General features: G+C 72.3%; 92 protein-coding genes, 1 tRNA gene, 3 rRNA genes and 1 pseudogene (2 of these 97 running past the window's edge). 49 read left to right on the plus strand and 48 right to left on the minus strand.

Going from position 1 to position 115,343, the window contains the following annotated elements; translation table 11 throughout:
• Positions 1–989, plus strand: the 3' portion of a protein-coding gene (locus FHR36_RS05005; protein ID WP_253794064.1) for an ABC transporter substrate-binding protein. 70 nt of this gene lie to the left of the window's left edge; the window shows 989 of its 1,059 coding nt (coding positions 71–1,059); the start codon falls outside the window, past its left edge; the stop codon is at positions 987–989.
• Between the two features lie 57 nt (positions 990–1,046).
• Here FHR36_RS05005 and FHR36_RS05010 read toward each other — a convergent pair whose 3' ends face one another.
• Together FHR36_RS05010 and FHR36_RS05015 are read right to left on the minus strand one after the other, a co-directional pair.
• Entirely contained in the window at positions 1,047–1,949 is a 903-nt protein-coding gene (locus FHR36_RS05010; protein ID WP_253794066.1) for a ferredoxin family protein, read from the minus strand.
• Between the two features lie 177 nt (positions 1,950–2,126).
• Positions 2,127–4,580, minus strand: coding sequence for a DNA gyrase/topoisomerase IV subunit A (locus FHR36_RS05015; RefSeq protein WP_253794068.1), 2,454 nt, complete (start codon positions 4,578–4,580; stop codon positions 2,127–2,129).
• Positions 4,581–4,821: 241 nt separating this feature from the next.
• On the opposite strand from FHR36_RS05015, the gene FHR36_RS05020 reads away from it, so the two are divergent.
• The 3 genes from FHR36_RS05020 (at position 4,822) to FHR36_RS05030 (ending at position 9,027) form a co-directional block, all read left to right on the plus strand.
• Positions 4,822–6,141, plus strand: a complete 1,320-nt coding sequence (locus FHR36_RS05020; protein ID WP_253794070.1) for a M16 family metallopeptidase — start codon at positions 4,822–4,824, stop codon at positions 6,139–6,141.
• Positions 6,142–6,152: 11 nt separating this feature from the next.
• Positions 6,153–7,520, plus strand: coding sequence for a M16 family metallopeptidase (locus FHR36_RS05025; protein ID WP_380230816.1), 1,368 nt, complete (start codon positions 6,153–6,155; stop codon positions 7,518–7,520).
• A 313-nt stretch (positions 7,521–7,833) separates the two neighbouring features.
• Positions 7,834–9,027 carry an RtcB family protein gene (locus FHR36_RS05030; protein WP_253794074.1) on the plus strand — a complete coding sequence of 398 codons (1,194 nt, stop codon included), beginning with the start codon at positions 7,834–7,836 and terminating at the stop codon, positions 9,025–9,027.
• A 54-nt stretch (positions 9,028–9,081) separates the two neighbouring features.
• Here the strand turns inward: FHR36_RS05030 and FHR36_RS05035 are convergent, their stop codons facing one another.
• Positions 9,082–9,903, minus strand: coding sequence for an LAGLIDADG family homing endonuclease (locus tag FHR36_RS05035; protein WP_253794076.1), 822 nt, complete (start codon positions 9,901–9,903; stop codon positions 9,082–9,084).
• 153 nt (positions 9,904–10,056) lie between these two features.
• Between FHR36_RS05035 and FHR36_RS05040 the strand changes: the two genes are divergently transcribed.
• Positions 10,057–10,968, plus strand: a complete 912-nt coding sequence (locus tag FHR36_RS05040; RefSeq protein ID WP_407660785.1) for a glutaminase — start codon at positions 10,057–10,059, stop codon at positions 10,966–10,968.
• A gap of 18 nt (positions 10,969–10,986) precedes the next feature.
• Here the strand turns inward: FHR36_RS05040 and FHR36_RS05045 are convergent, their stop codons facing one another.
• Together FHR36_RS05045 and FHR36_RS05050 are read right to left on the minus strand one after the other, a co-directional pair.
• A complete protein-coding gene (locus FHR36_RS05045) occupies positions 10,987–11,760 on the minus strand; it encodes a GNAT family N-acetyltransferase (protein ID WP_253794078.1) in 774 nt (257 codons plus the stop codon).
• Between the two features lie 108 nt (positions 11,761–11,868).
• Complete coding sequence (locus FHR36_RS05050) at positions 11,869–12,147, minus strand: HPr family phosphocarrier protein (RefSeq protein WP_253794080.1); 279 nt, start codon at positions 12,145–12,147, stop codon at positions 11,869–11,871.
• Between the two features lie 197 nt (positions 12,148–12,344).
• Here FHR36_RS05050 and FHR36_RS05055 point away from each other — a divergent pair, with 197 nt between their 5' ends.
• From FHR36_RS05055 to FHR36_RS05070, 4 genes are all read left to right on the plus strand, one after another.
• A complete protein-coding gene (locus FHR36_RS05055) occupies positions 12,345–15,140 on the plus strand; it encodes a bifunctional acetate--CoA ligase family protein/GNAT family N-acetyltransferase (RefSeq protein ID WP_253794081.1) in 2,796 nt (931 codons plus the stop codon).
• Positions 15,141–15,225: 85 nt separating this feature from the next.
• Positions 15,226–15,813, plus strand: coding sequence for a DUF5998 family protein (locus FHR36_RS05060; protein ID WP_253794082.1), 588 nt, complete (start codon positions 15,226–15,228; stop codon positions 15,811–15,813).
• 9 nt (positions 15,814–15,822) lie between these two features.
• A complete protein-coding gene (locus FHR36_RS05065; protein WP_253794083.1) occupies positions 15,823–16,983 on the plus strand; it encodes an alkaline phosphatase family protein in 1,161 nt (386 codons plus the stop codon).
• A gap of 51 nt (positions 16,984–17,034) precedes the next feature.
• Positions 17,035–17,682 (plus strand): thymidine kinase, encoded by a 648-nt coding sequence (locus FHR36_RS05070; protein WP_253794084.1) that lies wholly within the window; start codon positions 17,035–17,037, stop codon positions 17,680–17,682.
• Positions 17,683–17,755: 73 nt separating this feature from the next.
• Here the strand turns inward: FHR36_RS05070 and FHR36_RS05075 are convergent, their stop codons facing one another.
• On the minus strand, positions 17,756–18,532 hold the full coding sequence (locus FHR36_RS05075) for a VOC family protein (protein ID WP_253794085.1): 777 nt from the start codon (positions 18,530–18,532) through the stop codon (positions 17,756–17,758).
• Positions 18,533–18,667: 135 nt separating this feature from the next.
• Between FHR36_RS05075 and FHR36_RS05080 the strand changes: the two genes are divergently transcribed.
• Entirely contained in the window at positions 18,668–19,495 is an 828-nt protein-coding gene (locus tag FHR36_RS05080; protein WP_253794086.1) for a sulfurtransferase, read from the plus strand.
• A gap of 61 nt (positions 19,496–19,556) precedes the next feature.
• Here FHR36_RS05080 and sepH read toward each other — a convergent pair whose 3' ends face one another.
• Positions 19,557–20,705, minus strand: coding sequence for a septation protein SepH (gene sepH, locus FHR36_RS05085; RefSeq protein WP_253794087.1), 1,149 nt, complete (start codon positions 20,703–20,705; stop codon positions 19,557–19,559).
• 437 nt (positions 20,706–21,142) lie between these two features.
• Between sepH and FHR36_RS05090 the strand changes: the two genes are divergently transcribed.
• Positions 21,143–21,937: a hypothetical protein gene (locus FHR36_RS05090; RefSeq protein WP_253794089.1), complete on the plus strand. Its 795-nt coding sequence runs from the start codon at positions 21,143–21,145 to the stop codon at positions 21,935–21,937.
• Between the two features lie 16 nt (positions 21,938–21,953).
• Here FHR36_RS05090 and FHR36_RS05095 read toward each other — a convergent pair whose 3' ends face one another.
• Positions 21,954–23,270 carry a D-arabinono-1,4-lactone oxidase gene (locus FHR36_RS05095; protein WP_253794091.1) on the minus strand — a complete coding sequence of 439 codons (1,317 nt, stop codon included), beginning with the start codon at positions 23,268–23,270 and terminating at the stop codon, positions 21,954–21,956.
• A gap of 145 nt (positions 23,271–23,415) precedes the next feature.
• Positions 23,416–24,666, minus strand: coding sequence for an MFS transporter (locus FHR36_RS05100; protein WP_253794093.1), 1,251 nt, complete (start codon positions 24,664–24,666; stop codon positions 23,416–23,418).
• Positions 24,667–24,790: 124 nt separating this feature from the next.
• Here FHR36_RS05100 and FHR36_RS05105 point away from each other — a divergent pair, with 124 nt between their 5' ends.
• Together FHR36_RS05105 and FHR36_RS05110 are read left to right on the plus strand one after the other, a co-directional pair.
• Positions 24,791–25,927 (plus strand): ferrochelatase, encoded by a 1,137-nt coding sequence (locus tag FHR36_RS05105; protein WP_253794095.1) that lies wholly within the window; start codon positions 24,791–24,793, stop codon positions 25,925–25,927.
• 13 nt (positions 25,928–25,940) lie between these two features.
• On the plus strand, positions 25,941–26,753 hold the full coding sequence (locus tag FHR36_RS05110) for an inositol monophosphatase family protein (RefSeq protein ID WP_253794097.1): 813 nt from the start codon (positions 25,941–25,943) through the stop codon (positions 26,751–26,753).
• A gap of 91 nt (positions 26,754–26,844) precedes the next feature.
• Here the strand turns inward: FHR36_RS05110 and FHR36_RS05115 are convergent, their stop codons facing one another.
• Positions 26,845–27,030, minus strand: a complete 186-nt coding sequence (locus tag FHR36_RS05115) for a hypothetical protein (protein WP_253794099.1) — start codon at positions 27,028–27,030, stop codon at positions 26,845–26,847.
• Between the two features lie 413 nt (positions 27,031–27,443).
• Here FHR36_RS05115 and FHR36_RS05120 point away from each other — a divergent pair, with 413 nt between their 5' ends.
• From FHR36_RS05120 to FHR36_RS05135, 4 genes are all read left to right on the plus strand, one after another.
• Positions 27,444–28,097, plus strand: coding sequence for a response regulator transcription factor (locus tag FHR36_RS05120; RefSeq protein ID WP_253794101.1), 654 nt, complete (start codon positions 27,444–27,446; stop codon positions 28,095–28,097).
• A 59-nt stretch (positions 28,098–28,156) separates the two neighbouring features.
• Positions 28,157–29,515, plus strand: coding sequence for a sensor histidine kinase (locus FHR36_RS05125; RefSeq protein ID WP_253794103.1), 1,359 nt, complete (start codon positions 28,157–28,159; stop codon positions 29,513–29,515).
• Positions 29,516–29,723: 208 nt separating this feature from the next.
• Positions 29,724–30,704 carry an acyl-ACP desaturase gene (locus FHR36_RS05130; protein ID WP_253794105.1) on the plus strand — a complete coding sequence of 327 codons (981 nt, stop codon included), beginning with the start codon at positions 29,724–29,726 and terminating at the stop codon, positions 30,702–30,704.
• 434 nt (positions 30,705–31,138) lie between these two features.
• Positions 31,139–31,438, plus strand: a complete 300-nt coding sequence (locus tag FHR36_RS05135) for a DUF4193 domain-containing protein (protein WP_253794107.1) — start codon at positions 31,139–31,141, stop codon at positions 31,436–31,438.
• Between the two features lie 239 nt (positions 31,439–31,677).
• On the opposite strand, the gene FHR36_RS05140 is transcribed toward FHR36_RS05135, so the two are convergent.
• Complete coding sequence (locus tag FHR36_RS05140) at positions 31,678–32,124, minus strand: DUF3093 domain-containing protein (RefSeq protein WP_253794109.1); 447 nt, start codon at positions 32,122–32,124, stop codon at positions 31,678–31,680.
• Between the two features lie 82 nt (positions 32,125–32,206).
• Here FHR36_RS05140 and FHR36_RS05145 point away from each other — a divergent pair, with 82 nt between their 5' ends.
• The 6 genes and pseudogenes from FHR36_RS05145 to rrf all read left to right on the plus strand — a co-directional run bounded on the left by FHR36_RS05145 (position 32,207) and on the right by rrf (position 39,661).
• Entirely contained in the window at positions 32,207–32,803 is a 597-nt protein-coding gene (locus tag FHR36_RS05145) for a PaaI family thioesterase (protein ID WP_253794110.1), read from the plus strand.
• 2 nt (positions 32,804–32,805) lie between these two features.
• Positions 32,806–33,264: pseudogene (gene dut / locus FHR36_RS05150) on the plus strand (dUTP diphosphatase); the annotation flags it as partial.
• A 119-nt stretch (positions 33,265–33,383) separates the two neighbouring features.
• On the plus strand, positions 33,384–34,178 hold the full coding sequence (locus tag FHR36_RS05155; RefSeq protein ID WP_253794112.1) for a DUF3710 domain-containing protein: 795 nt from the start codon (positions 33,384–33,386) through the stop codon (positions 34,176–34,178).
• 411 nt (positions 34,179–34,589) lie between these two features.
• Positions 34,590–36,106 (plus strand): 16S ribosomal RNA (locus FHR36_RS05160).
• Between the two features lie 259 nt (positions 36,107–36,365).
• A 23S ribosomal RNA gene (locus tag FHR36_RS05165) occupies positions 36,366–39,473 on the plus strand.
• Between the two features lie 71 nt (positions 39,474–39,544).
• Positions 39,545–39,661: ribosomal RNA gene (gene rrf / locus FHR36_RS05170) — 5S ribosomal RNA — on the plus strand.
• The 16S, 23S and 5S rRNA genes sit together here, the layout of an rRNA operon.
• Positions 39,662–39,809: 148 nt before the next feature.
• Here the strand turns inward: rrf and FHR36_RS05175 are convergent.
• On the minus strand, positions 39,810–40,262 hold the full coding sequence (locus FHR36_RS05175; protein ID WP_253794113.1) for a GNAT family N-acetyltransferase: 453 nt from the start codon (positions 40,260–40,262) through the stop codon (positions 39,810–39,812).
• Positions 40,263–40,385: 123 nt separating this feature from the next.
• On the opposite strand from FHR36_RS05175, the gene recD2 reads away from it, so the two are divergent.
• The 3 genes from recD2 to FHR36_RS05190 all read left to right on the plus strand — a co-directional run bounded on the left by recD2 (position 40,386) and on the right by FHR36_RS05190 (position 45,330).
• On the plus strand, positions 40,386–42,614 hold the full coding sequence (recD2, locus tag FHR36_RS05180; protein ID WP_253794114.1) for an SF1B family DNA helicase RecD2: 2,229 nt from the start codon (positions 40,386–40,388) through the stop codon (positions 42,612–42,614).
• A 225-nt stretch (positions 42,615–42,839) separates the two neighbouring features.
• Complete coding sequence (locus FHR36_RS05185) at positions 42,840–44,129, plus strand: citrate synthase (RefSeq protein ID WP_253794115.1); 1,290 nt, start codon at positions 42,840–42,842, stop codon at positions 44,127–44,129.
• A gap of 481 nt (positions 44,130–44,610) precedes the next feature.
• Positions 44,611–45,330 carry an SDR family NAD(P)-dependent oxidoreductase gene (locus FHR36_RS05190; protein ID WP_253794116.1) on the plus strand — a complete coding sequence of 240 codons (720 nt, stop codon included), beginning with the start codon at positions 44,611–44,613 and terminating at the stop codon, positions 45,328–45,330.
• Positions 45,331–45,378: 48 nt separating this feature from the next.
• Here FHR36_RS05190 and FHR36_RS05195 read toward each other — a convergent pair whose 3' ends face one another.
• Together FHR36_RS05195 and FHR36_RS05200 are read right to left on the minus strand one after the other, a co-directional pair.
• Positions 45,379–47,649 (minus strand): heavy metal translocating P-type ATPase, encoded by a 2,271-nt coding sequence (locus tag FHR36_RS05195; RefSeq protein WP_253794119.1) that lies wholly within the window; start codon positions 47,647–47,649, stop codon positions 45,379–45,381.
• 82 nt (positions 47,650–47,731) lie between these two features.
• Entirely contained in the window at positions 47,732–47,950 is a 219-nt protein-coding gene (locus FHR36_RS05200; protein ID WP_253794122.1) for a heavy-metal-associated domain-containing protein, read from the minus strand.
• 312 nt (positions 47,951–48,262) lie between these two features.
• Between FHR36_RS05200 and FHR36_RS05205 the strand changes: the two genes are divergently transcribed.
• Entirely contained in the window at positions 48,263–49,441 is a 1,179-nt protein-coding gene (locus tag FHR36_RS05205; RefSeq protein WP_253794124.1) for a PP2C family protein-serine/threonine phosphatase, read from the plus strand.
• Here FHR36_RS05205 and dhaL read toward each other — a convergent pair whose 3' ends face one another.
• Both dhaL and dhaK read right to left on the minus strand, forming a co-directional pair.
• Positions 49,442–50,077 carry a dihydroxyacetone kinase subunit DhaL gene (gene dhaL / locus FHR36_RS05210; protein ID WP_253794126.1) on the minus strand — a complete coding sequence of 212 codons (636 nt, stop codon included), beginning with the start codon at positions 50,075–50,077 and terminating at the stop codon, positions 49,442–49,444.
• A 15-nt stretch (positions 50,078–50,092) separates the two neighbouring features.
• The gene (dhaK, locus tag FHR36_RS05215) at positions 50,093–51,088 is read right to left on the minus strand and encodes a dihydroxyacetone kinase subunit DhaK (protein WP_253794129.1); all 996 of its coding nucleotides are present in this window, start codon (positions 51,086–51,088) and stop codon (positions 50,093–50,095) included.
• A 248-nt stretch (positions 51,089–51,336) separates the two neighbouring features.
• Between dhaK and dhaM the strand changes: the two genes are divergently transcribed.
• The gene (gene dhaM, locus FHR36_RS05220) at positions 51,337–51,729 is read left to right on the plus strand and encodes a dihydroxyacetone kinase phosphoryl donor subunit DhaM (RefSeq protein ID WP_253794131.1); all 393 of its coding nucleotides are present in this window, start codon (positions 51,337–51,339) and stop codon (positions 51,727–51,729) included.
• A gap of 19 nt (positions 51,730–51,748) precedes the next feature.
• Here the strand turns inward: dhaM and FHR36_RS05225 are convergent, their stop codons facing one another.
• Together FHR36_RS05225 and FHR36_RS05230 are read right to left on the minus strand one after the other, a co-directional pair.
• Complete coding sequence (locus FHR36_RS05225; RefSeq protein ID WP_253794133.1) at positions 51,749–53,464, minus strand: bifunctional 3'-5' exonuclease/DNA polymerase; 1,716 nt, start codon at positions 53,462–53,464, stop codon at positions 51,749–51,751.
• 112 nt (positions 53,465–53,576) lie between these two features.
• Positions 53,577–54,212, minus strand: coding sequence for a TetR/AcrR family transcriptional regulator C-terminal domain-containing protein (locus FHR36_RS05230; RefSeq protein ID WP_253794135.1), 636 nt, complete (start codon positions 54,210–54,212; stop codon positions 53,577–53,579).
• A gap of 82 nt (positions 54,213–54,294) precedes the next feature.
• Between FHR36_RS05230 and FHR36_RS05235 the strand changes: the two genes are divergently transcribed.
• A complete protein-coding gene (locus FHR36_RS05235; RefSeq protein ID WP_253794137.1) occupies positions 54,295–54,723 on the plus strand; it encodes an ester cyclase in 429 nt (142 codons plus the stop codon).
• A 19-nt stretch (positions 54,724–54,742) separates the two neighbouring features.
• On the plus strand, positions 54,743–56,767 hold the full coding sequence (locus FHR36_RS05240; protein WP_253794139.1) for a M3 family metallopeptidase: 2,025 nt from the start codon (positions 54,743–54,745) through the stop codon (positions 56,765–56,767).
• 118 nt (positions 56,768–56,885) lie between these two features.
• Here FHR36_RS05240 and FHR36_RS05245 read toward each other — a convergent pair whose 3' ends face one another.
• Entirely contained in the window at positions 56,886–58,376 is a 1,491-nt protein-coding gene (locus FHR36_RS05245) for a cellulase family glycosylhydrolase (protein WP_253794141.1), read from the minus strand.
• A gap of 79 nt (positions 58,377–58,455) precedes the next feature.
• Positions 58,456–59,205 (minus strand): TetR/AcrR family transcriptional regulator, encoded by a 750-nt coding sequence (locus tag FHR36_RS05250; RefSeq protein ID WP_253794142.1) that lies wholly within the window; start codon positions 59,203–59,205, stop codon positions 58,456–58,458.
• Between the two features lie 132 nt (positions 59,206–59,337).
• On the opposite strand from FHR36_RS05250, the gene FHR36_RS05255 reads away from it, so the two are divergent.
• Entirely contained in the window at positions 59,338–60,555 is a 1,218-nt protein-coding gene (locus FHR36_RS05255) for an acyl-CoA dehydrogenase family protein (protein WP_253794144.1), read from the plus strand.
• Between the two features lie 25 nt (positions 60,556–60,580).
• Here the strand turns inward: FHR36_RS05255 and FHR36_RS05260 are convergent, their stop codons facing one another.
• From FHR36_RS05260 to FHR36_RS05275, 4 genes are all read right to left on the minus strand, one after another.
• Entirely contained in the window at positions 60,581–61,171 is a 591-nt protein-coding gene (locus FHR36_RS05260; protein WP_253794146.1) for a hypothetical protein, read from the minus strand.
• A 28-nt stretch (positions 61,172–61,199) separates the two neighbouring features.
• Positions 61,200–61,958, minus strand: coding sequence for an enoyl-CoA hydratase/isomerase family protein (locus FHR36_RS05265; protein WP_253794756.1), 759 nt, complete (start codon positions 61,956–61,958; stop codon positions 61,200–61,202).
• A gap of 130 nt (positions 61,959–62,088) precedes the next feature.
• Complete coding sequence (locus FHR36_RS05270; RefSeq protein ID WP_253794148.1) at positions 62,089–62,508, minus strand: RidA family protein; 420 nt, start codon at positions 62,506–62,508, stop codon at positions 62,089–62,091.
• A gap of 71 nt (positions 62,509–62,579) precedes the next feature.
• Positions 62,580–63,167, minus strand: a complete 588-nt coding sequence (locus tag FHR36_RS05275; protein ID WP_253794150.1) for a GNAT family N-acetyltransferase — start codon at positions 63,165–63,167, stop codon at positions 62,580–62,582.
• Positions 63,168–63,243: 76 nt separating this feature from the next.
• Here FHR36_RS05275 and FHR36_RS05280 point away from each other — a divergent pair, with 76 nt between their 5' ends.
• Positions 63,244–63,849 (plus strand): TetR/AcrR family transcriptional regulator, encoded by a 606-nt coding sequence (locus FHR36_RS05280; RefSeq protein ID WP_253794152.1) that lies wholly within the window; start codon positions 63,244–63,246, stop codon positions 63,847–63,849.
• 107 nt (positions 63,850–63,956) lie between these two features.
• On the opposite strand, the gene FHR36_RS05285 is transcribed toward FHR36_RS05280, so the two are convergent.
• Positions 63,957–64,032, minus strand: a tRNA-Arg gene (locus FHR36_RS05285).
• 592 nt (positions 64,033–64,624) lie between these two features.
• On the opposite strand from FHR36_RS05285, the gene FHR36_RS05290 reads away from it, so the two are divergent.
• The 5 genes from FHR36_RS05290 (at position 64,625) to FHR36_RS05310 (ending at position 70,213) form a co-directional block, all read left to right on the plus strand.
• Positions 64,625–65,185, plus strand: a complete 561-nt coding sequence (locus FHR36_RS05290; protein WP_253794154.1) for a single-stranded DNA-binding protein — start codon at positions 64,625–64,627, stop codon at positions 65,183–65,185.
• A gap of 270 nt (positions 65,186–65,455) precedes the next feature.
• Positions 65,456–66,862 (plus strand): DUF8063 family protein, encoded by a 1,407-nt coding sequence (locus FHR36_RS05295; RefSeq protein WP_253794156.1) that lies wholly within the window; start codon positions 65,456–65,458, stop codon positions 66,860–66,862.
• Between the two features lie 264 nt (positions 66,863–67,126).
• The gene (gene ettA, locus FHR36_RS05300; protein WP_253794158.1) at positions 67,127–68,791 is read left to right on the plus strand and encodes an energy-dependent translational throttle protein EttA; all 1,665 of its coding nucleotides are present in this window, start codon (positions 67,127–67,129) and stop codon (positions 68,789–68,791) included.
• Positions 68,792–68,893: 102 nt separating this feature from the next.
• Positions 68,894–69,337, plus strand: a complete 444-nt coding sequence (locus FHR36_RS05305) for an acyl-CoA thioesterase (RefSeq protein WP_253794160.1) — start codon at positions 68,894–68,896, stop codon at positions 69,335–69,337.
• Between the two features lie 174 nt (positions 69,338–69,511).
• The gene (locus FHR36_RS05310; RefSeq protein ID WP_308199171.1) at positions 69,512–70,213 is read left to right on the plus strand and encodes a DUF8185 domain-containing protein; all 702 of its coding nucleotides are present in this window, start codon (positions 69,512–69,514) and stop codon (positions 70,211–70,213) included.
• A 64-nt stretch (positions 70,214–70,277) separates the two neighbouring features.
• Here FHR36_RS05310 and FHR36_RS05315 read toward each other — a convergent pair whose 3' ends face one another.
• The 10 genes from FHR36_RS05315 to FHR36_RS05360 form a co-directional block, all read right to left on the minus strand.
• Entirely contained in the window at positions 70,278–70,679 is a 402-nt protein-coding gene (locus FHR36_RS05315) for a globin (protein WP_253794162.1), read from the minus strand.
• A gap of 147 nt (positions 70,680–70,826) precedes the next feature.
• The gene (locus tag FHR36_RS05320; RefSeq protein WP_253794165.1) at positions 70,827–71,966 is read right to left on the minus strand and encodes an ABC transporter permease; all 1,140 of its coding nucleotides are present in this window, start codon (positions 71,964–71,966) and stop codon (positions 70,827–70,829) included.
• The gene (locus tag FHR36_RS05325; protein WP_253794167.1) at positions 71,963–72,880 is read right to left on the minus strand and encodes an ABC transporter ATP-binding protein; all 918 of its coding nucleotides are present in this window, start codon (positions 72,878–72,880) and stop codon (positions 71,963–71,965) included. Before FHR36_RS05325 ends, FHR36_RS05320 begins: the two co-directional genes overlap by 4 nt.
• A 146-nt stretch (positions 72,881–73,026) precedes the next feature.
• A complete protein-coding gene (locus FHR36_RS05330) occupies positions 73,027–74,295 on the minus strand; it encodes an FHA domain-containing protein (RefSeq protein ID WP_253794169.1) in 1,269 nt (422 codons plus the stop codon).
• A gap of 46 nt (positions 74,296–74,341) precedes the next feature.
• Positions 74,342–75,682, minus strand: a complete 1,341-nt coding sequence (locus tag FHR36_RS05335; RefSeq protein WP_253794171.1) for a vWA domain-containing protein — start codon at positions 75,680–75,682, stop codon at positions 74,342–74,344.
• Positions 75,683–75,697: 15 nt separating this feature from the next.
• Positions 75,698–76,897, minus strand: coding sequence for a PP2C family protein-serine/threonine phosphatase (locus tag FHR36_RS05340; protein ID WP_253794172.1), 1,200 nt, complete (start codon positions 76,895–76,897; stop codon positions 75,698–75,700).
• Positions 76,898–76,900: 3 nt separating this feature from the next.
• On the minus strand, positions 76,901–79,543 hold the full coding sequence (locus FHR36_RS05345; protein ID WP_253794173.1) for a serine/threonine-protein kinase: 2,643 nt from the start codon (positions 79,541–79,543) through the stop codon (positions 76,901–76,903).
• Complete coding sequence (locus FHR36_RS05350; protein WP_253794174.1) at positions 79,536–80,867, minus strand: hypothetical protein; 1,332 nt, start codon at positions 80,865–80,867, stop codon at positions 79,536–79,538. Before FHR36_RS05350 ends, FHR36_RS05345 begins: the two co-directional genes overlap by 8 nt.
• Positions 80,868–81,029: 162 nt before the next feature.
• Positions 81,030–81,971, minus strand: a complete 942-nt coding sequence (locus FHR36_RS05355) for a glutamate ABC transporter substrate-binding protein (protein ID WP_253794175.1) — start codon at positions 81,969–81,971, stop codon at positions 81,030–81,032.
• Positions 81,972–81,987: 16 nt separating this feature from the next.
• Complete coding sequence (locus tag FHR36_RS05360) at positions 81,988–83,340, minus strand: GlnX family signal transduction membrane protein (protein ID WP_253794176.1); 1,353 nt, start codon at positions 83,338–83,340, stop codon at positions 81,988–81,990.
• 223 nt (positions 83,341–83,563) lie between these two features.
• Here FHR36_RS05360 and FHR36_RS05365 point away from each other — a divergent pair, with 223 nt between their 5' ends.
• Entirely contained in the window at positions 83,564–84,139 is a 576-nt protein-coding gene (locus FHR36_RS05365; RefSeq protein WP_253794177.1) for a nucleosidase, read from the plus strand.
• 127 nt (positions 84,140–84,266) lie between these two features.
• On the opposite strand, the gene FHR36_RS05370 is transcribed toward FHR36_RS05365, so the two are convergent.
• Positions 84,267–84,857, minus strand: coding sequence for a cysteine hydrolase family protein (locus FHR36_RS05370; protein ID WP_253794178.1), 591 nt, complete (start codon positions 84,855–84,857; stop codon positions 84,267–84,269).
• Between the two features lie 71 nt (positions 84,858–84,928).
• On the opposite strand from FHR36_RS05370, the gene FHR36_RS05375 reads away from it, so the two are divergent.
• Positions 84,929–85,888: a GlxA family transcriptional regulator gene (locus FHR36_RS05375; RefSeq protein ID WP_253794181.1), complete on the plus strand. Its 960-nt coding sequence runs from the start codon at positions 84,929–84,931 to the stop codon at positions 85,886–85,888.
• A gap of 93 nt (positions 85,889–85,981) precedes the next feature.
• Here the strand turns inward: FHR36_RS05375 and FHR36_RS05380 are convergent, their stop codons facing one another.
• The 7 genes from FHR36_RS05380 to FHR36_RS05410 all read right to left on the minus strand — a co-directional run bounded on the left by FHR36_RS05380 (position 85,982) and on the right by FHR36_RS05410 (position 94,091).
• On the minus strand, positions 85,982–87,001 hold the full coding sequence (locus FHR36_RS05380) for an N-acetylglucosamine kinase (protein ID WP_253794183.1): 1,020 nt from the start codon (positions 86,999–87,001) through the stop codon (positions 85,982–85,984).
• Between the two features lie 44 nt (positions 87,002–87,045).
• Complete coding sequence (locus FHR36_RS05385) at positions 87,046–88,338, minus strand: 6-phospho-beta-glucosidase (protein ID WP_253794760.1); 1,293 nt, start codon at positions 88,336–88,338, stop codon at positions 87,046–87,048.
• A gap of 8 nt (positions 88,339–88,346) precedes the next feature.
• Complete coding sequence (locus FHR36_RS05390; protein WP_253794185.1) at positions 88,347–89,237, minus strand: carbohydrate ABC transporter permease; 891 nt, start codon at positions 89,235–89,237, stop codon at positions 88,347–88,349.
• A gap of 5 nt (positions 89,238–89,242) precedes the next feature.
• On the minus strand, positions 89,243–90,196 hold the full coding sequence (locus FHR36_RS05395) for a carbohydrate ABC transporter permease (RefSeq protein WP_253794187.1): 954 nt from the start codon (positions 90,194–90,196) through the stop codon (positions 89,243–89,245).
• Positions 90,197–90,206: 10 nt separating this feature from the next.
• On the minus strand, positions 90,207–91,556 hold the full coding sequence (locus tag FHR36_RS05400; RefSeq protein ID WP_253794189.1) for an extracellular solute-binding protein: 1,350 nt from the start codon (positions 91,554–91,556) through the stop codon (positions 90,207–90,209).
• Between the two features lie 103 nt (positions 91,557–91,659).
• Positions 91,660–92,883, minus strand: coding sequence for an ROK family transcriptional regulator (locus tag FHR36_RS05405; RefSeq protein ID WP_407660786.1), 1,224 nt, complete (start codon positions 92,881–92,883; stop codon positions 91,660–91,662).
• Between the two features lie 140 nt (positions 92,884–93,023).
• The gene (locus tag FHR36_RS05410; protein ID WP_253794191.1) at positions 93,024–94,091 is read right to left on the minus strand and encodes a mechanosensitive ion channel family protein; all 1,068 of its coding nucleotides are present in this window, start codon (positions 94,089–94,091) and stop codon (positions 93,024–93,026) included.
• Positions 94,092–94,384: 293 nt separating this feature from the next.
• Here FHR36_RS05410 and FHR36_RS05415 point away from each other — a divergent pair, with 293 nt between their 5' ends.
• The gene (locus FHR36_RS05415; protein ID WP_253794193.1) at positions 94,385–95,005 is read left to right on the plus strand and encodes an HNH endonuclease; all 621 of its coding nucleotides are present in this window, start codon (positions 94,385–94,387) and stop codon (positions 95,003–95,005) included.
• A gap of 107 nt (positions 95,006–95,112) precedes the next feature.
• On the opposite strand, the gene FHR36_RS05420 is transcribed toward FHR36_RS05415, so the two are convergent.
• Positions 95,113–98,916 carry a glycoside hydrolase family 84 protein gene (locus tag FHR36_RS05420; RefSeq protein WP_253794195.1) on the minus strand — a complete coding sequence of 1,268 codons (3,804 nt, stop codon included), beginning with the start codon at positions 98,914–98,916 and terminating at the stop codon, positions 95,113–95,115.
• A 392-nt stretch (positions 98,917–99,308) separates the two neighbouring features.
• Here FHR36_RS05420 and malQ point away from each other — a divergent pair, with 392 nt between their 5' ends.
• Both malQ and FHR36_RS05430 read left to right on the plus strand, forming a co-directional pair.
• Positions 99,309–101,399, plus strand: a complete 2,091-nt coding sequence (gene malQ, locus FHR36_RS05425) for a 4-alpha-glucanotransferase (protein WP_407660802.1) — start codon at positions 99,309–99,311, stop codon at positions 101,397–101,399.
• Positions 101,400–101,423: 24 nt separating this feature from the next.
• Complete coding sequence (locus FHR36_RS05430; protein ID WP_428832299.1) at positions 101,424–101,654, plus strand: hypothetical protein; 231 nt, start codon at positions 101,424–101,426, stop codon at positions 101,652–101,654.
• Positions 101,655–101,759: 105 nt separating this feature from the next.
• On the opposite strand, the gene FHR36_RS05435 is transcribed toward FHR36_RS05430, so the two are convergent.
• From FHR36_RS05435 to FHR36_RS05445, 3 genes are read right to left on the minus strand one after another with little or no spacing between them, the layout of a single operon-like run.
• On the minus strand, positions 101,760–102,542 hold the full coding sequence (locus FHR36_RS05435) for an FAD:protein FMN transferase (protein WP_253794198.1): 783 nt from the start codon (positions 102,540–102,542) through the stop codon (positions 101,760–101,762).
• Positions 102,542–103,003 carry an FMN-binding protein gene (locus FHR36_RS05440; protein ID WP_253794200.1) on the minus strand — a complete coding sequence of 154 codons (462 nt, stop codon included), beginning with the start codon at positions 103,001–103,003 and terminating at the stop codon, positions 102,542–102,544. Before FHR36_RS05440 ends, FHR36_RS05435 begins: the two co-directional genes overlap by 1 nt.
• Positions 103,004–103,017: 14 nt before the next feature.
• Positions 103,018–104,373, minus strand: a complete 1,356-nt coding sequence (locus tag FHR36_RS05445) for a ferredoxin reductase family protein (RefSeq protein WP_253794201.1) — start codon at positions 104,371–104,373, stop codon at positions 103,018–103,020.
• A 186-nt stretch (positions 104,374–104,559) separates the two neighbouring features.
• Between FHR36_RS05445 and FHR36_RS05450 the strand changes: the two genes are divergently transcribed.
• Together FHR36_RS05450 and FHR36_RS05455 are read left to right on the plus strand one after the other, a co-directional pair.
• A complete protein-coding gene (locus tag FHR36_RS05450) occupies positions 104,560–105,252 on the plus strand; it encodes a response regulator transcription factor (RefSeq protein WP_253794203.1) in 693 nt (230 codons plus the stop codon).
• Positions 105,249–106,892: a sensor histidine kinase gene (locus tag FHR36_RS05455; protein WP_253794205.1), complete on the plus strand. Its 1,644-nt coding sequence runs from the start codon at positions 105,249–105,251 to the stop codon at positions 106,890–106,892. The genes FHR36_RS05450 and FHR36_RS05455 overlap by 4 nt, the downstream gene beginning before the upstream one ends.
• On the opposite strand, the gene pepN is transcribed toward FHR36_RS05455, so the two are convergent.
• Positions 106,852–109,431, minus strand: a complete 2,580-nt coding sequence (pepN, locus tag FHR36_RS05460) for an aminopeptidase N (protein ID WP_253794207.1) — start codon at positions 109,429–109,431, stop codon at positions 106,852–106,854. The genes FHR36_RS05455 and pepN overlap by 41 nt on opposite strands.
• Before the next feature lie 215 nt (positions 109,432–109,646).
• On the opposite strand from pepN, the gene FHR36_RS05465 reads away from it, so the two are divergent.
• From FHR36_RS05465 to dxs, 5 genes are all read left to right on the plus strand, one after another.
• Complete coding sequence (locus tag FHR36_RS05465; RefSeq protein WP_253794765.1) at positions 109,647–110,834, plus strand: ROK family transcriptional regulator; 1,188 nt, start codon at positions 109,647–109,649, stop codon at positions 110,832–110,834.
• 176 nt (positions 110,835–111,010) lie between these two features.
• Complete coding sequence (locus FHR36_RS05470; RefSeq protein ID WP_253794209.1) at positions 111,011–112,105, plus strand: sugar ABC transporter substrate-binding protein; 1,095 nt, start codon at positions 111,011–111,013, stop codon at positions 112,103–112,105.
• 181 nt (positions 112,106–112,286) lie between these two features.
• Entirely contained in the window at positions 112,287–113,075 is a 789-nt protein-coding gene (locus tag FHR36_RS05475) for an ATP-binding cassette domain-containing protein (RefSeq protein ID WP_253794211.1), read from the plus strand.
• Positions 113,072–114,343, plus strand: coding sequence for a sugar ABC transporter permease (locus FHR36_RS05480; protein WP_253794212.1), 1,272 nt, complete (start codon positions 113,072–113,074; stop codon positions 114,341–114,343). Before FHR36_RS05475 ends, FHR36_RS05480 begins: the two co-directional genes overlap by 4 nt.
• A gap of 202 nt (positions 114,344–114,545) precedes the next feature.
• Positions 114,546–115,343, plus strand: partial view of a 1-deoxy-D-xylulose-5-phosphate synthase gene (gene dxs / locus FHR36_RS05485; RefSeq protein ID WP_253794214.1) — the start only. 1,089 nt of this gene lie beyond the right edge of the window; 798 of the gene's 1,887 nt are visible here — the first part of the coding sequence; the start codon lies at positions 114,546–114,548; the stop codon falls past the right edge of the window.

A 115,343-nucleotide genomic window follows, 5' to 3' on the forward strand; every position in this document is an offset into this window, starting at 1 on the left:
CCGCCTCCAGCTCCCAGAACGCCGCCGCCCCGGCCGGCCCCAGCGTCGACGGCCCCAAGGTCAAGATCATGGTCGGCGGCCTGGACAAGGTCATCTACCTCCCCGCCATGCTCACCCAGCGCCTCGGCTACTTCGCCGACGCAGGCGTCAACGTCGAGCTGATGACCGAACCCGCCGGCGTCAACGCCACCACCGCCCTCCTCGCTGGCGACGTCCAGGGCGCCGTCGGCTTCTACGACCACACCATCGACCTCCAGGCCAAGGGCAAGAACGTCGAATCCGTCGTCCAGTTCTCCCAGGCCCCCGGCGAGGTCGAGGTGGTCTCCGCCAAGCAGGCCGACGCCATCAAGTCCGGCGCCGACTTCAAGGGCAAGAAGCTCGGCGTCACCAGCATCGGCTCCTCCACCGACTTCCTCACCAAGTACCTCGCCGTCAAGAACGGCGTCGCCATCAGCGACTTCAGCCCCATCGCCGTCGGCGCCGGCCAGACCTTCATCGCCGCCATGCAGCAGGGCTCCATCGACGCCGGCATGACCACCGACCCCACCGTCGCCAACATCGTCGCCAAGAACGTCGGCACCGTCCTCTACGACATGCGCACCCCCGAAGGCTCCAAGGCCGCCCTCGGCGGCCTCTACCCCTCCTCCGCGCTGTACATGAACACCCAGTGGGTCGACGCCAACAAGGACACCGTCCAGAAACTGGCCAACGCCTTCGTCAAGACCCTCACGTGGATGTCCACCCACTCGCCCGAGGAGATCGCCGCCAAGATGCCGGCCGACTACGCCCAGGGCGGCGCCGACCAGTACGCCGCCTCCATCAAGGCCACCCTGCCCATGTTCACCACCGACGGCGTGATGCCCGCCGAAGGCCCCAAGACCGTCCTCGCCGTCCTCGGCGCCTTCCACCCCGACGTCAAGGGCAAGGAATCGACCATCGACCTCGCCAAGACCTACACCACCGAGTTCGTCACCAAGGCCAAGGGCTGACCCGCCCCGAAACCCCGTGACGGCCCCCCACCCCACCGGACAGCGGGTGCGGGGCCGTCACAGCACCTCTACCGCCACCACGTCCATCCGAGCCGGAGACGCCGGCGCCTTCCCGCAACTCTCCGCCCGCGGCGGCTCGCTCACCCCCTGCACCACCCGCACCCGCCAGCGCCGCCCGTCCCCGTGCCGCACCTCCACCGACCAGCCGCCGTCCACCGACCGCTGCTCCACCACCACCAGCGCCTCCGCCGCCGTCTCACCCGACAGCACCCGCACCGCCTGCTCCGCCGCCTGCCCCGGCCGCTCCCAGCACGACCGGCCCCGCGACCACTCCGGCACCACGTGCCCCGCCGCCGTCGACGCCAGCACCTCCTTCGCCGTCGCCCCGCTCAGGCGCCCGTACGCGTAACCGAACGGCAGCACCAGCATCGTCGGCGAGAACCGGTGACCCCCCAGATGCGTCACCTCCCACACCTCGCTGTGCCCCGCCGCCGCCAGCTCCGCCGCCAACGGACGCCCCAGCAGCGCACAACAGCGGTCCCGCCGCCCGTTGGTGCACACCAACGCGATCGGACCACCCGCGTGCTCCACCCCGAAACCCGCGTGGTCACCGGCGCCCAGCGCCGCGAAATCCAGCCCCAGCAGCGCCGCCGGATCCTCGAGCTCCGCCCGGCGCACGCACGAGCGACCCGGAACCGTGTGCGCCACGATCACCTCGTGCCGCGGCACCGGCGCCGTGTCCGCATGCCGCCCCGGACGGCGGATCAACGCCACCCGCACCCCCGTACCCGCCGCCGCCGCATCCAGCGCCCGGCCCAACTCGGAGTCCAGATGGCTCTCCGTCAGCGCCTTGGCCCCCCACGGCCCCGCCTGCTCCACCAGCAACCACGTCGCCGCCGTCGCCGCAGTGGCGGCCAGCGGCTCGGACAGTTCACTCGACAACGTCGCGCAAGTGCTCACCCGGCGAGCGTATTACCTCCAGGGGCTCGGGGAACCGCGAGGCCCGCCCCGGGGCGGGTGCGCTCAGAAGTTCACGCCAACCACGGGAAGGGGGCGCGAGGAACTGCGCGCCGAGCCGACAGCTCACGTGGAGCGTGGCCGGTCGCGCAGTTCCCCGCGCCCCTGTCGGTGGCTGAGCTACACGTGGCCGCCGATCGAGGCGATCCGCCCCGTCACCGGCGTCCCCGAACCGTCCCGGCGCGGGTCACGCTCCGGCAGCACCACCGGCGCACCGTTCGCCGCAGCCGCCCGCTCCGGCGCATTGCCCGCCCACGCGAACGCCAACCCGTCCTCACCCCGCAGGAACCGCTGAATCCGGACACCACCCGTCGCCCGACCCTTGCGCGGATACTGCTCGAACGGCGTCACCTTCCACGTGGTGTGCTCCTCGCCCGCCAGCGTCCCCGACGCCGCCGCCACCGACACCACCACCGCGTCCGACCCCGGATCCACCGCCGTGAACGACAGCACCCGAGCCCCGTCCGACAACTTCACCCCGGCCATACCGCCCGCCGGACGACCCTGCGGCCGCACCTGACCCGCCGGGTAGCGCAGCAACTGCGCATCGGACGTGATGAAGACCAGATCCTCCTCGCCCGTCCGCAGCTCCACCGCACCGACCAGCTCGTCACCCTCCTTGAGGGCGATCACCTCGAACTCGTCCTTGTTCGCCGGCCACTCCGGCACCACCCGCTTCACCACACCCTGCACCGTGCCCAGCGCCAGACCCGGCGAGGACTCGTCCAGCGTCGTCAGCGCCAGCACCCGCTCGCCGTCCGCCAGCCGCAGGAACTCACCCGGCGCCGCACCACCCGCCAACGCCGACGTCCCCGGCGGCAGCGCCGGCAGATCGATCACCGGCAGCCGCAGCGCCCGACCCGCCGACGTCACCACACCCACGTCACCGCGCGCCGTCGCCGGCACCGCCGACACCACCACGTCGTGCTTGGCCCGCGAACCCTCCGCCGCACCCTCCAACGGCTCCAGATCCGTCGAACGCGCCAGCAGACCCGTCGACGACAGCATCACCCGGCACGGATCGTCCGCCACCTCCAGCGGCACCGCCAGCGCCGCACTCGGCACCGACCCCGCCTCCAACAGCACCGTCCGCCGCTCCGTACCGAACTGCTTCGCCACCGCACCCAGCTCGCCCGACACCACACTGCGCAGCTTGGTGTCCGACTCCAGGATCTCCGTCAGCTCCGCGATCTCCGCATTCAGCTTCGTCCGCTCGCTCTCCAGCTCCACCCGGTCGAACTTCGTCAACCGCCGCAGCGGCGTGTCCAGGATGTACGCCGTCTGCGTGTCCGACAGACCGAAGCGCGCCATCAGCCGCTCCTTCGCCTGCCCCGCGTCCTCGCTCGACCGGATGATCGCGATCACCTCGTCGATGTCCACCAGCGCAACCAGCAGACCCTCGACCAGGTGCAGCCGGTCCTGCCGCTTGCGCCGACGGAAATCACTGCGCCGCTTCACCACCGTGAACCGGTGGTCGACGTAGACCTCCAGCAGCTCCTTCAGACCCAGCGTCAACGGCTGGCCGTCCACCAGCGCCACATTGTTGATACCGAAGGTCTCCTCCATCGGAGTCAGCTTGTACAGCTGCTCCAACAACGCCTCCGGCACGAAACCGTTCTTGACCTCGATCACCAGCCGCAGGCCGTTCTCACGGTCCGTCAGATCCTTGACGTCCGCAATACCCTGCAGCTTCTTCGCGTTGACCAGGTCCTTGATCTTGCCGATCACCTTCTCCGGACCCACCGAGTACGGCAGCTCCGTCACCACGATGCCCATCCGGCGAGCCGTCACCGCCTCGATCGACACCGTCGCCCGGATCCTGAACGTGCCACGACCCGACTCGTACGCGTCCCGGATCCCCGACAGCCCCACGATCCGGCCACCCGTCGGCAGATCCGGACCCGGCACGAACCGCATCAGCGTGTCCAGATCCGCACCCGGGTGCTTGATCAGATGCCGCGCGGCCGCCACCACCTCCGCCAGGTTGTGCGGCGGCATGTTCGTCGCCATGCCGACCGCGATCCCCGTCGCACCGTTCACCAGCAGATTCGGGAACGCCGACGGCAGGACCAACGGCTCCTGCTCACTGCCGTCGTAGTTCGGACCGAAGTCCACCGTGTCCTCGTGGATCGACTCCACCAGCGACATCGACGCCGCCGTCAGCCGCGACTCCGTGTACCGCATCGCCGCCGGCGGATCGTCATTGCCCAGCGAACCGAAGTTCCCGTGCCCGTCGATCAACGGCAACCGCATCGAGAACGGCTGCGCCATCCGCACCACCGCGTCATAGATCGACGCATCACCGTGCGGATGCAGGCGGCCCATCACCTCGCCCACCAGCCGCGCGCACTTCACATGCCCGCGCTCCGGCCGCAACCCCATCTCGTTCGCCTGGTACAGAATCCGCCGGTGCACCGGCTTCATACCGTCCCGCGCATCAGGCAGCGCACGGGAATAGATCACCGAGTACGCGTACTCGAGAAACGAGCCCTGCATCTCGTCCACGACATCGACATCGAGGATCCGCTCCTCGAAATCACCGGGCGGCGGAGTGGGCGAACTGCGGCGGGCCATCGCGGCGGGGCTCCCTTGCGTCTGCTTGCTACGTCGAACCTGTGACAACTCAGTCGAACCCTACGGGGGCACGGCGCCCCCCATTGTGGACCCTCCCCCCGACAGGCCGAGCAGCCCCATCCGCTTCCGCCCCTGGCGAACGCCCGCCCAGCGCGGACACCTCTCGGCCTGTGAGACGTTGCACCACAATGAGGGAACGGCACCAGCCCCCCGGACCGACAGAAGACGGGAAGGACCCCGCATGGCCAACCCGGCCCCCGCCTCCACCCGAGGCCTCGCCATCACCGAGCACCGCCTGGCCAACGGCCTGCGAGTCGTACTCTCCGAGGACCACCTCACCCCCGTCACCGCCGTCTGCCTCTGGTACGACGTCGGCTCCCGCCACGAGGTCAAGGGCCGCACCGGACTCGCCCACCTCTTCGAACACCTCATGTTCCAGGGCAGCGCCAACGTCTCCAACAACGGCCACTTCGAACTCGTCCAGGGCGCCGGAGGATCCCTCAACGGCACCACCAGCTTCGAACGCACCAACTACTTCGAGACCATGCCCGCCCACCAGCTGGAACTCGCCCTCTGGCTCGAAGCCGACCGCATGGGCTCCCTCCTCGCCGCCCTCGACGAGACCTCCATGGAGAACCAGCGCGACGTCGTCAAGAACGAACGCCGCCAGCGCTACGACAACGTCCCCTACGGCACCGCCTTCGAAAAACTCACCGCCCTCTCCTTCCCCGACCCCCACCCCTACCACCACACCCCCATCGGCTCCATGGCCGACCTCGACGCCGCCACCCTCGAGGACGCCCGCACCTTCTTCCGCACCTACTACGCCCCCAACAACGCCGTCCTCGCCATCGTCGGCGACCTCGACCCCCAACAGACCATCGCCTGGGTCGAGAGGTACTTCGGCACCATCCCCGCCCACAACGGCAAGCAGCCCCCCCGCGACGGCACCCTCCCCGACACCCTCGGCCGCGAAATCCGCGAACTCGTCGAAGAGGACGTCCCCAGCCGCGCCCTCATGGCCGCCTACCGCCTCCCCCACGACGGCACCCGCGAAGCCGACGCCGCCGACCTCGCCCTCACCATCCTCGGCAGCGGCGAATCCAGCCGCCTCTACAACCGGCTCGTCCGCCGCGACCGCACCGCCGTCGCCGCCGGCTTCGGCCTCCTCCGACTCGCCGGCGCCCCCTCCCTCGGCTGGCTCGACGTCAAGGCCTCCGCCGGCGCCACCACCGACCAGATCCAGACCGCCGTCGACGAAGAACTCGCCCGCTTCGCCGCCGAAGGCCCCACCGCCGAAGAACTCGAACGCGCCCAGGCCCAGATCGAACGCGAATGGCTCGACCGGCTCACCACCGTCGCCGGCCGCGCCGACGAACTCTGCCGCTACGCCGTCCTCTTCGGCGACCCCGGACTCGTCAACCAGGCCCTCACCAAGGTCCTCGACGTCACCGCCGAAGAAGTCCAGGCCCTCGCCGCAGCCCGCCTCCACCCCGACAACCGCGCCGTCCTCGTCTACGAGCCGACCACCACCGACGCCCACGAGGAGACGGCCGAATGACCACCCCCGCCATGACCTTCCACCCCCAGCCCCAGCCCGGCACCCCCACCCCCTGGGCCTTCCCCGCACCCCGACGAGCCACCCTCGGCAACGGCATCACCGTCCTGCACTGCCACCGCCCCGGCCAGCAACTCGTCGCCGTCGACCTCGTCCTCGACGCCCCCCTCGCCGCCGAACCCGACGGCCTCGACGGCGTCGCCGCCATCCTCGCCCGCGCCCTCAACGAAGGCACCGACACCCTCACCGCCGAAGAATTCGCCGGCGAACTCGAACGCGCCGGCGCCACCCTCGACGCCCACGCCGACCACCCCGCCATCCGCGTCTCCCTCGAAGTCCCCGCCTCCCGCCTCGAACGCGGCCTCACCCTCCTCGGCGACGCCCTCCGCACCCCCGCCCTCCCCGCCGACGAGATCGACCGCCTCCGCGCCAACCGCCTCGACGAAATCACCCACGAACAGGCCAACCCCGCCCGGCGCGCCGCCAAGGCCCTCTACGCCACCCTCTTCGACAGCGCCGACCGCCTCTCCCGCCCCCGCAGCGGCACCACCGAAACCGTCCAGCGCATCGACCGGGACGCCGTCAAGGCCTTCTACGACCAGCACATCCGCCCCGACACCACCACCGCCGTCGTCGTCGGCGACCTCACCGGCATCGACCTCACCACCCTCCTCGAAACCACCCTCGGCACCTGGCGCACCAACCCCGCCACCCCCCACACCCACGCCCCCGTCACCGCCGACGACACCGGCCGCGTCGTCATCGTCGACCGCCCCGGCTCCGTCCAGACCCAACTCCTCATCGGACGCATCGGCCCCGACCGCCACGACCCCACCTGGTCCGCCCAGATCCTCGGCACCTACTGCCTCGGCGGCACCCTCACCAGCCGCCTCGACCGCGTCCTGCGCGAGGAAAAGGGCTACACCTACGGCGTCCGCGCCTTCGCCCAACCGCTGCGCTCCGCCGCCGACCGCAGCGGCCGCGCCCTCCTCGCCATCAGCGGCTCCGTCGACACCGCCAACACCGCCCCCGCCCTCGCCGACACCTGGACCATCCTGCGCACCCTCGCCGCCGAAGGCCTCACCGACGCCGAACGCGAAGAAGCCGTCCAGTTCCTCGTCGGCGTCGCCCCCCTCAAGTACGAGACCGCAGGCTCCGTCGCCGCCACCCTCGCCGACCAGGTCGAACAGGACCTCCCCGACGACTTCCAGGCCGACGTCTACCGGCAGCTCGCCGAACTCGACACCGACACCGCCACCCGCGCCGTCGTCGCCGCCTTCCCGCCCGACCGGCTCGTCACCGTCCTCGTCGGCGACGCCTCCGTCATCGCCGAACCCGTCAAGGAACTCGGCATCGGTGACGTCACCGTCATCACCAACTGACCCGCGCCGCCCACCCCGAGGGCCCGACGGAGCCGACCGGCACCGTCGGGCCCTCGGCCGTTAATCGATTGCGGCGCCACCGCGCGCCATGGGTAGATGTCCCACGCCGGAACACACACAGGAGAGGAGGCGATCACCATGCGGGTCGAGCCCACCGAGCGACGCTCCCCACGATCGCCCCGACGCTGTTCCGCCGCCTTCGCTGCCTGACCGCAGCCCCAGCAGACCTCCCCGAGCCGCACCGGGACTCAACGCGCGGCACCACACCACCCGACCGACCCTCCCCGACCCGACCCACGGAGGTCGCACCACCATGTCGTACACCGAAGTCCCCGGCATCCGCGTACCCATCCGGATGTGGACCGACCCCGCCACCGTCGAGGGCCAGGCCATGCAGCAGCTGCGCAACATCAGCTCCCTGCCCTGGCTCCACGGCCTCGCCGTGATGCCCGACGTCCACCTCGGCAAGGGCGCCACCGTCGGCTCCGTCATCGCCATGGACGGCGCCGTCTGCCCCGCCGCCGTCGGCGTCGACATCGGCTGCGGCATGACCGCCGTCAAGACCTCGCTCACCGCGAAGGACCTGCCGGACGACCTCTCCCGGCTGCGCTCGAAGATCGAGCAGGCCATCCCGGTCGGCCGCGGCCTGCACACCGACCCGGTCGACCCGCGCAAGCTGCACGGCTTCGCGGCGACGGGGTGGAGCGACTTCTGGGACCGCTTCGACGGGATCGCGTCGGAGGTGAAGTGGAAGCGCGAGCGGGCTGCGCAGCAGATGGGGTCGCTCGGATCCGGAAATCATTTTATCGAAGTGTGTGTTGATAGCTCTGGCGTGGTGTGGCTGATGCTGCACTCGGGTTCGCGCAACATCGGCAAGGAACTGGCCGAGCACCACATGGGCGTTGCCCGCTCGCTGCCACACAACCAGGGCCTGGTCGACCGCGACCTCGCGGTCTTCATCGCCGACACCCCGCAGATGGCTGCCTACCGGCAGGACCTGTTCTGGGCGCAGGAGTACGCGAAGAACAACCGGGCGATCATGATGATGCTGCTGCAGGACGTGGTGCGGCGGGAGTTCGCGAAGGCGAAGGTGGTCTTCGACGAGATGATCTCCTGCCACCACAACTACGTGGCCGAGGAGACGTACGACGGCGTGGAGCTGCTGGTCACCCGCAAGGGCGCGATCCGCGCCGGGTCGGGCGACTACGGCATCATCCCGGGCTCGATGGGCACCGGCTCGTACATCGTCCGCGGGCTGGGCAACGAGGCGGCGTTCAACTCGGCGTCGCACGGCGCGGGCCGGAAGATGAGCCGGACGGCGGCCAAGAAGCGGTTCACCACGCGTGACCTGGTCGAGCAGACCGCGGGCGTGGAGTGCCGCAAGGACGCGGGCGTGGTCGACGAGATCCCGGGCGCGTACAAGTCCATCGAGAAGGTCATCGAGCAGCAGAAGGACCTGGTTGAGGTGGTCGCGCACCTCAAGCAGGTCGTGTGTGTGAAGGGCTGACCGACAGCCGGAGGCCGGGGTGCGCTGGGGGGCGCATCCCGGCCTCCGGCATGTTCAGGAGCAGGTGTCGGGGAAACGGCGGTGGGCCTTGCGCGGGCCGACCAGTCGCCACTTGCGGATGGCGCAGCTCTTGACCGAGCGGCCGAGCCGCTCGGCGGCGTCCGCCGGATCGACGGCTCCGAGGAGGATCCGGTCCTCCTCGCCGGTCCAGCTCCGGCGGGGGCCGGCCTTGCGCATGTCCGGCGGTCGCACCCAGCTCGCGGCGGTTGCGGCGGCGGCGAGCTTGCGGGGCAGGGCGAGGCAGCCCGGGTAGTAGAGCTCGCGGGCGAGTGCGACCGCCTCCTCCCGGGTGAAGAGGATGTTGTAGATCCCGTCCCGGGCGTTGCGGTTGACCGTCCGCCGGGTGCCGGTGAGGCATTCCGCGTAGTGGCAGAAGAACTGCATCAGGGGATCGCTGTCGGTCGTCAGGCTCACGAAGGGCAGATGTTGCCCGGTACGCCCGACCGAGCCGTCGGCGTCGATGAGTCCGCGGAGGTAGTCACGGGCTGAGAAGGGCCCGGCCGGAGGCGCCACGAATCGTGACTTCCTGCCTGCCGGCAGCCCGAGGGCTTGAAGTTGCTCACGGAACTCGCGTGCGTGGACCCGCCAGATCACAGAGCTGTGCTCGGACGCGAAATTGGTGCTGCGGGTGCGGAACCGGATGCTGCTGTGATGCGGGCAGATCCGCTGGAACGCCTCCAGGATCGGGGCGTCCCGGGCGGACAGCTCCACGGAGATGCGTCCTCGGTTGCGGGTTCCCTGACTGAGGTGCCCGTCCGCCTGGAGGAAGGCGAACATGTAGGCGTGGTCGGCCCTGGCGAGGTCGAAGTCGTTCATGCGGCTCAGCCTGTGGGCGGGCTTCGGGCGTTGTGCGGGCTTCGCGGTCGGATCATCCGATGCGGTGCAATCGCTAAAGTCGAAATGTCGGATTTCCGCCACCCCGCCCCCCGCTGCGCCGTCCCGGTGGGGCAGGTGGGCACAATGGCGGCCGTGGACTACCAGCGGCTTCTGCAGGACGTGATGGCGGTGGCGCTCGCGGGGGAGCGGCGCGGCCGGCCCGCCGACTACATCCCGGCGTTGGCGGAGGCGGATCCGTCGGCGTTCGGGATGGCGATCGCGACGGTGGACGGCGGGGTGTTCGGGGCGGGGGACTGGGAGGTGCCGTTCTCCGTCCAGTCGGTGTCGAAGCTGTTCACGCTGGCGCTCGCGCTGGCGGAGGGCGGGGACGGCCTGTGGCAAGGGGTGGGCCGGGAGCCGTCGGGCAATCCGTTCAACTCGCTGGTGCAGTTGGAGACGGAGCAGGGGATCCCGCGCAATCCGTTCATCAACGCGGGGGCGCTGGTGGTGACGGACCGGCTGCTGGAGCTGACCGGGGACGCGGCGGGGGCGGTGCGGGAGTTCCTGCGGGCGGAGTCGGGGAATGCGGCGGTGGACACCGACGACTCGGTGGCGGCGTCGGAGGCGCGGCACGGGCACCGCAATGCCGCGTTGGCGCATTTCATCGCGAGCTACGGCAATCTGCGCAATCCGGTGGATTCGGTGTTGGCGCACTACTACGCGCACTGTGCGATCGCCGCGTCGTGCCGGGATCTGGCGCTGGCGGGGTTGTTCCTGGCGCGGCACGGGGTGCGGGCGGACGGTTCGCGGTTGCTGACGCGCAGTGAGGCGAAGCGGATCAATGCGGTGATGCTGACGTGCGGGACGTACGACGCGGCGGGGGAGTTTGCGTTCCGGGTGGGGTTGCCGGGCAAGAGCGGTGTGGGTGGGGGTGTGCTGGCGGTGCTGCCGGGGCGGGGTTCGGTCTGTGTGTGGAGTCCGGGGTTGGACGCGGTGGGCAATTCGGTGCTGGGCGTGGCGGCGTTGGACGCGTTGACGACGGCGACGGGCTGGTCGGTGTTCTGACCGGGTTCCGGCGGGTGGTCAGCGTTGGCGGGCGGCGGTGAGGCTGCGCCAGGTGAGGCCGAGGCGCTGGTAGAGCCGGATGGCGGGGGTGTTGTCGCGGTCGACCATGAGGGCGGCGCGGCCGTGGGCGCGGAGCTGGGCGTCGAGGACGAAGCGGCAGACGGTGTGGGCGTGGCCGCGGCCCCGGCCGTGGTCGGGGTGGGTGGCGACGCCGGCGAGGAGGCCGACGGTGGGGGCGCTCCAGGCGTCGGCGGCGATGGCGGTGAGGTGTCCGCGGCGGTCGCGGACGCCGGCCCAGGTGTGGGGGCCGTCGCGGTGGGGGTGGGCGTGCGAGGTGGGGAAGTGGTCGTCGAGGAGGGCGGCGGCTTCGGGGAGTTCGTGGTCGGCGAGCCAGTGCGCCTCGGTGTCGGCGTCGGCGTCGGCAGGGACGGGGACGGCCGGTGGCGGTGGGGTGGTGGTGTCCATCCAGCCGAAGGTGCCGAGGGTTTCGAGTCGGGGGATCCGGTCGGCGAGGGCGGCGATGAGCCGGGTGTCGCCGAGGGGCCGGTAGGTGGGGCCGGCGGTGGCGAGGGCGTGGCGCAGCAGGGGTTCGGCGTCGGCGGCGGGGCCGTGGACGGCGAGGCGGTCGCGGCCGGAGATGCCGGGGGAGGCGACGGCGGTGGCGGCGCCGTGGGTCCAGGCGCGGGCGCCGGTGGTGAAGCCGCGGGCGGCCCACATGATGAGGGCGTCGTCGTGGCAGGCCTGGCGGAGCCGGTGCTCGGTGGTCAGTTCGGTCACGGCTGGTTCGGGCATGGCCCGATTGTGTCGGACGTGCCGGACGGTGCGACGTGCCATCGAGGGCCCCGGGCACGCCGAAGGGGTGCACCGCGCGCAGCGGTGCACCCCTTCGGGTCGGCCGGGTCAGGCGGCGGGGAGCTCGTCGAGGCCTTCCTGGACGAGCTTGGCGACGCGGTCGAGGGCCTGGTCGGCGCCGTCGGCGTCGGAGGTGAGGACGACGGTGTCGCCGCCCTGGGCGCCGAGGCCGAGGAGGCCGAGCATGGAGCCGGCGTTGACGGGGTGGCCGTCCTCCTTGGCGATGGTCATGGGCACGCCCGTGGCGGTGACGGCGCGGACGAAGATGGAGGCGGGACGGGCGTGCAGGCCTTCGGCCCAACCGACGGTGACGCGGCGCTCAGCCATGTGACGTGCCTTTCAGGTGGTGCAGGGTGGTGCATGTTGTCTAGACCAGTGTTGCATGCCGTCCGGCCTGCCGCCCACCCTCGGCTCCGCGACACCCCGGCAGCCGACCCTCCGTTCCCCGGCAGGCCGCCCGCCGCTCCCCGACACCCCGGCCGGACCGCCGTCCGAGGGCTCCGGTGCCGGATAACCTGACGAACGTGGACGACACCGGGCCGGCCGCCCCGCGGGACGCGGGCGCCGACGAACACAGCTACCCCCAGCACTGGGAGGCCGACGTCCTGCTCCGCGACGGCGGCACGGCCAGGATCCGGCCGATCACCCCGGCCGACGCGGACCGCCTGGTGGAGTTCTACGAACAGGTCTCCGACCAGTCGAAGTACTTCCGCTTCTTCGCGCCCTACCCCCGGCTGTCCGACAAGGACGTCCGGCGCTTCACCCACCACGACTACGTCAACCGGGTCGGCCTGGCCGCGGTGGTCCGCGACCGCTTCATCGCCACCGTCCGCTACGACCGCACCGATGCCGACGGCCGCCCCTCCACCACCGGGACCGAGGCCGAGGTGGCCTTCCTGGTGCAGGACGCCCACCAGGGCCGCGGCGTCGCCTCCGCCCTGCTGGAGCACATCCGGGCGGTCGCCCAGGAGCGCGGCATCCGCCGCTTCACCGCCGAGGTGCTGCCGGAGAACCGCAAGATGGTGAAGGTCTTCACCGATGCCGGCTACACCCAGCAGCGCAGCTTCGCCGAGGGCGTGGTGCACCTGGAGTTCGACCTGGAGCCGACCGCGGCCTCGCTCGCGGTGATGCGGGCCCGCGAGCACCGGGCCGAGGCCCGCTCGGTGCAGCGGCTGCTCACCCCGCGGTCGGTGGCGGTGCTGGGGGTGTCGCGCAATCCGCAGTCGGTCGGCCGGGCGCTGCTGCGCGACCTGGCCGCCGGCTTCCGGGGCCCGGTGTTCGCGGTGAACCGCAACGCCGAGCCGGGCACGGACCTGGACGGGGTGCGCACCCACCGTTCGCTGCTGGACATCCCGGGTCCGGTGGATCTGGCGGTGCTGGCGGTGCCCGAGCCCGCGGTTCCCGCGGCGGTCGCCGAGTGCGGTGCGCACGGCGTGCAGGGGCTGGTGGTGGTGACGGCCGGGTACGCGGAGACCGGTCCGGAGGGGCGGGACCGGCAGCGGGCGCTGGTGCGGCAGGCCCGGGCGGCGGGGATGCGGGTGATCGGCCCGAACGCGTTCGGTCTGATCAACACCGATCCCGAGCAGCCGCTGAACGCCTCGCTGGCCCCCGAGCTGCCGGCCCGCGGCCCGTTCGGCCTGTTCTGCCAGTCCGGCGCGATCGGGGTGGCCCTGCTGGAGGCCGCCCACCGCCGGGGGCTGGGCGTCTCGTCGTTCGCGTCGGTGGGCAACCGGGCGGACGTGTCCGGCAACGACCTGCTGCAGTACTGGGAGGAGGACGGGGCCACCGAGGTCGTCCTGCTCTACCTGGAGTCCTTCGGCAATCCGCGGAAGTTCACCCGGATCGCCCGCCGGTTGGCCGCGGCCAAGCCGGTGGTGGTGCTCAAGGGCGCCCGGCACACCGGCAGCCTGCCGCCGGGCCACGCCGTCCAGCCGGCCGCGAGCAAGCTGCGCGACGCCACCGTGGACGCGCTGTTCCAGCAGGCCGGGGTGGTCCGGGTGGAGACCATCACCGAGCTGTTCGACACCGGGGAGCTGCTGGCCACGCAGCCGCTGCCGGCCGGCGACCGGGTCGCGGTGGTCGGCAACTCCGACTCGCTGGGCCTGCTCACGTACGACGCCTGCCTGTCGGCCGGGCTGCGCGCGCACACCCCGGTGGACCTGACCACCGCCGCGACCGGGGAGAACTTCCGGATCGCGCTGGACACCGCGCTGCGCGATCCGGCGGTGGACTCGGTGATCGCGGTGGCGATCCCGCCGATCGGCGTGCACGGCGCGACCCCGGACCCGGACGAGCGCGAGGACGACCCGGAGATCGCGCAGGCGCTGCTGGGCGCGGCCGGCCTGGGTCGGGAGCTCGGCAAGCCGCTGCTGCTGGCGCACCTGGCGTTGAGCGGTCTGACCGAGCGGTTGAAGGCCGGCGGGGTGCCGGCGTACCCGGCGCCCGAGCGGGCGGTGCACGCCCTGGCGGACGCGGTGGGCTTCGCGGACTGGCGCCGCCGGACGGCGCTGGCGGAGGAGACGGCCCGGGTGCCGGAGCTGGAGGGGATCGACGAGCTGGGGGCGCGGGCGCTGGTGGAGGCGGCGCTGACCACCCGGGAGGCGGTGGCGGCCCGGCTGCAGCCGGGTGGGGCCAGGGTGACGCTGCCGGATGCGCAGGCGGCGACGCTGCTGGCGCGGTACGGCATCCGGGTCAGTCCGACGCTGTCTGCGCCGGACGAGGAGAGCGCGGTGCGGGCGGCGGGGACGCTTGGGTACCCGGTGGCGTTGAAGGCCACCGCGGAGCATCTGCGGCACCGTCCGGACCTGGGCAGTGTGCGGCTGGACCTGACCGGTGAGCCGGGGCTGCGCCGGGCATTCCGGGAGTTGGACGCGCTGCTGGGCGGGGCGGACAAGGCGCGGCTGGTGGTGCAGCGGCTCGCGCCGCGCGGGGTGGACACGGTGATCGGGGCCTCGGTGGACCCGGCGGTGGGCACGATCCTGTCGTTCGGCTTGGCGGGTGCGCCGGCGGAGCTGTTGGGTGATGTTGCGCACCGGCTGGTTCCGGCCACCGACCGGGACGTGGCGGAGCTGATCCGGGAGGTGCGGGCGGCGCCGTTGCTGTTCGGCTGGCGGGGGGCGGCGCCGGTGGACACGGGGGCGCTGGAGGAGGTGCTGCTGCGGGTGTCGCGGCTGGTGGACGACCTGCCGGAGGTGGCGTCGGTGGATCTTGAACCGGTGGTGGTGGCCCCGCAGGGCCTGGCGGTGCTGGGTGCGCGGGTGCGGATCGCGCCGCTTCCGGTCCGTACCGATCTGGGGCCGCGCGCGATGAGCACGCTGTAACCTTGCGTGGTTCCCCTCCGGGAAGGCCGGTGCAGCCCGGCGCAGTACGACCCGCCACGTCGGCGGGACATGCCAGGATGGAGTTATGGCGAAGACCGGTACCACCACGCAGGACCTGCGGTCCGCGATCGAGCGCAGCGGCTACTACCCGGCGCTGGTGTCCGAGGCGGTGGAGTCCGCGGTGGGCCCCGAGCCGATCACCTCGTACCTGGTCCACCAGGAGACGACGTTCGACGCCAACGAGGTGCGCCGGCACGTGACCGTGCTGGTGCTCACCCCGTCGCGGTTCGTGGTCAGCCACACCGACGAGCAGAACGGCGACGCGACGTCGCCGGTGCCGTACGCGACCACGTCGACCGAGTCGGTCCGGTTGGACCGGATCAACTCGGTGGTGGTCAGCCGCATGGTGGCGAACCCGGAGACGTACACGCCGGGGACGCTGCCGCGCGAGGTGGTGCTGACGATCGGCTGGGGTGCGGTGCAGCGCCTGGACCTGGAGCCGGCGGGCTGTTCCGACCCGAACTGCGAGGCCGATCACGGCTACACCGGTTCGGCGACGGCGGACGACCTGTCGCTGCGGGTGAGCGAGGCCGGGGACGGCCCGGAGACGGTGGCGCAGGCGCTGGTGTTCGCCCGGGCACTGTCCGAGGCGACCATGACCACCCGGGTCTGAGCCGCCCGTATGCATCTCGGTTACGACTCCTTCGAGATCCTCGACCCGTCGGGCGCCCCGGCTCCGCAGTACGGCAGCGGTTCGCTGGCGGACCTGCTGCCGGCGGTGGCGGCGGGTCTCGGGGTGGACGGTTTCCGCAGCGGTCTGGTGCTGGAGCCGGCCGACCGGGTCTGCGTGTTCCTGGTGGACGGGCTGGGCTGGGAGCTGATCCGCCGGCATCCGGACTGGGCGCCGTTCCTGACCTCGCTGATGGCCGGGTCGAGCCCGATCACCTCGGGTTTCCCGTCGACGACGGCGACCTCGCTGGCCTCGGTGGGCACCGGTCTGGTGCCGGGGCTGCACGGTCTGGCCGGGTACACGGTGGCGGTGCCGGGCGCGGGCCATCTGATGAACCAGTTGCGCTGGCAGCCGCCGGTGGATCCGCGCAGCTGGCAGCCGTACCCGACGGTGTTCGAGCAGGTGCACGCGGCGGGGGTGGCGACGGCGCAGGTGTCGTCGCCGCTGTTCTCGACGACGCCGCTGACGCAGGTGGCGCTGTCCGGCGGGTCGTTCCTGGGCCGTTCCACGGGCGAGGAGCGGATGGACCTGGCGGCGCGCTGGCTGGCCGACCACGACCGGGCGCTGGTGTACACGTACGTGAGCGAGCTGGACGGTGCGGGTCACCGGTTCGGGGTGGACTCGGACGAGTGGCGCCTGATGCTGTCGACGGTGGACCGGTTGGCCCGGCGGCTGGCCGAGCAGCTGCCGCCGAGGTCGGCGCTGTACGTCACGGCCGACCACGGCATGATCGACATCGCGCCGGAGGACCGGATCGACTTCGACGAGGACTGGGAGCTGTCCGCGGGAGTGGCGCTGCTCGGCGGTGAGGGCCGGGCGCGGCACGTGTACGCGGTGCCCGGGGCGGCCGCGGACGTGCACACCGTGTGGAGCGAGGTACTGGGCGACCGGATGTGGGTGGCCACCCGGGACCAGGCGATAGCGGCCGGCTGGTTCGGCCCGGTGGTGGACGAGCGGGTCTACCACCGGATCGGCGACGTGGTCGCGGCCGCCCGCGACGACATCGCGGTGATCGCTTCCCGCAGCGAGCCGGGCGAGTCGTCGATGATCGGCCTGCACGGCTCGATGACCCCGGTGGAGCAGTTGGTCCCGCTGCTCGAAGTCCGCGCCTGATTCCCGTACTCCGCCCGAACTCCCGTCACCTGAAAGGCTTCTGCGTCACCCATGGCTGAACTGGTGTTCTTCTCGGGCACGATGGACTGCGGCAAGTCGACGCTGGCCCTGCAGATGGACCACAATCACGCCGCCCGCGGCCGCAAGGGCATCATCTTCACCCGGCACGACCGGGCCGGCGCGGCGACCATCTCCAGCCGGCTGGGCCTGCGCGCGGACGCGGTGGAGGTCGCCGACGACTTCGACTTCCAGGCGCACGTGGTGCACCTGCTGTCGGCCGGCGGCAAGGTGGACTACCTGATCTGCGACGAGGCGCAGTTCTTCTCGGCCGGGCAGATCGACCAGCTCGCCCGGGTGGTCGACGAACTGTCCATCGACGTCTACACCTTCGGCATCACCACCGACTTCCGCACCAAGCTGTTCCCCGGCTCGCAGCGGCTGATCGAGCTGGCCGACCGGGTCGAGGTGCTGCAGGTCGAGGCGCTGTGCTGGTGCGGCGCCCGGGCCACCCACAACGCCCGGACGGTCGGCGGCGTGATGGTGGTGGAGGGTGCGCAGGTCGTGATCGGCGACGTCGCCGTCAACGAGGACGAGATCGGCTACGAGGTGCTGTGCCGACGCCACCACCGCCGCCGGCTGACCGCCGCCACCGCCCGGGTCGCCGTGCTCTCCCCGGACGTCCTGCCGTTCGAGGGCTGAGGCCGGGGTCGGGCGGCGAGTTCGGCGGCGGCGGGGGCGCGGTCCGCCGGCCCTGGCTGCCCCTGCTGATCGGCTACAGCAGCCCCGCCACCGAGAAGCGCCCGCCCTGCGGGTCGGCGAGGCGGGCCACCCGCCCGTGCGGCGTGTCGTACGGGCCGAGGAGCACCCGCCCGCCCAGCTGCGACGCCTGGTGCGCCGTCAGGTCGGCGTCCGCCACCGCGAAGTGCACCTGCCAGCGGGCCGGGCCCGGTTCCGGACCCGCGCCGTGCCGGATGCCCGCCACCGGCCGGCCGTCGACCAGCAGCCGCGCGTCGTCCTCGCCGCGCGCTACCGCGGACGCCTCCGCCTCCACCACCGTCCGACCCAGCACCGCCCGGTAGAACACCGCCGCGGCGCTCTCGTCCGGTGTCACCAGCTCGTTCCACACGGGAGCCCCGGGCTCGCCGGCCACCTCCCAGCCGAGGTGCTCCTGCCCCTGCCACAGGCCGAACACCGCGCCCGACAGGTCCGCCGCCACCGCCAGGCGCCCGGCCCGCTCCGCCTGCAGCGGGCCCACCGCGACCGTGCCGCCGCACTCCCGCACCCGCTGCGACACCTCGTCCGCGTCGTCCACCGCGAAGTAGGTGGTCCACTCGACCGAGTGACCCGCCCCCGGCGGTGCGACCCCCAGACCGGCCACCTCCGCCGCGTTCAGGGTGGCCCGCGCGTACGTCCCGATCGTCGTCGGCCCGGGTGTGAACTCCCAACCCAGCAGGGCCCCGTAGAACGCCTTCGCGCCCTCGGGGTCGCCGGTCACCAGGCTCGCCCAGCAGGGCGTGCCCTGGGCCGGCCGCACCTTCACCGCCGTCATGGCGTACCTCCGCACCGGGAGCCGGCGGCCCCCGGTCGCATGGTTCCACCCCGTCCGCCGTGCGGCGTCGACGCCGCACGGCGAGCCGCGCAAAGACCGTACAAAGTGCTGACCTGCGCGCGACACAATGGCGGCATGACCTCGCCCCTGATCTCCGCCGCCGACCTCGCCGCCGCCCTCGACTCCGACCGCCCGCCGGTACTGCTCGACATCCGCTGGCAGCTCGGCGGCCCGCCCGGGGCCGAGGAGTATGCCGCCGGCCACCTGCCGGGCGCCCACTACATCGACCTTGACCGCGAACTCGCCGCCCCGCCCGGCGCCGCCGGCCGCCACCCGCTGCCCGACCCCGAGGTGCTCGGCGCCGCCCTGCGCCGCGCCGGCGTGAACGCCGATCGGCCGGTCGTGGTGTACGACGCCGGACCGGCCACCTCCGCCGCCCGCGCCTGGTGGCTGCTGCGCTGGGCCGGCCACGGCGACGTCCGGGTACTCGACGGCGGACTCGCCGCCTGGCGCGCCGCCGCGCTGCCGCTGTCCACCGACACCCCGGCCGACGGCGACGGCGACTTCAAGCCCGTCCCCGGCGCGCTGCCCACGCTCGACGCCGACGCCGCCGAGGAGCTGGCGCACACCGGCGTCCTGCTCGACGCCCGCGCGGGGGAGCGCTACCGCGGCGAGGTCGAGCCGATCGACCCCAAGGCCGGGCACATCCCCGGCGCCGTCTCCGCGCCCACCACCGACAACCTCGGCCCCGACGGCCGCTTCCGGCCCGCCGCCGACCTCGCCGAGCGGTTCGCCGCCCTAGGCGCGACCGGCGCGACCGACCGCCCGGTCGGCGTCTACTGCGGATCCGGCGTCACCGCCGCGCACGAACTGCTCGCCCTGGAGATCGCCGGCCTCGGCGGCGCCGCGCTGTACCCGGGCTCCTGGAGCGAGTGGTGCAACACCGGCAAGCCGGTGGCGTGAACGGACGGCGGGGCGCGGGGACCGAAGAAGTCCCCGCGCCCCGCCGACCGTTCGAACCTGTCTACTCGGGCTTCTTGCGCCGGCTCCCGAACACGATCTCGTCCCAGCTCGGCACCGTCGCCCGCCGACCCGGTCGCACGCCGTCGGCCTCCGCCTGCCGGTCGGTCGTCCCGACCAGCCGGTCGCGGTGCGGCGACACGGAGCGCGGCATCAGGATGTCCGCGTACGCCGACCCGGCGCCGACGCTGGCCGCCGGGGCGGCCGTCTCCTCGACGACCTCGTCGGGCTCGGGCTCCACGGACGGTTCCAGCGCGGGGCCGACCGGTGTCAGGTCACCGCGGTAGGCGGGAACGACGTCCAGCAGGCTGGTCAGCGAGTCCCGGTTCTCCACCGTCGCCGAGGCGGACACCGCCGACGCGCTCGCCTCCCGGACCTCGCGGGCCTCCCGGACCTCGCGGGCCTCCCGCACCTCGCGGACGTCCCGGACCTCCCGCGCCTGCATGATCCGGTCGGCGGACGGCCGCTCGATCATCGGGCGGGCCGGACGGTCCTGGGGCAGCCGGGCGATCCGCGGGATGAACGGGAAGACGGAGTCCTCCTCGCGTTCCACGTTCTCGCCGATCAGCGCCCGCGCCTCGTCGTCGTTGGGCTGCACCAGGCGCCGCGGCGGGTCGTACGTCCAACTGGCCGTGCGGGACTCGCCGTCCGCCCGGTAGAAGAGGATGACCTCCCAGGTGCCGTCGTCGCGGCGCCAGGAGTCCCAGCGCTCGGTGTCCTTCTCGGCGGCGCGCAGCGCGAGCCGCTCGGAGACGGCCTCGCCGAGCTGGGGGCCGGTGGACTCGCCGTGGCGGCGGATGGCGGTCTTGCGGGCGCGCTCGGCCATGAACGCGCGCTCGGCCAGCACCGGGCCCTCGAAGCGGCGGACCCGCTCGACCGAGATGCCGGCGGCCTGGGCGACCTCCTCCGCGGAGGCACCGGCTCGTATCCGCGCCTGGATGTCCCGGGGGCGGAGGTGGCTCTCGACCTCGATCTCGATCTGGCCCAGCCGCGGCCGGTCGCCCCGGATCGCGGCGCGCAGCCGCTCGTCGATGGGGAGGGTGTACTCCGTGGAGTCGGCAGCCTTGAGCACCAGCCGTGTGCCGTCGTTGCTGACGGCCACAACCCGCAGTTCGGGCACGGTTACCTCCCGGGTGGTGCCTGCCGACGTCACCTGCGTCGCTGCTCCCGTACTGAGTGTGGCCTGCCCGCCTGCGACTGGCCACAACCTTGCAGAGTTACCCGGCGTGTCGGGCTTTCGCCCGGGCGCGCCGCTGTGGCACGGTTGCCTGTTTGCCACGTCGCCGGTCGACGTTCCGCCCGTGCATCCGGGCCGCCGTCTGACGGGCGGTCGACAAGGTGGCCGAAGGCTCAGGCTCCACGAACAGTACTCCATTCGTGGCACCCGGAGGGGCGGCTCGCCGCTCAAGTCTCCCGCGAATCACCGGAATCTCAAGAGCGCGCACCCCAATGGCCGACCTCCGATCAGTGGACGGTGATCATCTTCACATATATCGACCGCGGAGAACCAGATTTTCGACCCATGTGTCCTTCTTTGGGCAAGATGGTGAGACTTGTTCGAAAAGCGAGACGACCGACCGAGGGACAGGGATGCCGCAGCAGCGGGTGCAGACGGGGCCGCCGACCGGACCGCAGACGGGTGCCGAACAGGAGGTGAGGCGACGGCGGATCGACCTGAGCGTGGCTCAGGTCGCGGCCAGTGCGCTCGCCGCCGTGGTCGGCGCGGTGCTCGCCTCGGAGCTCGGCGTGTACGGCACGGTCCTGGGCGCGGCGGTGGTCAGCATCGGGGCGACGACCGGTGGTGCGGTGTTCCAGCACATGTTCCGGCGCACCGGCGAGCAGCTGCGCAGCGCCGTCGTGCGCGGGTCGGCGCCGGAGCGTCCGGAGCCGCCGCGGGCCGCCCCCGCCGGGCTGTCCGGGCTGTCCGGGCTGTCCTCGGAGTGGAACACCCCGCGGGTGCTGCGGGCGCGTCGGCGCTGGACGTGGCGGTCGTACGCGATCGCGTCGGCGCTGGTGTTCGTGCTGGCGATGGCGCCGATCGTGGTGGTGGAGCTGGCGGCGGGCCGGCCGCTGAACGCCATCACCACCGGGCAGTCCGGCACCGGGACGTCGTTCAACCCGGGCCGGCCGGCGGCGCCCCGGCAGGAGACGGACACCCAGCGGCCGGGCGGGGCGGGTGACCGGGCGGACGTGCCGTCCGCGGCCCCGTCGCACAGCCCGTCCGCACCGCCGTCCGCCTCGCCGTCCGGTTCCCCGACCGGGGCCGCGAGCGCATCGCCGTCCGCCCCGCCGAGCCCGCCCGCGAGCCCGTCGCCGTCACCGGGCGGGCAGGCGGCCTCCGAAGGCGGGGCCGCGCCGTCCACCGGCCCGTCCCCGCAGCCGTAGCCGCAGCCGCGGGGCGCTACGCGCCGAGCACCCGCCGCAGGTAGTCGTTGGCGAACACCCGGGACGGGTCCACCTTGTCGCGCAGGGCGGTGAAGTCGCCGAAATGCGGGTAGACGGAGGCCAGGTACTCGGCGTCGCGGGTGTGCAGCTTGCCCCAGTGCGGCCGGCCCCGGTGGGCCGCCATCAGCTTCTCCACCTCGGTGAAGTAGCCGAGTTCGGCGGTGCCCCGGTAGAGGTGGACGGCGATGTAGACGCTGTCGCGGCCGTTCGCGGTGGACAGCCACAGGTCGTCGGCGGGGGCGATCCGCACCTCCACCGGGAAGCTGATCCTCCAGTCGGACCGTTCGACCATGGCCTTGAGTTCGCGCAGCACGGTGGTGGCGGCCTCGCGCGGCACCGCGTACTCCATCTCGATGAAGCGGACCTTGCGGGGGCTGGTGAACACCTTGTACGCGGTGTCGGTGTAGGTCCGCTCGGACCAGGCGCGGCTGGCGACCCGGGCGATGGTCGGCACGGCGGCGGGGAAGCGCCGGCCCACCCGGCAGGCGCCCTCCCAGACGGTGTTGGAGAGGAAGTCGTCGTCCAGCCAGGCCTTGAAGGCGGGGAGCGGGGCGGCCGGTCCCTGGCTGCGGTTGTTGCGCTTGGTGGAGCAGCGGTCGGTGTGCGGGAACCAGTAGAACTCGAAGTGCTCGTTGACCGCGGTGAGGTCGTCGAAGCCGCCGAGCACCTCGTCGAAGGACATCGGCTTCTCGTGCGCGGTGAGCAGGAAGGCCGGCTCGACGCCGAAGGTGACGGCGCTGACCGCGCCGAGTGCGCCGAGGCCGAGCCGGGCGCCCTGGAAGAGTTCGGCGTTCTCGTCGGGGGAGCAGTGCTGGACGGTGCCGTCGGCGAGGACGATCTCCAGGGCCTTGATCTGGGCGGCGAGCGAGCCGGAGTCGCGGCCGGTGCCGTGGGTGCCGGTGCTGGTGGCGCCGGCGACGGTCTGCACCTCGATGTCGCCCATGTTGGTGAGGGACAGGCCGGCCGCCTCCAGCAGCCGGTTGAGCCGGTGCAGCGGGAGGCCGGACTCGACGGTGACGGTGCCGGCCTCGCGGTTGATCTCGCGGACGGCGGTCAGCGCGTCGGGGCGGATCAGGACGCCGTCGCCGGGGGAGGCGATCGCGGTGAAGGAGTGTCCGGAGCCGACCGGCTTGACGGTGCGCCCCGACTCGGCGGCCGCGCGGATCACCTCGCCGAGCTCCTCGACCGTGGCCGGGGTGGCCACCCGGCTCGGGCGGGCGCTCTGGTTGCCGGCCCAGTTCTGCCAGCCGTCGGTGACGGTGCCGTGCGGCATGGGGGTGCCTCCTGCTTCGGACGGACGCTGCGGACGTGATCCAGGACGTGATCCACGACACTTACTACCCGTGGGTAGGGGGAGCGTAGTCACTGGACCCACGCAGGTCCATGCCTTCTCGCGGCGACCGGGCAGGACTTTCGGCTCAGTGCGGAACGGTGGTTTCGGCGGGCCGCGCCTGCGGCCGGGGGGCGAGTCCGCCGCGCAGCCGGGGCAGGCCGACCAGGGCCACCAGGCCGCCGAAGACGGCGCTGGCCAGCGGCACCCAGTACCCGGCGGCGCCGCCGGCGGCGTCCACCACCCAGCCCGCCGCCGAGGCGCCGACCGCGACGCCGAGGGCGAGTCCGGTGGTGGTCCAGGTCATCCCCTCGGTCAGCTTGGCGGCCGGGACCAGGCGCTCGACCAGCGCCATCGCGGTGATCAGGGTCGGCGAGATGGCCAGGCCGGCCAGGAACAGTGCGGCGCCCGCGCCGACCAGGGCGGCGGTGCCGTGCAGCAGCTCGGCGACGACGATCAGCGGCATCAACGAGGCGGCCATCGCGCTGACGCCGACCAGGAAGCGCATGGCCATCGAACCGCTGAGCTTCAGCGTGCCGAACACCGCGCCGGCCAGGCAGGAGCCGAGCGCGTAGACGGCCAGCACCAGGCTGGAGGCCCCCTTGTGGCCCTGCTCCTGGGCGAAGGCGACGGTGACCACCTCGACCGAGCCGAAGATCGCCCCGGTCGCCACGAAGGTCGCCACCAGCACTTGGAGCCCCTTCGAGGTGATCGCCGAGCCGCCCTTGTGGTGCTCGGTCGGGTGCACCGGCGGCTCGGTGCGCCGCTGGGCGGTGAAAAGCAGTACGCCGACGGCGAGGAACACCCCGGCGAGCAGCAGGCCGGCCTCGGGGAAGAGCGAGGTGGCCAGGCCCACGGAGAGGATCGGGCCGACGATGAAGCAGATCTCGTCGGCGACCGCCTCGAAGGAGTACGCGGTGTGCAGCTTGGGCGGCTCGGCGCTGTAGAGGTACGCCCAGCGGGCCCGCACCATCGAGCCGGTGTTCGGCATCACGCCGAGACCGGCCGCCCAGAGGAACAGCGTCCAGTCCGGCGCGCCGAAATGGGCGCTGGCCAGCAGGGCGGAGGCGGAGGCGATGGCGACGGCCATGGCGGGGAGCGCGATGCGGCGCTGCCCGTGCCGGTCGACCAGTCGGGAGACCTGCGGTCCGAGTGCTGCCGCGGACAGCGCCATCACCGCGTAGACGGCGCCCGCCAGGCCGTAGGCGCCGCGCAGCTGGGACAGCATGGTGGCGATGCCGATGCCCGTCATCGAGACCGGGAGCCGGGCTATCAGCCCGCTGGTGGAGAAGGCCAGGCTGCCGGGCGCGGCGAAGATCTGACGGTAGCTGGACAGCACACGGGCTCCACAGGACGGCGGGTAAGGCACAAGACTCGCGTAGACAGCTTACGAACCGTACACGCCGGTCCGCACCCCGGATCTCGTCGCCGCCCGGGCGGCATCAGGTGGCAGGATCGGTGCCATGTCCGACTCGCGCACCCTCACCGACCACGCGCCGTACGACGCGCTCCTGCTGCTCTCCTTCGGCGGCCCGGAGGCGCCCGAGGACGTGGTGCCCTTCCTGGAGAACGTCACCCGGGGCCGGGGCATCCCCAAGGAGCGGCTCACCGAGGTCGGAAAGCACTACTTCCTGTTCGGCGGGGTCAGCCCGATCAACGAGCAGAACCGCGACCTGCTCGCCGCGCTGCGCAAGGACTTCGCCGAGCACGGCCTCGACCTGCCGGTCTACTGGGGCAACCGGAACTGGGCCCCGTACCTGGTGGACACCCTGCGCGAGCTGGCGACCGACGGGCACCGCCGCATCCTGGTCCTGGCGACCAGCGCGTACGCCGGCTACTCGGGCTGCCGACAGTACCGGGAGAACCTGGCCGACGCCCTGGCGCAGCTCGCCGAGGAAGGCCTGCCCGCGCCGACCGTCGACAAGCTGCGCCACTTCTACAACCACCCGGGCTTCGTCCGGCCGATGATCGACGCCACCCTGGCCGCGCTCGCCGAGCTGCCCGCCGGGGTGCGCGACGGCGCCCGGCTGGCCTTCACCACGCACTCCATCCCGACCGCGATGGCCGACACCTCCGGCGACCCGGACGACCCGGCGCGCTCCGCCCCGGGCGGCGCGTACGTGGCCCAGCACCTGGACGTGGCTCGCCTGATCGCCGACGCGGTCGCCGAGGCCACCGGCGTCGCCGACCGGCCCTGGGAGCTGGTCTACCAGAGCCGCAGCGGCGCCCCGCACATCCCGTGGCTGGAGCCGGACATCTGCGACCACCTGGAGGCGCAGCACGCGGACGGCGCCCCGGGCGTGGTGATGGTGCCGATCGGCTTCGTCTCGGACCACATGGAGGTCAAGTACGACCTGGACACCGAGGCCCTGGCCAAGGCCGCCGAGCTCGGCCTGCCGGCGTCCCGGGCGGCCACGGTCGGCGCCGACCCGCGGTTCACCGCGGCCGTGCGCGAGCTGGTCCTGGAGCGCGCCGCGACCGAACGCGGGGCGGCGGTGGAGCGCTGCGCGCTCGGCGCGCTCGGCCCCAGCCACGACGTGTGCGCCGTCGCCTGCTGCCCCAACCCCCGCGCCGCCCGCCCGGCCGCCGCCGAGCGCTGACCTGGAGGACCCCGTGACCGGCCCGCAGAACCCGCCCAGTCCCGACCTGCTCGACGAGCTGCTCGCGCTCGCCACCGAGGCCGCCACCCGGGCCGGCGCGCTGCTGCGCGACGGCCGTCCGGCCGACCTCGGCGTGGCCGCCACCAAGAGCAGCCCGGTCGACGTGGTCACCGAGATGGACCTGGCGTCCGAGAAGCTGATCCTGGAGCTGATCTCCACCCGCCGCCCCGCCGACGGCTATCTCGGCGAGGAGGGCGCCGACCGGCCCGGCACCAGCGGTGTGCGCTGGGTCGTCGACCCGCTCGACGGCACCGTCAACTACCTGTACGGGCTGCCCAACTGGGCGGTCAGCGTGGCGGCCGAGCTGGACGGCCGGGCGGTGGTGGGCGTGGTGTACGCGCCGGCCCGCGGCGAGCTGTTCCACGCGGTGCTGGGCGGTGGTGCGCACCTGGACGGCCGCCCGATCGCCGGGCGCCCCGCCCCGCCGTGGGGCCAGGCGCTGATCGCCACCGGCTTCAGCTACGTCGCCGACGTGCGGGTCCACCAGGCCGAGGTGGTGCGGGCGCTGATGCCCGAGGTGCGCGACATCCGCCGCGGCGGCGCGGCCGCCGTCGACCTGTGCGACCTGGCGGCGGGCCGCCTGGACGGCTACTACGAGCGCGGGCTGGCCCCCTGGGACCGGGCCGCGGGTGTGCTGATCGCCCGGGAGGCCGGCCTGCTGGCGGCGGGCCCGGACGGCGGCGAGCCGAGCGGCGAGCTGACCGTGGCCGCACCGGAAGGCACGTATCAGCAGCTCGCCCGGCGGCTGCGCGAGCTGGACGCCTGACCCGGGCCGGGGCCTGCGCCCCGGCCCGGACAGCGAAGGGCCCTGGCACAGTGATCGTGCCAGGGCTCGCGTTTCCTGCCTGAGGTGACGGTCAGGCGGCCGTGCGGTGCGTCTCGGTGACCGGATCGATGCCGTGCTCGGCGGCCAGGCGCTGCAGGTCCTCGAGTTCGGACTGCTCGACCTCGGCCAGGAACTCGTCCCCGGTTTCGAGAGCACGGTGGAGATCCTGCTCGGCGTTCCTTATGCGCTGCAGAATCCCGGCGGTGAAGGCGTCCATACGGGCCCCCTTACTGTGTCGGACGGGCGCGGTCCGTGTGCTCCCCGGGACGGAGGGCGACGTCGGAGCGGTAGCGCCGTGGCCGGTGCTGGATCCCCCGGTCGGGCGCGGAGACGGCCTGCGGCCGCTGCCGATGACGTTCGATCCCCATGCCGGTGCGGATGGAACACGCGGTGGGTGGGTGTGCGAGCCACCGAACGGACGGCTCGCGGTGTGCAGGTTGTCCTCCCCCGCGGTGCGCCGGGGAAACCTCCCCCGTTCGGAAAGTTGCCCGCGTCACAGTCCAAGCGGCGCCGGGCCGCTCCGCTTCGGCGGCCCCTTTTCCCGCTTACCGCTGCTTTACCGCCGGACCAGGCAGGATGGAGGCACTGTCGGACCCGTGTGGGACCGCGTCAGCAGAAGGGAATACCACCGTGCGGGTTCTCGTCGTCGAGGACGAGCAGCTGCTCGCCGAGGCCGTCGCGACCGGTCTGCGCCGCGAGGCGATGGCCGTCGACGTCGTCTACGACGGTGAGGCCGCGCTCCAGCGCATCGCCGTCAACGACTACGACGTGGTGGTGCTCGACCGCGACCTGCCGCTGGTGCACGGCGACGACGTCTGCCGCCGCGTGGTGGAGCAGGGCCTCGCCACCCGGGTGATCATGCTGACCGCGTCCGGCGACATCTCCGACCGGGTCGAGGGCCTGGAGATCGGCGCCGACGACTACCTTCCCAAGCCGTTCGCCTTCAGCGAACTGGTCGCCCGGGTCCGGGCACTCGGCCGCCGCGCCACCGTCCCGCTGCCGCCGGTGCTGGAGCGCGCCGGCATCAGCCTCGACCCCGGCCGGCGCGAGGTGATCCGGGACGGCCGGACCGTCCAGCTGGCGCCCAAGGAGTTCGCGGTGCTGGAGGTCCTGATGCGGGCCGGCGGCGCCGTGGTCTCCGCCGAGCAGCTGCTCGAGAAGGCCTGGGACGAGCACACCGACCCGTTCACCAACGTCGTCCGGGTCACCGTGATGACCCTGCGCCGCAAGCTGGCCGACCCCCCGGTGATCGTCACCGTGCCCGGCTCCGGCTACCGGATCTGACCCGAACCCCGCCCCCCACCCCGACGCACCCCAGCCCGACCCCCCGAGAGGACCAGGTCATGACCACCCCGCCATCCGCCGGCGGGGCCCCCGGCGCGCCCGCCGGCGGCCCGGGTCCGGTACCGCCGCGCCCGCCGCACCCCCCGCGCCCGATCCTCTCCGCCCACCGGCCGGGACGGCGCACCGAGCACCGCGCCGAGGAGGGCTACCACCCCGGGGACGGGATCTTCGCCTGGCTCGCCCTGCGGCCCACCATCCGCATCCGGCTCACCCTGCTCTACGGCGGGATGTTCCTGATGGCCGGCGTGGTGCTGCTGCTGCTCATGTACTACTTCGTCCGCCAGGCCCTGCAGGACGCGTCCCTGCCGCACCTGGTGCTCGGCCAGAACCAGCGGGTCCTGACCCCCGACGGCCAGTCCATCACCGACCAGGCCACCCTCGACCGCTGGCTCGCCGAGTACCAGGCCGTCCAGTCCAACCAGGCGCTCAACACCCTGCTGCGCAAGGCGCTCACCGCCCTGGTCTGCCTGGCCGTGATCGCCTTCGCGGTCGGCTACGCGATGGCCGGCCGGGTGCTCCACCCGCTCGGCCGGATCACCCGCACCGCCCGCGAGGTGGCCGGCTCCGACCTGCACCGCCGGATCGAGCTGGACGGCCCCGACGACGAGCTCAAGGAGCTCGCCGACACCTTCGACGACATGCTGGAGCGCCTCGACCGCGCCTTCGACTCCCAGCGCCGCTTCGTCTCCAACGCCTCGCACGAGCTGCGCACCCCGCTCGCCATCAACCGCACCCTGCTGGAGGTGCAGCTCTCCGACCCGAACACCTCGGCCGACCTGCAACAGCTGGGCAAGACCCTGCTCGCCACCAACGAGCGCAGCGAGCAACTGGTCGAGGGCCTGCTGCTGCTGGCCCGCAGCGAGAACGAGATCACCGAGCGCCGCCCGGTGGAGCTCTCCGAGGTCGCGCTGCGCGCCCTGGAGCAGGTCCGCCCCGAGGCGGGCGGCCGCGAGGTCGTGCTGCGCTCCGAGCTCAACCCCGCGTCGGTCGCCGGCAACGGCGTCCTGCTGGAGCGGGTCGCGCTGAACCTGCTGCAGAACGCCGTCCGGTACAACGCGCCGGACGGCTGGGTGGAGATCACCACCGCCCCGGTCGCCGGCGGCGGCGGGGAACTCGTGGTCTCCAACACCGGGCCGGTGGTGCCCGGCTACGAGCTGGAGCACATCTTCGAACCGTTCCGCCGGGTCAAGGGCGCCGACCGCACCCGCAGCGACAAGGGCGTCGGTCTGGGCCTGTCCATCGTCCGCTCGGTGGTCCGCGCCCACGGAGGCACCATCGAGGCCACTGCGCGCCCCGGAGGCGGCCTGCGGGTCCAGGTTCGGATCCCGACGACCAGCGGAGGACCTTCGGGTCGCTAGCGGCCCGGTACGCCGTCAGCGGCCCGGTACGCCGTTCGGCCCAGCCAAGAGTCCGTGCGCGGACCGATCACGAGCCGTCCCTGCCAGCGTGTCAGAACGACATAAGCGCTGGACAGGGGCGGCTTGTCATTTGCGGCCGGAAGAACTTACGGTTACGTAACCTACGCAGCCGTAGGTGAGTTTCGCCCGCCCCCCAGGAGCAACCGCCGTGACCATCGCACCCGTGCAGCGCACCGCCACCCCCGGTTGGACCGACGCCCGGCTGATCCTCGAGCTCGAAGCGGTCGTGGAGACCGAGCTCGACCGCCACCTCAAGGCGGCCAAGGAGTGGATGCCGCACGAGTACGTGCCGTGGAGCCAGGGCCGCGACTTCGACGGCGTGCTCGGCGGCGAGGCCTGGTCCCTGGACCAGTCCAAGGTCACCCCGCTCGCCCGGGTCTCCCTGGTGGTCAACCTGCTGACCGAGGACAACCTCCCCAGCTACCACCACGAGATCGCCAGCATGTTCGGCCGCGAGGGCGCCTGGGGCACCTGGGTGCACCGCTGGACGGCCGAGGAGGGCCGCCACGGCATAGCCATCCGCGACTACCTGCTCGCCACCCGCGCCGTGGACCCGGTCGAGCTGGAGCGGGCCCGGATGTCCCACATGTCCGAGGGCTTCGAGTCGGACAACGCGCACAGCATGCTGCAGTCGGTGGCGTACGTGGCCTTCCAGGAGCTCGCCACCCGCATCGCCCACCGCAACACCGGCCACCACTCCGGCGACCCGCTGTGCGACCAGCTCCTGGCGAAGATCGCCAACGACGAGAACCTGCACATGGTCTTCTACCGGAACCTGCTCAAGGCAGCCCTGGAGATCGCCCCCGACCAGGCCATGCGGGCCATCGCCGACGTGGTCACCGACTTCCGGATGCCCGGCCACGGCATCCCGGGCTTCGAGCGCGCCGCCGCCCAGATCGCCATCGGCGGCATCTACAACCTGCGCATCCACCACGACGACGTGCTGCAGCCGGTGCTGCGCAAGCTCAGGGTCATGGAGGTCACCGGCCTCGGCCCGGTCGGGCAGCAGGCCCAGGACGAGCTCGGCGTCTTCCTGGACGGCCTGGACTCCCAGGCGACCAAGTTCGACGAGCGGCAGGCGGCCCTGCTCGCCCGGCGCGCCGCCGCGGCGGCCGCGAAGCAGCAGTGAGAATGCCCTGATTTCGAGCGAAAAGTGCCGGGTGTGGCGAACGTCACACCCGGTTGCCGGACACGCTCGGCCGACCCCGCAGGGTGATCACCCGTTCGGTGGAGTCGATGGCGTACGGTCACCGGCCCCCTGGTCGGCCGATTTGTCGACCTTTCGCCATTTCCCTTGCCGTGACGGGTAGTTGAGACCTCACCCCGCCGATCCCGACTACCCGCGGTAGTCGGGATCGAGGTCTTTGCACCCCCGGCTACCCCCTTCGGACGATGCCGTTCGGAATGTGTTCGGTCACCCCAACGGGCCCCTGGCTGGATGTCGATTGAGTAACAGGGCTTGAAGTAAGGCACAATCTCCGCCTCGGGTCGGGCACAAGACCGACCCCCCATGCGTTACGTGCGCTGGAGATACCGCACACACCCAAAGGGGGAGAGCGAAACATGGCAACGGATTACGACACCCCACGCAAGACCGATGACGACCTCAACGAGGACAGCATCGAGGAACTGAAGGCCCGCCGTAACGAGAAGGCGTCCAGCTCTGTGGACGTCGACGAGTACGACGCGGCCGAGGGCCTCGAGCTCCCGGGTGCCGACCTCTCGAACGAGGAGCTCTCCGTCCGGGTGCTGCCTCGTCAGGCCGACGAGTTCACCTGCATGAGCTGCTTCCTGGTCCACCACCGCAGCCAGCTGTACAGCGAGAAGAACGGCCAGCCGATCTGCCGGGACTGCGGCGCCTGATCACCGGGCGGCTGTGGCCCGGGTCGACGACACCACTTCGTCGGCCCGGTAGGCCGCCCCGGCCGGCCTTGAGCAGCAAGGCCGGAGGCAGCACCAGCGGTTCGCCCCGAGCGACCGCACCCCGGCGAGCCCGCCAGGCGCACCACCCGCGCCCGGCGCGCCGAATCGGAAGGGACGGTCCCGCACCTGCGGAACCGTCCCTTCGCCGTGTCCGGGCCCCGTGCGCGGCCCGCGAGGTCCTAGCCGGTCCGCTCGGACGCCTGCGCCAGCGCGTCGGCCAGACGCTGCGGCGAGCGGGTGGAGAGGTACACGTACGGCGTCGGGTCGGCCGGATCGACCACCGGCACCTTCAACGCCGTCGGCACGTAGCTGCGCAGCAGCATGAACGCCCGCGGATCGGCCTTCACCGATCGCCAGGCCACCGCCTCGGCCGGGTTCAGCACCTCGGCCTCGCCCAGCGCCGTCACCGGGATCCGGGCCTGCCCGGCCACCAGCGAGCCCTGGACCACCCGGATCCGCGCCGAGCCGTAGCTGCTGAGCGCCGCCGCGCCCGCCACCACGCCGACCACCAGGCCGGCCAGCGCGCCCACCCCGCTGAACCGCAGCATGATCAGGCCGAGCGAGAGACCGAGCGCGACCGGGAGCAGCCACCAGGAGCGCGGGACGGTGAGACGTTCCTCGTACATGCCCCCATTGTGGGCGCCGTCGCCCGCCACGCCGCCGCCGACCCCTCCTCCACGCTTGCTACCGACAGGTAGGGTCGCGCGTGTGAACGGACCCACCGCCTCGCTCCCCACGCCGACCACACCGCCCGCCGACGCGGTGCTCCCGCTGCGCGCGCCCGAGGCGCCCGCTCCCGGAAGCCCCCTCGGCTCGCACTACGACCACTGCTTCGGCTGCGGCCCGCAGCACCCGCAGGGCCTCCAGCTGATCGCCACGGCCGGCGAGGGCCTGGAGGTGTTCGCCGAGTTCACCGTGAAGCCGAGCCACCAGGGCGGTCCCGGCCTGGCCCACGGCGGCGTGCTGACCACGGCGATGGACGAGACCCTCGGCACCCTCAACTGGCTGCTGCACACCCCCGCCGTCACCGGCCGCCTGGAGACCGATTTCGTCCGTCCGGTGCCCGTCGACTCGGTGCTGCACATCCACGCACGGGTGACCGGACAGCACGGCCGCAAGATCTACAGCGCCGCCGAGGGCCGCATCGGCGGGCCGGACGGACCGGTCGCCATCCGCGCCCAGGCGCTCTTCATCCAGGTGAAGCTGGAACACTTCACCACGCACGGTCGTCCCGAGGACATCAAGAAGGTCCTGGACGACTCGGACCTGATGAAGCGCGCCCGAGCCTTTGAGGTGAACCCGTGAGCATTTCCCCCCGTCCGCCGGTGGACATCCTGATCCGACGGCTCGACCCCGAGCTGCCGCTGCCGGCGTACGAGCACCCCGGCGACGCCGGAGCCGACCTGCGGACCACCGTCGACGCCGAGCTCAAGCCCGGCGAGCGGGCGGTCCTGCCGACCGGTATCGCCATCGCGTTGCCGGACGGTTACGCGGCGTTCGTCCACCCGCGTTCCGGACTGGCAGCTCGTTGCGGAGTTGCACTGGTGAACGCCCCGGGGACGGTCGATGCCGGGTACCGTGGTGAGATCAAGGTGATCGTCGTCAACTTGGACCCGCACGAGGGCGTCAGCTTCCGCCGAGGGGACCGGATCGCCCAGCTGGTCATCCAGCAGGTCGAGAAGGCGCAGTTCCACGAGGTGGCCGAACTGCCCGGGTCGGCACGTGCCGAGGGCGGGTTCGGGTCGACCGGCGGCCACGCCGCGGTCTAGCATGCCCGCGGCCACGCAAGTAGCCGGGCAGGTACGAAAAGCACAGGCAGCACAGACGCTTTGCAGGTATTCGCTTCGGTCTTGGATTCGGTCTTGGACCGGGAAGGACAGTGACCGTGTTCCGTCGTCGCAAGAGCGAGGACGCTGTCGAGCAGCTCGCCGAGGACGCCATCAGCGCCGACGAGACGGCCGATGACGTCGAAGGTTCCGCCGAGAGCGCGAACGACACCGAGCTGGACCCGACCGAGCGGGTCGGCCTGCCGCCGGCCCCGCGCCCGGACGGGCCGTGGGACATCTCCGAGCTCGAGAAGCCCGAGGAAGGCCGAGTCGACCTGGGTGGCCTGCTGGTCCCCGGCGTCGAGGGCATGGAGCTCCGCGTGGAGGTGGCCGGCGACGCGATCGTCGCCGCCACCCTGGTGCTCGGCAACAGCGCGATCCAGCTCCAGGCGTTCGCTGCCCCCAAGTCCGAGGGCATCTGGGGCGAGGTCCGGGAGGAGATCGCCGGCGGCATCACCTCCCAGGGCGGCATCATCGAGGAGGAGGAGGGCGAGCTCGGCTGGCACCTCCGCGCCCAGGTCCCGGTCCAGCTGCCGGACGGCACCCAGGGCTTCCAGCTGGTGCGGTTCGTCGGCTGCGACGGCCCGCGCTGGTTCCTCCGCGGAGTGATCTCCGGCCAGGCCGCCGTCCAGCCCGAGATGGCCGGCATCCTGGAGCAGGTCTTCCGCCAGACCGTCGTGGTCCGTGGCGAGTCCCCGATGGCTCCCCGCGACCCGATCGTGCTCAAGCTCCCCGAGGACGCCCAGATGGTCGCCGACGGAGCCCCGCCGGCCGCCGGCGGGAGCGAGAACCCGTACTCCGGGGAAGCGCTCGACCCGTTCCAGCGCGGTCCGGAGATCACCGAGGTTCGCTGATCCCAGGCCCTTCCGCCTCCGTCCGCCCGAGCGGACGGAGGCGGATTTGCTTGTGGGCCGCCCGGCCCCGTACAGTTCCGGAGTCGCACCGCGAGGGGCGAACGAAAGCGAAGCAGAAGGAATCGCCCCGGTGAAACGGAGCGGAAATCCTCTGATAAGCTGGAAACACGAAAGAACGAAGCGCCCGGAGGGCCCGCTGGAAGGCGGTCCGAAGGAAGTGTCCGTTCCTTGAGAACTCAACAGCGTGCCAAAAGTCAACGCCAGATATGTTGACATCCCCGGCCCCGGATTTTCTGGGGTTGGAGATTCCTTTTGAAATAACACTAGCGAGGACGCAGTGCGCGGGGCCGCCCTATTCCGGTGGTTGCCGTGCCGCTCTTTCGCGGGTGTGGACCCGATTACGGGTTGACATTCACGGAGAGTTTGATCCTGGCTCAGGACGAACGCTGGCGGCGTGCTTAACACATGCAAGTCGAACGGTGAAGCCCTTCGGGGTGGATCAGTGGCGAACGGGTGAGTAACACGTGGGAAATCTGCCCTGCACTCTGGGACAAGCCTTGGAAACGAGGTCTAATACCGGATATGACCTTCCTCTGCATGGGGGTTGGTGGAAAGCTCCGGCGGTGCAGGATGATCCCGCGGCCTATCAGCTTGTTGGTGGGGTAATGGCCTACCAAGGCGACGACGGGTAGCCGGCCTGAGAGGGCGACCGGCCACACTGGGACTGAGACACGGCCCAGACTCCTACGGGAGGCAGCAGTGGGGAATATTGCACAATGGGCGAAAGCCTGATGCAGCGACGCCGCGTGAGGGATGACGGCCTTCGGGTTGTAAACCTCTTTCAGCAGGGAAGAAGCGCAAGTGACGGTACCTGCAGAAGAAGCACCGGCTAACTACGTGCCAGCAGCCGCGGTAATACGTAGGGTGCGAGCGTTGTCCGGAATTATTGGGCGTAAAGAGCTCGTAGGCGGCCTGTCGCGTCGGATGTGAAAGCCCGGGGCTTAACCCCGGGTCTGCATTCGATACGGGCAGGCTAGAGTGTGGTAGGGGAGATCGGAATTCCTGGTGTAGCGGTGAAATGCGCAGATATCAGGAGGAACACCGGTGGCGAAGGCGGATCTCTGGGCCATTACTGACGCTGAGGAGCGAAAGCGTGGGGAGCGAACAGGATTAGATACCCTGGTAGTCCACGCCGTAAACGTTGGGAACTAGGTGTTGGCGACATTCCACGTCGTCGGTGCCGCAGCTAACGCATTAAGTTCCCCGCCTGGGGAGTACGGCCGCAAGGCTAAAACTCAAAGGAATTGACGGGGGCCCGCACAAGCAGCGGAGCATGTGGCTTAATTCGACGCAACGCGAAGAACCTTACCAAGGCTTGACATACACCGGAAACTGGTAGAGATATCAGCCCCCTTGTGGTCGGTGTACAGGTGGTGCATGGTTGTCGTCAGCTCGTGTCGTGAGATGTTGGGTTAAGTCCCGCAACGAGCGCAACCCTTGTTCTGTGTTGCCAGCGAGTAATGTCGGGGACTCACAGGAGACTGCCGGGGTCAACTCGGAGGAAGGTGGGGACGACGTCAAATCATCATGCCCCTTATGTCTTGGGCTGCACACGTGCTACAATGGTCGGTACAAAGGGCTGCGATGCCGCGAGGCGGAGCGAATCCCAAAAAGCCGGCCTCAGTTCGGATTGGGGTCTGCAACTCGACCCCATGAAGTTGGAGTTGCTAGTAATCGCAGATCAGCATGCTGCGGTGAATACGTTCCCGGGCCTTGTACACACCGCCCGTCACGTCACGAAAGTCGGTAACACCCGAAGCCGGTGGCCTAACCCGTAAGGGGAGGAGCCGTCGAAGGTGGGACCAGCGATTGGGACGAAGTCGTAACAAGGTAGCCGTACCGGAAGGTGCGGCTGGATCACCTCCTTTCTAAGGAGCACATGGCAGCTTCGGGCGAATGTCCCGGAGTGCTTGCTCATGGGTGGAACGTTGACTATTCGGCACAGGAAGTGAACAGAGAGCGCTAGTACTGCTTCGGCGTGGAACGCGGATTCTGGGATCGACTGTGTCGGGCACGTTGTTGGGTCCTGAGGGAACGGAAGTTGCCTCATGGAGTGCCGGTCCCATGCCTGTTCGGGTGGGTGTCTGGTCGTTGTTTGAGAACTGCACAGTGGACGCGAGCATCTGTGGCCAAGTTTTTAAGGGCGCACGGTGGATGCCTTGGCACCAGGAACCGATGAAGGACGTGGGAGGCCGCGATAGGCCCCGGGGAGCTGTCAACCGAGCTTTGATCCGGGGGTGTCCGAATGGGGAAACCCGGCAGTCGTCATGGGCTGTCACCCATACCTGAACACATAGGGTATGTGGAGGGAACGCGGGGAAGTGAAACATCTCAGTACCCGCAGGAAGAGAAAACAACCGTGATTCCGGGAGTAGTGGCGAGCGAAACCGGATGAGGCTAAACCCGAGTGGTGTGAGACCCGGCAGGGGTTGCCACTTGGGGGTCGTGGGAGTGAGCTTGATCGGTCTGCCGGCCGGTCGGCGAGTCAGAAACCGTATGGATAGTCGAAGGACATGCGAAAGGTCCGGCGTAGAGGGTAAGACCCCCGTAGACGAAATCTGTACGGCTTGCTTGCTCATTTCCCAAGTAGCACGGGGCCCGAGAAATCCCGTGTGAATCTGGCGGGACCACCCGCTAAGCCTAAATATTCCCTGGTGACCGATAGCGGATAGTACCGTGAGGGAATGGTGAAAAGTACCGCGGGAGCGGAGTGAAATAGTACCTGAAACCGTGTGCCTACAAGCCGTGGGGGCAGTCCTTCGGGGCTGTGACTGCGTGCCTTTTGAAGAATGAGCCTGCGAGTTTGCGGTGTGTAGCGAGGTTAACCCGTGTGGGGTAGCCGTAGCGAAAGCGAGTCCGAATAGGGCGTTTGAGTTGCATGCCCAAGACCCGAAGCGGAGTGATCTAGCCATGGGCAGGTTGAAGCGCGGGTAAGACCGCGTGGAGGACCGAACCCACCAGGGTTGAAAACCTGGGGGATGACCTGTGGTTAGGGGTGAAAGGCCAATCAAACTCCGTGATAGCTGGTTCTCCCCGAAATGCATTTAGGTGCAGCGTCGCGTGTTTCTTGCCGGAGGTAGAGCACTGGATAGGCGATGGGCCTCACCGGGTTACTGACCTTAGCCAAACTCCGAATGCCGGTAAGTGAGAGCGCGGCAGTGAGACTGTGGGGGATAAGCTCCATGGTCGAGAGGGAAACAGCCCAGAACACCGACTAAGGTCCCCAAGCGTGTGCTAAGTGGGAAAGGATGTGGAGTCGCAGAGACAACCAGGAGGTTGGCTTAGAAGCAGCCACCCTTGAAAGAGTGCGTAATAGCTCACTGGTCAAGTGATTCCGCGCCGACAATGTAGCGGGGCTCAAGCACATCACCGAAGTCGTGTCATTGCAGCAATAGGGCCAACGCCCGCTGTGATGGGTAGGGGAGCGTCGTGTGCCGGGTGAAGCAGCCGAGGAATCGAGTTGTGGACGGTTCACGAGTGAGAATGCAGGCATGAGTAGCGATACAAGAGTGGGAAACTCTTGCGCCGATTGACCAAGGGTTCCTGGGTCAAGCTGATCTGCCCAGGGTAAGTCGGGACCTAAGGCGAGGCCGACAGGCGTAGTCGATGGACAACGGGTTGATATTCCCGTACCCGCTTTGAAGCGCCAACGCTGAACCCTCTGATGCTAAGCCCGTGAAGCCGGCCCGGAGTCTTCGGACAAAGGGACGTGGTGGAGCCGGTGACCCAACGGGGTATTAGGTGAGCGATGGGGTGACGCAGGAAGGTAGTCCAGCCCGGGCGGTGGTAGTCCCGGGGTAAGGGTGTAGGACGAACGGTAGGCAAATCCGCCGTTCACATAGTCTGAGACCTGATGCCGAGCCGATTGTGGTGAAGTGGATGATCCTATGCTGTCGAGAAAAGCCTCTAGCGAGTTTCATGGCGGCCCGTACCCTAAACCGACTCAGGTGGTCAGGTAGAGAATACCGAGGCGTTCGGGTGAACTGTGGTTAAGGAACTCGGCAAAATGCCCCCGTAACTTCGGGAGAAGGGGGGCCATTGCTGGTGACGGGACTTGCTCCCCGAGCTGGTGGTGGCCGCAGAGACCAGCGAGAAGCGACTGTTTACTAAAAACACAGGTCCGTGCGAAGCCGTAAGGCGATGTATACGGACTGACGCCTGCCCGGTGCTGGAACGTTAAGGGGACCGGTTAGTCTAGTTTCGACTAGGCGAAGCTGAGAACTTAAGCGCCAGTAAACGGCGGTGGTAACTATAACCATCCTAAGGTAGCGAAATTCCTTGTCGGGTAAGTTCCGACCTGCACGAATGGCGTAACGACTTCTCGACTGTCTCAACCACAGGCCCGGTGAAATTGCATTACGAGTAAAGATGCTCGTTTCGCGCAGCAGGACGGAAAGACCCCGGGACCTTTACTATAGCTTGATATTGGTGTTCGGTTCGGCTTGTGTAGGATAGGTGGGAGACTGTGAAGCGGCAACGCCAGTTGTCGTGGAGTCGACGTTGAAATACCACTCTGGTCGTGCTGGATGTCTAACCTGGGTCCGTGATCCGGATCAGGGACAGTGTCTGGTGGGTAGTTTAACTGGGGCGGTTGCCTCCTAAAGAGTAACGGAGGCGCCCAAAGGTTCCCTCAGCCTGGTTGGCAATCAGGTGTTGAGTGTAAGTGCACAAGGGAGCTTGACTGTGAGACTGACGGGTCGAGCAGGTACGAAAGTAGGGACTAGTGATCCGGCGGTGGCTTGTGGAAGCGCCGTCGCTCAACGGATAAAAGGTACCCCGGGGATAACAGGCTGATCTTCCCCAAGAGTCCATATCGACGGGATGGTTTGGCACCTCGATGTCGGCTCGTCGCATCCTGGGGCTGGAGTAGGTCCCAAGGGTTGGGCTGTTCGCCCATTAAAGCGGTACGCGAGCTGGGTTTAGAACGTCGTGAGACAGTTCGGTCCCTATCCGCTGTGCGCGTAGGAGTGTTGAGAAGGGCTGTCCCTAGTACGAGAGGACCGGGACGGACGAACCTCTGGTGTGCCAGTTGTTCTGCCAAGGGCATGGCTGGTTGGCTACGTTCGGGAGGGATAACCGCTGAAAGCATCTAAGCGGGAAGCCTGCTTCGAGATGAGCACTCCCACCTCCTTGAGAGGGTAAGGCTCCCAGTAGACGACTGGGTTGATAGGCCGGATATGGAAGCCTCGTGAGGGGTGGAGTTGACCGGTACTAATAGGCCGAGGGCTTGTCCTCAGTTGCTCGCGTCCACTGTGTTGTTCTGAAACAACGACCGCCCTGCCGGCGGGTCGACAGTTTCATAGTGTTTCGGTGGTCATAGCGTGAGGGAAACGCCCGGTTACATTCCGAACCCGGAAGCTAAGCCTCACAGCGCCGATGGTACTGCAGGGGGGACCCTGTGGGAGAGTAGGACGCCGCCGAACAATTCTTCAGAAATAGCCCCTCCCGGGGAGACCCGGGAGGGGCTTTTCGCATTTCCGGGCCCCGCCACACCCGGAGGCCGAAGAGGCCGTTCTGCGGGCCGTCCAGGGGGCGCGACGCCCTGTGGGGCGCCTGAGGTGCTGTCAGGCGCTACAGGGCGAGCTTGAAGCCCAGGTGGGACGCGGTGAAGCCGAGGCGCTCGTAGAAGCGGTGGGCGTCGGTGCGGGTGGCGTCGGAGGTGAGCTGGACGAGGTCGGCGCCGAGCCGGCGGGAGGTGGCGACGGCCCACTCGATCAGGTCGGTGCCCAGGCCGGCGCCTCGCTCGTCCGCGTGAATCCGGACGGCCTCGATGACGGCGCGGGTGGCGCCGCGGCGGGAGAGGCCGGGGACGAGGGTGAGTTGGAGGGTGCCGACGACGCGGCCGGAGCGTTCGGCGACGACCAGGTGCTGGTGCGGGTCGGCGGCGATCCGCTCGTAGGCGGCCCGGTACGGGGCCGGGTCGTCGGGGGATTCCCGGGTGGCTCCGAGGGGGTCGTCGGCGAGCATGGCGACGATGGCGGGGAGGTCGTCCGCGGTGGCGCGACGGATCGTCAGGTCGGTCATGATCCTCGACCCTACTCGTCCGTGCCGTGCCGAATCCGTCCGTACCCGGTCTTCCTTCCCGTGCTGTCGGTGCGGGGAGGTACGGTGCGTGGCGGACGGTCACCGGCGCAGAGAGGGGGCCCCGTGCAGGCGAAGCAGCAGCCGGCGGCGCCGCGCCAGCTTGCCCAGGTGGAGGGCGTGCTGGAACGGATCACGTACGCCAATGAGGAGACGGGGTACACGGTCGCCCGGGTCGACACCGGTCGGGGTGCGAACGACCTGCTGACGGTGGTCGGGGCGCTGCTGGGGGCGCAGCCGGGGGAGTCGCTGCGGCTGTTCGGCCGGTGGGGCTCGCATCCGCAGTACGGGCGCCAGTTCACGGTGGAGAACTACACGACGGTGCTGCCGGCCACGGTGCAGGGCATTCAGCGCTATCTGGGTTCAGGTCTGATCAAGGGCATCGGTCCGCGGTTCGCGGAGCGGATCGTGGAGCGTTTCGGGGTCGAGACGCTCGAGGTGATCGAGAACGAGCCGGGTCGGCTGATCGAGGTGCCGGGGCTGGGGCCGAAGCGGACCAAGAAGATCGCGGCGGCGTGGGAGGAGCAGAAGTCCATCAAGGAGGTGATGGTCTTCCTGCAGACCGTCGGTGTTTCGACCTCCCTGGCGGTGCGGATCTTCAAGCAGTACGGCGACGGTTCGATCGGGGTGGTGAAGGAGCGGCCGTACCAGCTGGCGTCGGACGTGTGGGGCATCGGCTTCCTGACGGCGGACCGGATCGCGCAGGCGGTGGGGATCCCGCACGACAGTCCGGAGCGGGTGAAGGCGGGGCTGCAGTACGCGCTGTCGCAGAGCAGCGACCAGGGGCACTGCTTCCTGCCGGAGGAGCGGCTGATCGCGGACGGGGTGAAGCTGCTGCAGGTGGACGTCGGTCTGGTGATCGACTGTCTGGCGGAGCTGGTGGCCACCGAGGGGGTGGTGCGCGAGCGGGTGCCGGGGGAGGGCGGGGAGCCGGTCACGGCGGTGTACCTGGTGCCGTTCCACCGGGCGGAGGTGTCGTTGGCCAATCAGCTGTTGCGGTTGCTGCGGGCGGACACCGACCGGATGCCGGGGTTCGCGGAGGTGGACTGGGAGGCGGCGCTGGGTTGGTTGGCGGGGCGGACGGGGGCCGACCTGGCGCCGGAGCAGCGGGAGTCGGTGAAGCTGGCGCTGACCCGGCGGGTGGCGGTGCTGACCGGTGGTCCGGGTTGTGGCAAGTCGTTCACGGTGAAGTCGATCGTGACGCTGGCGCTGGCGAAGCGGGCCAAGGTGGTGCTGGCGGCGCCGACCGGGCGGGCGGCGAAGCGGCTGGCGGAGCTGACCGGGGTCGAGGCATCGACGGTGCACCGGCTGCTGGAGTTGAAGCCGGGCGGTGACGCCGCCTTTGACCGGGACCGGCCGCTGGATGCGGATCTGGTGGTGGTGGACGAGGCGTCGATGCTGGATCTGATCCTGGCGAACAAGCTGGTCAAGGCGGTGGCGCCGGGTGCGCACCTGCTGTTGGTGGGGGATGTGGACCAGTTGCCGTCGGTGGGGGCCGGCGAGGTGCTGCGGGACATGCTGGCGCCGGGTGGTCCGGTCCCGTCGGTCCGGCTGACCCGGATCTTCCGGCAGGCGCAGCAGTCGGGGGTGGTGACCAACGCGCACCGGATCAACGAGGGGCTGCTGCCGATCACGGACGGGCTGCCGGACTTCTTCCTGTTCGCGGAGGACGACGCGGAGCGGGCGGCGGGTCTGACGGTGGACGTGGTGGCCCGTCGGATCCCGCAGCGGTTCGGGTTGGATCCGCGGCGGGACGTGCAGGTGCTGGCGCCGATGCACCGGGGTCCGGCGGGTGCGGGGGCGTTGAACACGTTGCTCCAGGCGGCGGTCACGCCGGCGCGGGAGGGTCTGGCCGAGCGCCGTTTCGGCGGCCGCACCTTCCGGGTCGGGGACAAGGTGACCCAGGTCCGGAACAACTACGAAAAGGGGCGCAACGGGGTCTTCAACGGCACAGTGGGTGTCGTGACGTCACTGAGCGTGGACGACCAGCGGCTGACGGTGCTCACGGACGAGGACGAGGAGGTCCCGTACGACTTCGACGAGCTGGACGAGCTGGCGCACGCGTACGCGGTGACCATTCACCGGTCGCAGGGGAGCGAGTACCCGGCGGTGGTGATTCCGGTCACTACGTCGGCGTGGACGATGCTCCAGCGCAACCTGTTGTACACGGCCGTGACCAGGGCGCGGAAACTGGTCGTGCTGGTGGGGTCGCGCAGAGCGATCGGACAGGCCGTGCGGGCCGTCAGTGCAGGTCGCAGGCACTCCGCGCTGGACCACCGGCTGGCAAGTGGATGAACGTCCAGGGGTGGTGTACGTTCAGAGGTTGTCTTGACGTGAAGAGATTTAGGGCGTTACCTGGTCTGGTGCCGATCTTGTCCGGTTCGTACCGGCGACGGCGGCAGGCTTTGTAGGCAAGGGCCCTTTCCGGCCCGCCCCGGGTGCGCGGGCGTCCCTCGGATGGGGGATCGTAGAGACAGTCAGGGCACTCGGATGAGGATTCATTTCGTCGGTGAGGAAGACGTGAGCGACAAATCGGTAGTACTGCGGTACCAGGACGGCGAGTACGAGTACCCCGTCGTCGAGAGCACTGCGGGCAACGCCGGCTTCGACATCTCGAAGCTGCTTCCGCAGACCGGTCTGGTCACCCTGGACAACGGCTTCGGCAACACCGCCGCCTACAAGTCCGCGATCACCTTCGTGGACGGTGACAACGGCATCCTGCGCTACCGCGGCTACCCGATCGAGCAGCTGGCCGCCAAGGGCGACTTCATCGAGACGGCGTACCTGCTGATCAACGGTGAGCTCCCGACCGGCGACCAGCTCGCCGCCTTCAACGCCGAGATCACCAACCACACCCTGCTGCACGAGGACGTCAAGCGCTTCTACCAGGGCTTCCCCCGGGACGCGCACCCGATGGCGATGCTCTCCTCGGTGGTCGGCGGTCTGGCGACGTTCTACCCGGAGAGCCACAACCCGTTCGACGCGGCCCAGCGCCACCTGTCGACCGTGCGCCTGCTGGCGAAGCTCCCGACCATCGCCGCGTACGCGTACAAGAAGGCGATGGGCCAGCCCTTCGTCTACCCGCGCAACGACCTGAGCTACGTCGAGAACTTCCTCCGGATGACCTTCGCCGTCCCGGCCGAGGACTTCGAGATCAACCCGGTCGTCGTGAACGCGCTGGACAAGCTGCTGATCCTGCACGCGGACCACGAGCAGAACTGCTCGACCTCGACCGTGCGCCTGGTCGGCTCCAGCCACGCCAACCTGTTCGCCTCGATCTCGGCTGGCATCTCGGCGCTGTGGGGCCCGCTGCACGGCGGCGCCAACCAGGCCGTGCTGGAGATGCTGGAGCAGATCCAGAAGGACGGCGGCGACGTCGACGCCTTCATTCGCAAGGTGAAGAACCGCGAGGACGGCGTCAAGCTGATGGGCTTCGGCCACCGCGTGTACAAGGCGTTCGACCCGCGCGCCGCGCAGGTCAAGCTCCTCGCCCACGAGGTGCTCGGCCAGCTGGGCAAGTCCGACGAGCTGCTCGACATCGCGCTGAAGCTCGAGGAGCACGCGCTGCAGGACGACTTCTTCGTCTCGCGCAAGCTGTACCCGAACGTGGACTTCTACACCGGCCTGATCTACCGCGCCATGGGCTTCCCGACCAGCATGTTCACCGTGCTGTTCGCCCTCGGCCGGCTGCCGGGCTGGATCGCCCACTGGCACGAGATGATCAACGACCCGACCAGCCGGATCGGCCGTCCGCGCCAGATCTACACCGGCACCGCGATCCGCGACTACGTCGAGCTCGACGCTCGCTGACGCGCCCCCCGGTACGGCCGAAGGGCCCGGTCGCTCCCAGCGGAGCGGCCGGGCCCTTCGGCCGTGCCGTGCAGAGTGCGGCGCACGACGCCCGGGGCGCTTCCGAGGCAGAAACGGCCGCTCAAAGCGTTCCTGATCCGGTCGCGACCCCGGCGCCGTGCGCGATGGCGGCCGGATGACCGGCTGCCGTCCGGGGCCCGCCGGAGCCCCGCTCTACAAAAGGTAAGACGTAACCGGGGGCGCAAAGTTACGGCCGGGGGGTGTGAGTTGGGTCTCTCCACGCTCCGTGTGCGCCCGGGCACCCGCCGATCCGCCCCCGGCCGGCCACTTGTTCGCCGTCCATACCACACCGCACGGCGGGCGCGCTGCGTCACCCTCCCCACAGTCATCGCAACCCAGCGTGATAGGAATCCTCTCATTCCGGTACGGACCGCCCTGCCTTGTCGCGGAGCGGTGAACGGGTCAGGGAGGGAGTGCGCAGATGGCCAGGAACGTCGTCGTCACCGGTGGTGGCACGGGCATCGGGCTGGAGGTGGCCCGCCGGTTCGTTCAGGCCGGCGACAAGGTCGTGATCGTCGGCCGGCGCCGGGCGGTGCTGGAGCACGCCGCCGCCGAACTCGGCCCGAACGCCACTCCGCTGGTGTGCGACCTCGCCGATCCGGACGCGGTGGAGGTGGCCCTCGGCGACCTGCCGGAGCGGATCGACGTCCTGGTCAACAACGCCGGCAGCCGGGAGACCGTGATCGGGGCCGGCCCGCACGCGGTGCTGGCGCGCTGGCGCGGGGACTTCGAGCGCAACGTGCTCACCGCGGTGCTGCTCACCGAGTCGATCCGCGACCGCCTCACCCCGGGCTCCGGCCGGGTGGTCACCGTCTCCTCGATCGCGGCCCTGCGCGGAGCCGGCTCGTACGGCGCCGCCAAGGCCTCGCTGCACGCCTGGAACCACTTCCTCGCCGCCCAGCTCGGCCCGTCCGGCATCACCGCCAACATCGTGGCCCCGGGCACCGTCTCGGGCACCGAGTTCTTCGGCCCGCGGCTGGACGAGGCCGAGGTGTCCCGCCGGGCGGCGCGCACCCTGCTGGGGCGGATCGGGGAGTCCGGCGAGGTGGCCGCGGCGGTCTGCTTCCTGGCCTCGCCGGAGGCCGGGTTCATCACCGGCGAGATCCTGCACTGCAACGGCGGCGAACTCCTCGGGCGGTGACCCGCCGCGAGGAGCCCGGCCGGCTCGCGTTCCGGTCGGGGTCCCGGTTCAGGACGCGGCGAACCGCCGCAGTCGCAGGCTGTTGGTGACCACGAACACCGAGGAGAACGCCATGGTGGCGCCGGCCACCACGGGGTTGAGCAGCCCGGCCGCGGCCAGCGGGATCGCCGCCACGTTGTAGGCGAAGGCCCAGAACAGGTTGCCCTTGATGGTGGCCAGGGTCCGGCGGGAGAGCCGGATGGCGTCGCCGGCGGCGCGCAGGTCGCCGCGGACCAGGGTCAGATCGCCGGCCTCGATCGCGGCGTCCGTGCCGGTGCCCATGGCGAGCCCGAGGTCGGCCTGGGCGAGGGCGGCGGCGTCGTTGACTCCGTCGCCGACCATCGCCACCGAGCGGCCCTCGGCCTGCAGCCGGCGGACGGTGGCCACCTTGTCCTCGGGCAGCACCTCGGCGATCACGTCCTCGGCGGGGATGCCGACCTCGGCCGCCACCGCCCGGGCCACCAGCTCGTTGTCGCCGGTGAGCAGCACCGGGCGCAGGCCCAGGGCGCGCAGGTCGGCGATGGCCTCGGCGCTGGTCGGCCTGACCGCGTCGGCGACCTCCAGCACGGCCCGGGCGGCGCCGTCCCAGCCGACCGCGACGGCGGTGCGGCCGGCCCGTTCGGCGGCGGCCTTGGCCTCGGCGAGCGCGGGCGGCAGCGGCTGCCGCTGCTCGTCCAGCAGGGCCTGGCGGCCGGCCGTCACGGTGTGCCCGTCGACGGTGCCGCGCACGCCGAGTCCGGGGACGTTGGCGAAGCCGGCCACGGCGGGCAGCTCGCCGACCCGGTCGGTCGCGGCGGCGGCGACGGCGCGGGCGATCGGGTGCTCGGAGGCGTGCTCGAGCGCGCCGGCGAGCCGCAGCGTCTGCTCCTCGGTGACGCCGTCGGCGGTGTGCACGGCGACCAGGGCCATCCGTCCGGTGGTGACGGTGCCGGTCTTGTCGAGGACGACGGTGTCCACCGCGCGGGTGGTCTCCAGCACCTCGGGGCCCTTGATCAGGATGCCCAGCTGGGCGCCGCGGCCGGTGCCGACCATGAGCGCGGTCGGGGTGGCCAGGCCCAGGGCGCAGGGGCAGGCGATGATCAGGACCGCGACGGCGGCGGTGAACGCCGAGGTCGGGCTGTCGGTGGCGAGCAGCCAGCCGACCAGGGTGGCGAGGGCGATCAGGATGACGATCGGGACGAAGACGGCGGAGATCCGGTCGGCCAGCCGCTGGGCGGCGGCCTTGCCGTTCTGGGCGTCCTCGACCAGCTTGGCCATCCGGGCGAGCCGGGTGTCGGCGCCGACCCGGGTGGCCTCGACCACCAGCCGCCCGCCGGCGTTCACGGTGGCACCGGTGACGGCGTCGCCGGCGCCGACCTCGACGGGGACCGACTCGCCGGTGAGCATCGAGGCGTCCACGGCGGAGGAGCCCTCGACCACCACGCCGTCGGTGGCGATCTTCTCGCCGGGGCGGACCACGAAGCGGGTGCCGACGGTCAGCCGGGAGACCGGCAGCCGGACCTCCCGGCCGTCCTGGAGCACCGCGACGTCCTTGGCACCGAGGTCGAGCAGGGCGTGCAGGGCGGCGCCGGCCCGCCGCTTGGAGCGGGCCTCCAGCCAGCGGCCGAGCAGGATCAGGGTGGTGACCGCGGCGGCCGTCTCCAGGTACAGCGTGGAGGAGGCGTCGCCGCCGGACACGGCGAGCGAGAAGGTGTGGCGCATCCCGGGCATCCCGGCGTCGCCCCAGAACAGCGCCCACACCGACCAGCCGAAGGCGGCCAGGGTGCCGAGCGAGACCAGGGTGTCCATGGTGGCGGCGCCGTGCCGGAGGTTGGTCCAGGCGGCCTGGTGGAACGGTTTGCCGCCGTACGCCACGACCGGGCCGGTCAGGGCGAAGGCGAGCCACTGCCAGTTGTCGAACTGCAGCGCCGGGACCATGGAGAGCAGGACCACCGGCACGGTGAGCACGGCGGAGAGCAGCAGCCGGTCGCGCAGGGGGTCCGGCGCGGCGGGGGCGTCCTCGGCGGGCCGGTCGGCCTCGGGTGCGGCGGGTGGCGGCGGAAGCTCGGCGGTGTAGCCGGTGCGCTCGACGGTGGCGATCAGGTCGGCGACGCTCACCGGGGAGTCGAAGGAGACCTTGGCCTTCTCGGTGGCGAAGTTGACGGTCGCCTCGACGCCGTCCAGCCGGTTGAGCTTCTTCTCGATCCGCGCGGCGCAGGAGGCGCAGGTCATCCCGCCGATCGAGAGTTCGACGCTCTCCCGGGCCGGGGATGCGGCTATGCCCGGGGTGGTGGTGCTCATGCTGGTGCTCCTCACTGGTGGGCCGTGCCGGGGCGGTGGGCCTCGCCGGGGGCGGGCGGCCCGCCCGCCCCCGTGCGGGGGATCAGGCCGAGCGGCCGACCAGCTCGTAGCCGGCCTCGTCGATGGCAGCCCGCACCTGGTCGTCCGCGAGCGGGCCGTCGGAGGAGACGGTCACCGTGCCGGCCTTGGCGTCGGCGGCCACCGAGGTCACACCGGGCAGCACCGCGACCTCCTCGCTGACCGACTTCTCGCAGTGGCCGCAGCTCATCCCGCTGACGGTGTAGGTGACGGTGCTGGACATGAGGACCTCCGTGGGATGGCTGTGCGCGGGGCTCGCCCCGCGGCTCTGTCTGCACTCAACACCATACCCCCCTGGGGTATTCCGGCGAGGGGTGGTGGGGGTGCTCCGGGTCGCAGTTTCACCGTCGACCGTGTGCCGACAGTAGCCGCACCGCACCGCTTCGCCGGACTTGGTCCTCCGTAGGGGTGTGTCCGTCCGATCAGGCGGCGCGGGCGCGGGAGCGAGTGCATTGGCCAGTGAGGTGGCAGGGGTCCGCGGCGGGGCGGTCCGCCGCGCGGCGCGGGGGTGCGCGGCGCGGGTTATGTTCGGAGGGTGTCCCTGAAACGCCGTGACCGGACGACGGCCATCGGAGTGGGCGCCCTGCCGTCCGCCCGGCGCAGGAGCGCACTGCTCGCGACCGACCTGCAGGACCTGTCCTTCCTGCGCCGTGCCGCACCCGCGCTGATCGCCATGGGGATCGTCTCCCTCGCGGACTTCCTCTCCGGCCAGGACCGCTACCTCGCGCCGCTGATGGTGGTCGTCCCCTCGGTCGCCTCGCTCACCCTCAAGCCGGTCGAGCTGCTCTGGGTCTGCCTGCTCGGCTTCTTCGCCCTGCTCGGGCTCAGCAACTACGACCAGGTCGTCGACCTCAACGACGGGCGCTTCCTGTACGGCGCGATGGTCAGCTACGTGGCCCTCACCGTTCTCGGCGCGGGCGTCGCCGAGCTGCGGATGCGACGAGCCGCAGCCTTCGCGGCCGTCGCCTCGGTCGCGGAGGCCGCCCAGCGCGCCCTGCTGCGCCAGCCCCCGCCGACCGTCGGTCCGCTGCGCCTCGCGGTCCGGTACGTCTCGGCGGCGGACGCGGGCCGGATCGGCGGCGACCTCTACTCGGTGCTCGACACCCCGTACGGGGTCCGGGTACTGGTGGGCGACGTCCGGGGCAAGGGCCTGGGCGCGGTGCAGACCGCTGCGGTGGTGCTCGGCGCGTTCCGCGAGGCCGCCTACGACGAGGACAAGCTTCCGAACGTGGCCGGCCGGATCGAGGCCAGCGTCCAGCGGCACGTACCCGACGGCGAGTTCACCACGGCGCTGTTCGCCGGCTTCGACCGGCCGGGCCAGGTGGAGCTGATGCACCTCGGCCACGTGCCACCGATCAAGGTCGGACGGGACGGCACGGTGGAGGTGCTGGAGTCTCCCGAGCCGTGGGTGCCGCTCGGTCTCGGGAAGCTGGCGGCCGGCGAACCCGGCGTCATGCGGGTGCCGTTCGGCGTGGACGACGTGCTGGTGCTGTGCACCGACGGGGTGATCGAGGCGCGGCACCACCGGACCGGCGAGTTCTACCCGCTGGCCGAGCGGGTCGGCCCGCTGGTGCGCGACGCCTCCCGTTCGCTCGCCGAACTGGAGAGTGCGGTCGGCCGGATCTACGCCGACCTGCTGCTGCACACCGGCGGCGAGCTGGGCGACGATGCCCTGTTGCTGCTGCTCAGCCGCACCGACCCGGACCGGGACTGATCAGCCCCCGGCTGAGTGGGTGGCGTCGGCGAGGGCGCGGAAGATCAGGGCGGTCGAGGCGGCGCCCGGGTCCCGGTGGCCGATGCTGCGGGGGCCGAGGTAGGAGGCGCGGCCCTTGCGGGCCTGCAGCGGGACGGTGTCCTCGGCGCCCCGCTCGGCCGCGTCGGCGGCGGCCGCAGCGGCCGCCGCGAGACCGGCGGGGGCGGCTGCGCGGAACGCGGCGACGGCCGGGGTCCAGGCGTCCACGACGGTCTTGTCGCCCGGTACGGCCCCGCCCAGATCCCGCAGGGCGGCGAGGCCGGCCGCCAGCGCGTCGGCCAGCTCGGCGGGTGTGGCGGTGGGGCCGTCGAGAGGGGCGCCCATCGCCCGGAAGGCACTGCCGTACAGCGGCCCGGAGGCCCCGCCGACCTTGGAGAGCAGGATGGTGCCGGTCCGGGTCAGCACCGCGCCCACGGTGGCGGGCTCCGGGGCGTCCGGGGCGTCCAGCGCGGCGGTGACCGCGGTGAAGCCGCGGCTCAGGTTGGCGCCGTGGTCCCCGTCCCCGATCGCGGTGTCGAGCGCGGTCAGCTCGTCCCGGTGCCGCTCGACGGCGGCGGCGAGGGCGCGGATCCAGGCCAGGGCGAGGGCGATGTCCATGCGGGGCTCCGGCCGTCAGGACCAGCGGAGGGCGGGGGTGGCGACCGGGGCGTCCCAGAGTTCCAGCACCTGCGGATCGGCCCTGGTCAGGGTGAGCGAGAACCCGGCCATGTCCAGGCTGGTGACGTAGTTGCCGACCAGGTTGCGGGCGATCCGGATGCCGCGCTCGGCCAGCCGGGCGTGCACCTCGCCGAAGACCACGTACAGCTCCAGCAGCGGCGTCGCACCCATCCCGTTGACCAGCGCGATCACCTCGTCACCGGCCGCCAGGTGGTGGTCGGCGAGGATCGTGTCCACCACCTCCGCGACCAGCAGGTGCGCCGGGCGCAGCGGTTCGCGCCGGCGGCCGGGCTCGCCGTGGATGCCGACACCGACCTCGATCTCGTCGTCCGGCAGCTCGAAACCCGGCTTGCCCGCGGCCGGAGTGGTGGCGGGGCCGAGCGCGACCGCGAACGAGCGGGAGGCCGCGTTGACCCGCGCTCCGAGGGCGGCCACCTCGGCCAGCGGAGCGCCGCGCTCGGCCAGCGCACCGGCCAGCTTCTCCACCGCGACGGTCGCGCCGGTGCCGCGGCGGCCGGCCGTCCAGGTGGAGTCCTCGACCGCCACGTCGTCGTCGACCAGGACGGTGGCCACCTCGATCCCCTCCTCGGCGGCCAGTTCGGCGGCGAGCCGGAAGTTCATCACGTCCCCGGTGTAGTTCTTCACCACGAACAGCACGCCGGCGCCGCTGTGCACGGCCTGCGCGGCGGCCAGCACCTGGTCCGGGACGGGTGAGGTGAAGACCTCGCCGGGACAGGCGGCGTCGAGCATCCCGGGGCCGACGAACCCGGCGTGCAGCGGCTCGTGGCCGGAGCCGCCCCCGGAGACCAGGGCCACCTTGGGGACGGCCGGGCGGGCGGAGCGGCTGATCACCCGGGCGTCGAGGTCGACGGTCAGCTCCGGGTGCGCGGCGGCGAAGCCGGCCAGCGCGTCCGGCAGGACGGACTCCGGGGTGTTGATCAGCTTCTTCACGGCGGCTCCCCTCGGCAGGTCGTGGCTTCGACGTTACGCCGACGGGCCGCCCGGCCCGGGCAGCCGCGACGGGCGGGCGTGGTGGTCCACCGCGGTCGAGCCGACGGCCCGTAGGCCCTCTCGTGCGGATCACGCCGGACGCCCACCGCCGGAGCACGCTCCCTCCTCGTCCGCCGATGGGCAGGAGGGGCGATCAACGACGCGCGCTGGTCCGACGTGATCCGAAGGAGAAGGCCTAGGGTCGGGCCATGGCAACGTCGGTGGGTGTAGTGCTGGTGTCGCACAGTGCGGCGATGGCGGCCGGACTGCGCGAACTGCTGGGGGAGCTCGGCGCCGGGGCGGTGGCGGTGGCGGTCGCCGGCGGGACCGGGAACGGCGGGCTCGGCACCAGCTACGACCTGGTGCTGCGGGCGGTCGCGGAGGCGGACCGCGGCGCCGGGGCGGTGGTCCTCCCGGACCTGGGCAGCTCGGTGCTGACCGCCCGCGCGGCACTGGCCGACCACCCCAGGCCGGGCGTGGTGCTGGTGGACGCGCCGTTCGTGGAGGGCGCGGTGGCGGCCGTGGTCGCGGCCTCCGCCGGGGCGGACCTGGACGCGGTGGTCGCGGCCGCCGAGGAGGCCCGCGGCTTCCGCAAGTTCTGACCCCGGCGCCGATGCGTCGCTACTTGGCGTCCCCGTAGCACTCCACGACGGCGGTGCTGAGCGGGAAGCGGACCGGGGTGTCGCCGAAGACCAGGCGGCTGGCCTCCTCGCCGGACTCGGTCACCGCCGCCGCCACCCGGTCGGCCAGGTCGGCGGGCGTGTGCACCATGACCTCGTCGTGCTGGAAGAACACCAGGTGCGGCCGGTCCGCCCCGGACTCCATCCCGGCCAGCCGGCGGCGCAGCGCGGCCAGCAGGGCGAGCGCCCAGTCCGCCCCGCTGGCCTGGATGACGAAGTTGCGGGTGAACCGGCCGCGGGCCCGCGCGGAGCGGCCGCCGGCCTCGCCCGCATCGGCGGCCTCGGTCAGGTCGAGCCAGTCGGCGGACGGCGGCGGGCAGGCGCGGCCCAGCCGGGAGTGCACCACCCCGCCGTCCTCACCGGTGCGGGCCGCCGCCTCGACGTACCCCATCGCCGCCGGGTAGCGGCGGCGCAGCGTGGCCAGCAGTGGACCGATGTCGCCACTGGTCTGGCCGTACATCGCGCCGAGCAGGCCGAGCTTGGCCTTGTCCCGGTCGCCGTGGAAGGCGGTGGCGGCCAGGGCCGAGTACAGGTCGCCCTCGGCGGCCGTCCGGGCCAGGCCGGCGTCCTGGGAGAGGGCGGCCAGCACCCGCGGCTCCAGCTGCGCGGCGTCGGCGACCACCAGCAGCCAGCCCGGATCGGCCACCACGGCGCGGCGCAGGATCCGCGGGATCTGCAGGGCGCCGCCGCCCCGGCTGGCCCAGCGGCCGGAGACCACCCCGCCGACCACGTACTCCGGGCGGAACCGTCCGCCGCGGGCCCACGCCCCCTGCCACGCCCAGCCGTGCGCGGCGTGCAGCCGGGACAGCTCCTTGTAGCGGATCATCAGGGCGGCCGCCGGGTGGTCGACCGCGCGCAGCTCCCAGCTGCGGGTGGATGCGAGCTGGACGCCCTGGTCGGCGAAGGCCTTGAGCACCTGGCTGTGCGAGTCGGGGTTGAACGGGCGGCCGCCGAGCGCCTGTTGCAGCTCGGCCGAGAGTTCGACGAGGCGTCGCGGCTGGGCACCGGGGAGGGTCGGGCGCGGGCCGAGCAGCTCGGTCAGCAGCGCGTCGTGGACGTCCGACCGCCAGGGCAGGCCGTCGTACGCCATCTCGGCGGCGAGCAGGGCACCGGCCGATTCGGCGGCCACCAGCAGCCGGAACCGGCCGCGGGCCGCCTCGTCCGCGATCGCGGCGACGCGGCGCTGCTGCTCGGCGTGGACCGCGACCACCGCATCGAGCGGATCGGTGCCTGGTGCCAGCTGGAGCCGGTCCGGTGCGAACAGGCCGGCCTGTTCGTCGGTCGGGCCGCTCTCCGGCAGGTCGGCCGGTACCGGCAGGCCACGCAGCCGGGCCCAGGCGGCGCCGAGCGAGCGGGGCGCGCCCCAGTGGCCCTCGTGGCCCAGCAGCAGGGCCTCGGTCAGCCGCAGGTCGTGGCAGCGGGCGAGCCGGAGCGGCAGCAGCGGGGCGTACGCGCTGTCGGCGGCGGCCCACACCCAGCGCGGGTGCTCGGCCGCCTCGACGGCGGCGACGGAGTCGGCGAGGCGGTCCGCGCGGACGGGCGGGCCGGCCGGCGTGCCGTCCTCGGCGAGCGGTTGCAGGCGGCCGCCCGGACCGTGCGGGTCAGGCACCAGGGCGTAGCGCGGCGGCACGGCGGCGGACTCCTCTCCGTCGGGCACGGCAGTTCGGACGACTCCGACGGTAGCGGTACGTACTGACAGCCGGGGGAAGGGTGGGGCGAGGGCGGGGCGGGAGGCGCGGCACGGTGCGGTCGCGGGCCGGTGGTGCGGCTCAGGGCCGGGTGGTGGCGAGGCCGGTGAGGAGGGCGTCGAGGGCGAGGGTGAAGCGGGCGTCGTGGTCGGCGGGGGTGCCCAGGCCGGCGGCGGTGGCCGCGGCGAGGGCGGGGAAGTCGGCGAGGTCGAGGGCGGCGGCGGGCGGTTCGGGGTGGCCGGGGGTGGTGGCGGCCTCGGCCAGGCAGTGGCCGATGACCAGGGTGGCGACCGCGTTGACGATGCGCAGGGCGACCACCGGGGTGAAGCCGGCCGCGACGAGGGCGGCGCCGGTGGCCTCGACCGCCCGCAGGGCCGCGGCGGTTCCGACCGGTCGGGTGGCGACCAGGGGGATCACCCCGGGGTGGCGGAGCAGTTCGGTGCGGAGGGAATCGGCGAGGTCGCGCAGCCGTCCCGTCCAGTCCGCACGGGCGGCGTCCTCGCCGGTCCGCACGGCGGAGACCACCAGCTCGACCAGGCCGTCCAGCAGGGCGGACTTGTTCGGCACGTAGTGGTACAGCGTCATCGCCTCGACCCCCAGCTCGGTGCCGAGGCGTCGCATCGAGAGCTTCTCGATGCCGTCCCGGTCGGTGAGGGCGAGGGCGGCGCGCAGCACCTTCTCGCGGGTGAGTCCGGCCCGCTTGGCGGTGGGTTCCATGGCTGCCCCTTGACATTCTTACGGCGTAAGAGACAGAGTAGCGCCCAGCGAAAGCCTTACACCGTAAGAGAGGGAATGAGAGATGCGCACCGAGCAGAACAAGGCCCTGGTCACCGGCTTCTTCGCCGCCGTCAACGACCGCCGGCTCGCCGAACTCACCGACTACCTGGCCGCCGACGTGGTCGACCACAACAAGATCATTCACGGCGAGCCGGACGAGCCGGGCGCCGCGTTCGCCGCGATCGAGCAACAGTTGGCCGCGCTGCGGCCGTACCACGCCACGGTGGAGGAGCTGATCGCCGCCGACGACAAGGTGGTCGCCCGGATCGTCCAGCGCGGCGTGCACGCCGGCAGCCACCCGCGGATGCCGGAGCCGACCGGCCGCTCCTTCGAGACCGAGGCCATTTTCGTCTTCACCGTGGCGGCCGGTCGGATCAGCGAGATCCGCGTGGTGGCCGACCGGTTGGGCTTCTTCCTCCAGGTCGGATGGGACTGGCCCACCGCCGAGTGACACCGCGTAGGGTCGGAGGATGACCGACAACCCCTTCTTCGTACCCAGCACCCTGGTGTACGAACTCCCCCCGTTCGCCGACATCCGGGAGGAGCACTACCGTCCGGCCTTCGAGCGGGGCATGGCCGAGCAGCTCGCCGAGATCGCGGCCATCACCGCCGATCCCGAGCCGCCGACCTTCGAGAACACCGTGGTGGCGCTGGAGCGTTCGGGCGCGCTGCTGCGCCGGGTGCGCGCGGTCTTCGACAACCAGGACAGCGCCGACACCACCCCCGGGGTGCAGGAACTCGACGCCGAACTCAGCCCCCTGCTGGCCGCCCACGAGGACAGCGTCCACCTGGACGCCGCGCTGTTCGCCCGGCTCGACGCCCTGTACGCGGTGCGCGACGAACTCGGCCTCGACCCCGAGTCGCAGCGCCTGCTGGAGCGCCACCACACCGAGTTCCTCCGGGCCGGCGCCCGGCTCTCGGCGGCCGAGCAGGACCGGCTGCGGGCCATCAACGCGCAGCTCGCCGCCGACGCCGCCGCGTTCCGCCGCAACGTGCACACCGACACCCTGGCCCGCGCCCTGGTGCTGGACAGCGCCGAGCAGCTCGACGGCCTGTCCGCCGACGCGGTGGCGGCCGCCGCCGAGAACGGCCGCGCGCTCGGCCAGGACGGCCGCTACGTGCTCAGCCTGAAGAACTTCTCCAACCAGAGCGAACTCGCCCAGCTCACCGACCGATCGGTGCGCGAGAGGCTGCTCGCCGCGTCGCTCGGCCGGGCCGTGGACACCAACGGCCCGCTGGCGGTGCGGATGGCGGCCCTGCGCGCCGAACGGGCCGCCCTGCTCGGCCACGACTCGCACGCCGCCTACGTGGTGGCCGACGAGACCGCCGGCACCGTGGCCGCCGTCTCCACCATGCTGGCCCGACTGGTGCCGCCGGCCGTCGCCAACGCCGAACGCGAGGCCGCCGAACTGGCCGAGCTGGCCGCCGCCGACGGCATCACCGAACTGGCCGCCCACGACTGGGCGTTCTACGCGGAGAAGGTTCGGGCCGAGAAGTACGAGCTGGACGCGGCCGCGCTGCGCCCGTACTTCGAGCTGGAGCGGGTGCTGCACGACGGGGTGTTCCACGCCGCCCACCTCGCCTACGGGCTGTCCTTCACCGAGCGCCCCGACCTCGTCGCCTACCACCCGGACGCCCGGGTCTTCGAGGTCTTCGACGCCGACGGAACCGCGCTCGGCCTGTTCCTGGCCGACTTCCACGCCCGGGAGTCCAAGCGCGGCGGCGCCTGGATGAACGAACTGGTCTCGCAGTCCCGGCTGCTCGGCCGGCGGCCGGTGGTGGTCAACAACCTCAACATCGCCAAGCCCGCGCCCGGCGAGCCCGCGCTGCTCACCTGGGACGAGGTGCGCACCATGTTCCACGAGTTCGGGCACGCACTGCACGGGCTGTTCTCGGACGTCACCTACCCGCTCTTCGCGGGCACCGAAGTGCCGCGCGACTTCGTGGAGTTCCCGTCCCAGGTCAACGAGATGTGGATGGTCCGCCCCGAGGTGCTGGCCAACTACGCCCGGCACCACGTGACCGGCGAGCCGCTGCCCGCCGAGACGGTGGAGCGGATGGCCGCCGCGGCCGGCTACGGGGAGGGCTTCCGCACGGTGGAGTACCTGGCGGCGGCGCTGCTCGACTGGGCGTGGCACACCCTCCCGGCCGGTCACGAGGTCGCCGATGCCGAGGAGTTCGAGGCGGCGGCACTGGCCGGGGCCGGGCTCGCGGTGGCCGCGATCCCGCCGCGGTACCGGACCACCTACTTCAACCACGTCTTCTCGGGCGGCTACAGCGCGGGCTACTACGCCTACATCTGGTCCGAGGTGCTGGACGCGGACACCGTGGAGTGGTTCGACACCAACGGCCGGGGCGTCCGGGAGAGCGGCGAGGTCTTCCGTGCCGAGCTGCTGTCGCGCGGTGCGAGCCGGGACGCGATGGAGTGCGTGCGCGCCGTGCTCGGCCGGGACCCGGAGATCGGGCCGCTGCTGGCCCGGCGCGGCCTGGCGTAGGGCGCACCGTCCGACCGACCGACCGAGAGACTGACCGTCCGACCGTCCGGGCCGGACGCCGCCGCGGGGCGGCGTCCGGCCCGGGTCGGGCCCCGTTCCCGCGTGATCGGTGCGGGGATCAGGCCGCGACGGTGATGGTGACCGTCGTGCCCGGTCGGGTGGCGGGCAGCAGCACGCTCGCCCCGCCGGGACGGCGGACGATCACCGTGCCCCGGGCGCCGGTCACCGTGACGGCGGCGCCGTCCGGCAGCACCAGATCGGTCCGGCAGGCGCGGGCCGAGGTGGTGAAGACCAGGGTGTAGACGCCGTCCCGGTACGACTCCCGGACGGGCGTGCCCGCCAACGCGGTGGCGTACGGGCCGAAGGCGGGCCCGTCGCCGGGGGCCGGGCGGCCGTCGGAGCCGAGCGCGCAGTAGCCGCCGTCGCCCTGGCACCAGTACCACATCGTCCAGCCGGCGGCGAAGCCCGCCATCGCGGCCACCTGTCGCCGGACCAGCGCGGCGTTGCCCGGGGTCCGGGAGTTCGGCGGGCCCCACTCGCCGACCAGCACCGGCAGGTGCGCCGCCTTCGGGTAGGCGGTGATCGCCGCGGTGTAGTTCTCGATGAAGCCGCCGGTGGGGTCCCAGTCGCGGCCGGCCTCCACGGCGGTGTCGTAGAAGTGGGGAGCGTAGCCGAGTCGGGCGGCGCCCCGCCGCGGGTCGCCGAAGGCGGGCAGGCTGGTCGGCACCCCCTGGCCGACCAGCACGGTCGGTTCGACGAACAGCCAGGAGCGGTCGTCCACCCGGCGGACCGCGGCGATCAGGCGGCGGTACATGTCGGCCAGCCGGCCCTGCTCCAGCTCCGCGGAGGCGGCGGCGAGCACCGCGGGGTCGCTGGGGTCGCCGTCGATCGGGCCGAACGGCTCGTTGAACAGGTCGTAGCCCAACAGCGCCCGGTGGCCGCGCAGTTCGCGGGCCACGGTGGTGTAGAAGTCGTCCTGCCAGCGGCGCAGGTCGGCGTCGTCGTACAGGTGGCGGAAGGCGGCCTGCACGGCGGGCTGGAAGTAGCCGGCGAACCAGTCGTCCGGGTCCGGGGTGAACGGCAGCCCGTCGTCCCGGGTGGCCCAGACCGGGATGCCGCGGTCGCCGCCGCCGAACTTCGGCCCGTAGACGTCCTGGTGGAAGTCGACCACGGCGAGCAGCCCGTACCGCTCGGCCCAGTCCAGTACCCGGTGCAGCTTGGCGAACTCGGCCTCGTCGTACCGGTCGCGAGCGGGCTCCAGGCGGGTCCAGGAGACGGCGACGCGTAGCAGGGTGAAGCCGTGGGCGGCGATCGAGCGGATGTCGGCCTCGGTGGTCTCGCCGTACTTGTCGACGTTGAAGCCGCGCAGCTGGAGCACCCGCCCGTCGGCGGCCGTGAACAGCGACCGGCCGTCCGCCGCGGTGGTCGTGCCGGTCGGGAACTCCGCCTGTCCGTAGGGGAATCGGCCGTATCCGTCGGTGGCGGAGGCGGGCCGCCCGTCGGCGGCGGAGGCCGGCCCGTCGGCGGCCCGGGCCGGCCCGGTGGCGATGGTGCCCAGCAGGGCTGCGGCGGTCAGGGCAAGGGCTGCGGCGGTACGGCGAACGCGCACGGGGCACCTCGGCAGGGTGGGTGGTGGGATGCGCCGATAGTGCCTCAGCCGCCTGCACCGCACAAGAGGTGAGGAGTACTCATGTTTTGTCGGCCCCGGGCTCGCGACCCTGCGACAGGGGCTCGACCGCGGGCGGCGTCGGGGGTGTCGTCGCAGGCGCCATGGCGGGCGGCAGGGTGGCGGCCGCCGCCAGCCGGCCCCAGAGCAGATCGGCCAGGCCCTGCACCATCCGGGCGCGCGGACAGGGGTGCTGCTCCAGCCACCAGTCGCCGGCGGCCAGCACCATTCCGGTGATCGAGCGCCCCCATGTCTCGGAGAGCAGCGCGCTCTCCGCGCCGAGGTCCACCTCGAGCTGGATCGCCCGGGTGATCTCCTCGGCGATCTGCTTCAGCGCGGGAGCCAGCGCGTTCCCGGCGCCGGTCGGATCGCCGGGTTCCGGATGGGTCAGCAGCCGGTAGACCTGCGGGCGGGACTCGATCGCCGCGAGGTAGGTGTCCAGCACGTGCTCGACCCGGTCGCGCCGCTCAAGCGGCTCGCTCAGCGCGGCCCGCACGGCGGCCAGCAGGCCGGTGGTGTGGCGCTCGGTCAGGGCGCGGATCAGTCCGTTCCGGTCGCCGAAGTGCCGGTAGAGGATCGGCTTGGTGATGCCGGCCTCGGCGGCGATCGCGTTCATGCTGGCGCCCGGGCCCTCGCGCTGGATGACCCGGTCGGCCGCGTTCAGCAGTTGCTCGCGCCTGGACGGCTCGGCGGACTGGGCTGCCGTGGACGGGGCGGCGGCCGGGGTGGGGGGCTGCCCGGTGGGCTGGGTGGGGGGCTCCTCCGGGGGCATGCGCCGCTCCTCGCTGTGGGCGTTGACATCGGTTACCACTGGGTAGCAGACTCCGTCCATGTTACCCGAGGTAACACCGTAGTGGCGTGGGCATCCGTGGCGAGCCCGCACCTTTCGACCGGAGGCAGATCGATGAGCACCTTCTCGCTTGACCCGGGGCCGGACCAGATCGCGGTCCGCGACTGGCTGCACGGCTTCGCCGCCGACGTGATGCGGCCCGCCGCCGCCGAGTGGGACGAGCGCGAGGAGACCCCCTGGCCGATCATCCAGGAGGCGGCCAAGCTCGGCATCTACTCCCTGGACTTCTACGCGCAGCAGTTCTTCGACCCCTCCGGCGTCGGCATCCCGATCGCCATGGAGGAGCTGTTCTGGGGCGACGCGGGCATCGGCCTGGCCATCACGGGCACCACGCTGGCCGCCGTCGCGGTGCTGGCCAACGGCACCGAGGAGCAGATCGGCACCTGGGCCCCGCAGATGTTCGGCACCCCGGACGACGTCAAGGTGGCCGCCTTCTGCTCCTCCGAGCCCGACGCCGGCTCCGACGTCTCCGCGCTGCGCACCCGCGCCGTCTACGACGAGGCCAAGGACGAGTGGGTGCTGAACGGCACCAAGACCTGGGCCACCAACGGCGGCATCGCCGCCGTCCACGTCGTCGTCGCCACCGTGGACCCCGAACTCGGTGCCCGCGGCCAGGCCTCCTTCGTGGTGCCGCCCGGCACCCCGGGCCTCTCGCAGGGCCAGAAGTTCAAGAAGCACGGCATCCGCGCCTCGCACACCGCCGAGGTCGTGCTCGACGGCGTCCGGGTGCCCGGCCACTGCCTGCTCGGCGGCAAGGCGAAGCTGGACGAGCGCCTCGCCCGGGCCCGCGAGGGCGTGAAGAAGGGCGGCAAGAACGCCGCGATGGCCACCTTCGAGGCGTCCCGCCCGGCGGTCGGCGCCCAGGCCATCGGCATCGCCCGCGCCGCGTACGAGGTCGCCCTCGACTACGCGAAGACCCGGGTGCAGTTCGGCCGGCCGATCATCGACAACCAGGGCGTGGCCTTCCAGTTGGCCGACATGAAGACCCGGATCGACGCCGCCCGGCTGCTGGTGTGGCGGGCCTCCTGGATGGCCGTCAACAACCAGCCGTTCACCAGCGCCGAGGGCTCGATGTCCAAGCTGTACGCGGGCGAGACCGCCAAGTACGTGACCGCGCAGGCGATGCAGATCCTCGGCGGCAACGGCTTCACCCGGGAGTACCCGGTCGAGCGGATGCACCGGGACAGCGCGATCTACACGGTCTTCGAGGGCACCAGCGAGATCCAGCGGCTGGTCATCGCCCGCGCCATCTCGGGCATACCGATCCGCTGAGGCCTGTCCGACAATTCCCGTCGGGTCAGCGCGCGGCCCAGAAGGTGAGGCCGGCGGTCACGGCGCCCACCACGGCGCCCACGATCGTCTGGGCCAGGGTGTGGTCCCGCAGCACCACGCGGGACCACCCGATCACCGGGACCAGCGGCAGGAGCAGCAGCCACCAGGGGCCGAGCGCGATCGCCAGGCAGACCACCGCGCCGCTGGCCACCGCCGTGTGCACGGAGACCTTCCACCACACGGTGATCACCACGATCGGGACCAGCGAGGCGAACATCGCCGCCACCATCGCGGTCATGTCGGTCGGTGCCTTCAGCCAGACCATCACCACGAAGCTCAGCAGCACCGACGCCATGATGAACGGGATCACGATCAGCCGGCGCTGCCGCTGGCCCACGTGGCGGTCCTCCCAGCTGCCCCGGCGCATGCCCTTGCGGATGAACCAGGTCGGGATCACCGCGGCGAACAGGGCGGCGAACGCGGCCCAGGCCAGGCCCACCCAGCCGTACCGGCCGATGCCGACCACCGGCAGCACCGCCATGATCACGTTCTTGGGCTCCACACCATCAGTCACCCGGCGGGCCCAGGTGGTCGGTTCGGTGGTGGCGGTGGTCATGATGCTCCCGTGATCGTCGGTATGACGATCAGAATTGTGGCGCACGCCGCTCGAGGAAGGCCGACAGCCCCTCCCTGACGTCCGGAGCCAGCCGCGAGGCGCGCTCCCACGGCTCCACCGCGGCAGCCGCCGCCTCCGGCGGACCGGCCAGCGCGGCCTTCACCGCGCCGATGGTCTGCGGCGAGCGCCGGGTCAGCAGCCTGGCGAACTCCTCGGCGCGGGCCGCCAGCCGGTCGGCCGGGACGACCTCGTCCACCAGGCCGAACCGCTCAGCCCGCACCGCGTCCACCAGCTCCCCGGAGAACAGCAGGTACTTCGCCCGCGCCGGACCGACCAGCCGGGCCAGCCGCACGGTCGGCACCGCCGGGTACACCACGCCCAGCTTGGCCGGGGTGATGCCGAACCGGGCGTCCTCGGCGGCGAAGCGCAGGTCGCAGGCGACCGCCAGTTGGCAGCCGCCGCCCACGCAGGCGCCGTGCACCACCGCGATCGTCGGGTGCGGGAACGCGGCCAGCGCCTCCTCGGCCGCCACGTTCTGCGCGTGATAGGCGTCGGCCCGGTCCGGGTCGCCGTACACCTCGGCCAGCTCGGCGATGTCCGCACCGGCCGAGAAGGTGCCCGCGGCACCGGTCAGCAGCAGCGCCCGCACCCCGGGCCGGACCGCCAGGCGCTCCAGCACACCGGGCAGGGCCCGCCACATCGCCCCGGTCACCGCGTTCCGCCGCTCCGGCCGGTCCAGCACGAGAGTGGCCACCCCGTCGTCGACCCGGGCGCGCAGACCGTCCACTCCGGTCGGGACGGTCTCGGCTGTTTCGGTCGTCTCGGTGGTTCCGGTGGCTCCGGTGGTCGGGACGGTCTCGCTGGACTCGGCGGTCCTGGCCACGGTTTGCCTCCGGGGACGGGGAGAGGGACGTCCGTCAGCGTTCCACAGCCGCCTCGTCCGGCACCACGGCCGTCACTGTGATCTCCACCAACTGGCCGGTGTAGCCCAAGCAGGACACCCCGAGCAGGGTGGAGGTGTGCGGACCGGCCCCGAGGCCCGAGGCGTTCACCACGTCCCACACCGCGGAGAGCGGGCCCGGCTCGTCGGACACCACGTACACGGTGGACGCCACCACCTGCGGCAGGTCGCTGCCGACGTGCTCCAGGGCCGCGGTCAGATTGGCCAGCACCTGGTGCGCCTGGGCGACGGGGTCACCCGGCCCGACCAGCGTGCCGTCCGCGTCCAGCGGCACTCCGCCGGCCAGGAAGGCCAGCCGGGTGCCCGGCTCCACCACGGCGGTGTGCGCGTATCCGGGCGGCGGGAAGAGACTCGGGACCGTACTGCGCGTGACCATGTGCTCGTCGCTCCTCGGGTTCGACGGGATCCTCGCCGGTTGCCGATGATCGGACGGCGCGGGCCGTGCTGTCACCCGATTTTCGCCGCGCCCGGGTTCTCCGCATTCGGCTTCGCCGTGCCCGGCCATTCGGGGGCGAGCAGCGACCAGACCTCCTTGTCGTGCCGGACCCCGTTGTGCGGCATCCACTCGCGGAGCGTGCCGTCCAGCGTCATCCCCATCCGCTGGGCCACCGCCCGGCTGCGCAGATTGAGCGGGCTGCACCACCACTCCACCCGGTGCATCCCGCGCTCGACGAGTGCGTAGTCGATCAGGTGGCGGACCGCGGCGCCGATCAGCCCGCGCCCCTCGCCGGCCCGCTCGCTCCACACCCCGATCTCGCAGACCCCGACCCGGACGTCGAAGTTCACGAACATCGCGCCGCCGACCAGGGTGCCGTCCAGCCAGACGCCGCAGATCCGGCCGGTGTCGGCGGCCTGCTTGTCGGCGTACGACTGCAGGGTGGCGCGGGCGGAGTCCAGGTCGGTGGAGCGGGAGGCCCATGGGATCCACGGGTCGAGGTTCGGCCTCGCCCGGTCGATGTGGGCCAGGAACTCGGCGGCCCGCCAGGGCTCCAGGGGCCGCAGCTCGGCGTTGTCGGCGAGCGGTATCGCGTACATGGGGCCGCCTTTCGGGGGCGCTCGAAGGTCGCTGGGCCAGGTACGTAACAAACGTTTGGTAGGTACCATAGCCTGCATGACGCCTGCCCGTGGAGACCATGACGCCCGCCGGACCGAGGTTTCGATGGCGGTGTGGCGGGTGCTCGCCGAACGCGGCTTCCAGGGGCTGACCCTGCGCGCCGTGGCCGCCGAGATGGGCGCCTCGACCGGGCTGCTCACCCACTACTTCCCGAGCAAGCGGGCGCTGCTCAAGCACGCCCTCGACGTCCTGGAGCAGCAGGCGGCCGAGCGGCCCCGACCGGCCGCCGAGCGGGCGGGCGACGCCAAGGGCCTGGCGATGCTGCGCGCCGTGCTGCTCGACATCCTGCCGCTGGACCGGGAGAACGCGGACGGGAACCGGATCTGGGTCAGCTCCTGGGACGTCGCCCTGGCCGACCCCGAACTCGCCGCCGAGCATGCCGAGCGCTACCGGCGCGCGCGGGAGAACATGACCCGCCTGGTCGCCGACGCCCAGCGGCTCGGCGAGTTGCCCGCCGACCGGCCGGCTGGGGACCTGGCTGCGGCCGCGCAGTCCTTCGTGCTCGGGCTGGTGGTGCAGGCGCTGTTCGCGCCGCAGGAGTTCCCGCCGGCGCGGCAGACCGAGCTGCTGGACGCCTACCTGGCGGGGCTCGCGGCCGGCTGAGTCGGCGCTGCGCGAGGGCCGGTGGGGGGAGCGGCGCGGGAGCGGCCTGCCGTGCGCGGCGTGCGGCGTGCGGGCTCGGTGCGGGGCGTTGCGCCGGTGAGGAGTGGTGGCGCCCCCAGCAGGATTCGAACCTGCGACCTACCGCTTAGAAGGCGGGTGCTCTATCCGCTGAGCTATGGGGGCATGGTGGGAGGGCGGCCCGCATTGACGCTTGCGGCCGCGCCGACTGCCCTGGCCGGGACGGGATGTCCGGGACAGGATACGGGTGTCCGGAACCTCCGCCGGGCCTTCACGGGTCGGGCCGGGTGTGTCGGCCCCGGTGGAGCGGTCCGATAATCGCAGGTAGTGCTCGGGTGTGCAGCGTTCTGGGGGGCCGGGGGGCCGGACGTTGTGTACTCGTTACGGGGCTGCCGCCTCACCCGTTATGGATTCGCTTCGAGGAATGGACTAGTCCGGTCGGCGGTGGGGGAGTGATTTGACTTCCTTTGCCCGGATGACATGGACCGGCCGAGGTGGCGGCCGTCCGTTCGGGGCTCGAGGGTGCGTGCGGCGTGGCGGTTCGTTGTCATGGACCCGTCGGTGCGATTGTTCACAAGTGGGGGCGAAACGTCCCGGATTCACCCTTCGGGATGACGTCGGTTATCCACAAAGCCGAGTTTTCCACAGGGATTTCCCAGGTTCTGATGACGCATTCCTCCGCGGTGCACCATCATCTCGCGGCGGGGATTTCCGCCGGCGGATTCCGGAATCGCTCCGGACGGACGGAGGATGTGCGATGAATGAGACCCTGGTGACCATGGTGGGCAATGTCGCCTCGTCGGTGACGTACGGTCAGACCCCGGCCGGAGTCCCGGTGGCGAACTTCCGGATGGCGGCGACGGAGCGCCGGTTCGACCGCGGTGCGGGCGACTGGGTGGACGGCGACACCACCTGGGTCACGGTGGTGGCTTGGCGGTGGCTCGCGACCAATCTGGTCAGCTCGGTCAACAAGGGCGATCCGGTGATGGTGAGTGGGCGACTGCGGGTGCGCGAGTGGGGTGAGGAGGGCAGGCGGCGGACGGCGGTGGAGATCGATGCCCGCACAGTGGGGCACGACCTGTCCCGCGGCACCTCGGCGTTCCGCTGGGCGGTCGAGGCCAAACCCGGTCTGGTGCACCGCAGTTCGCCGTCCGAGACGACGGTCTCGCTGGAGGAGGCGGTTCCCGACTGGATCGTCGCCGCGGTCGAGGCCCGCCGTGAGGCGGTCGACGCCGCGGGTGTGGCCGGTGGGGCGGCGGGTTCGGGTGGGGCCGGTGGGGCAGTTGGGGCCCGTGCGGTGGAGGAGGTTCTGAACTGACCGAATCGGGGCACTTCTTGGGCGGCGGAGTGCAATCGATAAGCTGGTTGGTACGGACAAAGTCATGATGTCGACTCGTCAACATACGATGATCGGCCGAACTTTGATAACAAAACAGCCACGGAACTGTCCTTGTTTGCTACGCCCCTGGGAAGACGGGTTCGCGTCAATAGGATGCGTCTGGTCCACACACGTGCAGCGGCGTCACAGGGGGCGTCGCTTTGCAGGGGCGGCCGGCCATCGGTACGGCCCAGCCCGGAGGGATCGCACATGTTCCACACCCAGGGGCGGGCTGTCTCCCGCATAGCAGCTGTCATGCTCGCGTCCGGCCTGATGGCCGGCGGAGCGGCTGCCACCGCGGTGGCAGACAACGCAGGCTCCACCGGTGGCGTCACCGCCACGGTCGAGCCCACGCTGCTCAGCGGAAAGATCGACATCGACGGCATCGGTGAACGCCAGGGTGGCCTCTTCACGATGACGACGTCGGACGGCAAGACCATCCGCACGTACTGCATCGACTTCGGTCACGGCATCGACATCAAGTCGAAGGCCCAGTACCGGGAGTCCGAGTGGGCCTCCAGCCCGCTCGGCGCCAAGGGGCGCGAGGACGATGCGGCCAAGATCCTCTGGATCCTGGAGAACTCCTACCCGAAGCAGACCGACCTGAAGGCGCTCGCCGCCAAGGCCGGCATCTCCAAGCCCGGCGACTTCACCGACGAGGACGCCGCGGCCGGCACCCAGGCCGCCATCTGGAACTACTCCGACCACATGAAGGCCGTCCCGCAGGACCCGGAGGCCAAGCAGCTGCGCGACTACCTGGTCGGCGAGGCCAACGTCGGGATCAAGACCATCCCGACCGCTTCCCTGTCGCTCAGCCCGGACGCGCTCACCGGCCTCAGCGGCACCAAGGTCGGCCCGTTCAAGCTCAACAGCAGCGCCGACCAGGTCAAGTTCGCGCTCGGCGACGACTCCTCCGGCGGCAAGGTCAAGCTGACCGACAAGGACGGCAAGGCCATCGGCGCCAGCCTCAACGGCCCGATCGCCAAGGACACCCCGCTCTACGTCGACGTGCCAGCAGGCACGCCGGCTGGCTCCGTCTCGGTGACCGCCTCCGTCACCACCGCCGTGCCCACCGGTCGGGTCTTCCTCAGCGAGGGCTACACCGAGAAGGAGCACCAGCAGACCATGATCCTGGCGGGCTCCGACCAGACCACCGTGCCGGTGAAGGTCAAGGCCGCCTGGCAGCCCAAGGGCGCGCTGCCCTCCGCCACCGCCCAGGTCTCCTGCGCCGACAACGCCGTCAAGGTGACCGTCACCAACAACGGCGACCAGGAGGGCTCGATCGAGGTCAAGCCCGGCAAGACCGTCACCGTCCAGCCCGGCAAGAGCGAGACCGTGCTCGTCCCGGTCGCCGAGGACGCGGCCTACGACATCACCGTCACCGGACCCAACAAGTTCGTGAAGGAGTTCAAGGGCGTCCTGGACTGCAAGGTCACCACGTCCTCGACCCCGCCGACCACCCCGTCCCCGAGCCCGAGCGGCCCGAGCCTGGCCACCACCGGTGGCGGTAGCGGCACCGGCATCATGGCCGGCATCGCCGGCGCGCTCGTGGTCGCCGGCGCCGGCGCGGTCTACGCCCTGCGCCGTCGCGGTCGCCACGCCCGCACCTCCGCCTGACACCCCCCGGGCGGCCGTTCGCGCCGCCCGGTGAGCGGTTGATCCCCGCTCGAACGGTCGGCCGGCCCCGTCCTCCCGCATCCCGGGGAGGGCGGGGCCGCGCCGTTCCCGGGAGACCGGGACGGCGCCCGGGCCGCCGCCGGACGGGCGCCTCCCGCGCAGAGCGGCGGGCGGCTCACCTCGGCCGTTCGGGCGTGCGGGCCGCTTACGGCACAATGGAAGGCTGCAAGCCGATTACTCACGACGACGCCGGAGCGATCTCACGTGGCGGAATACATCTACACCATGCGCAAGGTGCGCAAGGCACACGGCGACAAGGTCATCCTTGACGACGTGACGCTGAGCTTCCTCCCCGGGGCGAAGATCGGCGTCGTCGGCCCCAACGGCGCCGGTAAGTCGACCGTGCTGCGCATGATGGCCGGCCTCGACCAGCCCTCGAACGGTGACGCCTTCCTCTCGCCGGGCTACACCGTCGGCATGCTCCAGCAGGAGCCCCCGCTCGACGACACCAAGACGGTCCTGGAGAACGTCCAGGACGGCGTCAAGGAGATCAAGGGCAAGCTCGACCGGTTCAACGAGATCGCCGAGCTGATGGCGACCGACTACTCGGACGCGCTGCTCGACGAGATGGGCAAGCTCCAGGAGGAGCTGGACCACGCCAACGCCTGGGACCTCGACGCCCAGCTGGAGCAGGCCATGGACGCCCTGGGCTGCCCGCCCGGCGACTGGCCGGTCACCAAGCTCTCCGGTGGTGAGCGCCGCCGCGTGGCGCTGTGCAAGCTGCTGCTGGAGGCCCCCGACCTGCTGCTGCTCGACGAGCCCACCAACCACCTGGACGCCGAGTCGGTGAACTGGCTCGAGCAGCACCTGGAGAAGTACGCCGGCACCGTCGTCGCCGTCACCCACGACCGGTACTTCCTGGACAACGTCGCCCAGTGGATCCTGGAGCTCGACCGCGGCCGCGCCTTCCCCTACGAGGGCAACTACTCCACCTACCTGGAGACCAAGGCCTCCCGTCTGAAGGTCGAGGGCCAGAAGGACGCCAAGCGCCAGAAGCGCCTCAAGGAAGAGCTGGAGTGGGTCCGCTCCAACGCCAAGGGCCGCCAGGCCAAGTCCAAGGCCCGTCTCGCCCGCTACGAGGAGATGGCGGCCGAGGCCGACAAGATGCGGAAGCTGGACTTCGAGGAGATCCAGATCCCGCCGGGCCCCCGCCTGGGCAGCATCGTCGTCGAGGTGGACAACCTCTCCAAGGGCTTCGGTGAGAAGCTGCTGATCGACGACCTGAGCTTCACCCTGCCGCGCAACGGCATCGTCGGCGTGATCGGCCCCAACGGCGCCGGCAAGACCACCCTGTTCAAGATGCTGCAGGGCCTGGAGACCCCGGACGGCGGCAACGTCAAGGTCGGCGAGACCGTCAAGATCAGCTACGTCGACCAGGGCCGCGCCAACATCGACCCGAAGAAGACCCTGTGGGAGGTCGTCTCCGACGGCCTCGACTGGATCAACGTCGGCCAGGTCGAGATGCCGTCCCGCGCCTACGTCTCCGCGTTCGGCTTCAAGGGCCCGGACCAGCAGAAGCCGGCCGGCGTCCTCTCCGGTGGTGAGCGCAACCGCCTCAACCTGGCGCTCACCCTGAAGCAGGGCGGCAACCTGCTGCTCCTCGACGAGCCCACCAACGACCTCGACGTCGAGACCCTCTCCTCGCTGGAGAACGCGCTGCTGGAGTTCCCCGGCTGCGCCGTGGTCATCTCCCACGACCGCTGGTTCCTGGACCGAGTGGCCACCCACATCCTCGCCTACGAGGGCGACAGCAAGTGGTTCTGGTTCGAGGGCAACTTCGAGTCGTACGAGAAGAACAAGATCGAGCGGCTCGGCCCCGACGCCGCGCGTCCGCACCGGGCCACGTACAAGAAGCTGACCCGCGGCTGACATCCATGCGTCACCCCGGCCCGGCAGACTGCCCGTAGGGCGGTCTGCCGGGCCGCCGCCCGAGGCCGGACAGCGGGCGGACCGATTTACGAGGAGAACCCTGTGGCACGCCACATCTACCCCTGCCCCCTGCGGTGGTCCGACATGGACGCCTTCGGCCACGTCAACAACGTGGTCTTCCTGCGCTACCTGGAGGAGGCCCGGATCGACTTCATGTTCACCCAGGCCGCCGAGGCCGGAGCGGGGGAGTTCGCGGGTGGCTCGGTGGTGGCCCGCCACGAGATCGACTACAAGCGACCGCTGGTGCACCGGCCGGAGCCGGTGACCATCGAGACCTGGGTGACCAAGATCGGCGGCGCCTCGCTGACCGTGTCCTACGAGATCAAGGACACCCACCCGGACGGCACCGAGACCGTCTACGTGCGGGCCTCGACCGTGGTCGTCCCCTACAACCTGGCCGAGGGCCGCCCGCGCCGGATCAGCCCGGTGGAGCGCGAATTCCTCAGCCGCTTCCTGGACGGGCAGCCGGCAGCCGTCGCCGCCTGATCCGGGCACTGCCGCCGCCCCGTCCGGGCGGCGGCGACCGGCGGGCCTTTCCCGCCGGGCGTGCGAAAGCCGAGCCCGTCCCAGCCGAGCCCGTGCCAGCCGTGTGTGTCCCAGCCGAGCCCGTCGCAGGCGGGCGCGTCCCCGACGCCGTCCCCGCGCGAACACCGGAGTGAGTTGACCGCGTTGACCGCCCCCACCGACCTGCACCTCGCCGAGCCCGGCGAGTCCACCGGCCTCGTCGCCTTCCTGGAGCGGCTGCTGCGCTTCGACCGCGCGGCGGCGGTGCGGCTGCAGGCCGTGCCACGGGGCGACGGCGAGGGAGTGCTCGCGCTGTTCGGCCGGCTACCGCTCGGCGGATCGGGCGCGCTCGCCATCCGTACCGTCCGGCTGGCCGGTCTGGAGAGCGGCGCCGACCGCACCGTCTCGGCCGGGCAGTTGCTGGAGGCGCTCGACGAGTCCACCGGCACCCTGGTGCTGCCGCCCGCCGTCACCGGTCCGTCCTGGGCAGGGCTGCTCCCGCCGCGGACGGGCTGGGAGCTGATCGCCGAACCGTCCGGGCCCGAGGTCGGTCGGCAGCTGGCCGACGGCATCCGGGAGTTCCGCGAGCGCAGCGAGGCCGTGCCGGCGCACCATCGCACCCGTCCGGTGCTGGACGCCCTGGCCGACGAGATCTGGTCCCGGCCGATCGAGGCGGTGCCGGAGCTGCCGCTGCGGGCCGCCCACGCGGCCCACGTCATCGGCTTCCTGCCGCCCGACGCGCCGCTCACCGTGCACCGCAAGGGCAGTTGGCTGCGGCTGAACACGCCGCTGGGCTCCGTCGCGGTCCGCAGCCAGGCCGGGCCGGGCGCCGGGCTCGGGCTCAGCCCGCTCGTCTGACCTGACCTGACCTGGGCGGCGTCGGCGACCCCCCGGCCCTACCGGTCCGGCAGTACCCGGCCGGTCAGGCGGTGTTGATCATCGAGGCGGCGGCGTAGGTCAGGTAGTCCCACAGCTGCCGCTCCGCCTCGGCGGGGAGTTCGAGCTCGTCCAGCGCGACCCTCATGTGCTTCAGCCAGGCGTCGTGCGCGGCCCGGTCGACCTGGAACGGGGCGTGCCGCATCCGCAGCCGCGGGTGGCCGCGGTGGTCGCTGTAGGTGCGTGGGCCGCCCCAGTACTGCATCAGGAACAGCGCGAAGCGCTCCTCGGCCGGGCCGAGGTCCTCCTCCGGGTACATCGGACGCAGCAGCTCGTCCTGGGCGACGCCCTCGTAGAAGCGGCGAACCAGCTTGCGGAAGGTCGGCTCGCCGCCGACCTGGTCGAAGAAGGTCTCCTCTTGCAGCGTCTGTCGCCCGGTCTCAGTCACCCGTCCATGGTCGCAGACGCGACTGTGGTCGTACACCGAGACCTTCGGCGTACGACCACAGCGGCCCGGCGGGCGGCCGGTCAGTCGAGCGGGCAGTCAGGCACCCCCGGCCGGTTCGGTGTCAGGCACCGCCCGCGCGGTTCGGCGTCAGGCGTCGTCCCAGTTGAAGAAGCGCGAGGCGATAAGGGCCATCACCGCGGCGAAGGCGAGCAGGCCGCCCATCGACGGGAGGACGTCCATCAGGCCGCCGCCCTGGCTGAGCACCGACTTGGCGGAGACGATCAGGTAGCGCAGCGGCAGTGCGTGCGAGACGGTCTGCAGCCAGCCCGGGGCGAAGTCCAGCGGGATGAAGGCGCCGCCGAGGAAGGACATCGGCAGGATGAGCATCTGGTTGATGCCGTTGGCCGCCTCCTCGCTCTTGGCCACCGCGCCGGTCACCAGGCCGATCGACATGAAGGCGATGGTGGCGCAGACCACCAGCGGCAGCACCAGCCACCAGTTGCCGGTCAGCTTCAGGCCGAAGAACGGCATGGTGGCGACGGCCAGGAACAGGCCGGTCTGGGCCAGCGCGACCAGCACGCTCACGCCGACGCGGGCGGCGACGATCGTGCCGGTGGACACCGGGGTCAGCCGCAGGCGCCGCAGCACCCGCTTCTTGCGCCAGCTGACCAGGGTGAAGGAGGCGCCGTACACCGCGCCCATCGCCACGGCGTAGCCGAGCAGGCCGGGGGTCAGGTACTGGATCGGCTTGAGTGCCTTGTCCTCGACCTGGCCGAGGTCCATGCTGAACGGCGGCTTGGTGCCCGCGGCCTGCTGGTTGGCGGCCTGCACCAGGCCGTTCATGATCCCCTGGACGGTGCTGGCCTTGACCTGGTCGCCCTGGCTGTAGCGGACGACCACGCGGCCGTCGGTGCCCTGCTCGACCAGACCGTCCAGCTCGCCCTTTTTGACCTTCTCCAGCGCGGCGGACTCGTCGGTGTACTTGGTGATCTCCAGGGCCGCCAGCGGGTTGTTCGGCTGTCCCTGCAGGGCGGCCTCGGCGGTGTCCAGCAGCTGGACCTGGCCGACCTCGGCGATCTTCACGTGGGGGGTGCCGCCGCTCTTGTACAGCGCACCGAAGAGCAGCAGGAACATCAGCGGCATGATCAGCGTGAAGAACAGCGCGCCGCGGTCGCGGACGAACCCGAGCAGCATCACCCGGGAGAGCCCGCCGAAGGCGCTGACCCGCTCCTGCTCGGGCTGCTCGGGCGCGGCGGCGGGCCGGGAGGGGGCGGAGGTGGTCGTCATGCCCGGTACTCCCGTCCGGTCAGCTGGAGGAAGACGTCCTCCAGGGTGGCTCCGCGCACTTCGAGGCCGCGCAGCGCGTTCTGCTCGGCCAGCACGGAGAGGACCGGCGCCGGGACGCGGGTGGAGACCGCGAGGGTGACGCCGTTGTCCTCGAGGTTGGCGATCTCGGCGCCGGCCTCGACGAACAGTTCGCGCGCCCGGGTGGCGGTGATCAGCCCGGACTCGACGCTGACCCGGACGGTGTCGTCGATCTCGCGGACCAGGGCGGCCGGGGCGCCGGTTTTCAGCACCTTGCCGTGGTCCATCACCGAGACGCGCTCGCAGAGCACCTCGGCCTCGTCCAGGTAGTGGGTGGTGAGGACGACGGTGCGGCCCTCGGCGTTGATGTCCCGCAGCAGGTCCCAGAGGTTGCGGCGGGCCTGCGGGTCGAGGCCGGTGGTGGGCTCGTCCAGGAAGACCAGCTCCGGGTCGTGCACCAGTGCGCAGGCGATGGAGAGCCGCTGGGCCTGGCCGCCCGACATCTTGTCGGTCAGCACCGCGGCGGACTCGGTGAGGCCGACCCGCTCCAGCATCGCGTCCGCCCGCTTGGGGCCGACGCCGTAGAAGGAGGCGAAGGTGCGGATGGTCTCGCGGGCGGTCAGCTTGTTGAAGAACGCGGAGGCCTGGAACTGCACGCCGATGCGGGGCAGCAGCTTGGGGTTGCGCGGCCAGGGGTTCATTCCCAGCAGCTCGATCCGGCCCTCGTCGGGCTCGCGGATCCCCTCCAGGATCTCCAGCGTGGTGGTCTTGCCGGCCCCGTTCGGACCGAGAATCCCGTAGAACTCGCCAGCCTGGACGGAGAGTGACACTCCGTCGACAGCCTGGACATCCCCGTACCGCTTCCGGATTCCGTCGGCGGATATTGCTTCAGTCATGGCCAGAACAGTAGGGGCTCCGGCGGAGAATGTGCAGGTCAGTTGTGCGAATTTTGAGAAACCGTGCTCAAATGCGGGCCGGGCCCGCCCGGTCCGGTAATCGGACGGGGCGGGCCCGGTTGACAGCGGGGCGGGCTGACGGCGGGTCAGGAGCGGTACAGCGTGATGGTGGTCCAGGCGCCGACGTGGATCCGGTCGCCGTCGGCGAGGGGGATGGCGGTGTGCGGCGGCACGGCGTCGGCCCCGCCGTTGACGGTGGTGCCGTTGGTGGAGTCCTGGTCCACCAGCACCCAGCTGCCGTCCGCCTGCTCGGCCAGCAGGGCGTGCTGGTGCGAGGCGCCCGGGTCCTCCGGCGGCACCGACAGGTCGATCTCCGGCACCGTGCCGCGGTGCTGGCTGCGCCGGCCGATCCGCAGCTGGCCGCGCCCGGTCAGCGGGATCCGGCGCTCCGGGCAGTACGGCGGGAAGAACAGTCCGGCCGCCTCGGGGCCGCTGCGCGCCATCATGTCGGTGAAGTAGTCGCGGTCGGCCGAGACCACGGCGATCCAGGTGGCCCGGACCGGCGGGGCGGGCGGGGCCTGCGGGGTCTGCTGCCCGGCCTCCCCGGGCGGCGCGAGCCGGAACGAGGTACCGAAGGAGTCGCCGGGCGCGGCGTACACCGGGCCGGTCCGCTCGAAGCCGTCGCCGTCGGGGAAGCCGACGGCCTGCCCCGGCTCGAACGGCGACTTGTCGAAGGACATCGGCGCCGGCGGCGGGCCGGGCGGAGCCGGCGCCGCGGGCGCACCGTGCATGCCGGGGGCACCGAGCCCGCCGTGGCCGCCGGGAGCGCCGTGGCCGCCGTGACCACCGGGAGCGCCCGGAGCGGGCGGCATCGGCGCCGGGGGCATCGGCGCGGGCGGCATCTGGGTCGGCGGCATCCCCGCGCCGTGGCCCGGCATCGGGGGGACCTGGCCGTGCGGGACCTGGCTGTGCGGGACCTGGCCGTGCGGGACCGGACCGGGCTGGGCGGGCTGGGCGGGCGGGGGGAAGCCGTAGCCGCCGTGCCCGGGGGAGTGGGCCCGCGGCGCCTGCGGGGCGAGGTCGAAGTCGTACCCGCACTCCTCGCAGTACCGCCCGGTCTGCGGGGTCCGGCAGATCGGGCAGGTGACCAGGCCGGCGGTCATGTCGGGAACCGGGGGGTGCTGGGGCATCGGTGCCTGCGGGGGCATCGGCGCGCCGTGGCCGCCCATCGCGCCGCCGCCGTGGCCGCCGTGGCCGCCCATCGGACCGTGCGAGGGCGCCGGGCCGGCCGGCGGAGCCGGGGGCGGCGGGGGCGTGCCGGGGATGTGCAGCCCGGGCGGCGGCGTCATCGGGAAGCCGCAGTAATCGCACCAGTCCTCGGCCTGCGACTCGTGGCCCCTAGGGCAGATCGGCATCAGGTCCCCCACATTTCAGCAGGTCCGGCCCCGGTGGGTTCCCGGGTCACTTCTTCTTCACGCGCACGGTCACGGTCGACCGGGAGTCGAGTGCCATCGAGTCGGCCGCCTCCACGTGCTTACGGAACCGAACCGTACCTTCCTTCGGGTCGACGACGTCGACCACCTTCTCCAGCAGCTTCAGCGTGCCGTCGTTTCCGCCCGCGTGGGCGAGCTGGACGGCCCGGCCGAGCTTCGCGGTGGCGGTGGTGAAGTCGCCGGAGCGGTGGGCGGCGAGCCCCTCCTGGATGGAGGAGGCCAGCTCGGCCTGGCCGGTGTAGTGGGCGACCTGCGGGCTGATCCGGGTGGAGGAGGCCAGGTCGTCGGTCCACACCGCCATGACCAGCCCCTGGCCGAGCGTCTCCGCCGAGCCGTCGCCCTGCGGCAGCACCAGGCTGACCCGGGCGGCGAGCATCCGGCTGCCGAGCGCGGCCGGCTGGACCTCGACACAGACGTGGTAGTCGCGGCTCTCGTCGCCCCAGGAGCCGGTCGGGTAGTCGCCGGAGCGCGGGCCGGACTCGGTGCGGCGCTCGCTCAGGTCCTCGACCGCGGGTGCGACCTGCTTGACGTACTTCACCACAGCGTTGGCGGGGGTCCAGACCCGCAGCGCGATGTCGGCGACCTGCTTGCCCATCGCGCCGGCCATCATGGCGCGGAAGTCCTCGGCCAGGCCGGAGGGCTCGGCGACGATGTCCACGGTCCCCAGCAGGGCGGAGGAGACCTTGCGCAGCTCGGCGACGTCCCAGTCGGTGCCGACGCCGCGGCAGTCCGCGGTGAAGACCCCGGTGGCGGCGTCCAGGGCGCGCTGCAGGTCGGCGGGCTTCTCGTGCTCGTTCTTGCCGTCGGTGAGCAGGATGCCGTGCCGGATGCCGATGTCGGGGCGGGAGTCGAACAGCTGCCGGGCCTTGGTCAGCCAGGTGCCGATCGCGGTGCCGCCGGCGGGGCTGAGCTTGCGCAGGGCCTGCTTGGCGTGGGCCCGGGTGTCCCGGTCGGCGGTGGCGAGCGTTCCGTTGCCGGGATAGATCTCGGCGGCCTCGTGGGTGCCGGCCACCACGGCGAAGGCGACGCCGTCGCGCAGGGTGTCGATGGCGGCGGCGGTGGCCTCCCGGGCGTTGCGCATCTTGCTGGCCGGGTAGTCCATCGAGCCGGAGCAGTCGATCATGATCACCACGGCGGCGTCGGCGCCCGGGCCGCCGGTGGCACCGCCCGGACGCCCGCCCAGGGTGCCGCCACCGGTGGCGGTGACCGTCACGATCGCGTTGACCTCCCGGGCGCCGTCGGCGAGGTACTCGTTCTGGAATATGTCGACGTCGAACACGGGCCCGGTGGGCCTGGACAACGAGGCCATGCGGAGGAACTCCTGTCAGTCGGTGAGTGCGGTTCCGGGTGCGTGGACGGGAAGGTCGGGCAGGGTGTCGTCGTGCCGCGGCGCCGGCAGCGGCAGGTCGATCAGGGTGGCCTCGTACGCGGCCGGCTCCGCGGTTCGGGCGGCACCCGCCGCCGCGGACGCCCCGCCGCCGGCCGCGGGCGGGGTGATCGGCAGCACCGCGACGGTGATGTTGTCGTGGCCGCCCGCGGTGACCGCGAAGTCCACCAGCGACCGGGCGGCGGCCAGCGGCTCGGTCCGGGCGTCGGCCCGGACGAAGAAGGCCAGGTCGGTCGCGGCCTCGGCGTAGTTCCACAGGCCGTCGGTGCAGATCAGCACCACCCCGGGCACGTGCGGGGTGAAGCTGACGGTGTGCGGGAGGAGTTCCTCGGCGTCCGCGCCGAGCCAGCCGGTGATGGCGTGCGCCCGCGGGTCCGCGTACGCCTCGGCCTCCTTCATCAGCCCGGCCGCCACCATCCGGGCGGCCCAGGAGTCGTCCTCGGTCAGCCGGTACGGCTCGGCCGACTCGCGGTCGTCCGGGATCCAGTACGCGCGGGTGTCGCCGACCCAGCCGATGGTGACCAGGCCGCCGGCCGCGATCGCGCTGACGTAGGTGCAGGCCGGGGCGTTGATGTGCCCGGCGGTCTGCGGGGTCTTCCCGTCGTACGCGAGGTCGGTGACGGCCTGCCCGGCGACGGTGATCGCGCCGTGCATGGCCGCCGTCGGGTCGGTGCCGCGCTCCAGGGCGGTCAGCAGGGACTCCGACGCGGCGTCCACCGCCGTCGCGGAGGCCTCGTCGGGCCGCGCGGAGGAGGAGACGCCGTCGCAGACCACCGCGATCACGGCGGGCTCGCCGCCCGGCAGCGAGGTGGCGGCGATGGTGAAGGCGTCCTCGTTGCGGTGGTGGCGCAGACCGCGGTCGGTGACTCCGGCGACGCCGGTGAGCGAGCGCTCCTGGTGGTCACGCGGGGCGGGCTGCGCCCGGCCGCAGGCCTCGCAGTAGCCGTCCGCCGTGAGCTCGGCGGCGCCGCAGTGCGCGCAGGCCCCGGTGGCCGGTGCCGCCGGGCCGCCGACCGCGGTGGGCGGGCCGTCCACCATGGTGGGCGGCCCGTTCCGGCCGGCGCCGCAGGCACCGCAGAAGGCGTCCTCCGGGTCCAACGGCTCGGCACAGCTGGGGCACACGGTCTGCTGCGGCATTGCTCACACCCACGTCCGGGGGCGGGCCCGGTTCGCCCGCTCCACCATCTCGATCCTCGACTCGGCCCGGTCGGACAACCGCGCCAACACTCGATAGGAGTGTTCCAGGGCGAGGCGCAGTTCCCGCTCGGTGGCGGGATGTCCGAGGACGGTCCGCGTGGCGGGCCGTCCCGCCGGTCCCTTCCCCGTCGACGCCTCGGCAACCGCCGATCCGGACGGCTCCGTTGATCCGGATGTTGCCGTTGATCCGGGCGTCGCCGCCGATCCGGACGTTGCCCCCGAGCCGGGCTTCGCCGCCGTTCCAGAACCGGCCGCACCGGTCGCACCGGTCGCACCGGTCGCACCGGTCGCACCGGCAGCACCGGCAGCACCGCCCGCCCCGCCCTCGCCCGGCATGCCCGCCAGCACCCAGCCCAGCGCCGAGTCCAGGACCTCGACGGCGAGTTCCTCGCGCCGACGGGCGTCCAGGGTCAGCGCGGCCAGCTGCTCCGAGCAGCGGCTGAGCTCGGGGCCGAGCGGCTCCTCGGCGGCCCGGCCGCGCAGCCGGGCCCGGACCGCGCCGATCCGGGCGGCGGTGAAGTGGGTGGACGCCTCCGGCACCAGTTCCAGCGCGGCGACCGCGCCGGGCCGGTCGCCGGCCGCCAGCCGGACCCGGGCCAGGCCGAACGCGGCGCTGACGTACGACCGGTCGGTGGTGGCGACCAGCCGGTGGAACTCGGTGGCGTCCTCGTGGTTGTCCAGCAGTTCGGCGCAGAGCGCGAGCGCCAGCTTGGGCGCGGGCTCGCCGGGGAAGGCGTCGTAGATCGCGTCGAAGGACTCGGCGGCGGCCTGCGCCCGCCCGGCGGCCAGGGCGGCGAGGCCGCGGTACCAGACCACCCGCCAGTCGTCGGCGTGCTCGCTCTCCAGCTTCCCGAGCTCCTGGCCGGCCCGGTCGTGGTCGCCGAGTTCGAGGTGGGCGCGCAGCCGGCGCAGCCCCAGCTCCGCCGAGTCGCCCGGCGCCGCGGCCAGGGCGGTCAGCGCGTCGGCCGGGTCTCCGGCGAATAGGGCGGCGAGGAAGCCCGCGTTGGGGTCGGCCGGGTCGGTCCGGGGGACCGGCAGGGCCAGCGCGGCGGCCGCCGGGTCGATCGGGCCGGTGGCCAATTCGTTGTCGAAGACCCGCAGTTCCGGCCCGAAGAGGGTGGAGGGGGCGGGCCGGGGACGGCCGTCCTGGAGCGCGAGGACCTCGCGCAGCACGCCGGTCAGCTGGTCGGCCATCTCCTCGGCGGAGGAGAAGCGGCGGGCCGGGTCCGGGTCGGTGGCGCGCACCAGCAGCCGGTAGTACGACTCGTAGCGGGCGAACAGCTCGACCTGCTCCGGGCCGGGCAGTTCGTGCCGGTAGGTGGTGGAGTAGCCCTGGAAGTCGAAGGTGAGCACGGCCAGCGTGCGGGCCACGGTGTACAGGTCGGAGGCGGCCGACGGCCCGTCGGTGGCGATCTCCGGGGCCTGGTAGCCGTGGGTGCCGAAGATCGGGCCGTCGTCGTCGAGGCGGCGGACCGCGCCCATGTCGATGATCTTGAGCGAGTCCTCGCTCTGGATCACGTTGTCTATCTTGAAGTCGCAGTAGACCAGCCCGCGGCTGTGCAGGTAGCCGAGCGCGGGCAGCGCCTCCAGCGCGTACGCGAGCGCCTGCTCGACCGGCAGCGGGTCGCGCCGACCGTCCGGGGTGCGCCGCTCGTTGGCGATGTCCTTGAGCGACTTGCCGCCGACGTACTCCATCACGATGTAGCCGTCGGTGGAGCCGGTCCGGGCGTCCGGGTGCTCGGCGAAGTTGATGATGCGGACGATGTTCGGGTGGTCGACCTCGGCCAGGAAGCGGCGCTCGGCGACGGCCGCGGCCAGCGCGTCCTCGTCCCCGGTGTCCAGCAGGCCCTTGAGCACGACCCACTTGTCGTTGACCCGGCGGTCGATCGCCAGGTAGATCCAGCCCATCCCGCCGTGTGCCAGGCAGCCCATCACCTCGTACTGGCCGCCGACCAGGTCGCCGCGGCGCAGCTTCGGGGTGAAGGAGTAGACGGTTCCGCACTTGGTGCAGAAGCCCTCCGGCCGGCCCGGCCGGCCGCCGCGCTCGCGGCCGACCTCGGTGCTGCACTTCGAGCAGTACCGCTTGTGCTCGGGCACCTCCGCGTTCTCCAGGACGGCCGTGCTCGGGTCGAGCGCGGCGACCGGCGGCACGCTGACCAGGCCGGCGCCCAGGTTGCCGCGCCGGGCGGTGCCGGTGGAGCCGCGGGAGCTGAGCACCGAGACCGAACGGCCGCTGCCGGTCCGGGAGGAGCGGTGCGAGCGGGAGCGGCCGGACATGGTCCGCACCGAGCCGGAGCGGCTGGAGCCCGGCGAGGAGAGCCGGGGCGCGGGCACCTGTGGTGCGCCGCCGCCCGCCGCCGGTTCCAGCCCGCACTCGTCGCAGAACCCGTCGGGGTCGATGGTGCCGGTGCAGTCCCTGGCACAGCGGTCACCCGGCCCGCCCGGACCCCCACCCGGCCCGCTCCCAGCGCCCCCTCCTGCGACCGGGCCCGCCGACGCCGGTTCCGGTGCGAGTCCGCACTCGTCGCAGAACCCGTCCGGGTCGATGGTGCCGGTGCAGTCCGGCTGTGCGCACGCCTCAGCCATCCGAGTCGTTCCCCCCGCTCGTCGCTTGTCTCTCCGGTGCGCGCAGCGCCTGCTGGAAGCGGGTGACCGCCTCCGCGGCGGCGCGCAGGTCGCACGGCGCGCTCCACAACAGCCAGCGCGCCTTCTCGAAACGCTCCACCACCACCGGGTCCTCGGCCAGGCCGAACCGGGCGGCCATCGCCTTGTACGCCTCCAGCCGGCCGCGCAGCTCGGCGCGGACGGCCAGCGGCTGGGCCACCTCGGTCAACGAGTGCCGGGCCCGGGTCAACTCCTTGGCGGCGGCGTCCTCCAGGGCGTCCAGCAGCTGCCCGAGCCGGTGCCACTGGCCGGTCTGCTGGTACTCCACCGCCAGGACGATCCGCTCCCGCAGCGCCGAGGCCGGTCCGGGCACCGCCGGGACCTCGGTGGACGCGATCTTGGCCAGTACCTCGCCGCGGGCCCGGCGGGCCTCGGCCAGCGTGGCGTCGGCCCGCTGCAGCAGGTCGGCGACCTGCTGCAGCCGCTCGTGCGACTCGTCGCGCAGCCGCAGCAGCCCCTCCAACTCCACCCGGATGTCGTCCAGGTGGCGGCCGGCCCGGTCGAAGCCGGTGGTGTCCACCGCGCCGCTCGGCGAGGCCCAGGCGCTCGCCTCGGAGGCGGTGCCGCGCTGCGCCGGCACCCGGGCGGGCCGCCACAGGGCCAGCGGGTCGGCGAGCACCTCGGTGCGCAGCGCGGTCAGCTCCTCGGCCAGCCGGGTCAGGTCGTCGCCGAGCGGGTGGCCGCCGGGGCGGACCCCGACCGAGAGCGCCAGCATCTGCACCCGGCCCAGTTCGGCCAACAGCAGGTCTATCCGGGCGGGCAGCGCGGTCCAGACGGCGTCGGCGGCGTTGACCACCTCCAGCACGACGGCGTACCAGCCGTTCATCCGGTCCATCAGCTCGGTCAGCGTGACCCGCTCGACCAGCCGGACCTGGGCGCCCAGCTGGCCGACCGCTTCCGGCAGGTGACCGCCGGAGACGGTCACGGCGGCGCCGGTGAGCAGTTCGCTGAGTTCCGCCAGTTCGGCGCTGCCGGGCTTGCCGCGCCGGGCCCGGACGGCCCGGGCCGAGGCGAGCGCCTCCGCGTAGCGGTCGAACAGCGCCCAGAGCAGCGCCAGCCCCTGTTCGGCGACGGCCCACCGCTCCTGGGTGCGCCCGGTCAGGGCGGCGCCGTCCAGCAGCCGCCGTCCCGGATGGTCCTGCAGGGAGAGCAGTGCCGCCTCGACGGCGTCGCGCTCCTCGCCGCGTCGGGTGAGGACGCGGTCCACCTCGTCCCGGCTCATCACCGGACCGGCCGTTCCTGCCATTGCGGGTCCTCCTCTCGGGCCTGGCGTACTGGCGGGCGGTTGCGCATTGACGGATTGTCGGTCACGAGGGCCGCGGCCGTGCCCCGTCGGCTGAAAGTCTCCCGGATGGCGGAGCGCGGACCCACGCCGGTACCGGGCTTTGACGCCCCCTTGACGATCGCGCTACGGCAGGTAGCCGTCCGGTGACGCTCCCATGGTCGGCGCGAGCCACCGGTCGTAGCTGGCCCGCCAGTCCCCGTTCGCCTTCCGCTCGGCCAGCACCTGGTTGACCCAGGCGACCAGGTCGGTGTCGGCCTGGTTCATCCCGACGCCCATGTAGCCGGGGGCGATGGTCTCCGGGACCAGCCGTACGGTCGGGTCCTGGGCGACCTGGGCGGCGGCCAGCACGTTGTCGGTGAGGGTGGCGTCCACCAGGCCCTGCTGCATCAGCACCAGGCAGTCCAGCTGGTTCTCCACCGTACGGACCTCCGCCGTGCCGCGGCCGTCCCGCTTCAGCTCGGCCTGGCTGGACGAGTTGTCGGCCACGCACGCGCGCTTGCCGCGCAGCGCCTCGGCGAACCCGGTCGCCTTCGCGGCGCGCGGCACCACGAGTTGCTGGGTGACCCGGAAGTACGGGGCGGAGAAGGCGATGTCCTTCTTCCGGTCGCAGGTGACGGACATGGTGCGCACCACCATGTCCACCTCGCCGCCCTTGATCGCGTCGATCCGCCGGGCGGTCGGCACGGTCTTCAGGGTCACCTTGTCCGGGTCGCCGAGGATCGACTTGGCGAGGGCGTGGACGAGGTCGATGTCGAAGCCCTCGATCCGGCCGGTCTGCGGGTTGCGGAAGCCCCAGTTGTAGCTGTTCTGGTCGACTCCCACCACCAGCGAGCCGCGTTCGCGGATCTTCCTGATCCGGGCGCCGTTCGGGTTCTTCGCCGGCGGTTCGCTGGCCGTCAGGTCGCAGCCGTCGTCCGCCATCGGGGCCAGCCCGGGGGCCGTCGAGGCCGTCCGGGGCGCCCCCGCGGGCACGCCCTGCGAGCTTCCGGCGCCCAGCGCTCCGGCGGCCAGCACCACGGCCGCCACCAGCGCCCTGGCCCGTACCGTCCGCATGATCGGTGTCATCGTCCGTCCCCCCGTTCTACCGGTACTCGGCCAGCCGGCGGCCGATGCCGCGCAGCACTCCGCCGACCGCCAGCGCGGTCAGCACGGCCGCGGCCGCCGCGTACACCTCCAGGAAGCCGTCGACCCCGCCCGCGGCGGCCTCGAAGTCGTGCTGCTCGGCGGTGGCGGCCTCGGCCAGCTTCCGGTCCATGGTGGTGAACGCGGCGTCGGCCGTGTCGTTCCCGCCGGAGCTGAGCGTCCCCCGCAGGGCCGCGTCGTAGTCGCCCGCACTGTCCTTGTCGGCGGCCGCCCGGTGCCGGGACAGCCAGTCGGCGAAGGCCCGCTCGGCCTCGGCGGCGGGCCGCTCGGCGTCCGGACGGCCCGCGGCCACCGCGTGGCCGAAGGAACCCGCCTGCGCGGCGGGCGCGTTCAGCGGGTCGACCAGGGCCGACCAGCGCTTGGTGTACGTGTCGGTGGAGCCGCGGGCGACCAGGTTGAGGTTCTCCGCCGCGTGGGCCTGCAGCGCGGCGATCCGGACGTGGTCGAGCTCCCGCAGCGGCTGGGACCCGTCGCGCCGGCTGGTCGCCAGCGCGGCGCCGGCGGACGCGGACGCCGCGGTCAGCCACACCACCGCCAGCAGGACCGCCGAGGTGGCGGTCAGCAGGCCGGTGTTGAACACCCGGTTGGTCCGCCGGAACAGCACCACCTGGTAGCGGACCAGCGCGCCCAGCGCCACCAGCCCGAGCAGCAGCGCGGCGACCGGGAAGGACGACGCGTCGCCGTGATCGGCGTCCAGCCGCCCGGACTCGGCGTCCACCAGGGACTGGGCCAGCGGCAGCATGGTGTCCTGCATCAGTGCCGAGGCGTACCGCAGATAGGCGCCGCCGAGCGGCAGCCCCTGCCGGTTGTCGGCCCGCGCCGTCTCCACCAGACCCGCGTAGCGCGGCAGTTGCCGGTTGAGCTCGGTGATCGGGCGCTGCGCCCCGGGGGACGAGCCGGTCCGTGCGGCGGCCTCCGAGAGCAGCCGGGAGGCAGTGGCCAGGTCGTCCTCGTACCGCTGCCGCACCGCGGCCGGCTCGTCGGCCGCGAGCAGGAAGCCGGCCGCCGCCGTGGTGTCCGCGTCGGCCAGCGAACGGTAGATCTCCGCCGCGTCCTGGCTCAGCGGCTCACTGCCCGAGACCACCCGGCCGGCGGCTGTCGCCCGTGTGCTCACCTGCTCCACGGCCACCGCGCCGAACAGCACGACCAGCGCGGCCAGGGCCGCCCCGGCCACCCGCAGCCGGCCGGGCGGCGTGCTCGCCGCCTGCCGAAGCCGGGCCGAGGCCCCGCGTCTTGCTCCGGGAACGGTCGCGACCGTCCCCTGGCTCTCCGTGACCACCGGTGTCGCCACCGCCCCCACCCTCCCCTGTGGCCCGACCCTGTCGGGGCGGGCCTCGCCCGCAGCAGAAGTATGGCTGCGGGTGGCGACGATCACACCTGAGTTGCGCCGTACTTGAGGTTCCGGTTCCGCCCGGCCCGCGTCGGCCCGGGTGTGGTGCGACTGCGACGACGCCGACCGGCGGCCCGCCGGTTCCGGGCGCGGGCGGCGGAGCGCGGATTTGTAGCATGGGGGCATGCGCCTGATCGGAACCGTCTCCCCGGACCGCCCCCTGCTCGTCGTCGCCGTCCGTGAGGAGGCCGCCCACCTGGACGAGCGGCTGCCGGTCCTGCTCACCGGGATCGGGAAGATCAACGCGACCGCCGCGCTGGCCACCGTCCTGGCCCGCGGCGAGCGCCCCTCGGAGATCGTCAACCTGGGTACCGCCGGCGCCCTGAAGTCCGGCTGGGCCGGGACCCACGAGATCGCCCGGGTGCTGCAGCACGACATCGACACCCCCGCACTGGAGGCCCTCACCGGCCGCAGCTACGGCGCTCCGCTCACCCTCGGCAGCGCGCCCGGTCCGGTCCTCGCCACCGGCGACCTGTTCGTCTCGGACGAGGAGGCCCGCGCCCGCCTCGCCCGCAGCGCCGACCTGGTCGACATGGAGGGCTACGCGGTGGCCGTGGTCGCCCGGCGCGCCGAGCTGCCGGTCCGGCTGGTCAAGCACGTCAGCGACGAGGCCGGCGAGGGCGCCGGCAACAGCTGGCGCGACGCGGTGGACGGCTGCGCCAAGATCCTCGCCGAGTGGGTGGCCGAGCACCTCCACTGAGCGGCCCGCCGCACTGTCGACCGACGCGCCCGGCCGCCCGCTCACCTGGAGCGGGCGGCCGGGCGCGGTCGTTCAGTCCGGGCGGCACAGGGCGGCACAGGGCGGCACGATGCAGCCGCCGGGCGGGTCAGGCGGCGGCCAGGACCGCCTCGGTGGTCACCACCTTGGCGAACCGCATGGTGTGCAGCACCGCGGCGGTGGCCTTCGCCAACTGCTCGGCGGGGATGGACTCGCCGTCCGGGCCCGCCATCGCGAAGGTGTGCATCGCGTCCACGGGGAAGATCACGTCGTAGCCGAGGTTGCCGCCCATCCGGGCCGTGGTCTCGTTGCACACATTGGTCATGATCCCGATCGTCACCAGCTGGGTGGCGCCGCGCTCCTGGAGCCAGGCGTGCAGGTCCGGGGTGCCGTAGAAGGCGCTGTTGACCGTCTTGGTGATGTGCAGGTCCGCCTTGACGTCGGCCAGGACCGGCTTCAGCTCGTACCCGGGGGTGCCGGGCTCCAACGGGCCGCGCGCCGAGCCGTGCTGGACGGTCACGATCGGGCGGCCGGTGCGCTCCCAGGCGGCGACCAGGTCGGCGATCCGCCGCTCCGCCCCGGGGTTGTCCCGCTCGCCCCAGAACTCCTCGTCCTCGAAGCCCTGTTGCACGTCGATCACGATCAGGACGGCGTCGTCGGAGAGGCTGAGCGGGGCGTCGAATGCGCTGGTGTTCGTCATGGCTCCATCCTGCGATCGACCGGGCCGGGCCGGTGAGGGGCGGGAAAGCCCCTCATCGATACATTCCTGCCATGCGAACGGTGAGCTGCCTGATCTTCGACGGGGTACGGCCCTTCGACTACGCGGTGATCGGCGAGGTCTGGGCCAACCGGGTCAGCCGCCCCGGCCTGCCCGCCTTCGACCTGCGGGTCTGCGGCCCGGTGGGTGCCCGGGTCCGCCTCGGCGGTGGCCTCGAACGCGTCCCGGACGCCGGACTCGACGCGCTCGGCGACAGCGACCTGGTGGTCGTCCCCGGCATGGAGGACCCGCTCGCCCCACCCGACCCGGCGCTGCTGGACGCCCTCCGCGAGGTCCACGCCCGCGGCGTGCCGATCGCCTCGCTCTGCGCCGGAGCCTTCCTGCTCGCCGCCGCCGGCCTGCTGGACGGCCGCCGCGCCACCACCCACTGGTGGGTCGCCACCGAACTCGCCGCCCGCCACCCGGCGGTGGACGTCGACCCGGACGTCCTGTTCACCGGCGACGGCCGGGTGTGGACCTCGGCCGGGGTCGCCGCAGGCATCGACCTGTGCCTGCACCTGGTCCGCGCCGCCCACGGCCAGCGGGCCGCCGCCGCCATCGCCCGTGCCATGGTCACCGCCCCCTTCCGGGCCGGTGGCCAGGCCCAGTTCATCCCCTCCCCGGTCCCCACCGAGACCGACCGCGAGGACCCGCTGGCCGCGGTCCGCTCCGCCGTCCTCGCCGCCCTCGACCAACCGTGGACGGTCGCCCGGATGGCCCGGGCCGCGACCATGGCCGAGCGCACCTTCGCCCGCCACTTCACCGCCGCCACCGGCACCCCGCCGCTGCGCTGGCTGCTGGAGCAGCGCGTCCTGGCGGCCCAGCGGCTGCTGGAGGAGACCGACCTGCCGGTCGACGAGATCGCCGTCCGCTGCGGTTTCGCCTCCGCGGTCTCGCTGCGCCCGGTCTTCACCCGCCGCGTCGGCGTCGCCCCGCGCGACTACCGTCGCACCTTCCGCGGCCGCGAGGCCTGACCCGAAGCCGCTGCTGTCCCGCCGCCGGAGCCGGGCCGGGTGTGCGGACCCGGGGGCCGGGCCTCCGGCGGCGGGGGTTCGAGTGGCGGGTGTTCAGGCGGCGACGGGGTGGCTGTCGGCGTACGCGTCGCGCAGGCGTTGCTGGGCGTCGGGGCCGGCGCCGAGCTGGTCGAGACCGAGCAGGGCCGCGCCGAGGACCGGCGGGGCGACCACGATGCGCGGCTCGGCGAGCGGCGCGGCGGCGGCCAGCCGGGCGGTCACGTTGTCGATCAGCAGGGGTCTGCGGGCGGCCAGGACGCCGCCGCCGAGGACCACCGGGGTCGGTTCGCCGAGCAGCCCGAGCCGGGTCAGCGCGATGACCGCGAGCCGGGTGATCTCGTCGGCCTGGCGGTCGATCAGCTGCAGGGCGATCGGGTCGCCGGCCTCGGCGGCGGCGAACAGCACCCGCACCACCTCGTGCAGCCGGTCCCGGTCCAGGTGGCCCAGGTGCATGGACTCGGCGACCGCGGTGGCCCCGGCGAGTCCGAAGTGCGCGCCGATCATCGTGGAGAGCAGGGTGGCCCCGCCGCGCCCGTCCTCGGCCCGGGTGGCGTGCCACATCGCCTCCGAGGCCAGTCCGCCGCCGCCGCCCCAGTCGCCGGTCAGCGTGCCGAGCGCGGGCCAGCGCGCGGTCCGCCCGTCGGGCAGCAGTCCGACGCAGTTGATGCCGGCGCCGCAGACGACCGCGACCCCGCGCGGGCCGTCGGTACCGGCCCGGAGCAGGCCGAAGGTGTCGTTGGCGACGGTGGTGCGGATGCCCCAGCCGTGTGCGGCCAGGGCGGCGTGCAGCCGCTGTTCCTCGACCGGCAGGTCGGCGTTGGCGAGGCAGGCGCTGACGTGGCTGGTCAGCGGGGTGGCGCCGGGGGCGAGTCCGGCCTGGGCGGCGGCGGCCTCGACCAGCGGGGCGAGGGCGGCGACGGTCTGCTCGTAGCCGTCCAGTTGCGGCTGGAAGCCGCCGCCGCGGGCGGTGCCGAGCACCCGCCCGTCGGCGGTGACCAGGGCGACGTCGGTCTTGCTGTTGCCGGCGTCGATGGCGAGGACGCCGGGGAGTTGCTCGTGCTGCCGGCGGCTCATCGGCCTGTCCCCCCAGGGTGGTGCGTGGTCGTCATGGCGGCTGTTCACGCCCAGCCCAGGTGGGCCCGGTTGTGGGCGATCAGCCGGTCGGTGAGCCGGTCGGCGAGGTCGAGCTGGCCGACCAGCGGGTGGGCGAGCAGGGCGTCGAAGACCCGGTCGCGGCCGCCCTTGAGCGCGGCTTCCAGGGCCAGGTGCTCGTACGCGGTGACGGCGGCGATCAGGCCGGCGTACAGCGGTTCGACCGGACGCTGCGGCAGCGGGCGGACTCCGTCCGCGTCGACCTCGGCGGGGACTTCGATCACCGCGTCGTCGGGCAGGAACGGCAGGATGCCGTCGTTGCGGGTGTTGACCACCTGGACGCTGGTACCGCCGGCCGTGCCGCCGCCGGTGCCCAGCAGCGAGGCGATCAGCTGGACGGCGGCCTCGGAGTAGAAGGCGCCGCCGCGCTTGCCGAGCAGGTCGGGCTTGGTGTCCAGGGTGGGGTCGGCGTACAGGTCGAGCAGTTGCTTCTCGATCGCGGCGACCTCGGCGGCCCGCGAACCCTTCTCCTTCAACTCCTCGACCACCAGGTCGTGCTGGTAGAAGTAGCGGAGGTAGTAGGAGGGCACCACGCCGAGCCGACGGATCACCGGCAGCGGCAGGTGGAGGTCGGCGGCGAGGGCTTCGCCGTGTGCCGCGAGCAGCTCGGGCAGCACCTCGCGACCGTCGGCGGAGCCGGGCGCGTCCAGCAGGGTGACGCCGCGCTCCCAGGTGAGGTGGTTGAGCCCGACGTGGTCGAGCCGGACCAGTCCGGGGTCGACACCCAGGTGGGCCGCGAACTTCCGCTGGAAGCCGATCGCCACGTTGCACAGGCCGACCGCGCGGTGGCCGGCGGTCTGCAGCGCCCGGGTGACGATGCCGACCGGGTTGGTGAAGTCGACGATCCAGGCGGCCGGGTTGGCCCGGCGGACCTGCTCGGCGATGTCCAGCACCACGGGTACGGTGCGCAGCGCCTTGGCGAGGCCGCCGGCGCCGGTGGTCTCCTGGCCGACGCAGCCGCACTCCAGCGGCCAGGTCTCGTCCTCGTTCCGGGCGGCCTGTCCGCCGACCCGCAGTTGCAGCAGGACGGCGTCGGCGCCCTGGACGCCGGCGGCGACGTCGGGGGCGGTGGTGACGGTGGCGGAGTGGCCCTGCCGGGCGAAGATCCGGCGGGCCAGGCCGGCGATCAGCTCCAGCCGGTCGGCGGCCGGGTCGATCAGGACCAGTTCGCCGATCGGGAGGGTCTCCCTCAGCCGGGCGAAGCCGTCGATCAGTTCGGGCGTGTACGTGGACCCGCCGCCGACGATGGCCAACTTCAGTGCGGACATCAGCCCTTGACCCCTGTCAGTGTGACGCCTTCGATGAAGGCTCTCTGGGCGAAGAAGAACAGGACGATCACCGGTGCCATCACCAGCAGGGTGGCGGCCATGGTGAGGTTCCAGTTGGTGTGGTGGGCGCCCTTGAACGACTCCAGTCCGTAACTGAGCGTCCAGGCGCCCTCGTTCTCGCTGGCGTAGATCTGCGGGCCGAAGTAGTCGTTCCAGCAGTAGAAGAACTGGAACAGCGCGACCGCGGCGATCGCCGGGCGGGCCATCGGCAGCACCACCCGCAGCAGGGTGCGCAGTTCGCCGCAGCCGTCGATCCGGGCGGCCTCCAGGTACTCCCGCGGGACGGTCAGCAGGAACTGCCGCAGCAGGAAGATGGAGAAGGCGTCGCCGAACAGCATCGGGATGACCAGCGGCCAGAGCGAGCCGGTGAGGTGGAGCTGCTTGGCCCAGAACAGGTACATCGGGATGACGGTGACCTGCGGCGGGAGCATCATCATCGAGATGACCGCGGTGAGCGCGAGGCCCCGGCCGCGGAAGCGGAACTTGGCGAGCGCGTACGCGACCGGCAGGCTGGAGACCACGGTCAGCACCGTGCCGGCGCCCGCGTACACCAGGGTGTTGCGCCACCAGGTGAGGAAGCCGGGGGTGTGCCAGACCTTGGCGTAGTTGCCCCAGCGCCACTGGTGCGGCCACAGTTCGGAGGTGAGGGCCTGCTGGTCGCTCATCACCGAGGTGAGGAAGACGAACACGAAGGGCAGGACGAAGAACAGCGCCGCCGCGACGGCGAGCGAGTGGACGGCCAGCCAGTGCAGCGCGGCGCGCCGGCGGGCGATCCGGGCCGCGGCCGGGCGGACGGCCGCCCGGGCGGGCAGGGACGAGGCGAGTGCCATGGGTGTCAGTCCTCCCCGACCAGGCCGGCGCCGCGGCGCAGCAGCACCGAGGTGAAGGCCATCGAGATCGCGAACAGGATCACCGCGACCACGCAGGCCGAGCCGGTGTCGAAGCGCTGGAAGCCGAGGCTGTAGACCATCTGCGGCAGCGTCCAGGTGGAGCCGTGCGGGTAGCCGGGCTCGAACTGCTGGCCGGAGCCGCCGATCACGCCGCTGGCGACCTTCCCGGCGACGATCGCCTGGGTGTAGTACTGCATGGTCTGGATCACGCCGGTGACCACGGCGAACTGCACGATCGGCGAGATGTTCGGGAGGGTCACGTAGCGGAACCGCTGCCACGGCGAGGCGCCGTCCAGCTCGGCGGCCTCGTACTGCTCGCGCGGGACGTCCAGCAGGGCGGCCATGAAGATCACCATCAGGTCGCCGATGCCCCACAGCGCCAGCAGGGTGAGCGCGGGTTTGGACCAGCTCGGGTCGGTGAACCAGCCGGGCTGCGGCAGTCCGAGCTTGCCGAGCAGGTGGTTGACCGGCCCGGTGCCGGGGTTGAGCAGGAAGGCGAACGCCATCGTGGCGGCCACCGGCGGGGCCAGGTACGGCAGGTAGAAGGCGGTCCGGAAGAAGCCGGCGCCGGTCTTCACCTTGGTGATCAGCAGGCCGATGCCGAGCCCGAAGGCGACCCGCAGGGTGACCATCACGGCCACCAGCCACAGGGTGTTGCCGAGCCCGGTCCAGAAGAACGGGTAGTGGTTGAAGACGTAGTCCCAGTTCTTCAGGCCGGCGAAGGTCGGTGCGGTGAAGCCGTCGTACCGCATGAAGGAGAAGTAGACGGTGGAGAGCAGCGGGTAGGCGAAGAAGACGCCGAAGCCGATCAGCCAGGGGGAGAGGAAGGCCGCCGTGCGGACGGCCTCGCGGCGGCGCTTGCGGCGCAGCGCGGGCGGGGTGGGGAGCTGAAGTGCCATGGCGTCGGTGTCACTTCGCCTGGTCGACGGCGGCGTCGATCTCCTTGGCCGTGGCGGTCAGCCCGGCCCCCAGGTCGGTCTGCCGGCCGGCCTCGACCTCGTAGCTGAGGTTCTGCAGGGAGACCTGGTAGGCGCCGCCGTTGATCGAGGCGGGGGTGGTGGCGGAGTGCGGGTTCTTCGCGATGTCCAGGAAGGTGCGGAAGTTGGCGTCGGCGTCCAGCTTGGGGGAGGACAGCGCGGCGAGGGTGCTGGGCACGTTGTGGATCGCGTTGGCGAAGGAGACCACCGCGTCGGTGTCGGTGGTCAGGTACTTGACCAGCTCCCAGGCGGCGGTCTGCTTCCGGCTGCCCTTGGCGATGCCGACGATGGTGCCGGTCTGGTAGCCGCGGCCGTAGTTCGCGGCCTGGTCGTCCGGCACCGGGAACGGCGCGGTGGCCCACTCGAAGGCGGGCTTGTCCTCGGCGAGCGACGCGGTCCGCCACTCGCCGTCCAGCGCCATCGCCACCTGCCCGGTGGTGAACGGGTTCTTGGCGCTGAACTCGTCGCCGAAGCCCGTGCGGTACTTCTCCAGCCGGTCGAAGCCGCCGAGCTTGTCGACCAGCGACTTCTGCCAGGTCAGGGCCGCCGCCACGGTGGGGTCGGTGGCCACGTTCGACCTGCCGTCGGCGCCGAAGTAGGTGGACCCGTACTGGCCGAGGTAGTGCGCGATGGCGGTCTCGTAGCCGTGGTAGTTCGGCATGAAGCCGAGCTGCTTGTACGAGTCGCCGTCGGGCACGGTCAGCTTGGCCGCGTCGGCCTCGAACTCGCTGAAGGTCTTCGGCGGCGCGGTGATCCCGGCCGCGGCGAAGGCGGTCCTGTTGTAGTAGAGGCCGTAGGCGTCGCCGAGCAGCGGCAGCGAGCACTGGTCGCCCTTGAACTGCGTGTACTGGAGCATCGCGGCCGGGAAGGTCGCGGCCGGGTCGATGCCGTCCTTCTTCAGCAGCGGACCGAGGTCGGTCCACACGTTCGAGGCGCAGAACTTGCCGACGTTGTCGGTGGTGAAGGAGGAGACCACGTCGGGCGCGTCCGGGCCGCCCGCCCGCAGGGCCTGCTCGCTCTTGTCGTCGGCGATGTTGCCGACCACCTTGACGTGGATGTTGGGGTGCAGCTTCTCGAAGGCGGCCACGTTGTCGTTGATGGCCTTCACCTCGTTGTCCTGGCTCCAGCCGTGCCAGAAGGTGATGGTGACGTCCTTTCCGGCGGCCGAACCGTCGTCGCCGCCCCCGTCGCCGGTGCCGGTGCAGGCGGTCGCCAGCAGCGCCAGGCAGGCGGCGGAGGCGAGGGCGGCGGGCGTGCGCAGGGTGCTGCGGTTGATGACCATGCGGGGGCTCTCCTGGGGGTACGGGGGCAGGCGGCAGGGCCCGTCGGCCCGTGTGCGGGGGATGGGAGCGTGGTGCGGTGGTGCGGGCCGGGCATCGGGGTGGTCAGCGGGTGGTGAAGAGGGCGTCCCGGGCGGTGGCGAGGGCGCGCTGCAGGGCGCCGTGCAGGACGGGTGAGCCCGGTACGGCGGAGCAGCGCACCTCCGGCCGGGGGATGGAGATCCGGTGCAGCGCGTCCTGGACCAGGGCCCGCAGGCGCTCGCCGCCGGCGGTCGGGGTGCCGCCGGAGAGCACCAGCAGCTCCGGGTCGACCACCGAGACGATCACCGCGAGGCCGACGGCCAGCCGGTCGGCCAGTGCGGCCAGGAAGGCCTCGCCCGCCGGGCTCTCCACGGCCAGGGCCACCGCCTGCTCGGCGGTCCCGGCGGTCAGCCCGTGCGCCTCGGCCAGGGCCAGCACCGCGGGCTCGCCGGCCAGCTCCTGGAAGCCGCCGGAGCCCTCCTTGCGCAGGTCGTCGACCACCGGCGCGCCCGGCACCGGCATGTAGCCGACCTCGCCGGCGCCGCCGGTGAAGCCGCGGTGCAGCCGGCCGGCGATCACGATCGCGGCGCCGATGCCCTCCTCGGCCCAGAGCAGGACGAAGTCCTCGCAGCCGGCCGCGGCGCCGACCGCCTGCTCGGCGACGGCCGCCAGGTTGACGTCGTTCTCCAGCGAGACCGGGGTGCCGATCGCCTCTTCCAGTTCGGCGATCAGCCGGGAGGAGTGCCAGCCGGGCAGATGCTCGGCGTAGCGCAGCTCGCCGGTGCTGGGGTCGAGGGCGCCGCCGATGCCGATCACGGTCTCCCGCAGGGCGTCCGCGGGCAGCCCGGCCAGCCGGACCGCCTGCGCCACCGCCCGGGCGGTGCGTGCCACCGTCTCGGCCGGCGGCCAGTCGGCGGTGGGCTCGCGGTGCTCGGCCAGCGTGACGCCGGTGATGTCGGCGACCGCCACCCGGACGTGGGTGCTGGTGACGTCCACCCCGGCGACGTACCCGGCGGCCGGGTTGACCTGGTACAGCTGCGCGTTCGGGCCGGGGCCGCCGGCGGTGGTGCCGACCGGGACGACCAGCCCGGCGGCCTCCAGCCGCGCCAGCAGCTGGGAGGCGGTGGGCTTGGACAGGCCGGTGAGGCTGCCGATCCGGGTGCGGGAGAGCGGCCCGTGGGCGAGCAGCAGCTCCAGCGCGGCGCGGTCGTTGATGGCGCGCAGCAGGCTGGGGGTGCCGGCCAGCGGGGTGCCGGTCTGCGGGGTGCCGGCCTGCGGGGAACGACGGGTGCGGGGGTTCTCGGTCACGGCCCTGATCCTCCTCTGCGCGGTGCGGTCCGGCCAACTGTTAGGAAAGTTTCCAATCGCGTGGTGGGTGGTGTCAAGAACGAAGAAAGCCCCGCTCCGGAGAGCGGGGCTTTCGTTATCGCGCGGTTACTCGGACTGCGTCACTCGGACTGCGCCGGGATCGGCTTGGTGGCCAGCGAGCGCGCCGAGGCCGGGTCGGCCAGCACCGACGGCGGCGCCACCTCCGGGACGGTCGGCGCCGCGGCGGCCGGCGCCGCCTCCTCCTTCAGCTTCACCCCGGCCAGGTCGAACGCCGCCTTCAGCCGCATCCGCAGCGTCCGCGACACCTGGGCCGCCCGGCCCGGCGTGCAGCGCGCCTCGATCCGCAGCAGCACCGAGTCGGCGGCCACCGACTCCACGCCCAGCACCTTCACCCGGCCCCAGATCAGCTCGTCGTACGGGGTCTCCTTGGACAGCTGCTCGGCGGTCTCCACGATCAGCGCCTCGACCTGCTCCAGGTTCTCCTTGTAGGCGACCTGGACGTCGACCGTCGCGGTGCCCCAGCCCTGGCTCATGTTGGCGACCCGCTTCACCTCGCCGTTGCGGATGTACCAGATCTCTCCGTTGGTACCGCGCAGCTTGGTCACCCGCAGGCCCACCTCCAGCACCGTGCCGGTGGCCACCCCGGTGTCGATCTCGTCGCCGACGCCGTACTGGTCCTCCATGATCATGAAGACCCCGGACAGGAAGTCCGTCACCAGGTTGCGCGCGCCGAAACCGATCGCCACACCGGCCACACCGGCACTGGCCAGCAGCGGCGCCAGGTTCACCCCGAGGGCCGAGAGCACCATCAGGGCGGCCGTGCCCAGGATGGTGAACGACGACACGCTGCGCAGCACCGAGCCGATCGCCTCGGACCGCTGCTGCCGCCGCTCGGTGTTCACCACCCCACTGTTCGCCAGCAGCCCGCCGATCATGCCCAGCTCGGCCTCCGCCTCGGCCGGACGGGCCATCCGCGCGATCAGCTTGTCGATCAGCTTGCGCACCGCCGCCCGCAGCACCAGGGCCAACAGCACGATGAAGACGATCCGCAGACCGGCCGCCAGCCAGCTCTGCCAGTTGTCGTCCAGCCAGCTCGCCGCCTGCTTGGTCGTGGTGGTCACGTCGGCGGTGCTGGTGGGCAGGTTGAACGTCGGAGGTGCGGTGTTCGGGGTGGAATCGGCGAGCATCGCCCCAGCCTATCGGCCTCGGCGGACCCTCCGGACACCCCGTCAGCGGGTCCCGGGTCCCCCGAAGGGGGCCCTCACCAGGGCCCCCGCGTGCATCGAGCGGCGCGACCGGGAATAAGGGATATGACGGAACGCACACCCCTCGGGCCCGGAGGAGTGCGGTCCGTTCACAGAGAAATGGTGGCGTCGTACGACGACGTAAGGCGACACTGGGGGAGATCACGCCTCGAAGGCGTGATCAAACCGCTCGTCCCGGCGCGAGCCACGCGCCGCAGGCGTCCAAGGAGGCCTCCGTGCCGCATGTCCTGGTCCTCAACGCGTCCTACGAGCCACTCGGGGTCGTATCGATGCGCCGCGCACTCATCCTGGTCCTCAACCACAAGGCAGTCAGCCTGGAGGACTCGGAGATCACTCTGCACAGCGCCACCGCCGTTCTTCCGGCACCGTCCGTCGTCCGACTGACCCGCTTCGTCCGGGTCCCCTACCGCGGGCCCGTCCCGCTCACCCGCCGCGCCCTGTTCGCCCGTGACCACGGGCGGTGCGTCTACTGCGGGGCCGCCGCCACCAGCGTCGACCACGTCATCCCGCGCAGCAGGGGAGGCCAGCACCGGTGGGACAACGTCGTCGCCGCCTGCCGCCGCTGCAACCACACCAAGGCCGACCGCCACCTCGCCGACCTCGGCTGGCGGATGAAGCACCCGCCCGCAGCACCCGCCGGCCTCGCCTGGCGGGTGATCGGCACCGGGATCAAGGACCCGCGCTGGCGGCCCTACCTGGAGCCGTACGGAGGACTGGAGCAGTTCCGGGACTTCGAGCACCACGACCATACCGACCACGGTGGTGCCCTCCCGGCCCCGCTCGGCCGGTCGCACCCCGTCCACCGCGGAGAGCACCCGGAGCCGCTCTCCGCCTGACAGACAAGGGCCTGCCCGTCACACACTCGGTATGCCTCATGGGCCGCCGGCGCACCCCAGCGGGAGCGTCGGCGGCCCGCCGTCTTGGTGCGCTACGGGGTCGTGCGCTACGGGGTCGACGTCACCGCGTAGAGCTCGACGCCGTACAGCGAGTAGCCGAACTTCGTCGCCCGGGACACGCCCTGCACCCGCAGGTACTGGGTGTTCGGCGCGTCGAAGCGGACCGTCTCATTGCCGCCCCGCCCGTCGTCGACGGAGGCGACGGTCGTCCAGGTGACGCCGTCGGTGGAGGCCTGGAGGCGGTAGGCGGAGGCGTAGGCGTCGTGCCAGTGGAGGACGGCCGAGCCGAGCCGGACCGGGGCGGGCAGCTTGAGCTGGACCCAGGCGTTGTCGGCGGGCGGCGCGGACCACCGGGTCTTGGGGTCGCCGTCGTTGATCGCGGCGGCCCAGAGCACGCTGGACTCGTCGCCCGAGGAGGAGGCGACGGCGGTGCGGGCCAGGTCGGCCCCGCCGGTGGGCGGCACCACGTGGACCTGGAGCACCTGCCGTACGGCGACGCCGCCGACGGTGAAGGTGAGCGGCACCTGGTACGTCCCGGACGGGGTGGTCGCGGCGGCGGTGATCTGCACCGGTGCGCCGATCTTCCCGCCGCGCGGCACGGTGACCGACCCGGTCGGGGCCACCACCAGGCCGGCGGCGACCGCGGGCACCTCGGCCTTCAGCTCGCCGCTGAGCCCGTCGGGGCGGGCGGATTCGAGCACGGCCCGGGTCTGGGCGGGCGCCGGGGCGCCGGCGATCACGTCGATGACCGGGTCGGCGAGGGTCAGCCGGGCGACCGGGGTGTCGGTGAACCAGGGGATGATCTGGTTGACCACCGGCGGCTCGCCGCCGGGTGCCCAGACCAGCCGGATGGCATCCGCGGGCTTCCCGCCGGCGCGCAGCTCGTTGTAGCCGGGCTGCACCGCGCCGATCGCCTCCCAGCTGCCGTCCGGTCGGCGGACCTGCACGGTCGCGGCGGCCCGCACGGTCGGGTCGGTGAGGACGGTGACCCGGTCGAGCGGGCGGGCGTTGCCCAGCTCGATGGTGAGCGGGGTGTCGCCGGCGGCCGGGGCGGCGGCGGCGCGGAAGGCGGTGTCGGGGTCGCCGTCGAGGACGGCGGAGGGCGAGGAGCCGGGGGCGGCGGGCGGGCCGCTGACCATCGCCGGGGTGTCCTCGGGCGCGGTGACGCTGAACTCGCGCACCGCCACGGCGGTCTTCTGACCGCTGGTGACGCGCAGCCGGACGGCCCGGGCCATGGTGCCGGCGGGGGCGGTGATCGAGACCGACTTCTGCTCGTGCACCTTGGCCAGCTGCTTCCAGCCGCCGGTGCCGGTGGTGTACTCGAGCACCCCGTCGTGCAGGTAGTCGTCGGTGGCGCTGGCCGCGTCCGGGCCGTCGCCCCAGGAGCCCATCAGGACGGTGACCTGGCCGAGCGGGCGCAGCGAGCCGAGGTCCAGCCCGACCGCGTCGCCGACCTGCGGCTGGGCGGAGGTCCAGTAGAAGGTGTCGGCGGCGCCGTCGGTCATCAGCGCGGGCACGTGGTCGTGCGCGGATCCCATGGTGGTGGTCGGACTGATCCCGCCCTCGGTCATCCCGGACCAGGTGTCGGCGGACTTCAGGGCCCGCTCCAGGAAGGCGTCGAGCACACCGGCGCCGACCGTGACGGGCGACTGCTCCAGCTGCTCGCGCTGCTGGCGGACCTCGACCCGGGCCTGCCACGCCGCGGTGCCGTCCCCGCCGCGCTGCGCGAGCAGCATGTCGACGGCGGTGCGCCCGGCCCGGCCGTACGCGGCGAGGCGGCTCAGCCACGGGGCGGCGTCGGCGGCGATCGGGTCGCCGGCCAGCGCCTGCGGTGCGTCCGCCATCGAGCCGAACGCCAGCCGCAGCGGGTCGGCGGCCTCCTTCAGCTTCGCCGGATCGGGCACGGCGCCCGAGGTGGGCTCCAGCGTGCTCCAGAACCGGTCCAGCAGCGGGGTCAGGTACGCCGACTCGTCCTTGCTCAGCGGGGAGGAGGAGCTGTTGCCGGCCAGCGCGGTGAGCGCGGTCAGCTGGGCGGGTCCGGCCGCCAGCGAGCGCAGCGCGGCCCGCCACGACTCCTGCGGCTGGTAGCCGTCGGGGCGCCAGCCGAAGTCCGCGGCGGTCGCCAGCGGCAGGCGGGAGGCCACCGGCTGGCTCATCGCGGAGGTCACCAGGGCGGCGGAGCGCTTGGCGACATCGGGATCGCGGCCGCTGTACGGGCCGAGGAACAGCCGGTCCGGCGCGGAGTCGTTCACCGGGTAGTTGTCGAGCGTCATCAGTGGCCGGCCGAACAGGCCCGAGGTGTCGCCGAGCTGACCGCCGGTCACCTGCTTGGGGATCACCCCGCCGCCGCTCCACGCCACCTGGACGCCCTGCGGCAACTCCGCGGCCAGCGCCGAGCGGTACGGGGATGCGCCCTGCTTCTGGTACTCGGTCGGCACCACGGACAGCGGCGCCAGCTCCGGGTGGCGGGAGATCAGCCGCTCCTGCACCTTGGCGACCAGCGCGGCCTGCGCCTTGGCCGCGGCCGCCGGCCCGGTGCCGTACGCCTTGCGGTCGTTGCCGCAGTGCCACTCGTCGTAGCTGACGTCCAGGAACTGCAGCTGGAACGCCCTGAAGCCGGCCTGGCGCAGCGAATCCAGCTTGGCGACCAGGGCGTCCACGTCCTTGGCCGAACTGAAGCAGAAGGACTGGCCGGGGTCGATCGAGTACGCCGCCGTCACGTGGTTCTGCCGGGCCTTCGCCGCGACCGCGCGCAGCTGGTCCAGCTGTGCGGCCGGGTACGGCTCGCGCCAGCGCTGCAGCCGGTACGGGTCACCGCCGGGGGCGTACAGGTAGTAGTTCTGCCGGGTGCGGCCGAGGAAGTCGAGCAGCGCGAGGCGCTCGTCGGTGGTCCACGGGGTGCCGTAGAAGGACTCCGCGGTGCCGCGCACCGGCGCGCCGCTCGGCCAGTCGCGGACCGAGACGCCGGGGAAGCCCCGCTCGCCCTCGGAGCCCTGGCCCTGGCCGGGCGCGATCGGCGCCAGCAGCTGGCGCAGGCTCTGCACCGCGTAGAAGGTGCCGGCGCCGTCGGCGCCGGCCACCACGACCGCACCGTACGCGCCGCCGCCGGGGGCGGGCAGCTGTCCGGCGCTGAGCACGTAACCGCCGGCCGGCAGGCCGTCGAGCGAGGGCGCCTCGGTGTCCTTCGCCCCGGTGGCCACCGCCAGTTCGCGCAGCGTCCGGTCGGTCGGGCCGCCCGCGCCCTCGCGCGGACCACCGACGTACACCACCAGCGAGCCGGCGGTCGGCGCCGGCGGCTCGGGCAGCGGGGTCACCTCGGTGGCGCCCGCCGTGATCAGCAGGTCGCGGAGCGCGTCCACCGCCGGGCCGTCCGCGCCGTCCGCGAGCACCAGGCTGACCGCGCGCGGCACCGCGACCGGCTTCCCGGCCGCCTGCAGCTGCTGCGGCCGCGGGAACACCTGCGGATCCGCCATCGAACCCAGCGGGAACTCGGCCGGCGCGGTGCTCACCGCGCGGCCCGAGGCGGGCTCCAGCGGGACGGCGTACCCGGGCGTGCTCACCAGCAGGCCGCCGACCACGGCCGCGGCCGACAGCGTCGCCGCCATCTGCAGCACTCCGCTGCGGCGCCCGGCCCTGCGCTCGGCGCGTACCGACGCCAGCAGCGGGGTGGTCCCCTTGATGTCCGCGATGAACCGGTCGGCGGCCTTCGGCGCCAACTGCCGGGCCGTCCGCGCGGCCGTCCGGCGCGCCGTCAGCGCGGCCGGATGGGCCAGGACGTCGCGAAGGGCCGCACTCTGCTCCAGTTGCTGCCTGAGCCGTCGCCCCGCCGCCACCGACACGCGCGCCTGCACGGAGCCTCCTCGCACCCGAAATCCCAGCTCACCGGTGCCGCCGCGACACACTGCCGGTCCGTCCCGCCGCCCGCCGGGCAGCGGGCCGCCCCAGCCCATCAGTTGGCCAGGGCACTGTCAACGTCGCTGCTGGATATGCCCGATATGTACTGAGCGGCTCCCGTTCGGGGACAGCGGAGCGCAGCGGGACGTGCACCCATCGGGGACGCGTGGACCCGCCGCGTCGGGCCGCCGGTTCACCCGTCCGGTGCCCGGCGCGGACGCGGCCCGTGTCGGTCGGGGTCGGGTGGCGTCCGTCCGGGTAGGACTGGGCTGTTCGCGTTTGGGCGTCCGAGGACGGAGTGCGCTGAGTGGCCGCATACCTTGACCGTGACCAGGCCGGCAGTGAGCAGGTGCCGGCACAGGACAATCCGCCCGCGCCACCGGAGTTGGTGGCGCTGGCGCACGCGTACGGGGTGGACAGCGACTACGACCCGGGCAGCGGCCCGGTGCCGGTGGCGCCCGGGACGCTGGTCGCGGTGCTGGCGGCGCTCGGGGTGGACGCGAGCACACCGGAGTCGGTGCGGGCGGAGCTGGAGCGGCACCGGGTGGAGGTGGCGGCCCGGCTGCTGCCGCCGTGCGTGGTGGTCCGGGCCGGGCGGCGGACGGCGCTGGACGTGCCGGCCGGGGCGAGCGTGGTGATCGAACTGGAGGAGGGCGGCGAGTGGAGCCTGCCCAAGGGGCGCTCGCACTGGCTGCCCGCCGACCTCCCGCTGGGCCGCCACGCCCTGACCGCCCGGGTGGGCAGCCGGGAGTCGCGGGCGGTGCTGATCGTCGCCCCGCAGCGGCTGCCCGAGCCCGCGGGCCGGGGCTGGGGCTTCCTGGCCCAGCTGTACTCGGTGCTGTCCGAGCGCTCCTGGGGCATGGGCGACCTGGGCGACCTGGCCGAACTCGCCCAGTGGGCCGGGGCCGAACTCGGCGCCGGCTTCCTCCAGATCAATCCGCTGCACGCGGGCATGCCGGGCGCACCGTCCGACCCGTCGCCGTACCGCCCGTCCTCGCGCCGCTTCGCCGATCCGGTCCACCTGCGGATCGAGGCCGTCCCCGAGTACGCCTACGCCGACCTCGGTGACCTCGCCGACCTCACCCGCCGGGCCGCCCTGCTGCGCGACGAGGTGCTGCGGCACGACGGGCTGATCGACCGGGACGCCGTGTGGGCGCTCAAGCGGCAGGCGCTGGAGGTGCTGCACCGGGTGGAGCGCGGGGTCGGCCGGGAGGCCGCCTACCAGGCTTTCGTCCGGCGCGAGGGGGAGTGGCTGGAGCGGTACGCCACCTGGTGCGCGCTGGCCGAGCTGCACGGCCCGGACCACCACCACTGGCCGAAGGGCCTGCGCCACCCCGACAGCCCCCATGTCGCCGCCGCCAAGGCGGAGTCGGCCGAGCGGATCGAGTTCCACCGCTGGCTGGCCTGGCAGGTCGACGCCCAGCTCGGCGCCGCCCAGCGGGCCGCCGAGCAGGCCGGAATGGCGGTCGGGCTGATCCACGACCTGGCCGTCGGCGTCCACCCGCACGGGGCCGACGCCTGGGCGCTGCAGGACGTCCTCGCCGGCGGCATCAGCGTCGGCGCGCCGCCGGACGCGTTCAACGCGCACGGCCAGGACTGGGGCCTGCCGCCCTTCCGCCCGGACGCGCTCGCCGCGGCCGGCTACGCCCCGTACGCGGAGCTGCTGCGGGCGGCCGCCCGGCACGCCGGGGCGATCCGGATCGACCACGTGATGGGCCTGTTCCGGCTGTGGTGGGTGCCGGACGGCAACCCGCCGACCGAGGGCGCGTACGTGCGCTACGACGCGGAGGCGATGCTCGGCGTGCTGGCGCTGGAGGCGCACCGGGCCGGCACGTACGTCATCGGCGAGGACCTGGGCACCGTCGAGCCGGGCGTGCGGGAGCAGTTGAGCGAGCGCGGGGTGCTCGGCACCTCGGTGCTCTGGTTCGAGCGGGACTGGAAGGCCAAGGGCGAGATCCTGCCGCCGGAGCGGTGGCGGGCCGGCTGCCTGGCCACCCTGACCACCCACGACCTGCCGTCCACCGCGGCCCGGCTCTCCGGCGAGCACGTGGAGCTGCGGCACCGGCTCGGCCTGCTGGCCCGGCCGCTCGGTGAGGAGCAGGCCGAGGCGGCCGCCGAGCTGGCGGAGTGGCGGACCGAACTCGCCCGGGTCGGGCTGCTCGACAAGGGCGACGAGCTCACGCCCGAGGCGCTGTACGCCTTCCTGCGCAGCACTCCGGCCGAGCTGGTCGGCGTCTGGCTGCCCGACACGGTCGGCGACCCGCGGCCGCAGAACCTGCCCGGCACCTGGGACCAGTACCCGAACTGGCGGCTGCCGGTCTCGGACCGCGGCGGCACTCCGGTCACCCTCGACCAGCTGGCCGCGGCGGTCGGCACCCGGCGGCTGGTGCGGGCGCTGACCGGACACGCCGGAAGGCCCACCCCGGCGCGCGACGTCTGACCGGCGGCCGGTACCTTGGGAAACGTGGACAAGAGGAACGCTTTGCGCGCTGGTGCGGTCTCCGCAACGGCCACGCTGATGATGCTGATGTCGTCGCCCGCCATGGCGCTGGTCCGGGACGACGGCGACGACCCGGGCAGCGGCCTGACGGTCGCCCAGACCCTCGGCCTGTTCGTGGCCCTGCCGATCCTGATGTTCGTGGTGATCGCCGGCCTCGTCATGCTGCCCTCGGTCACCAAGGGCAAGAAGAAGTAGTTCCGGTCCCACGGGACCGACCGTCCGGGGCGCGGGCCCTGGCCGGAGCAGGGCGCACGTCGCGCCCGCTCCCGCCGGGTCCGCGCCCCGTCGGCGTTCCCGGGGTCAGCCCGCGGTGCGCAGCGGGGCCGGGAGCTGCCAGGTGCCCGCGTCGGCCGGGGCCAGGTGGCGGGCGAAGCCGGGGGTCCGCTCGCGGCGGCCGTCGGGGTGGACGGCGAGCCCGGCCACGTCCGGATGGGCCGCGACCCACTCGATCGCCCGCTCGGGCCCCATCGCGAAGGCGGCGGTGGCCAGGGCGTCGGTACGGGCCAGGGTGCGGCCGACCAGGGTGAGCGAGGCGAGTCCGGTCGCCGGGCGACCGCGGACGGGGTCGACGATGTGGTCGCCGCGCTCGGCCGGGCCCGAGGTGGCGACCGCGAGGTCGCGGCCGGTGACCACGGCGGCCAGCGCGCCGGGGCGCAGCGGGTCGGCGATGCCGATCCGCCAGGGGCCGCCCGCGGTCTGCACATCGCCGCCGCCGCTGACGCTGTGGTCGCGGGATCCGGCCGTCCGCAGCGCCCGTGACGCCTCCTCGACCGCCCAGCCCTTGACCCAGCCGCTGGGGTCGAGCCGTCCGTGCGGCCGCTCGGTGAACCGGCCGCCGGTCTCGGCGGCGATCTCCCGGCAGCGGTCCAGTACCTGCGCCACCTCGGGGTCGCATGCTTCGAGCGTCGTCTCGCCCCGGTCCAGCCGGCTGATGTCGCTGTCCGGGCGGTACGGGGAGAACACCGCGTCGATCCGGTGCAACCGCTCGACGATCCGGCGCACAGCCGCGGCGGTGTCCGGGCCCGGGTCGCGGACGGCGAACGAGAACACCGTCCCCATCACGTGCTCGGCGTGGCGGAGCATCAGCCGGCCGCCTTGTCGAGGGCGCTCTGCAGCGAGCGGGCGTAGCCGTCGCTGGTGAAGGTGGCGCCGGAGACCACGTCGACATTGGCGCTCTGCGCGGCGATCGCCTCCTGGTTGAGGACGGGCAGCGCGTAGCTGTTGATCTCCTGGTCGCGGCGGTCCCGGGTGGGGTACTGCACCACGTCGATCTTGGTGATCTTCGTTCCGGTCAGGGTGACCTTCACCTGGACCGGGCCGTACCGGGTGCTCACGGCGTTCCCGGTGATCGAGCGGGTGGCGCCCGCGGACGGCTCGGTGGCCTGAACGGATCCGGACTCGGACCCCGACCCGGACGAGCCGGTGGAGCCCGAGGAGTCCGAGGTGATCGGCGCGGCCGCGGTCCCGCCCTCGTGCGGCTTGAGCGAGAGGAGCAGGATGACGCCCGCGGTGGTGGCGGTGACGGTGACGGCGGCTCGGCGCATGCGGGGTGGCTCCTCTAGAACGCGAACGACTCGTGGTGGATGCGGGAGCGCCGTACCCCGGCGGCCCGCAGGGCGCGGACGGCCTCCTCGGCGAAGCCGTCCGGGCCGCACAGGTACACCTCGTGCGCGGCCAGGTCCGGGACCAGCCGCCGCAGGGCCGCGCCCAGGTCGCCGACCTCGGCCCGCGACCCGAGCAGCTCGTGCACCCGCCCGCCGCGCTGCTCGGCGACCACCCGCAGCTCGGCGCGGAACAGCACCTCCTCGGCCCGGCGGGCCCGCTGGACCAGCGTCAGCTCGCCGTCCAGCGACTCGAACAGGGCCCGCAGCGGGGTGATCCCGACCCCGGCGCCCAGCAGCAGCACCCGGCGGGCCCGCTGCCGCCGCGCGGTGAAGGCGCCGTACGGGCCCTCCGCCCGCACCCGGGTGCCGGGGGCGAGCCGGGCGACGGCCGCGCTGTGGCCGCCGAGGTCCTTCACGGTGAAGCGCAGGAACCGCGGGTGCGGGGGAGCGGACAGCGAGTACGGGTTGGCCGCCCAGCGCAGTCCGGGCGCCTGGAACTCCAGCCGGAAGAACTGGCCGGGCTCGGCGTGCAGCTCGTCCAGGCGCTCGCCGGTGAGGAACAGCGAGACCACGCCCGGACCCTCCGGCCGCACCTCGGCCACCCGCAGCCGGTGGCGGCGGTCGCGCAGCCACGGCAGTGCCAGCCGGTACCAGCCCAGGGCGGCGGCGGTGCCCAGGTACAGCGCGTACCAGGCGGCGCGGGCCGGGCCCTCGCCGAGGTCGGCGCCGGTCGCCAGCTGGTGGGAGAAGGCCAGCGCGACCGCGAGGTAGGTGACCAGGTGGAGGTAGTACCAGGTCTCGTAGCTCAGCCGGCGGCGTGCGGCCCGGGCCGAGACGGCGCCGGTGCCCAGCATGGCCAGGGTGGCCAGGGTGGCCTTGAGCATCTCGGGGAAGTGGAAGGCGATCTCCACGCCCTCGCCCAGCACCCCGCGCCCGTCGGTCAGCGCGTAGCCCCACACGATGGTCAGCACGTGCGCGGCGACCAGGCCGACCAGGTAGCGGCCGCCGTGGGCGTGCCAGCGGGCCAGCCGGTCGGCGCCGACCGAGCGCTCCAGCGGCGGGATCCGGGCCATCAGGAGCAGCAGCACCGGCGCGGTGTACCCGGCCAGCAGGCCGGTGATCCGGCCGGCGCCGGTCAGCCAACCGGCCGCGCCCACCACCGCCTCGGTGTCGGACCACCAGAGGGCGACCACGGCGAGGGCGCCCGCAGCGATCAGGGCGAGCACCGTGCGGGGCACGGCCTCGGTGGGCGCCGGCCGGCGCGGGGCGGCCCGGTGCGCACGCCGGGCCGGGGTGGTCAGTGCGGTCACGGCAGGCCTCCTTCGGGGTTCGCGGTGCGTCCCACCCTGGCAGCCGAACCTCTCAGTTGCCTCTGAGTCGCCGCCGTTCAGCAACCGCTCATCGGTGCGTTTTCGCAGCTCAGGGCAGGTGGCGGCGAGCCGGTCGGGCGGAGTGGATCTCACTGCTTTCTCATCGCGCGGGGGCAGAATGGGCTGATGTACCGAATCCTGGTGGTCGACGACGAGCCCGACCTGGTCGAGGTGGTCTGCGGCGCGCTGCGCTACGAGGGCTGGGAGGCCAGGGGCGCCACCGACGGGACGGCGGCGGTCGCCGCCGCGGCCGAGTGGCGGCCGCACGCGGTGGTCCTGGACGTGATGCTGCCGGACCTGGACGGCCTGGAGGTGCTCCGCCGGATCCACGACGGGGCGCCGGAGGTACGGGTGCTCTTCCTCACCGCCCGGGACGCGGTGGAGGACCGGATCGCCGGCATCTCGGCCGGCGGCGACGACTACGTGACCAAGCCGTTCAGCCTGGCCGAGGTGGTGGTCCGGCTGCGTGGACTGCTGCGCCGCGCCTTCCCGGCCCCGGACGGGGCCGCCCCGCCGCCCGGCGCACTGGTCCTGGGCGACCTGGTGCTCGACCCGGCGGCCCGCGAGGTCGCCAGGGCCGGGCAGCCGGTGGAGCTCAGCCCGACCGAGTTCGCCCTGCTGCACCACCTGATGCAGCACCCCCGGCGGGTGCTCAGCAAGGCCCAGCTGCTGGAGGCGGTGTGGTCGTACGACTTCGGTGGGCAGGCCCACGTGGTGGAGCTGTACATCAGCTACCTGCGCAAGAAGCTCGACGCCGGGCGGACGCCGATGATCCACACCGTCCGCGGCGCCGGCTACCTGATCAAGGCAGCCGGATGAGGCGGCCGCGGATCCGCCTGCTCGCGCGCCTGCCGAGGACGCTGCGGGCGCGGCTGATCGCCGGACTGCTGGTGCTGCTCGCCCTGGTCTTCACCGGCATCGGCGTGGCCACCACGACCGCCCTGCGGCACTTCCTGGCCGGCCAGGTCGACGAGCGGCTGCAGTCCGCCGGCGGCCGCTACGCCGCCAGCCTGGAGCACCCCGGGGCGGGCGGGGCGGACAGCCGCGGCCAGGCACCGGGCACCTTCGCGGCCCGGCTGGTGAACGGCACGGTCACCCAGGCCGCCGTGGTGGCCGGCATCCCGCCGGGCGACGACGACCCGGTGCCGACGGCCGACACCGGGGACGACCTCGCCCACCTCTCCACCCGCGACCGGGACCGGCTCGCCGGCCTGGCCGCGGGCGCCGCCCCGCGCACCGTGCAGCTGTCCGGCCTGGGCAACTACCGGGTCGCCGCGGTGGCCGGCCGGGACGGCGACGTTCTGGTCACCGGCCTGCCGCTGCACCCGGTGGACGAGACCGTCCAGCGGCTGGGCGCCATCGAGGCGCTGGTCTTCGCGGTCGGCCTGACCGTGGCCGGGACGGCCGGCGCCCTGTGGGTACGGATCTCGCTGCGCCCGCTGGAGCGGGTCGCCGACGCCGCCGACCGGGTCGGCGCCCTGCCGCTGGCCAGCGGCGCGGTGGCGCTCCCGGTCCGGGTGCCGGACGACGACCCGCGCACCGAGGTCGGCCGGGTCGGCCTGGCCCTGAACCGGATGCTCGGCCACGTCGAGGACGCGCTGACCCGCCGCCAGAACGTCGAGGAACGGCTGCGGGCGTTCGCCGCGGACGCCAGCCACGAGCTGCGGACGCCGGTGGCGGCCGTCCGCGGCCACGCCGAACTGGCGCTGCGCCACCCCGGGCCGGTGCCGGAGCCGGTGCGCCACTCGCTGCGCCGGATCGATGCCGAGTCCCAGCGGATGGGCGCGATCGTCGAGGACCTGCTGCTGCTCGCCCGGCTCGACGCCGGACGGCCGCTGGCGGTCGCCGAGGTCGACCTGACCCGGGTCGCGCTGGACGGCCTCACCGACGCCCGGGCCGCCGGACCCGGTCACCGCTGGCGGCTGGAACTGCCCGAGGACCCGGTGCTGGTGGCCGGCGACGCCGACCGGCTCGCCCAGGTGGTGGCCAACCTGCTGGCCAACGCCCGTACCCACACCCCCGAGGGCACCGAGGTGACGCTCCGGCTGGAACGCCTCGCCGGCCGGACGGCGCTGAGCGTCGCCGACACCGGGCCGGGCATCGAACCGGAGTTGGCCGAGCGGGTCTTCGAGCGCTTCGTACGCGGCGACCGGGCCCGCTCCCGGCGGACCGGGTCCACCGGTCTGGGCCTTGCCATCGTCCGGGCGGTGGTCGCCGCCCACGGCGGCACGGTGGCGGTGAGCAGCCGTCCGGGCCGCACCGTCTTCACCGTCGTGCTGCCCGACCCCGCCGCGGGCGGGAACGGGAGCGGGCCCGACCCGGCGTCAGCCACCCGGACCGGGCCCGAAACGGCGTCAGCCGCCCGGAGCGGACCCGAAGGCCCGTCCCGAGCGGCTGCGCCGGATCCGGCTCAGGAGGTCACTTCCCCCCGAGCTCCCGGTCCGCGACCTGCGCCTTGAGCGCCCGCTCCACCCCGGCCCGGGCCTCGATCACCTGACGGCGCAGCGCCGGCGCCGGGTCGGCCTCGGCCAGCCAGGCGTCGGTGGCGTCCAGGGTGGCCTGCTCGACCTGGTACGCCGGGTACAGGCCGCCGATGATCTGCTGCGAGATCTCGTGGCTGCGGGTCTCCCAGATGCCCTTGATCGCGGCGAAGTACTTCGCCGTGTACTCGGCCAGCAGCGCGCGCTGGTCGGCCTGCTGGAAGCCGCCGATCACCGCCTCCTGGACGTAGTTGGTCAGCGCGTCGGAGTCGATGACCGACGCCCAGGCCTCCGCCTTGGCCGCCGCGGTCGGGCGGGCCGCCCGGCAGCTGGCGGCGTGCTCGGCACCCGAGGAGGTGTTGTCGCGGGCCAGCTCGGCGTCGATCGCCTTGTCGTCGGCGCGCCCGGCGGCGGCCAGACGGGCCAGCAGCGTCCAGCGCAGCTCGGTGTCGACGGCCAGGCCGTCGAGCTCGACCGTGCCGTCCAGCAGGCCGGCCAGCAGGTCCAGCTGGCCCTCGGTGCGGGCCACCGCGGCCAGCGCGCGGGCCCAGGCCAGCTGGTGGTCGCCGCCGGGGGCGGCGGCGCGCAGCTGCTCCTCGGCGGCGGCGGCCCAGCGCTGCAGGCCCTCCTCGCGCCACGCCGGGTCGGCGTAGAGCTCCAGGGCCACCTTGACCTGGCGGTGCACCGACTGGACCACGCCGATGTCGGTCTCCCGCTGCAGGCCGGACAGGGCCAGCGCCAGGTAGTCGCGGGTGGCCAGCTCGCCGTCGCGGGTCATGTCCCAGGCGGAGGCCCAGCACAGCGCGCGCGGCAGCGAGTCCTCGAAGTCGCCCAGGTGCTGGGTGACCACGGTGAGCGAGTCCTCGTCCAGGCGGACCTTGGCGTAGGACAGGTCGTCGTCGTTGAGCAGCAGCACCGCAGGGCGGTGGCGGCCGACCAGCTCCGGTACCTCGGTGCGCGGGCCGTCCACGTCCAGCTCGATCCGGTCGGTGCGCACCAGGCGGCCGTCGACCAGCTCGTAGAGGCCGACGGCGATCCGGTGCGGGCGCAGCACGGCCTCGCCGCGGGCGCCGGCGGGCAGCGCCGGGGCCTCCTGCAGCACGGCGAAGGACTCGATCTCGCCGTCGGTGTTGATGGTGAGCGCCGGGCGCAGCACGTTGATGCCGGCCGTCTCCAGCCATGCCTTGGACCAGGTCTTCAGGTCGCGGCCGCTGGCCTCCTCCAGGGCGCCGAGCAGGTCGCTGAGGCGGGTGTTGCCCCAGGCGTGGCGCTTGAAGTACGCCCGCACGCCCTCGAAGAAGGCGTCCTGGCCGACGTAGGCCACCAGCTGCTTGAGCACCGAGGCGCCCTTGGCGTAGGTGATGCCGTCGAAGTTGACCTGGACGTCCTCCAGGTCGTTGATCTCCGCCATGATCGGGTGGGTGGAGGGCAGCTGGTCCTGCCGGTACGCCCAGGTCTTCATCTGGTTGGCGAAGGTGGTCCAGGAGTGCGGCCACTTCGACTGGGGGGCCTCGGCCTGGCAGACCACCTCGGCGAAGGTCGCGAACGACTCGTTCAGCCAGAGGTCGTTCCACCACTCCATGGTGACCAGGTCGCCGAACCACATGTGGGCCAGCTCGTGCAGGATCGTCGCGGCGCGCACCTCGTACGCGGCGTCGGTCACCTTGGAGCGGAAGACGTACTGGTCGCGCAGGGTGACCGCGCCCGCGTTCTCCATCGCGCCGGCGTTGAACTCCGGCACGAAGAGCTGGTCGTACTTGGCGAACGGGTAGTCGAACTCGAACTTCTGCTGGAAGTACTCGAAGCCCTGCTTGGTGACGTCGAAGATCGCCTCGGCGTCCAGGTACTCGCGCAGCGAGGGGCGGCAGTACACGCCCAGCGGCACCCGCTGCTCGCCGGCCGCGTACTCGTCGAAGACGCCCACGTAGGGGCCGGCGACCAGGGCGGTGACGTACGAGGACAGCCGCGGGGTGGGCTCGAAGGACCAGACCCGGGTGTCGCCCTCGCCGGTCGGCTCGGGGGTCGGCGAGTTGGAGACCACCACCCAGCCCTCGGGGGCGGTCACCGTGAAGCGGTAGGTCGCCTTGAGGTCGGGCTGCTCGAAGACGGCGAACACCCGGCGGGCGTCCGGCACCTCGAACTGGGTGTACAGGTAGGTCTCGCCGTCCACCGGGTCGACGAACCGGTGCAGGCCCTCGCCGGTGTTGGTGTAGGCGCAGTCGGCGACCACCCGCAGCTCGTTGTCGGCCTGGACGGCGGGCAGGGCGATCCGGCTGTCGGCGAAGTTGGCGGTATCGAGCTGTTCGCCGTTGAGCACGATCTCGGAGACGCTCGGCGCGACCAGGTCGATGAAGGTCGGGGCGCCGGGCGTGGTGGAGGTGAACCGGACCACGGTGGTGGACCGGAAGGTGCCTCCGTCGCGGGCCGAGCTCAGGTCGAGCTCGATGTCGTAGGCCTCCACGTGCAGGAGCGCGGCCCGGGTGCGGGCCTCCTCACGGGTCAAGTTGGTGCCAGGCACTCGCAGGACTCCTTCGTCGGTGTGAACACCCGGCATCCTGCCATGTGGGATCTCGCGCCGACCTGTGAATACCCGGTGGGTGCGGAGGTTTCCTAACGATCCCTGTGTCCACTTGACTGGCCCTTACCGGGGTGGCGGAGCATAGAGTTCAGAAGTTGAAGCTGAATATGGACCTGTCGCAATGGCGCGGCGCCCTGGAGGGTTGAAGCATGTCTATGGACACACCGGGTTCGCAGTCCTCGCTGCACCGGGCGAATCTCGAGCGGGTGCTGAGGGCGGTCCGGATGGCCGGGTCGCTCACCCAGGCGGAGATCGCCCGCAGCACGGGCCTGTCGGCCGCCACGGTGTCCAACATCGTCCGGGAGCTCAAGGAGAGCGGCACCGTCGTGGTCGCCGACACCTCCTCCGGCGGCCGCCGGGCGCGCAGCGTCTCGCTCAGCGGCGACGCCGGCATCGTGGTCGGCGTGGACTTCGGCCACACCCACCTGCGGGTCGCGGTGGGCAACCTGGCGCACCGGGTGCTGGCCGAGGAGAGCGAGCCGATCGACACCGACGTCTCGGCCCAGCAGGGCTTCGACCGGGCCGAGCAGATGGTCGCCAAGCTGCTCAAGCAGGCCGGGTTCCGGTCGGACAAGGTGATCGGCGTGGGCCTCGGCGTGCCGGGCCCGATCGACGTGGAGACCGGGGCGCTCGGCTCCACCGCGATCCTGCCCGGCTGGACCGGCGTCCGGCCCGGCCAGGAGCTCTCGCAGCGCCTGGGCATGCAGGTGTACGTCGACAACGACGCCAACCTGGGCGCGCTCGGCGAGCTGGTCTGGGGCGCCGGCCGGGGTCTCGGCGACCTGGCGTACATCAAGGTGGCCAGCGGTGTCGGCTCCGGGCTGGTGATAAACGGCCAGATCTACCGGGGCCCGGGCGGCACCGCCGGCGAGATCGGGCACATCACCCTGGACGAGGCCGGGCCGGTCTGCCGCTGCGGCAACAGAGGCTGCCTGGAGACCTTCGTCGGCTCCCGCTACCTGCTCAACCTCTTGAACGCCAACCACCCGGGTGAGCTCACCCTGTCCAAGGTGGTGCAACTCGCCCACCAGGGCGACCTGGGCTGCCGTCGGGTGATCGCCGACGCGGGCCGGCAGATCGGGATGGGCGTGGCCACGCTCTGCAATCTGCTCAACCCCCGCCGGATCATCCTCGGCGGCGACCTGGCCGAGGCCGGTGAGCTGGTGCTTTCCCCGATCAGGGACTCCGTGGCGCGGTACGCCATCCCCAGTGCGGGGCGTCAGCTCTCGGTGGTTCCCGGCACGCTCGGTGGCCGTGCGGAGGTGCTCGGGGCGCTCGCGCTGGTGATGAGCGAGATGGGGGAATCGGGCGTGATCCGGCAGCCCTCGGCGGTCGGCGCCTGACCTGGTCCAGACCAACCCGAGGCCGATTGGTCTCGGGTCGGCCTTCAGGAAGATAACGAAACAATCTGGATCAGCTGGGCCTTGGGTTTACTTATTGACGACAAGCTTGGTGACCGGGTTGACTCCTGCCCACCTCGCCGCAACGTTGCGGCTCTGTCAGGGAGGCACCCCCCACCATGAACGCAATGATGCGTCGCGCTGTCATCGGCGCCACCGCCGTCTCGATGGCTCTCACCATGGCCGCCTGTGGCAAGGCCGGCAGCGACAAGAAGGGTGACGCCGCTTCCGGCGACACCAAGTCGATCGGCCTGCTGCTCCCGGAGAACGCGTCCTCGACCCGGTACGAGTCCTTCGACAAGCCGTTCATCGAGGCCAAGGTCAAGGCGCTCTGCTCCGACTGCAACGTCAAGTACTCCAACGCCGAGGGCTCGGCCGCCAAGCAGAAGCAGCAGTTCGACACCCTGATCGCCCAGGGCGTGAAGGTGATCATCCTGGACGCCTTCGACGCCAAGTCGACCCAGGCGTGGGTCAAGGAGGCGGCCGACAAGGGCGTCAAGGTCATCGCGTACGACCGCCTGGCCACCGGCCCGGTCTCCGCCTACGTCTCGTTCGACAACGAGAAGGTCGGCGAGCTCCAGGGCCAGGCCCTGGTCGACGCGCTGGGCGCCAAGGCCGCCGACGCCAACGTCGTCATGATCAACGGTGACGACGCGGACCCGAACGCCGGCAAGTTCAAGGCCGGTGCCCACAAGGTCCTGGACGGCAAGGTCAAGAAGATCGTCTACGAGCAGTCCGGTGAGTGGAAGCCCACCGTGGCGGGTCAGAAGATGGGTGCCGCGATCACCCAGCTGACCAAGGACGGCTTCCAGGCCGTCTACTCGGCCAACGACGGCATGGCCGCCGCGATCATCACCCAGCTGAAGTCCGCGGGCATCAACGTCCCGGTCGGCGGCCAGGACGCGGGCCTCGACGCCATCCAGCGCATCGTCGCCGGCGACCAGGCCTACACCATCTACAAGGCCTACAAGCCGCTGGCCGACTCGGCCGCCGAGCTGGCCGTCGACCTGCTGCAGGGCAAGGACATCAAGTCCGTCGCGTCCTCCACCATCGACAGCGACACCGACAAGGCCATCCCGGCCAAGCTGCTCGACCCCAAGGTCGTCACCAAGGCCAACATCAACGACACCGTCATCGCCGACGGCCTGTACAAGGTGAGCGACATCTGCACCGGCGACTACGCCGCCGCCTGCGCCACCGCCGGCCTGAAGTAACACCGTCCGGGCGGCGCTGCCCGACCCCACACCGGGGAGCGCCGCCCACCGCGGCGCGGTGGGCCCACGAGCCACCGCGCCCTGTTCTCTCTTTCTCGCACTACCCCGCGCGCCCGGGTCGGCGCGCGGGCCGGCCGTGCCATGGGCAACCAGTCGTCAGGACGGGCACGGGAATAAGGAGATGGTTCACGTGACAGGCGCACCCGTACTGGCGTTGCGCGGGGTCTCCAAGCGCTTCGGCGCCGTCCAGGCACTCACCGACGTGCATCTGGAGGTCCACGCCGGCGAGGTGGTCGCCCTGGTCGGCGACAACGGCGCGGGCAAGTCGACGCTGGTGAAGACCATCGCCGGCGTCCACCCCATCGACGAGGGTTCGATCGAGTGGGAGGGCACGGCGGTCTCGATCAACCGCCCGCACGACGCCCAGGCGCTCGGCGTGGCCACCGTCTACCAGGACCTGGCGCTCTGCGACAACCTCGACGTGGTCGGCAACCTCTTCCTCGGGCGTGAGCTGAAGAAGTTCGGCACGCTCGACGAGGTCGCCATGGAGAAGCGCGCCCGGGAGCTGCTCGACACGCTCTCGATCCGCATCCCCAGCGTCCGCATCCCGATCGCCGCGCTCTCCGGCGGCCAGCGCCAGGTGGTCGCGATCGCCCGCGCCCTGGTCGGCGACCCGAAGATCGTCATCCTGGACGAGCCGACCGCCGCCCTCGGCGTCGAGCAGACCGCCCAGGTGCTCGACCTGGTCGAGCGGCTGCGCGGCCGCGGCCTCGGCGTGATCCTGATCAGCCACAACATGGCCGACGTCAAGGCCGTCGCGGACACCGTCGCGGTGCTCCGCCTGGGTCGTAACAACGGCGTCTTCGAGGTGGAGAGCACCTCGCACGAGGAGATCATCTCCGCCATCACCGGCGCCACCGAGAACGCGGTCACCCGCCGCCAGGCACGTCTCGCGGAGGAAGCAAAGTGACCACCGAGCAGACCACCACCCCCGCGGCCGACGCGGCGCCCGCGCCCGCCGTCGACCCCCGCCTGCTGGTCCGCGAGGCCGGCCTGGCCGGCTACCTCGCCGAGTTCAAGCGGAAGATGAAGAGCGGCGACCTGGGCTCCGTCCCCGTCGTGCTCGGCCTGATCCTGATCGGCGCCATCTTCCAGGGCATCACCGGCGACTTCCTGAACGCCGACAACCTCACCAACATCACCAAGTGGATCGCCGGCCCGGGCCTGATCGCCGTCGGCATCGTCTTCGTGCTGCTGCTGGGTGAGATCGACCTCTCGCTCGGCTCGGTGGCCGGCGTCTCGGCCGCGATAGCCGCCGTCCTCTCGGTGCGCAGCGGCATGAACGAGTGGCTGGCCATCCTGGTCGCCATCGGCGCCGCCATCGCGATCGGCGCGCTGCACGGCTTCTTCTTCGCCAAGATCGGCGTCCCCGCCTTCGTCGTCACCCTGGCCGGCCTGCTGGCCTGGTCCGGCCTGCAGATGGCCGTCCTCGGCGACAAGGGCACCGTCAACGTCATCAACGACGGTGTGCTCGCCAACCTGGACACCTACTTCCTGGGCGACGGCGACGTCGCGTTCACCTGGGGCTTCGCCGTCCTCGGCATCGCGCTCTTCGGCGCCGGCCAGGTCCTCGACAGCCGCCGCCGCAACGCCGCCGGGCTGCTCGCCCGCCCGATGAGCGAGATCGCCCTGCGCACCGGCGTGATCGCGCTGATCGGCCTGGTCGCCGCCTACATGCTCAACCAGGACCGCGGCCTGCCGCTGCCGCTGGTGATCTTCCTCTCCGTCGTGGTCATCACCGACTTCGTGCTCCGCCGCACCTCCTACGGCCGCCAGATCTTCGCGGTCGGCGGCGGCGTCGAGGCGGCCCGCCGGGCCGGCATCAACGTGGCCTGGGTCCGGATCTCGGTCTTCATGATCTCGGCCGGCATGGCCGCCCTCGGCGGTCTGTTCATCGCCTCCCAGCAGGGCTCCGCGGACAAGCTCCTGGGCAGCGGCAACGTGCTGATGAACTCCATCGCGGCGGCCGTCATCGGCGGCACCAGCCTCTTCGGCGGCCGCGGCAAGACCTGGTCCGCCCTGCTGGGCATCCTGGTCATCCAGTCGATCATCACCGGCCTGGACCTGGTCCACGTCAACCAGGCGGTCCAGTACATGATCACCGGCTCGGTGCTGCTCGCCGCGGTCGTCCTGGACTCGGTCTCCCGCAAGACCCAGAAGTCCTCCGGCCGAGGCTGACGACACGCAGCACGCCCCAGGGGCGCGGGGAACCGCGCGACCAGCCATCAAGCCCGTCGAGGGCGGCCGGTCGCGCGGTTCTCCGCGCCCCTCCGGGTTGGCCAACTGCGTTGCGCCCGTCGGCGGAGATTAGACTCGTGCGGGGCTTCGACGCCCACCAGGCCCGTACCCGGGCCGAGAACTTGTGAACGAGGAGGAACGGGTGGCCCTGCTGACCCGCATTAGGGGACCGCGCGATCTCGACCGGCTCACCCCCGCGCAGCTGGCGGCACTCGCCGAGGAGATCCGGACCTTCCTGGTCGAGGAGGTCTCCAAGACCGGCGGTCACCTCGGCCCCAACCTGGGCGTCGTCGAGCTGACCATCGCCCTGCACCGGGTCTTCGACTCGCCGCGCGACCGGATCCTCTTCGACACCGGCCACCAGAGCTACGTCCACAAGCTGCTCACCGGCCGCCAGGACTTCAGCCGCCTCAAGATGAAGGGCGGCCTGTCCGGCTACCCCTCGCGCGCCGAGTCCGAGCACGACGTGATCGAGAACTCGCACGCCTCCACCGTCCTCGGCTACGCGGACGGCCTCGCCAAGGCCAACAAGATCCAGGGCCACCGGGACCGCCCCGTGGTCGCCGTCATCGGCGACGGCGCGCTCACCGGCGGCATGGCCTGGGAAGCGCTCAACAACATCGCCGAGGGCACCGACCTGCCCGTCGTCATCGTCGTCAACGACAACGAGCGCTCGTACTCCCCGACCATCGGCGGCCTCGCCAACCACCTCTCCACCCTGCGCACCACCCAGGGCTACGAGCGCTTCCTGTCCTGGGGCAAGGACGCCCTCCAGCGCACCCCAGTGGTCGGCAAGCCGGTCTTCGACACCCTGCACGGCGCCAAGAAGGGCCTGAAGGACTTCATCGCCCCGCAGGGCATGTTCGAGGACCTCGGCCTCAAGTACATCGGCCCGATCGACGGCCACGACCTGCAGGCCCTGGAGTCCGCCCTCACCAAG

Origin of the sequence: Kitasatospora cinereorecta (assembly GCF_024172095.1) — a bacterium.
Classification (GTDB): Bacteria; Actinomycetota; Actinomycetes; order Streptomycetales; family Streptomycetaceae; genus Kitasatospora; species Kitasatospora cinereorecta.

What these genes read in the sequence shown, in the direction of transcription:
- FHR36_RS05015 (WP_253794068.1), bottom strand. Translation starts at nt 4,580, where the DNA reads ATGGCCCGCCGCAGTTCGCCCACTCCGCCGCCCGGTGATTTCGAGGAG.
- FHR36_RS05020 (WP_253794070.1), top strand. Translation starts at nt 4,822, where the DNA reads ATGGCCAACCCGGCCCCCGCCTCCACCCGAGGCCTCGCCATCACCGAG.
- FHR36_RS05025 (WP_380230816.1), top strand. Translation starts at nt 6,153, where the DNA reads ATGACCTTCCACCCCCAGCCCCAGCCCGGCACCCCCACCCCCTGGGCC.
- FHR36_RS05030 (WP_253794074.1), top strand. Translation starts at nt 7,834, where the DNA reads ATGTCGTACACCGAAGTCCCCGGCATCCGCGTACCCATCCGGATGTGG.
- FHR36_RS05035 (WP_253794076.1), bottom strand. Translation starts at nt 9,903, where the DNA reads ATGAACGACTTCGACCTCGCCAGGGCCGACCACGCCTACATGTTCGCC.
- FHR36_RS05045 (WP_253794078.1), bottom strand. Translation starts at nt 11,760, where the DNA reads ATGCCCGAACCAGCCGTGACCGAACTGACCACCGAGCACCGGCTCCGC.
- FHR36_RS05050 (WP_253794080.1), bottom strand. Translation starts at nt 12,147, where the DNA reads ATGGCTGAGCGCCGCGTCACCGTCGGTTGGGCCGAAGGCCTGCACGCC.
- FHR36_RS05060 (WP_253794082.1), top strand. Translation starts at nt 15,226, where the DNA reads ATGGCGAAGACCGGTACCACCACGCAGGACCTGCGGTCCGCGATCGAG.
- FHR36_RS05065 (WP_253794083.1), top strand. Translation starts at nt 15,823, where the DNA reads ATGCATCTCGGTTACGACTCCTTCGAGATCCTCGACCCGTCGGGCGCC.
- FHR36_RS05070 (WP_253794084.1), top strand. Translation starts at nt 17,035, where the DNA reads ATGGCTGAACTGGTGTTCTTCTCGGGCACGATGGACTGCGGCAAGTCG.
- FHR36_RS05075 (WP_253794085.1), bottom strand. Translation starts at nt 18,532, where the DNA reads ATGACGGCGGTGAAGGTGCGGCCGGCCCAGGGCACGCCCTGCTGGGCG.
- FHR36_RS05080 (WP_253794086.1), top strand. Translation starts at nt 18,668, where the DNA reads ATGACCTCGCCCCTGATCTCCGCCGCCGACCTCGCCGCCGCCCTCGAC.
- FHR36_RS05090 (WP_253794089.1), top strand. Translation starts at nt 21,143, where the DNA reads ATGCCGCAGCAGCGGGTGCAGACGGGGCCGCCGACCGGACCGCAGACG.
- FHR36_RS05095 (WP_253794091.1), bottom strand. Translation starts at nt 23,270, where the DNA reads ATGCCGCACGGCACCGTCACCGACGGCTGGCAGAACTGGGCCGGCAAC.
- FHR36_RS05105 (WP_253794095.1), top strand. Translation starts at nt 24,791, where the DNA reads ATGTCCGACTCGCGCACCCTCACCGACCACGCGCCGTACGACGCGCTC.
- FHR36_RS05115 (WP_253794099.1), bottom strand. Translation starts at nt 27,030, where the DNA reads ATGGACGCCTTCACCGCCGGGATTCTGCAGCGCATAAGGAACGCCGAG.
- FHR36_RS05125 (WP_253794103.1), top strand. Translation starts at nt 28,157, where the DNA reads ATGACCACCCCGCCATCCGCCGGCGGGGCCCCCGGCGCGCCCGCCGGC.
- FHR36_RS05135 (WP_253794107.1), top strand. Translation starts at nt 31,139, where the DNA reads ATGGCAACGGATTACGACACCCCACGCAAGACCGATGACGACCTCAAC.
- FHR36_RS05140 (WP_253794109.1), bottom strand. Translation starts at nt 32,124, where the DNA reads ATGTACGAGGAACGTCTCACCGTCCCGCGCTCCTGGTGGCTGCTCCCG.
- FHR36_RS05175 (WP_253794113.1), bottom strand. Translation starts at nt 40,262, where the DNA reads ATGACCGACCTGACGATCCGTCGCGCCACCGCGGACGACCTCCCCGCC.
- FHR36_RS05190 (WP_253794116.1), top strand. Translation starts at nt 44,611, where the DNA reads ATGGCCAGGAACGTCGTCGTCACCGGTGGTGGCACGGGCATCGGGCTG.
- FHR36_RS05195 (WP_253794119.1), bottom strand. Translation starts at nt 47,649, where the DNA reads ATGAGCACCACCACCCCGGGCATAGCCGCATCCCCGGCCCGGGAGAGC.
- FHR36_RS05200 (WP_253794122.1), bottom strand. Translation starts at nt 47,950, where the DNA reads ATGTCCAGCACCGTCACCTACACCGTCAGCGGGATGAGCTGCGGCCAC.
- dhaL (WP_253794126.1), bottom strand. Translation starts at nt 50,077, where the DNA reads ATGGACATCGCCCTCGCCCTGGCCTGGATCCGCGCCCTCGCCGCCGCC.
- dhaM (WP_253794131.1), top strand. Translation starts at nt 51,337, where the DNA reads ATGGCAACGTCGGTGGGTGTAGTGCTGGTGTCGCACAGTGCGGCGATG.
- FHR36_RS05230 (WP_253794135.1), bottom strand. Translation starts at nt 54,212, where the DNA reads ATGGAACCCACCGCCAAGCGGGCCGGACTCACCCGCGAGAAGGTGCTG.
- FHR36_RS05235 (WP_253794137.1), top strand. Translation starts at nt 54,295, where the DNA reads ATGCGCACCGAGCAGAACAAGGCCCTGGTCACCGGCTTCTTCGCCGCC.
- FHR36_RS05240 (WP_253794139.1), top strand. Translation starts at nt 54,743, where the DNA reads ATGACCGACAACCCCTTCTTCGTACCCAGCACCCTGGTGTACGAACTC.
- FHR36_RS05250 (WP_253794142.1), bottom strand. Translation starts at nt 59,205, where the DNA reads ATGCCCCCGGAGGAGCCCCCCACCCAGCCCACCGGGCAGCCCCCCACC.
- FHR36_RS05255 (WP_253794144.1), top strand. Translation starts at nt 59,338, where the DNA reads ATGAGCACCTTCTCGCTTGACCCGGGGCCGGACCAGATCGCGGTCCGC.
- FHR36_RS05260 (WP_253794146.1), bottom strand. Translation starts at nt 61,171, where the DNA reads ATGACCACCGCCACCACCGAACCGACCACCTGGGCCCGCCGGGTGACT.
- FHR36_RS05270 (WP_253794148.1), bottom strand. Translation starts at nt 62,508, where the DNA reads ATGGTCACGCGCAGTACGGTCCCGAGTCTCTTCCCGCCGCCCGGATAC.
- FHR36_RS05275 (WP_253794150.1), bottom strand. Translation starts at nt 63,167, where the DNA reads ATGTACGCGATACCGCTCGCCGACAACGCCGAGCTGCGGCCCCTGGAG.
- FHR36_RS05280 (WP_253794152.1), top strand. Translation starts at nt 63,244, where the DNA reads ATGACGCCTGCCCGTGGAGACCATGACGCCCGCCGGACCGAGGTTTCG.
- FHR36_RS05290 (WP_253794154.1), top strand. Translation starts at nt 64,625, where the DNA reads ATGAATGAGACCCTGGTGACCATGGTGGGCAATGTCGCCTCGTCGGTG.
- FHR36_RS05295 (WP_253794156.1), top strand. Translation starts at nt 65,456, where the DNA reads ATGTTCCACACCCAGGGGCGGGCTGTCTCCCGCATAGCAGCTGTCATG.
- FHR36_RS05320 (WP_253794165.1), bottom strand. Translation starts at nt 71,966, where the DNA reads ATGACGACCACCTCCGCCCCCTCCCGGCCCGCCGCCGCGCCCGAGCAG.
- FHR36_RS05325 (WP_253794167.1), bottom strand. Translation starts at nt 72,880, where the DNA reads ATGACTGAAGCAATATCCGCCGACGGAATCCGGAAGCGGTACGGGGAT.
- FHR36_RS05330 (WP_253794169.1), bottom strand. Translation starts at nt 74,295, where the DNA reads ATGCCGATCTGCCCTAGGGGCCACGAGTCGCAGGCCGAGGACTGGTGC.
- FHR36_RS05335 (WP_253794171.1), bottom strand. Translation starts at nt 75,682, where the DNA reads ATGGCCTCGTTGTCCAGGCCCACCGGGCCCGTGTTCGACGTCGACATA.
- FHR36_RS05340 (WP_253794172.1), bottom strand. Translation starts at nt 76,897, where the DNA reads ATGCCGCAGCAGACCGTGTGCCCCAGCTGTGCCGAGCCGTTGGACCCG.
- FHR36_RS05345 (WP_253794173.1), bottom strand. Translation starts at nt 79,543, where the DNA reads ATGGCTGAGGCGTGCGCACAGCCGGACTGCACCGGCACCATCGACCCG.
- FHR36_RS05350 (WP_253794174.1), bottom strand. Translation starts at nt 80,867, where the DNA reads ATGGCAGGAACGGCCGGTCCGGTGATGAGCCGGGACGAGGTGGACCGC.
- FHR36_RS05355 (WP_253794175.1), bottom strand. Translation starts at nt 81,971, where the DNA reads ATGACACCGATCATGCGGACGGTACGGGCCAGGGCGCTGGTGGCGGCC.
- FHR36_RS05365 (WP_253794177.1), top strand. Translation starts at nt 83,564, where the DNA reads ATGCGCCTGATCGGAACCGTCTCCCCGGACCGCCCCCTGCTCGTCGTC.
- FHR36_RS05370 (WP_253794178.1), bottom strand. Translation starts at nt 84,857, where the DNA reads ATGACGAACACCAGCGCATTCGACGCCCCGCTCAGCCTCTCCGACGAC.
- FHR36_RS05375 (WP_253794181.1), top strand. Translation starts at nt 84,929, where the DNA reads ATGCGAACGGTGAGCTGCCTGATCTTCGACGGGGTACGGCCCTTCGAC.
- FHR36_RS05380 (WP_253794183.1), bottom strand. Translation starts at nt 87,001, where the DNA reads ATGAGCCGCCGGCAGCACGAGCAACTCCCCGGCGTCCTCGCCATCGAC.
- FHR36_RS05390 (WP_253794185.1), bottom strand. Translation starts at nt 89,237, where the DNA reads ATGGCACTCGCCTCGTCCCTGCCCGCCCGGGCGGCCGTCCGCCCGGCC.
- FHR36_RS05395 (WP_253794187.1), bottom strand. Translation starts at nt 90,196, where the DNA reads ATGGCACTTCAGCTCCCCACCCCGCCCGCGCTGCGCCGCAAGCGCCGC.
- FHR36_RS05400 (WP_253794189.1), bottom strand. Translation starts at nt 91,556, where the DNA reads ATGGTCATCAACCGCAGCACCCTGCGCACGCCCGCCGCCCTCGCCTCC.
- FHR36_RS05410 (WP_253794191.1), bottom strand. Translation starts at nt 94,091, where the DNA reads ATGCTCGCCGATTCCACCCCGAACACCGCACCTCCGACGTTCAACCTG.
- FHR36_RS05435 (WP_253794198.1), bottom strand. Translation starts at nt 102,542, where the DNA reads ATGCTCCGCCACGCCGAGCACGTGATGGGGACGGTGTTCTCGTTCGCC.
- FHR36_RS05440 (WP_253794200.1), bottom strand. Translation starts at nt 103,003, where the DNA reads ATGCGCCGAGCCGCCGTCACCGTCACCGCCACCACCGCGGGCGTCATC.
- FHR36_RS05450 (WP_253794203.1), top strand. Translation starts at nt 104,560, where the DNA reads ATGTACCGAATCCTGGTGGTCGACGACGAGCCCGACCTGGTCGAGGTG.
- FHR36_RS05455 (WP_253794205.1), top strand. Translation starts at nt 105,249, where the DNA reads ATGAGGCGGCCGCGGATCCGCCTGCTCGCGCGCCTGCCGAGGACGCTG.
- FHR36_RS05465 (WP_253794765.1), top strand. Translation starts at nt 109,647, where the DNA reads ATGGACACACCGGGTTCGCAGTCCTCGCTGCACCGGGCGAATCTCGAG.
- FHR36_RS05470 (WP_253794209.1), top strand. Translation starts at nt 111,011, where the DNA reads ATGAACGCAATGATGCGTCGCGCTGTCATCGGCGCCACCGCCGTCTCG.
- FHR36_RS05475 (WP_253794211.1), top strand. Translation starts at nt 112,287, where the DNA reads ATGGTTCACGTGACAGGCGCACCCGTACTGGCGTTGCGCGGGGTCTCC.